Source organism: Mycolicibacter heraklionensis, from assembly GCF_001021505.1.
GTDB lineage: Bacteria > Actinomycetota > Actinomycetes > Mycobacteriales > Mycobacteriaceae > Mycobacterium > Mycobacterium heraklionense.
Window position 1 is genome coordinate 166,915 of record NZ_LDPO01000002.1, and the last position, 115,343, is coordinate 282,257.

Annotated in this window: 98 protein-coding genes and 1 pseudogene (1 of these 99 running past the window's edge); 32 read left to right on the forward strand and 67 right to left on the reverse strand. The window is 67.5% G+C overall.

Annotated elements, in window-relative coordinates:
• The first annotated feature begins 71 nt into the window (after window positions 1-71).
• Both ABW16_RS28085 and ABW16_RS25950 read left to right on the forward strand, forming a co-directional pair.
• The gene (locus ABW16_RS28085; protein ID WP_157864227.1) at window positions 72-302 is read left to right on the forward strand and encodes an HNH endonuclease; all 231 of its coding nucleotides are present in this window, start codon (window positions 72-74) and stop codon (window positions 300-302) included.
• A gap of 4 nt (window positions 303-306) precedes the next feature.
• Entirely contained in the window at window positions 307-699 is a 393-nt protein-coding gene (locus ABW16_RS25950; RefSeq protein ID WP_047317888.1) for a hypothetical protein, read from the forward strand.
• 112 nt (window positions 700-811) lie between these two features.
• On the opposite strand, the gene ABW16_RS25955 is transcribed toward ABW16_RS25950, so the two are convergent.
• Window positions 812-1,465 carry a hypothetical protein gene (locus tag ABW16_RS25955; RefSeq protein ID WP_131721467.1) on the reverse strand — a complete coding sequence of 218 codons (654 nt, stop codon included), beginning with the start codon at window positions 1,463-1,465 and terminating at the stop codon, window positions 812-814.
• A 148-nt stretch (window positions 1,466-1,613) separates the two neighbouring features.
• Between ABW16_RS25955 and ABW16_RS04205 the strand changes: the two genes are divergently transcribed.
• The gene (locus ABW16_RS04205; RefSeq protein WP_047317889.1) at window positions 1,614-2,003 is read left to right on the forward strand and encodes a hypothetical protein; all 390 of its coding nucleotides are present in this window, start codon (window positions 1,614-1,616) and stop codon (window positions 2,001-2,003) included.
• Between the two features lie 180 nt (window positions 2,004-2,183).
• Here the strand turns inward: ABW16_RS04205 and ABW16_RS04210 are convergent, their stop codons facing one another.
• The 3 genes from ABW16_RS04210 to ABW16_RS26345 form a co-directional block, all read right to left on the reverse strand.
• The gene (locus ABW16_RS04210; RefSeq protein WP_047317890.1) at window positions 2,184-2,630 is read right to left on the reverse strand and encodes a hypothetical protein; all 447 of its coding nucleotides are present in this window, start codon (window positions 2,628-2,630) and stop codon (window positions 2,184-2,186) included.
• 117 nt (window positions 2,631-2,747) lie between these two features.
• Window positions 2,748-3,155, reverse strand: coding sequence for a PASTA domain-containing protein (locus ABW16_RS24185; protein WP_157864228.1), 408 nt, complete (start codon window positions 3,153-3,155; stop codon window positions 2,748-2,750).
• Between the two features lie 25 nt (window positions 3,156-3,180).
• The gene (locus ABW16_RS26345; protein WP_157864229.1) at window positions 3,181-3,495 is read right to left on the reverse strand and encodes a hypothetical protein; all 315 of its coding nucleotides are present in this window, start codon (window positions 3,493-3,495) and stop codon (window positions 3,181-3,183) included.
• Between the two features lie 295 nt (window positions 3,496-3,790).
• Between ABW16_RS26345 and ABW16_RS23800 the strand changes: the two genes are divergently transcribed.
• The gene (locus tag ABW16_RS23800; RefSeq protein WP_052956786.1) at window positions 3,791-4,342 is read left to right on the forward strand and encodes a hypothetical protein; all 552 of its coding nucleotides are present in this window, start codon (window positions 3,791-3,793) and stop codon (window positions 4,340-4,342) included.
• Window positions 4,343-4,349: 7 nt separating this feature from the next.
• Here the strand turns inward: ABW16_RS23800 and ABW16_RS04225 are convergent, their stop codons facing one another.
• Window positions 4,350-4,676: a YnfA family protein gene (locus ABW16_RS04225; protein ID WP_047317892.1), complete on the reverse strand. Its 327-nt coding sequence runs from the start codon at window positions 4,674-4,676 to the stop codon at window positions 4,350-4,352.
• 77 nt (window positions 4,677-4,753) lie between these two features.
• On the opposite strand from ABW16_RS04225, the gene ABW16_RS04230 reads away from it, so the two are divergent.
• The 4 genes from ABW16_RS04230 to ABW16_RS04245 all read left to right on the forward strand — a co-directional run bounded on the left by ABW16_RS04230 (window position 4,754) and on the right by ABW16_RS04245 (window position 8,747).
• Window positions 4,754-6,064 carry an adenylate/guanylate cyclase domain-containing protein gene (locus tag ABW16_RS04230; protein WP_052956787.1) on the forward strand — a complete coding sequence of 437 codons (1,311 nt, stop codon included), beginning with the start codon at window positions 4,754-4,756 and terminating at the stop codon, window positions 6,062-6,064.
• 107 nt (window positions 6,065-6,171) lie between these two features.
• Window positions 6,172-7,440 carry an alpha/beta hydrolase gene (locus ABW16_RS04235; protein WP_047317893.1) on the forward strand — a complete coding sequence of 423 codons (1,269 nt, stop codon included), beginning with the start codon at window positions 6,172-6,174 and terminating at the stop codon, window positions 7,438-7,440.
• Window positions 7,441-7,472: 32 nt separating this feature from the next.
• Window positions 7,473-8,081, forward strand: coding sequence for an HdeD family acid-resistance protein (locus tag ABW16_RS04240; RefSeq protein ID WP_047318108.1), 609 nt, complete (start codon window positions 7,473-7,475; stop codon window positions 8,079-8,081).
• 102 nt (window positions 8,082-8,183) lie between these two features.
• Window positions 8,184-8,747 carry a DUF4190 domain-containing protein gene (locus tag ABW16_RS04245; protein ID WP_047317894.1) on the forward strand — a complete coding sequence of 188 codons (564 nt, stop codon included), beginning with the start codon at window positions 8,184-8,186 and terminating at the stop codon, window positions 8,745-8,747.
• On the opposite strand, the gene ABW16_RS04250 is transcribed toward ABW16_RS04245, so the two are convergent.
• The 9 genes from ABW16_RS04250 to ABW16_RS04290 form a co-directional block, all read right to left on the reverse strand.
• A complete protein-coding gene (locus ABW16_RS04250; RefSeq protein ID WP_047317895.1) occupies window positions 8,744-9,622 on the reverse strand; it encodes an acyl-CoA thioesterase II in 879 nt (292 codons plus the stop codon). The genes ABW16_RS04245 and ABW16_RS04250 overlap by 4 nt on opposite strands.
• On the reverse strand, window positions 9,622-11,040 hold the full coding sequence (gene pyk / locus ABW16_RS04255; protein ID WP_047317896.1) for a pyruvate kinase: 1,419 nt from the start codon (window positions 11,038-11,040) through the stop codon (window positions 9,622-9,624). The genes ABW16_RS04250 and pyk overlap by 1 nt, the downstream gene beginning before the upstream one ends.
• A 91-nt stretch (window positions 11,041-11,131) precedes the next feature.
• Window positions 11,132-11,527: an NINE protein gene (locus ABW16_RS04260; protein WP_047317897.1), complete on the reverse strand. Its 396-nt coding sequence runs from the start codon at window positions 11,525-11,527 to the stop codon at window positions 11,132-11,134.
• A 45-nt stretch (window positions 11,528-11,572) separates the two neighbouring features.
• Window positions 11,573-13,006, reverse strand: coding sequence for a prolipoprotein diacylglyceryl transferase (gene lgt, locus ABW16_RS04265; protein ID WP_047317898.1), 1,434 nt, complete (start codon window positions 13,004-13,006; stop codon window positions 11,573-11,575).
• Entirely contained in the window at window positions 13,003-13,809 is an 807-nt protein-coding gene (trpA, locus tag ABW16_RS04270; RefSeq protein WP_047317899.1) for a tryptophan synthase subunit alpha, read from the reverse strand. The genes lgt and trpA overlap by 4 nt, the downstream gene beginning before the upstream one ends.
• Window positions 13,806-15,074: a tryptophan synthase subunit beta gene (gene trpB, locus ABW16_RS04275; RefSeq protein WP_047317900.1), complete on the reverse strand. Its 1,269-nt coding sequence runs from the start codon at window positions 15,072-15,074 to the stop codon at window positions 13,806-13,808. The genes trpA and trpB overlap by 4 nt, the downstream gene beginning before the upstream one ends.
• Window positions 15,075-15,893, reverse strand: a complete 819-nt coding sequence (gene trpC / locus ABW16_RS04280; RefSeq protein WP_046286467.1) for an indole-3-glycerol phosphate synthase TrpC — start codon at window positions 15,891-15,893, stop codon at window positions 15,075-15,077.
• 83 nt (window positions 15,894-15,976) lie between these two features.
• Window positions 15,977-16,648: a TIGR02234 family membrane protein gene (locus ABW16_RS04285; RefSeq protein ID WP_047317901.1), complete on the reverse strand. Its 672-nt coding sequence runs from the start codon at window positions 16,646-16,648 to the stop codon at window positions 15,977-15,979.
• Window positions 16,641-18,182, reverse strand: a complete 1,542-nt coding sequence (locus tag ABW16_RS04290; protein WP_047317902.1) for an anthranilate synthase component I — start codon at window positions 18,180-18,182, stop codon at window positions 16,641-16,643. The genes ABW16_RS04285 and ABW16_RS04290 overlap by 8 nt, the downstream gene beginning before the upstream one ends.
• 77 nt (window positions 18,183-18,259) lie before the next feature.
• Between ABW16_RS04290 and ABW16_RS04295 the strand changes: the two genes are divergently transcribed.
• Window positions 18,260-18,724 carry a peroxiredoxin gene (locus ABW16_RS04295; RefSeq protein ID WP_047318109.1) on the forward strand — a complete coding sequence of 155 codons (465 nt, stop codon included), beginning with the start codon at window positions 18,260-18,262 and terminating at the stop codon, window positions 18,722-18,724.
• Window positions 18,725-18,749: 25 nt separating this feature from the next.
• Here the strand turns inward: ABW16_RS04295 and ABW16_RS04300 are convergent, their stop codons facing one another.
• The 12 genes from ABW16_RS04300 to hisD form a co-directional block, all read right to left on the reverse strand.
• Window positions 18,750-19,583 carry a class I SAM-dependent methyltransferase gene (locus tag ABW16_RS04300; RefSeq protein ID WP_047317903.1) on the reverse strand — a complete coding sequence of 278 codons (834 nt, stop codon included), beginning with the start codon at window positions 19,581-19,583 and terminating at the stop codon, window positions 18,750-18,752.
• Window positions 19,584-19,671: 88 nt separating this feature from the next.
• On the reverse strand, window positions 19,672-20,715 hold the full coding sequence (locus ABW16_RS04305; protein WP_047317904.1) for a coiled-coil domain-containing protein: 1,044 nt from the start codon (window positions 20,713-20,715) through the stop codon (window positions 19,672-19,674).
• 269 nt (window positions 20,716-20,984) lie between these two features.
• Entirely contained in the window at window positions 20,985-21,959 is a 975-nt protein-coding gene (locus tag ABW16_RS04310; protein ID WP_233424700.1) for a coiled-coil domain-containing protein, read from the reverse strand.
• Window positions 21,960-22,137: 178 nt separating this feature from the next.
• Window positions 22,138-22,917 carry a hypothetical protein gene (locus ABW16_RS04315; protein ID WP_047317906.1) on the reverse strand — a complete coding sequence of 260 codons (780 nt, stop codon included), beginning with the start codon at window positions 22,915-22,917 and terminating at the stop codon, window positions 22,138-22,140.
• A 36-nt stretch (window positions 22,918-22,953) separates the two neighbouring features.
• On the reverse strand, window positions 22,954-23,304 hold the full coding sequence (gene hisI, locus ABW16_RS04320) for a phosphoribosyl-AMP cyclohydrolase (protein WP_047318110.1): 351 nt from the start codon (window positions 23,302-23,304) through the stop codon (window positions 22,954-22,956).
• Between the two features lie 5 nt (window positions 23,305-23,309).
• Window positions 23,310-24,095, reverse strand: coding sequence for an imidazole glycerol phosphate synthase subunit HisF (hisF, locus tag ABW16_RS04325; protein WP_047318111.1), 786 nt, complete (start codon window positions 24,093-24,095; stop codon window positions 23,310-23,312).
• Between the two features lie 61 nt (window positions 24,096-24,156).
• Window positions 24,157-24,972: an inositol monophosphatase family protein gene (locus ABW16_RS04330; protein WP_047317907.1), complete on the reverse strand. Its 816-nt coding sequence runs from the start codon at window positions 24,970-24,972 to the stop codon at window positions 24,157-24,159.
• 6 nt (window positions 24,973-24,978) lie between these two features.
• Window positions 24,979-25,731: a bifunctional 1-(5-phosphoribosyl)-5-((5-phosphoribosylamino)methylideneamino)imidazole-4-carboxamide isomerase/phosphoribosylanthranilate isomerase PriA gene (priA, locus tag ABW16_RS04335; RefSeq protein WP_109519478.1), complete on the reverse strand. Its 753-nt coding sequence runs from the start codon at window positions 25,729-25,731 to the stop codon at window positions 24,979-24,981.
• An 8-nt stretch (window positions 25,732-25,739) separates the two neighbouring features.
• Window positions 25,740-26,363 (reverse strand): imidazole glycerol phosphate synthase subunit HisH, encoded by a 624-nt coding sequence (hisH, locus tag ABW16_RS04340; protein WP_047317908.1) that lies wholly within the window; start codon window positions 26,361-26,363, stop codon window positions 25,740-25,742.
• Window positions 26,360-26,968, reverse strand: a complete 609-nt coding sequence (hisB, locus tag ABW16_RS04345; protein WP_047317909.1) for an imidazoleglycerol-phosphate dehydratase HisB — start codon at window positions 26,966-26,968, stop codon at window positions 26,360-26,362. The genes hisH and hisB overlap by 4 nt, the downstream gene beginning before the upstream one ends.
• Window positions 26,965-28,110: a histidinol-phosphate transaminase gene (locus ABW16_RS04350; protein ID WP_047317910.1), complete on the reverse strand. Its 1,146-nt coding sequence runs from the start codon at window positions 28,108-28,110 to the stop codon at window positions 26,965-26,967. The genes hisB and ABW16_RS04350 overlap by 4 nt, the downstream gene beginning before the upstream one ends.
• On the reverse strand, window positions 28,107-29,453 hold the full coding sequence (hisD, locus tag ABW16_RS04355) for a histidinol dehydrogenase (protein ID WP_047317911.1): 1,347 nt from the start codon (window positions 29,451-29,453) through the stop codon (window positions 28,107-28,109). The genes ABW16_RS04350 and hisD overlap by 4 nt, the downstream gene beginning before the upstream one ends.
• Window positions 29,454-29,535: 82 nt before the next feature.
• On the opposite strand from hisD, the gene ABW16_RS04360 reads away from it, so the two are divergent.
• Window positions 29,536-29,928: a nitroreductase family deazaflavin-dependent oxidoreductase gene (locus ABW16_RS04360; protein ID WP_047317912.1), complete on the forward strand. Its 393-nt coding sequence runs from the start codon at window positions 29,536-29,538 to the stop codon at window positions 29,926-29,928.
• A gap of 8 nt (window positions 29,929-29,936) precedes the next feature.
• Here the strand turns inward: ABW16_RS04360 and nadC are convergent, their stop codons facing one another.
• The 3 genes from nadC to nadA are packed head-to-tail and all read right to left on the reverse strand — an operon-like array spanning window position 29,937 to window position 33,429.
• On the reverse strand, window positions 29,937-30,791 hold the full coding sequence (nadC, locus tag ABW16_RS04365; RefSeq protein WP_047317913.1) for a carboxylating nicotinate-nucleotide diphosphorylase: 855 nt from the start codon (window positions 30,789-30,791) through the stop codon (window positions 29,937-29,939).
• Window positions 30,791-32,380: an L-aspartate oxidase gene (locus tag ABW16_RS04370; RefSeq protein ID WP_047317914.1), complete on the reverse strand. Its 1,590-nt coding sequence runs from the start codon at window positions 32,378-32,380 to the stop codon at window positions 30,791-30,793. Before ABW16_RS04370 ends, nadC begins: the two co-directional genes overlap by 1 nt.
• On the reverse strand, window positions 32,377-33,429 hold the full coding sequence (gene nadA / locus ABW16_RS04375) for a quinolinate synthase NadA (protein WP_047317915.1): 1,053 nt from the start codon (window positions 33,427-33,429) through the stop codon (window positions 32,377-32,379). The genes ABW16_RS04370 and nadA overlap by 4 nt, the downstream gene beginning before the upstream one ends.
• A 45-nt stretch (window positions 33,430-33,474) precedes the next feature.
• On the opposite strand from nadA, the gene ABW16_RS04380 reads away from it, so the two are divergent.
• Together ABW16_RS04380 and ABW16_RS04385 are read left to right on the forward strand one after the other, a co-directional pair.
• On the forward strand, window positions 33,475-34,167 hold the full coding sequence (locus ABW16_RS04380) for an NUDIX hydrolase (RefSeq protein WP_047317916.1): 693 nt from the start codon (window positions 33,475-33,477) through the stop codon (window positions 34,165-34,167).
• A 42-nt stretch (window positions 34,168-34,209) separates the two neighbouring features.
• A complete protein-coding gene (locus ABW16_RS04385; RefSeq protein WP_047317917.1) occupies window positions 34,210-35,547 on the forward strand; it encodes a lipase family protein in 1,338 nt (445 codons plus the stop codon).
• Here the strand turns inward: ABW16_RS04385 and ABW16_RS04390 are convergent.
• Complete coding sequence (locus tag ABW16_RS04390; RefSeq protein ID WP_047317918.1) at window positions 35,513-36,175, reverse strand: DUF2567 domain-containing protein; 663 nt, start codon at window positions 36,173-36,175, stop codon at window positions 35,513-35,515. The genes ABW16_RS04385 and ABW16_RS04390 overlap by 35 nt on opposite strands.
• Window positions 36,176-36,300: 125 nt before the next feature.
• On the opposite strand from ABW16_RS04390, the gene ABW16_RS04395 reads away from it, so the two are divergent.
• On the forward strand, window positions 36,301-36,837 hold the full coding sequence (locus ABW16_RS04395) for a hypothetical protein (RefSeq protein WP_047317919.1): 537 nt from the start codon (window positions 36,301-36,303) through the stop codon (window positions 36,835-36,837).
• 21 nt (window positions 36,838-36,858) lie between these two features.
• On the opposite strand, the gene bsaP is transcribed toward ABW16_RS04395, so the two are convergent.
• Complete coding sequence (gene bsaP / locus ABW16_RS04400) at window positions 36,859-37,098, reverse strand: biotin synthase auxiliary protein BsaP (RefSeq protein WP_047317920.1); 240 nt, start codon at window positions 37,096-37,098, stop codon at window positions 36,859-36,861.
• Window positions 37,098-38,096, reverse strand: a complete 999-nt coding sequence (gene bioB / locus ABW16_RS04405) for a biotin synthase BioB (protein ID WP_167344258.1) — start codon at window positions 38,094-38,096, stop codon at window positions 37,098-37,100. Before bioB ends, bsaP begins: the two co-directional genes overlap by 1 nt.
• Window positions 38,097-38,143: 47 nt before the next feature.
• On the opposite strand from bioB, the gene ABW16_RS04410 reads away from it, so the two are divergent.
• Window positions 38,144-38,719, forward strand: coding sequence for a TetR/AcrR family transcriptional regulator C-terminal domain-containing protein (locus ABW16_RS04410; RefSeq protein WP_047317922.1), 576 nt, complete (start codon window positions 38,144-38,146; stop codon window positions 38,717-38,719).
• On the opposite strand, the gene ABW16_RS04415 is transcribed toward ABW16_RS04410, so the two are convergent.
• From ABW16_RS04415 to ABW16_RS04430, 4 genes are read right to left on the reverse strand one after another with little or no spacing between them, the layout of a single operon-like run.
• Window positions 38,712-39,218, reverse strand: coding sequence for a 2'-5' RNA ligase family protein (locus ABW16_RS04415; protein ID WP_047317923.1), 507 nt, complete (start codon window positions 39,216-39,218; stop codon window positions 38,712-38,714). The two genes, ABW16_RS04410 and ABW16_RS04415, sit on opposite strands and share 8 nt — an antisense overlap.
• Window positions 39,219-39,221: 3 nt before the next feature.
• Entirely contained in the window at window positions 39,222-39,902 is a 681-nt protein-coding gene (bioD, locus tag ABW16_RS04420) for a dethiobiotin synthase (protein WP_047317924.1), read from the reverse strand.
• Complete coding sequence (locus tag ABW16_RS04425) at window positions 39,899-41,056, reverse strand: 8-amino-7-oxononanoate synthase (protein ID WP_047317925.1); 1,158 nt, start codon at window positions 41,054-41,056, stop codon at window positions 39,899-39,901. The genes bioD and ABW16_RS04425 overlap by 4 nt, the downstream gene beginning before the upstream one ends.
• A gap of 41 nt (window positions 41,057-41,097) precedes the next feature.
• A complete protein-coding gene (locus tag ABW16_RS04430) occupies window positions 41,098-42,390 on the reverse strand; it encodes an adenosylmethionine--8-amino-7-oxononanoate transaminase (RefSeq protein ID WP_047317926.1) in 1,293 nt (430 codons plus the stop codon).
• Between the two features lie 159 nt (window positions 42,391-42,549).
• Here ABW16_RS04430 and ripD point away from each other — a divergent pair, with 159 nt between their 5' ends.
• The 3 genes from ripD to glgX all read left to right on the forward strand — a co-directional run bounded on the left by ripD (window position 42,550) and on the right by glgX (window position 47,690).
• Entirely contained in the window at window positions 42,550-43,188 is a 639-nt protein-coding gene (gene ripD, locus ABW16_RS04435; protein ID WP_047317927.1) for an NlpC/P60 family peptidoglycan-binding protein RipD, read from the forward strand.
• A gap of 72 nt (window positions 43,189-43,260) precedes the next feature.
• Window positions 43,261-45,471: an acyltransferase family protein gene (locus tag ABW16_RS04440; protein ID WP_109519479.1), complete on the forward strand. Its 2,211-nt coding sequence runs from the start codon at window positions 43,261-43,263 to the stop codon at window positions 45,469-45,471.
• A gap of 50 nt (window positions 45,472-45,521) precedes the next feature.
• Complete coding sequence (gene glgX, locus ABW16_RS04445) at window positions 45,522-47,690, forward strand: glycogen debranching protein GlgX (protein ID WP_047317928.1); 2,169 nt, start codon at window positions 45,522-45,524, stop codon at window positions 47,688-47,690.
• A gap of 1 nt (window position 47,691) precedes the next feature.
• Here the strand turns inward: glgX and ABW16_RS04450 are convergent, their stop codons facing one another.
• From ABW16_RS04450 to ABW16_RS04460, 3 genes are all read right to left on the reverse strand, one after another.
• Window positions 47,692-49,041 (reverse strand): threonine/serine exporter family protein, encoded by a 1,350-nt coding sequence (locus ABW16_RS04450; protein WP_047317929.1) that lies wholly within the window; start codon window positions 49,039-49,041, stop codon window positions 47,692-47,694.
• An 82-nt stretch (window positions 49,042-49,123) separates the two neighbouring features.
• Complete coding sequence (gene ilvA / locus ABW16_RS04455) at window positions 49,124-50,437, reverse strand: threonine ammonia-lyase IlvA (RefSeq protein ID WP_047317930.1); 1,314 nt, start codon at window positions 50,435-50,437, stop codon at window positions 49,124-49,126.
• A gap of 28 nt (window positions 50,438-50,465) precedes the next feature.
• Complete coding sequence (locus tag ABW16_RS04460) at window positions 50,466-50,903, reverse strand: nitroreductase family deazaflavin-dependent oxidoreductase (RefSeq protein WP_047317931.1); 438 nt, start codon at window positions 50,901-50,903, stop codon at window positions 50,466-50,468.
• Window positions 50,904-50,993: 90 nt separating this feature from the next.
• Between ABW16_RS04460 and ABW16_RS04465 the strand changes: the two genes are divergently transcribed.
• The gene (locus ABW16_RS04465; protein ID WP_047317932.1) at window positions 50,994-51,212 is read left to right on the forward strand and encodes a hypothetical protein; all 219 of its coding nucleotides are present in this window, start codon (window positions 50,994-50,996) and stop codon (window positions 51,210-51,212) included.
• Window positions 51,213-51,219: 7 nt separating this feature from the next.
• On the opposite strand, the gene ABW16_RS04470 is transcribed toward ABW16_RS04465, so the two are convergent.
• The 3 genes from ABW16_RS04470 to ABW16_RS04480 form a co-directional block, all read right to left on the reverse strand.
• Window positions 51,220-51,708, reverse strand: a complete 489-nt coding sequence (locus ABW16_RS04470) for a DUF488 domain-containing protein (RefSeq protein WP_047317933.1) — start codon at window positions 51,706-51,708, stop codon at window positions 51,220-51,222.
• A 63-nt stretch (window positions 51,709-51,771) separates the two neighbouring features.
• A complete protein-coding gene (fadD11, locus tag ABW16_RS04475) occupies window positions 51,772-53,607 on the reverse strand; it encodes a fatty acid--CoA ligase FadD11 (RefSeq protein WP_047317934.1) in 1,836 nt (611 codons plus the stop codon).
• Between the two features lie 24 nt (window positions 53,608-53,631).
• Window positions 53,632-54,429 carry an enoyl-CoA hydratase/isomerase family protein gene (locus tag ABW16_RS04480; RefSeq protein WP_047317935.1) on the reverse strand — a complete coding sequence of 266 codons (798 nt, stop codon included), beginning with the start codon at window positions 54,427-54,429 and terminating at the stop codon, window positions 53,632-53,634.
• Window positions 54,430-54,515: 86 nt separating this feature from the next.
• On the opposite strand from ABW16_RS04480, the gene ABW16_RS04485 reads away from it, so the two are divergent.
• Window positions 54,516-55,349: a class I SAM-dependent methyltransferase gene (locus tag ABW16_RS04485; RefSeq protein WP_047318114.1), complete on the forward strand. Its 834-nt coding sequence runs from the start codon at window positions 54,516-54,518 to the stop codon at window positions 55,347-55,349.
• A 9-nt stretch (window positions 55,350-55,358) separates the two neighbouring features.
• Here the strand turns inward: ABW16_RS04485 and ABW16_RS04490 are convergent, their stop codons facing one another.
• Both ABW16_RS04490 and ABW16_RS04495 read right to left on the reverse strand, forming a co-directional pair.
• A complete protein-coding gene (locus tag ABW16_RS04490; protein ID WP_131721469.1) occupies window positions 55,359-56,087 on the reverse strand; it encodes a hypothetical protein in 729 nt (242 codons plus the stop codon).
• 272 nt (window positions 56,088-56,359) lie between these two features.
• Window positions 56,360-56,746, reverse strand: coding sequence for a MerR family transcriptional regulator (locus ABW16_RS04495; RefSeq protein ID WP_047318115.1), 387 nt, complete (start codon window positions 56,744-56,746; stop codon window positions 56,360-56,362).
• A gap of 54 nt (window positions 56,747-56,800) precedes the next feature.
• Between ABW16_RS04495 and ABW16_RS04500 the strand changes: the two genes are divergently transcribed.
• Window positions 56,801-57,253: a PPOX class F420-dependent oxidoreductase gene (locus tag ABW16_RS04500; RefSeq protein WP_047317937.1), complete on the forward strand. Its 453-nt coding sequence runs from the start codon at window positions 56,801-56,803 to the stop codon at window positions 57,251-57,253.
• Window positions 57,254-57,285: 32 nt separating this feature from the next.
• On the opposite strand, the gene dnaE is transcribed toward ABW16_RS04500, so the two are convergent.
• Window positions 57,286-60,837, reverse strand: coding sequence for a DNA polymerase III subunit alpha (gene dnaE, locus ABW16_RS04505; protein WP_047317938.1), 3,552 nt, complete (start codon window positions 60,835-60,837; stop codon window positions 57,286-57,288).
• 136 nt (window positions 60,838-60,973) lie between these two features.
• Here dnaE and ABW16_RS04510 point away from each other — a divergent pair, with 136 nt between their 5' ends.
• Window positions 60,974-61,210, forward strand: coding sequence for a dodecin family protein (locus tag ABW16_RS04510; protein ID WP_047317939.1), 237 nt, complete (start codon window positions 60,974-60,976; stop codon window positions 61,208-61,210).
• 43 nt (window positions 61,211-61,253) lie between these two features.
• On the opposite strand, the gene ABW16_RS04515 is transcribed toward ABW16_RS04510, so the two are convergent.
• Both ABW16_RS04515 and lspA read right to left on the reverse strand, forming a co-directional pair.
• A complete protein-coding gene (locus ABW16_RS04515; protein ID WP_200900620.1) occupies window positions 61,254-62,159 on the reverse strand; it encodes an RluA family pseudouridine synthase in 906 nt (301 codons plus the stop codon).
• A gap of 22 nt (window positions 62,160-62,181) precedes the next feature.
• Window positions 62,182-62,772, reverse strand: coding sequence for a signal peptidase II (lspA, locus tag ABW16_RS04520; protein WP_412178176.1), 591 nt, complete (start codon window positions 62,770-62,772; stop codon window positions 62,182-62,184).
• Window positions 62,773-62,805: 33 nt separating this feature from the next.
• Between lspA and ABW16_RS04525 the strand changes: the two genes are divergently transcribed.
• Both ABW16_RS04525 and ABW16_RS04530 read left to right on the forward strand, forming a co-directional pair.
• The gene (locus ABW16_RS04525; protein ID WP_047317941.1) at window positions 62,806-63,744 is read left to right on the forward strand and encodes an asparaginase; all 939 of its coding nucleotides are present in this window, start codon (window positions 62,806-62,808) and stop codon (window positions 63,742-63,744) included.
• 2 nt (window positions 63,745-63,746) lie between these two features.
• Entirely contained in the window at window positions 63,747-64,208 is a 462-nt protein-coding gene (locus tag ABW16_RS04530) for a hypothetical protein (protein WP_047318117.1), read from the forward strand.
• 13 nt (window positions 64,209-64,221) lie between these two features.
• Here ABW16_RS04530 and ABW16_RS04535 read toward each other — a convergent pair whose 3' ends face one another.
• The gene (locus ABW16_RS04535; RefSeq protein ID WP_047318118.1) at window positions 64,222-65,577 is read right to left on the reverse strand and encodes a DNA polymerase IV; all 1,356 of its coding nucleotides are present in this window, start codon (window positions 65,575-65,577) and stop codon (window positions 64,222-64,224) included.
• A 57-nt stretch (window positions 65,578-65,634) separates the two neighbouring features.
• Between ABW16_RS04535 and ABW16_RS04540 the strand changes: the two genes are divergently transcribed.
• Window positions 65,635-66,201, forward strand: coding sequence for a class I SAM-dependent methyltransferase (locus tag ABW16_RS04540; RefSeq protein ID WP_047317942.1), 567 nt, complete (start codon window positions 65,635-65,637; stop codon window positions 66,199-66,201).
• 7 nt (window positions 66,202-66,208) lie between these two features.
• Here the strand turns inward: ABW16_RS04540 and ABW16_RS04545 are convergent, their stop codons facing one another.
• From ABW16_RS04545 to ileS, 4 genes are all read right to left on the reverse strand, one after another.
• Window positions 66,209-66,553: a DUF732 domain-containing protein gene (locus tag ABW16_RS04545; protein WP_047317943.1), complete on the reverse strand. Its 345-nt coding sequence runs from the start codon at window positions 66,551-66,553 to the stop codon at window positions 66,209-66,211.
• 46 nt (window positions 66,554-66,599) lie between these two features.
• On the reverse strand, window positions 66,600-67,925 hold the full coding sequence (locus ABW16_RS04550) for a PPE family protein (protein ID WP_047317944.1): 1,326 nt from the start codon (window positions 67,923-67,925) through the stop codon (window positions 66,600-66,602).
• 18 nt (window positions 67,926-67,943) lie between these two features.
• Window positions 67,944-69,170 carry a PPE family protein gene (locus ABW16_RS04555; protein ID WP_047317945.1) on the reverse strand — a complete coding sequence of 409 codons (1,227 nt, stop codon included), beginning with the start codon at window positions 69,168-69,170 and terminating at the stop codon, window positions 67,944-67,946.
• A 386-nt stretch (window positions 69,171-69,556) separates the two neighbouring features.
• Window positions 69,557-72,712: an isoleucine--tRNA ligase gene (ileS, locus tag ABW16_RS04560; protein WP_047317946.1), complete on the reverse strand. Its 3,156-nt coding sequence runs from the start codon at window positions 72,710-72,712 to the stop codon at window positions 69,557-69,559.
• 283 nt (window positions 72,713-72,995) lie between these two features.
• Between ileS and ABW16_RS04565 the strand changes: the two genes are divergently transcribed.
• A complete protein-coding gene (locus tag ABW16_RS04565) occupies window positions 72,996-73,754 on the forward strand; it encodes a lipase family protein (RefSeq protein WP_047317947.1) in 759 nt (252 codons plus the stop codon).
• A gap of 4 nt (window positions 73,755-73,758) precedes the next feature.
• Here ABW16_RS04565 and ABW16_RS04570 read toward each other — a convergent pair whose 3' ends face one another.
• The 3 genes from ABW16_RS04570 to ABW16_RS04580 all read right to left on the reverse strand — a co-directional run bounded on the left by ABW16_RS04570 (window position 73,759) and on the right by ABW16_RS04580 (window position 78,942).
• A complete protein-coding gene (locus tag ABW16_RS04570) occupies window positions 73,759-74,232 on the reverse strand; it encodes a hemerythrin domain-containing protein (protein WP_047317948.1) in 474 nt (157 codons plus the stop codon).
• Between the two features lie 147 nt (window positions 74,233-74,379).
• Window positions 74,380-77,379 (reverse strand): MMPL/RND family transporter, encoded by a 3,000-nt coding sequence (locus tag ABW16_RS04575; protein ID WP_200900614.1) that lies wholly within the window; start codon window positions 77,377-77,379, stop codon window positions 74,380-74,382.
• 75 nt (window positions 77,380-77,454) lie between these two features.
• The gene (locus tag ABW16_RS04580) at window positions 77,455-78,942 is read right to left on the reverse strand and encodes a flavin-containing monooxygenase (RefSeq protein ID WP_047317949.1); all 1,488 of its coding nucleotides are present in this window, start codon (window positions 78,940-78,942) and stop codon (window positions 77,455-77,457) included.
• A 248-nt stretch (window positions 78,943-79,190) separates the two neighbouring features.
• Here ABW16_RS04580 and ABW16_RS04585 point away from each other — a divergent pair, with 248 nt between their 5' ends.
• The 5 genes from ABW16_RS04585 (at window position 79,191) to ABW16_RS04605 (ending at window position 84,392) form a co-directional block, all read left to right on the forward strand.
• Window positions 79,191-80,282, forward strand: a complete 1,092-nt coding sequence (locus ABW16_RS04585; RefSeq protein ID WP_200900615.1) for an AurF N-oxygenase family protein — start codon at window positions 79,191-79,193, stop codon at window positions 80,280-80,282.
• A 97-nt stretch (window positions 80,283-80,379) separates the two neighbouring features.
• Window positions 80,380-81,147, forward strand: a complete 768-nt coding sequence (locus ABW16_RS04590) for a phthiotriol/phenolphthiotriol dimycocerosates methyltransferase (protein WP_047318121.1) — start codon at window positions 80,380-80,382, stop codon at window positions 81,145-81,147.
• A gap of 176 nt (window positions 81,148-81,323) precedes the next feature.
• Window positions 81,324-82,682 carry a cytochrome P450 gene (locus ABW16_RS04595; protein ID WP_047317950.1) on the forward strand — a complete coding sequence of 453 codons (1,359 nt, stop codon included), beginning with the start codon at window positions 81,324-81,326 and terminating at the stop codon, window positions 82,680-82,682.
• Window positions 82,679-83,509, forward strand: a complete 831-nt coding sequence (locus ABW16_RS04600; RefSeq protein WP_047317951.1) for an SDR family NAD(P)-dependent oxidoreductase — start codon at window positions 82,679-82,681, stop codon at window positions 83,507-83,509. Before ABW16_RS04595 ends, ABW16_RS04600 begins: the two co-directional genes overlap by 4 nt.
• A gap of 70 nt (window positions 83,510-83,579) precedes the next feature.
• Window positions 83,580-84,392, forward strand: a complete 813-nt coding sequence (locus ABW16_RS04605; protein ID WP_047317952.1) for a phthiotriol/phenolphthiotriol dimycocerosates methyltransferase — start codon at window positions 83,580-83,582, stop codon at window positions 84,390-84,392.
• Between the two features lie 40 nt (window positions 84,393-84,432).
• Here the strand turns inward: ABW16_RS04605 and ABW16_RS04610 are convergent, their stop codons facing one another.
• Both ABW16_RS04610 and ABW16_RS04615 read right to left on the reverse strand, forming a co-directional pair.
• Window positions 84,433-85,218, reverse strand: a complete 786-nt coding sequence (locus ABW16_RS04610) for an alpha/beta hydrolase (RefSeq protein ID WP_047318122.1) — start codon at window positions 85,216-85,218, stop codon at window positions 84,433-84,435.
• 87 nt (window positions 85,219-85,305) lie between these two features.
• Window positions 85,306-86,106 (reverse strand): annotated as a pseudogene (locus tag ABW16_RS04615) (SDR family NAD(P)-dependent oxidoreductase); the annotation flags it as partial.
• 158 nt (window positions 86,107-86,264) lie between these two features.
• On the opposite strand from ABW16_RS04615, the gene ABW16_RS04620 reads away from it, so the two are divergent.
• Window positions 86,265-87,347 (forward strand): PE-PPE domain-containing protein, encoded by a 1,083-nt coding sequence (locus ABW16_RS04620; RefSeq protein ID WP_230987101.1) that lies wholly within the window; start codon window positions 86,265-86,267, stop codon window positions 87,345-87,347.
• A 91-nt stretch (window positions 87,348-87,438) separates the two neighbouring features.
• Here the strand turns inward: ABW16_RS04620 and ABW16_RS04625 are convergent, their stop codons facing one another.
• The 5 genes from ABW16_RS04625 to ABW16_RS04645 form a co-directional block, all read right to left on the reverse strand.
• Complete coding sequence (locus tag ABW16_RS04625; protein ID WP_047318124.1) at window positions 87,439-88,788, reverse strand: hypothetical protein; 1,350 nt, start codon at window positions 88,786-88,788, stop codon at window positions 87,439-87,441.
• A gap of 240 nt (window positions 88,789-89,028) precedes the next feature.
• Window positions 89,029-90,597, reverse strand: coding sequence for a hypothetical protein (locus ABW16_RS04630; protein ID WP_052956788.1), 1,569 nt, complete (start codon window positions 90,595-90,597; stop codon window positions 89,029-89,031).
• 389 nt (window positions 90,598-90,986) lie between these two features.
• The gene (locus ABW16_RS04635) at window positions 90,987-91,706 is read right to left on the reverse strand and encodes a nitroreductase family protein (protein WP_047317955.1); all 720 of its coding nucleotides are present in this window, start codon (window positions 91,704-91,706) and stop codon (window positions 90,987-90,989) included.
• Window positions 91,699-92,202 (reverse strand): DUF2505 domain-containing protein, encoded by a 504-nt coding sequence (locus tag ABW16_RS04640; protein ID WP_047317956.1) that lies wholly within the window; start codon window positions 92,200-92,202, stop codon window positions 91,699-91,701. The genes ABW16_RS04635 and ABW16_RS04640 overlap by 8 nt, the downstream gene beginning before the upstream one ends.
• 22 nt (window positions 92,203-92,224) lie before the next feature.
• Complete coding sequence (locus ABW16_RS04645) at window positions 92,225-92,905, reverse strand: flavodoxin family protein (protein WP_047318125.1); 681 nt, start codon at window positions 92,903-92,905, stop codon at window positions 92,225-92,227.
• Window positions 92,906-93,197: 292 nt separating this feature from the next.
• Between ABW16_RS04645 and ABW16_RS04650 the strand changes: the two genes are divergently transcribed.
• Window positions 93,198-94,028 carry a class I SAM-dependent methyltransferase gene (locus ABW16_RS04650; protein WP_047317957.1) on the forward strand — a complete coding sequence of 277 codons (831 nt, stop codon included), beginning with the start codon at window positions 93,198-93,200 and terminating at the stop codon, window positions 94,026-94,028.
• Here ABW16_RS04650 and ABW16_RS04655 read toward each other — a convergent pair.
• The 5 genes in view from ABW16_RS04655 to ABW16_RS04675 are tightly spaced (at most 27 nt apart) and all read right to left on the reverse strand, a layout consistent with a single transcriptional unit that may run on beyond the window.
• Complete coding sequence (locus ABW16_RS04655; protein ID WP_047317958.1) at window positions 94,021-95,277, reverse strand: phthiocerol/phthiodiolone dimycocerosyl transferase family protein; 1,257 nt, start codon at window positions 95,275-95,277, stop codon at window positions 94,021-94,023. The genes ABW16_RS04650 and ABW16_RS04655 overlap by 8 nt on opposite strands.
• Before the next feature lie 27 nt (window positions 95,278-95,304).
• Entirely contained in the window at window positions 95,305-99,711 is a 4,407-nt protein-coding gene (locus ABW16_RS04660; protein ID WP_268768018.1) for a type I polyketide synthase, read from the reverse strand.
• Window positions 99,708-105,140 carry a type I polyketide synthase gene (locus tag ABW16_RS04665; RefSeq protein WP_047317959.1) on the reverse strand — a complete coding sequence of 1,811 codons (5,433 nt, stop codon included), beginning with the start codon at window positions 105,138-105,140 and terminating at the stop codon, window positions 99,708-99,710. The genes ABW16_RS04660 and ABW16_RS04665 overlap by 4 nt, the downstream gene beginning before the upstream one ends.
• Window positions 105,140-110,593, reverse strand: a complete 5,454-nt coding sequence (locus ABW16_RS04670) for a type I polyketide synthase (protein ID WP_082133954.1) — start codon at window positions 110,591-110,593, stop codon at window positions 105,140-105,142. Before ABW16_RS04670 ends, ABW16_RS04665 begins: the two co-directional genes overlap by 1 nt.
• Window positions 110,590-115,343, reverse strand: the 3' portion of a protein-coding gene (locus ABW16_RS04675; RefSeq protein ID WP_047317960.1) for a type I polyketide synthase. 28 nt of this gene lie beyond the right edge of the window; 4,754 of the gene's 4,782 nt are visible here — the last part of the coding sequence; its start codon lies off the right edge, out of view; it ends in the stop codon at window positions 110,590-110,592. The genes ABW16_RS04670 and ABW16_RS04675 overlap by 4 nt, the downstream gene beginning before the upstream one ends.

The window sequence follows — 115,343 nt, forward strand, 5'->3', positions numbered from 1 at the left end:
ATCACGCGGCACCAAAGGCAGAACTGCAACAGATCGGCACTGGCGAAGGCTAAGCCGAGCACAACGTGGGCGTGTCCCCTTTTGCGAACTGGTTAGCGGGCTGTACCGGCGGCGCAGACACCGCCGACTACATACTGCCGATAGTCGACTTCCCGCAGTATGCCCGGACGCCAGAGAACATCAGGTCGAGCTGCTCGCGGTGCAACCAATCCCGCGGTGCCCGCTATACCGATGCCGAACACAATCAGGTACTAGTAGCAATCGCAGAACGGGCAGAACGTCGGTGCCCGCCGCTACGGTAAATGTATGGTCGTGAACCTGCCGCTGCTGCTCATAACCCTCATCATCGCCTACGTCATGATGAAACGATGGGCAGACAAGCCAGCACCCGCTAAGACTGCCGAAATCCAAAGCAACGCAAAGATAAAGATCACGCCCCCGACCGCCAACAGGCCGGAGCAAACCGGCACATCAGCGCTATGGCCTTGGCTCGTACTCTTCGGCTGCGCAGCAATCTTTGGGATAACAGTGTCCGCCACCATCATGGCGACTGCGTACGCAGTGAAGCTGGGGCTACGCATGGCCCGCCAGCGCGGAGCCGAGCGGAACAGGCTGATCGCTGACGCCACCAAACAACACAACCAAGTCATGTCAGGTGACGACGCAGGAATTTACGGTAACTACCCACCAGCCTGCTAATGCCAGAACACGCCAGGCACGCGCCTGAGCTGCACTCACTCAACGCGGAAGACCATGATGGGGACAGGCCCCTACCAGCGCCGACCCTCTTGAAAGGCCAGCGCAGAGGCGATTACTCTTTCTCCTTCAGGTCGTTCACTCGTAGTGATTCCACGAATGAAAGTGCTCTGGCTGCATCAGCAATACGTTTTGCGATCCCGGCTGATTTTGAATGCCTAATAGCGTCTTCTCGGAACGACGACTGCCAGTCGCGCAAATCATTACGAATCTGCTCCTTGAGTTCGTATTCAAATTTTAGCTCGTCCATCAGACTTTCGAGTGCGATGGCTTCTGCGGCGTTTCGCTTGCCCTTCGATTTGACGTCATAGCGCTTCGATTTTAAATCAAGCTCCTTGTCGCGCACCCCTTGAAAGCGTTCGTAAATGCCGAGCATGGTCGACGCAACTAGTAGGGCAGCGGGCAAGACGCTTCCTATCGCAATTACGGCTGGCGAGTTGTAAGAGATGTGCAAAACTCGGAACATGGTAGCTTGCGCGGTCTCAGCACGGCCCATCTGCTCTTGCGGAGTAAAAAATCCGATCTCATTATTAACTCGACTAGACCAGGTTGCAACCTGAACTAACGAATTTAGATTTGCAAACTGGCGACTGAACCCGGCGAGTGTGTCGTTTGCGCTAGACAATATCCTGTCAAGTGTAGAATCAGGGATGCCAAGCCTGAATGTAACAGTCGTTATTTCCATGTCGGTTCCGACGTTGGTTGTCATATCGCCCCATGTTCAGTCTCAAAAACAGTTGGAAGGAGCGTAGCGTGCGGGCTGCCCCTAATCGGGCCGTTGATGACAGTGTGTTGCCGTTCGGCCACGGTCAAACGGCTCTGCGGCATTCGCCGCGTTCTGTACCAAGTTCGTTCGCGTGCCCAAAGGCACCGGCGCGGGTGGGCCGCTCAAGCTGCGCAACTGGCAGCGTGACCTAGCGGCAAGCGTGTTGGACGCCGACCCGCAGCCACGCGTTGCCGGGTGGTGCCTGCCGCGCGGGCAGGGCAAGTCAACGCTGGTAACCGCCCTCGGCTTGAACGAGCTGATGACGGGCGGCGAGGGCGCGACCGTGATTGTTGCCGCCGTCGATGAAAGGCAGGCGGGCATCGTGTTCGGCCTCGCGGCCCGCATGGTCGAGCTGAACGCGGACCTTGCTACCCGCGTCCAGGTATTTAAGGACCGGCTAGTGGTGCCGGCGCGGGGCGCGCCGTTCGTGCAGGAGTCAAGGACCGTTGGCGCTGCCTGCAAATCTGGGCAAGCAAACTAGCTGGGCTACAGGCATGAATATCGGCACGTCGGGATTGGCTCCCTTCCGCAGGGCTCACGAGCGCGGAGCGCAACCTTCCGCTTGAGCTTCTCGCCGCGTTGCTCGCAAACAAAGGAGTGGTGCGCGACGGGAATGTCCTGCGATTGTTGGCATTTGAAACACTTCACCAGCACTACGTTGTCACCTTCCGAGGTCGTCGCGGCCGCTGATGCGCGGCTCCGGCGTCATTGGTGAGGTGGCGCGGTCGCCCCGTTTCTCGTCGCGCCGGAACAGGTATATGCCGATCACTTCGCCGGTCACAACCACGTGTTGACCAGACGCAAGGAATTTGTCGCGGCTGTTCTGTCCGGTCTGGATGTAGACCCAGTCGGCGTGCAGGAGGTGCCAGCCAGTCTCTTCGATCTGACCTAGCAGGTCAGTTCGGCTCAGTTTCCGGCGAATCGTTCCCTGGGTGGCGGAGTTGAACGCCGCATTGGTGAAGCCGGTGACCGATGAGTGGGGTATCTCGATCTGGAAGAACTCATCGCCTCGCGCAAACGCCTGTGCGGCCTTGCCCTGTGGGGACGCCCAATACGCGGCCTCGGCCTTTTTTGCGGCGTCGGCTGCGCGCTGTTCGTCGGTCTTCATGCTAAACAACGCCATGAGCCAATTCCCCTCAGTTGAGTCAAGGTGACTTCTCCGCCGAGCGACAACCCAATCGGCGCCGCGGCGTAACGGCGGTATGACGCGGTTGGGCCGCGTTGGTCAGTCCTTGTATACCTTCATGATTACCGGCGCATTAGCGTCGACAACGCTTCCGGGCGGAGGCTCGATGCTCACCACTGTCCAGTTTGCCGCGTTGAACACGTTCTGGTACTTGGGATTCGCTGATGAGAGCGACACGTCGGTAAGGCCGAGTTGTTCGAGAGTCCTACGCGCAATCCGGGCATTCTGACCTTGCACCTCAGGAATCGTGACCTCTATTGCGACGGGTGCGGGCGTGCTGGTAGCTGGCGCGGTTTCCGCCCACTCGGACGTGACGGGGGCCTGAGTAATGATCACGCTTTGTGTGATCGTCGCGGTCGGGGCCGAGTTTTCTGCTTGGCTGCCGCAGCCCGCGAGGAGGGCCGCGGCGATAACAACCACCGCAGCGCCACTGACTTTTGTTTTCACGGACCTGGAGGCCACTGCTGATGCTCTAGACACCAGCGGGTGACAGCGTGGCGTAGTGGACGTTGACCATTCTCGCGTGGTCGGGAATCGGGATCATCGTCCGACCGTCGACTGAGTAATTCTCGATCATTCCGCCGCCGATATCGCAGGTGTAGTCGGCGCAAACCTCAACGTAGCCTCCCGTCGAGTCCGTTGGGTTTGCCCAGTAGTAGCCGGGCGTGATGTCGTCCGGAACCAGAAGCGCACCGGTTGATGGCAGGGCGTTGCACGGCGCGGCGAGCAGTATCCCGATTCCTGCGCTGCCTGCGCTAATGAAACTCATGGCCGTTCGAGCGAACACTCCACCTCCAATAGAGTCGGTTCGGTCATAAACATAGACATTCGTGCGGACGCATACTACCCGCTGGGGAGCATCGTTGACATCCGTAAGCAGATATTCGGTAGGAAAGCGACGCCCGCCGGAAGATGTGGCCGGGCGTCGGTGCGTGCCGCTCGGGACCAGCTCGGGGCTTCCCGGCCTTCCTACGGTTGCATCGGTCACGCCGTTCGCCATTGTCGCCACGTACGGACCTCAGCGAACCTAGACTCGGCGGCGCCGGGGTTGCGGCAGCCGAGGAGGGCCGTTGAGGAAATCTGTGCTGGGCGTGCTGGTGCTGCTGTTGTGCGTGTCGGTCGGCTTTCTCTTCTGGACCTCGAACCACCCGCAAGACACCAAGCACGTGCCGGCCAAGGCTCGCGGACAGTACGAGGACGCATCATCCGGACATGACGGCGGCGTCGGCGGCAACCTCCTCCAACGCGACCCGCTGCAAGAGATTGCGCGCGAGCCCAGCTACGACGACTGCGAATCGTGCCATCTGCCCTTTGTGCCGTTCTTCGGGACGCGGGCCGGGTTCAACTGCGAAATCAATTACCGGCGAGGAGAACTGCCCGATGCGGCCTATTGCATGTCGGTAAATCCGTCGCAGCACGTATCGATGGACAGCGACGGGGAGTTGTCGATTTGCCGTGACAGCATCAACTGCTTGTCCAATCCCCCGTTCGATCAACCGATTCTTCCGTTCGGCCAGAGCGCGGGTGCCGGACCGTTCACCTGCCAGTCGGACGCCAGCGGCGTCACCTGCACTGTGGAGCCGTCAGGGCGCGGCTTTGTGATCTCAAGTTCGGGTATCGAACCCGTCGGCTGACGCCGCGTCAGCGCGGCGAATACATGATCACGCCCACCCCGATCAGACAGATCAGTACACCCAGGACGTCGGCACGGTCGGGCCGGAATCCGTCGAACGCCATGCCCCACGCCAGCGAGCCGGCGACGAACACCCCACCGTAGGCGGCCAGGATCCGGCCGAATTGGGCGTCGGGCTGCAGGGTCGCCACGAAGCCGTACAACCCCAGGGCAATCACCCCGGCACCGGCCCACAGCAGGCCGCGGTGCTCCCGCACCCCCTGCCACACCAGCCAGGCCCCCCCGATTTCGGCGATAGCAGCCAACACGAACAGCGCGACGGAACGCATCACCATGAGCGCTGACCCTAGACGCAAGCCCCCGACCTGGTGAAACCGCCAACGGCCCAGCTCAGCGGATTAGGCTGTCGGTTGTGTCCGTCAAGCGGTTCCTCGCGGTACCGGCCGAGGCTCAGACCCCCTACCGGCGCACGCACTGCATACCGGCCCGCACCCGGCATTACGCGGCGCGGCTGTCGCAGCGGCTGCGGATCCTCAAGGTGTCCGCGGGACTGGCGGCGATCATCAGCGCTGGGTGGGGAATGCTGGAGATCTGGGCCGACCCCACCTACTGGTGGATCGGTGCCCTGAACCTGGTGGCCGCCGCCGCGCTGGCCCTGACTCCGCTGCTCTACCGCTACGGCGAGCTCATCGCGCCGCTGACCTTCGTCGGTATCGCCTACCTGACGACCGCCGTCGTCTGCTGGGTGGTGGGCACCGGGTCGGGCATCCAGTTCTACTTTCTGGCCTCGGCGTCGATCAGCGTGCTCATTCTCGGCGTGGACCGGATCAAGCTGGCCGCCGTCGTGGCAGGCATCGGCGCAGCGCTGACCATCGCCCTGCAGTTCCTGGTCCCGGCCGACAACCTGCACCAACCGGAGTGGCTGCACAACCTGTCCTACGTGCTGGTCGTCGTCTCGGCATGCTTCATGGTGGTCGCCACGGTCTGGTTCGCACTGCGCGAGATCTCCCACGCCGAAGCGGCGATGGAGGCCGAATACGAACGGTCCGAAGCCCTGCTGGCCAACATCTTGCCCACGGCGGTCGCCGACCGACTGAAGAACCCGGCGGTGGACGTGATCGCCGACAGCTACCCGGACGCCTCGGTGCTGTTCGCCGACATCGCCGACTTCACCCGACGGGCCAGCCAGACCGACCCGGGGCAACTGGTCGAGTTTCTCAACGAGCTCTACAGCGGGCTGGACCGGCTCGTCGACCAGCACGGCCTGGAGAAGATCAAGACCAGCGGCGACTCCTACATGGTGGTCAGCGGAGTTCCCGACCCGAGGCCTGATCACCTGCACGCGCTGGCTCGACTGGCACTGGACATCGCCGCCACCGTCGCCGAACTGCGCGATCCGCTGGGGCGGCCGGTGTCGCTGCGGATCGGGCTGGCCACCGGGCCGGTGGTGGCCGGCGTCGTCGGTAACCGCCGGTTCTTCTACGACGTGTGGGGCGACGCGGTGAACCTTGCCTCCCGGATGGAGTCGACCGGCACCCAGAACCGCATCCAAGTGCCGCAAGCGGTCTACGAGCGACTCAACGAGGACTTCGTGTTCGAGGAGCGCGGCGACGTCGAAGTCAAAGGCAAAGGCGTTATGCACACCTGGTTTCTGGTCGATGCCCGTACCCCGGCCTCACACGGTCCGGCGTCCCGCTCTCTGTCGGCGACCCCCGCGGGCTGACCCGGTGGTTCAGCGAGCCTCGACGCAGGAGAGGCGAAGCTGGGACCGCCGCACAGATCGGGTGGTCCGACCGGCTTCGGTAGGGTGCCGGATCAGGTCGTCCCACAATGCTGAGGAGCGCAATGACAAGGCTTTTGGCCGTGCTCGGCTCGCTGGCCGGTCTGGCCAACACCATCAATGGTTACCGCCCGCTGACCAAGCGCGGTTATCCGTCGCTGTATGCGTTCGCCTTCGGCCTGTTCGCCTCGGAGCTGCCGCTGCCGCTCATCGCCGGTCAGTCCGCGGCGTTGGCGGCGTTGACCCGGCGGCTGTCACCGCGGGCTCGGCGGACCGGCTGGCTGCTGTCGGCGCTCTCGTGGCTGGGCCTGCTGGGGCTGAACTATGCCGGGCGCACCGCCAATAAGCCGCTGACCGCGGCGCTGGATGCCGAACTCGGTGCAGGACGGCGCACCGAAAGCCGCGACTTGTGGGAGCGGCCGGGCCCGGACGCGGAAATCGCCAAGGCGCCCGGCGTGGTGCGAATGATGCGGGTCTACCAGGACTACGCCACCGACTCCGACATCCCCTACGGCGAATACGGCGGCCGCAACACCCTCGATGTGTGGCGGCATCGCGACCTCCCCCGCGACGGCCGCGCACCGGTTCTCCTCCAGATACCCGGCGGTGCCTGGATGGTGGGAAGCAAACGCGGCCAAGCACATCCGCTGATGGCCCACCTGGTGGAACGCGGTTGGGTGTGTGTGTCGATCAACTACCGGCTGAGCCCACGTTCCACCTGGCCCGACCACATCATCGACGTCAAGCGGGCCCTGGCATGGACCAAAGCGCACATCGCCGACTTCGGTGGCGATCCGGACTGGGTCGCGGCGACCGGTGGTTCGGCGGGTGGTCACCTTTGCGCTCTCACCGCGCTGACCGCAAACGATCCGCGTTTTCAGCCGGGTTTCGCCGACGCGGACACCAGCGTGCGCGCGGCGGTGCCGTTCTACGGGATCTATGACTTCACCGGCGAGACCGGGCTGCATCCGCTGCTGACCCCGGCATTGGGGGCCTACGTGTTCAAGCAGAGCCGGCGGCGCTTCCCGGACACCTACCGGGACGCCTCCCCGATGACGTATTTATCTTCCGAAGCCCCACCCTTTTTCGTGCTGCACGGAACCAATGATTCGTTGGTGCCGGTGGAGCAGGGCCGCGCATTCGCCGACCGGCTGCGGGAGATCAGCACGAGCCCGGTGGTCTATGCCGAGTTGCCATTGGCTCAGCACGCGTTCGACATCTTCGGCTCGCCCCGGGCTGCGCACACCGCCGTAGCCGTCGAGCAGTTCCTGGCCGAGATCTACGCCCGCCAGACCACGCAGGTCATCTCCAGTCGCTGAACGGCAGCCAATACCCGGCCGGAATGCGGTATCTGTGCCAGACTGCGGCCATGGAAACAACGGTTTCGAGCCTGCTGCCGAATCTGTGGAAGTCGACACTGGTCTCCGGTGTCTTGGCCCTCGTCTTGGGTGTGCTGGTCTTGGTCTGGCCGGGCCGGTCCATCCTTGCTGCTGCGGTGCTGTTCGGTGTGTACCTGGTGGTCACCGGAATCGCCCAGTTGATCTTCGCTTTCAGCCTGCCCGTCATGTCCGCCGGCGGGCGGGTGCTGCTGTTCCTCAGCGGCACCGCGTCGGTGATCCTGGCCGTCCTGTGTTTCCGGCACTTCAACTCCGACGAAGAAGCCTTGGCGGTGCTCCTGCTGGCGATTTGGATCGCAGTCGGCTTCATCTTCCGCGGGGTGGCGACCGCCGTCGCGGCCATCAGCGACCCGGCGCTGCCGGGCCGGGGTTGGCAGATCTTCATGGGCGTCATCAGTCTGCTGGCCGGTCTGGTGACGTTGGCATCGCCGTTCGCGTCGCTGTGGGTGCTGGCGGTCGTCGTCGGCAGCTGGCTGATCGTCATCGGCGTCGTCGAGATCGCCACCGCGCTCAAGATTCGGAGCGCATCCCGCGAGGTCGCCACCGCGCTGTCGGCCGGATAGCCTGCGCCTAACGTGCGGCGGCCCCCTAGGCGCTGTCGCGGGTACCCTTGAGTCCTGATCCGTTTTCACACCTGCCTAAAGCTCTGATGTGGAGTCTGCTCAATGCCCGAGTCCGGCATGCCCTCGCTGTCGCCCGAGTCTCAGCCGTCCTGGCCGTCGCCCGGCGGTAGCTACCCTCCGCCGGGCTATCCGTACCCGTATCCGGCGCCCGGGCAATACCCCGGCTATCCCCCGCCCGGGGCGGCTCCGATACTCAAGAACGGTGCGGGCATCGCGGCCCTGATCGTGGCGATCGCCGGCATTGTGACCGCGCTGTCGGTGGTCGGTGGCGTCGGACTGGGCCTGGCGGCCATCGTGCTCGGATTCATCGGGCGCGGCCGAGCCAAGCGGGGGGAAGCCGACAACGGCGGCGTCGCACTCGCCGGGATCGTCTTGGGCGCGCTTGCGGTGATCGCCGGTATTGGCTGCATCTTTGTCTATGTCGGAATCTGGCGGACCGCTGGCGGCGGCGACTACGTGGCGTGCATGACGAAGGCCGGCTCGGACACCGACGCCCAGCAGCAGTGCACCGAACGATTCCGTGAGCACTTCGAGAACACCTTCGGCAGCGGTGCCGACGCCCCGATGGTGCAGGAGGAATCGGACACCGCGCTGATGCCGGCCTAGCGCTTGGAGCTGGGGAAGTACTTCAGCACGCCTTCCTGTGTGACGGTGGCCAGCAGTTGCCCGGATCGGTCGAAGAAGTGTCCGGTGCCCAATCCGCGGGAGTCCGTTGCCACCGGTGACGACGTCGCATACAGCACCCAGTCGTCGAACCGTACCGGCCGGTGAAACCACACCGTGTGGTTGGCGCTGGCCGCGAAGATCCGGTCGAAGCCCCACGACAACCCGTGGGTGGTGATGATCGAATCGAGCACCGTGGTGTCCGACGAATAGACCATCATCGCGGTGTGCAGCAGCTGGTCCTCGGGGATCACTCCGTCGGCCTTGACCCAAACCCGATTGTGGCCGAGCTGTCCGCCCTTATCGCGCATCACCCAGGCCGGGTCGTTGGTATAGCGCCACTCGATCGGGTGGGGCGCCTTCACGAAACCCGGGACGACTTCCTCGTAGCCACTGAGTAGTTCGCGCAGCCTGGGCAGCGTCTCCGGCTCGGCGACCGCGGGCGCCTCCACGCTGTGCTCGAGTCCGCTCCCCCCGGAGAGGTAGGAAACCATTGAGGTGGCGATCAAAGTGTCGCCCTGCATCGCGTCGACGCGGCGATTGGCGAACCGGCGTTCGTCGCGTAGCCGGTGCACCCGGAATTCGATGTCGCGGGCCGGATCACCACCATTGATGAAATGGACCGACAGCGCACCGGGCGGCAGGTGCTCGGCCACTGTGCGGCTGGCCGCGACGAACGACTGTGCCATCAATTGACCGCCGAAGGTGCGCAACGGTGTCTTGCTCGGGTGCGATCCGACGAAGACGTCGTCGTCGACACCCGTGAGATCCAGTACGGCCAGCAGCTCCTCGAGATCCGTGTTCGGCTCGGACGACACTAGATGTCGTCCTCCCCGATCCGGTGCACGTGAATCATGTTGGTCGAGCCCTCGGTTCCCGGCGGCGCGCCTGCGACGATGACCATCAGATCACCGCGCTCGTAGCGACCCAGATCCAGCAGGGCCTTGTCCACCTGGCGGATCATGCCGTCGGTCGTGTGTGCCTGCGGGACGATGAATGTCTCGGTGCCCCAGGTCATCGCCAACTGGCTGCGGATCTCGGGCAGCGCGGTGAACGCCAACAGCGGCAGCGGAGTGTGCAGGCGGGCCAGCCGGCGCACGGTGTCCCCCGACTGGGTGAACGCCACCAGCGCCTTGGCGTCCAGGCGCTCGCCGATCTCCCGCGCGGCAAACGAGATGACGCCGCGCTTGGTACGCGGAATGTGCGTCAACGGCGGTGCCGCAGTGGAGTTCTGCTCCACCGCACAGATGATCCGGCTCATGGTCCGCACGGCGTCGAGGGCGTGTTTGCCCACCGCGGTCTCCCCGGACAGCATCACCGCGTCGGCGCCGTCGAGCACTGCGTTGGCCACGTCGGAGGCCTCGGCCCGGGTGGGCCGGAAGTTTTCGATCATCGACTCCAGCATCTGGGTCGCCACGATCACCGGGCGCGCGTTCTCGCGTGCCACTTGGATGACGCGCTTCTGCACCAGCGGCACCTCTTCGAGTGCCAGCTCCACGCCCAGGTCACCTCGGGCCACCATGACCGCGTCGAAGGCCAGGACCACAGCCTCGAGATTCTCGATGGCTTCCGGCTTCTCCATTTTGGCGATCACCGGAACGCGGCGGCCGACCCGGTCCATCACCTCGTGCACCAGTTCCACGTCCGACGGTGAGCGCACGAACGACAGCGCCACGATGTCGACGCCGAGCTTCAGCGCGAACTCCAGGTCGTCGATGTCCTTCTCCGACAGCGCCGGCGCGGAGACGTTCATGCCCGGCAGCGACATGCCCTTGTGGTTGCTGACGGGACCACCCTCGGTGACCGTGCAGACCACGTCGTTGCCGTCGATGTGCTCCACGACCAGCCCGACCTTGCCGTCGTCGACCAGCACCCGGTCGCCCGGGGCGGCATCGGCAGCCAGCTGCTTGTAGGTGGTCGACACCCGGTCGTGGTCGCCGGGGCAGTCCTCGACGGTGATACGCACCGTTTCGCCGTTCGCCCAGTAGGTGGGGCCGTCGGCGAAACGCCCCAATCGGATCTTGGGGCCTTGAAGGTCGGCGAGCACACCGACTGCTCGCCCGGTGGCGTCCGAGGCGCTGCGCACCCACTCGTAGGACGCCTGGTGGTCTTCGTGAGCACCGTGGCTGAAGTTCAGGCGGGCCACGTCCATGCCCGCGTCGACCAATGCCCGGACCATCTCCGCGGAGTGGGTCGCAGGACCAAGAGTGCAGACGATCTTTCCGCGTCTATTCACGGCGCCAGCATAGTCGGGCCGGCTGAGCTGCCTTCCTCAGGAATGGTTGCCGCAAGCGAAAAACCGTGTGACGCACGGGTGCGGCGGCCGATCAGGTGACGTCGCGCAGCGGTCGACCCTGCTTGTCGTGCACCCGCCCGGTCAGCATCAGGATCGCGTCGACGACACCCCAGACGAACGGCACGACGATCCCAAGCCCGTATGTGGTGATGGTGGCCAACACACCGATCGACAGCTGCACCAAGCCCAGGCCGGTCTGCCCCAGGTACATGCGACCGAACCCGAGAAAACCGAAGAACCCCAACAGCTGTAGCAGCGCGGCGGTGACTTTCGACTTCGGCGAGTAGGGCTGCCCAGTCCTCGGATGACGGCCGTAGGGCGCCCAGATGTCCGGGTAGCCCGGATAAAAGCCCGGATAGCCCGGCGGTGGCGGGTAGGGCTGTCCCCCGCCCTGCGGGCCCGCGGGGGGCCACGACGGAACGGTCATGTCTGCAGCATGCCAGAAATGTCAGATAGGGCGCGTGGCCCGCGATCAGCGCTGGTCAGCGTCGTCCGAGGCGTCCGAGTCGGTTGACTCATCGGCCTCTCCCGATTCGGCTTCGGCTTCGTCTGATTCGGCTTCGACCGCTTCGGGCTCGTCGGCGACGTCGTCAACGGGCTCGTCAACGGGCTCGTCGGGGTGTTCGCCGTCTTCTGAGGCGTCGGCGTCCGGTTCGGGTTCAGCCGCTTCGTCTTCGTCGGCATCCCCAGCCGCTTCCGGCTCGGCCTCTGCGGCGTCCGCCTGGACTACCTCGGCCTCCTCGGCGTCGCCGGTGTCCTCAGTGGGGGTTTCCTCGTCGGCTTCGGTGTCCCCGTCGACGTCCGACTCGGCGGGCGCCGCTTCCAGCTCTTCCTCTTCGGAAGTCTCGGATTCGTCGTCGGTCTCGTTCTCTGCCGATTCGGCTTCGCCGGTAAGCCTTTTCGGCACCCGAACCACGGACCCGACACCGTTGGCGACGCCTGCGGCCACCAACTCCTTCTCGTCGGGCTCCTCGCGCGGCTCCGCTTCGGGCTCTGCCGATTCGGCAGCGTCAGGCTCGGCGGTGTCCTCGGGTTGCCATGCCCGACGGATGGCTTCGGGATCTTCCCGCCCCTTGGCCGCGAGCAGGATGTACACCACCGCACCGATGAAGACGAACGTCGAGGTGAACGAGTTGACCCGGATGCCGGCGATATGGGTGGCCGCGTCGTCACGGAGCAACTCGATACCGAACCGGCCGATGCAGTAGCCGGCGACGTAGAGCGCGAACAACCGTCCGTGCCCCATGCGGAACCGTCGGTCGGCATAGATCAACACGAGGAACACCACGAGGTTCCACAACAACTCGTACAAGAACGTGGGCTGAACGATCTTGTACAGCTCCCCGGTCGACACGCCGTCGAGCAGGTGTGGATCGCGGACCCCGGCGGCGTCTTCTCGCCAGAAGATCTCCAGGCCCCACGGCAGCGTCGTCTCCCTGCCGTAGAGCTCCTGATTGAAGTAGTTCCCGATGCGCCCGATCGCCTGGGCCAACACAATCCCTGGCGCGACCGCGTCGCCGAACGCCGGCAGGGAGATCCCACGGCGGCGGCAGCCGATCCACGCTCCGACTCCACCGAGTGCCACCGCACCCCAGATCCCCAGACCGCCGTCCCAGATCCGCGGCGTCGCTTCCCATCCGACGCCGCCCTCGCCGAAGTAGGTCCGCCAGTCGGTCATCAGGTGATACAGCCGACCACCGATCAGGCCGAACGGCACCGCCCACAGCGCGATGTCATAGATGACACCCGGCTCTCCGCCACGGGCCCGCCACCGCCGATCACCGAGCAGCAGGGCGACGACGATGCCGATGATGATGCACAGCGCGTAGGCCCGGATCGGCACCGGTCCGAGGTGCCAGACCCCTCGCGCAGGACTGGGAAAGTAGGTGAGCCAATCCAACGTCATCGCGTTGAAACCTTTTGACGTACACCGGAAGCAAGCTCTTGCGTCAACGACCGCAGCTCATCCAGGCCATCGGTGAGCGCGGTGACAAGCGCGGAACCCACGATGACACCGTCGGTATAGGCACCGATTTCGGCGGCCTGTGCGCCCGAGCGCACGCCCAGTCCCACCCCGACGGGGATGTCGGAGACTTCGCGCACCCTGGCCACCAGTTCCGGCGCCGCGTTCGACACCGTGTTTCGGGCGCCGGTGACGCCCATCGTGGAAGCGGCGTAGACGAATCCGCGGGTCGCTTTGACGGTTTCGGACAGTCGCTGCGGCGTCGAGGAAGGGGCCACCAGGAAGATCCGATCCAGCGCGTGCTGCTCGGATGCGGCCATCCAGTCGTCGGCTTCGTCGACGATCAGGTCGGGGGTGATCAGACCCAGTCCGCCGGCTGACGCCAGGTCGCGGGCGAACGCGTCGACGCCGTAGCGCAGCACGGGATTCCAGTAGGTCATCACCACGGCGCGTCCACCGGCGCCTGCGATCGCCTCGACCGCGGTCAGTGTGTCGCGCACCCGCACCCCGCCCTGCAGGGCGGTCTCGGTGGCGCGTGCGATGGTCGGGCCGTCCATTCCCGGATCGGAATAGGGCACGCCGACTTCGATGAGGTCACAACCGGATTCGACCAGGGCAGTCAGCGCGGCGATAGAGCCCGGCACGTCCGGGTAGCCGGTCGGCAGATAACCGATCAGCGCAGCGCGGCCCTCGGCACGGCACGCCGCGAACAGCGGGGCCAGCCGGTCGCCGGCGTGGTCGGTCACGACGCGTCTCCTGCCTCGTCGAACAGACCGAACCACTTGGCCGCGGTCTCCACGTCTTTGTCGCCGCGACCCGACACGTTGACCACGATGACCTTGCCGGGTCCCAGCTCGGTCGCCAGCTTGAGTGCTCCGGCCACCGCGTGCGCCGATTCGATCGCCGGAATGATTCCCTCGGTGCGGCAAAGGATTCCGAAGGCATCCATCGCCTCGGTGTCGGTGATCGGCCGGTATTCCGCGCGCCCGGTCTCACGCAGCCAGGCGTGCTCCGGTCCCACACCCGGGTAGTCCAGACCGGCCGAGATCGAGTGCGACTCGATGGTCTGACCGTCGTCGTCTTGCAGCAGGTAGGAGAACGACCCCTGGAAAGCACCCGGGGAGCCACCGGCGAATGTCGCGGCGTGCCGGCCGGTGTCGACGCCGTCGCCGCCGGCCTCGAAACCGATCAGCCGCACCGCCGGATCGTCGAGGAACGCGTGGAAGATGCCGATGGCGTTCGATCCCCCGCCCACACACGCCACCACGGCGTCGGGCAGCCGGCCCGCCATCTGCTGAATCTGGACGCGCGTCTCCAGGCCGACGATCCGCTGGAAGTCGCGCACCATGGTCGGGAACGGGTGTGGACCGGCCGCGGTGCCGAAGCAGTAATAGGTGTGGTCGGCGTTGGTGACCCAGTCCCGGAAGGCTTCGTTGATGGCATCCTTGAGGGTCTGCGAACCGGATTCGACCGAGACCACCTCGGCGCCCAGCAGCCGCATCCGGGCCACGTTGAGGGCCTGACGGCGAGTGTCGACGGCGCCCATGTAGATCACGCATTCCAGGCCGAGCAGGGCGCACGCGGTCGCGGTGGCGACCCCGTGCTGGCCGGCGCCGGTCTCGGCGATCACCCGGGTTTTGCCCATGTGTCGCGCCAGCAGTGCCTGGCCGAGCACATTGTTGATCTTGTGGGAACCGGTGTGGTTCAGGTCCTCTCGCTTCAAGAAGATGCGGGCGCCGCCGGCGTGCGCGGTCAGGCGCTCGGCCTCATACAGTGGTGAGGGCCGGCCGGTGTAGTGCGTCTGCAAGTCGTCGAGGGTGTCGAGGAACTCACGGTCGTTGCGCACCTTGTCGTAGGCGGCGGTGACCTCTTCGATGACCGCCATCAGCGCTTCGGCGACGTAGCGGCCGCCGTAGACACCGAAGTGCCCGCGGGCATCCGGATCATGCGCGGTCGGCTCGGCCACTCCGGCGCTGGCACGCGGAAGGCTCGGGTGCGAAATGTCTGACATTTAGCGAGCCGATTTCGGGCAGGACGGATGCTTACCCGCACTGACCAAATCGGCAACGGCCGCTCGCGGGTCGCCACTGGTGACCAGTCCCTCGCCGACCAGGACGGCGTCCGCGCCGGCGCCGGCGTAGGCCAGCAGGTCGGCGGTGCCCCGCACCCCGGACTCGGCGATCTTGACCACCTCGGTGGGCAGTCCGGGCGCGATCCGCGCGAAGCAGTCGCGGTCGACCTCCAGGGTGGTCAGGTCACGCGCATTGACGCCGATCACCTTGGCGCCGGCGGTCAATGCACGGTCGGCCTCTTCTTCGGTGTGCACCTCGACCAGTGCGGTCATGCCGAGCGACTCGGTACGGTCCAGCATCGACTCCAGCGCCTGTTGTTCGAGCGCCGCCACGATCAGCAGCAGCATGTCCGCGCCGTGGGCGCGGGCCTCGTGAATCTGGTACGGCCGCACGATGAAGTCCTTGCGCAGCACCGGAACCGAGACCGCTGCGCGTACCGCGTCCAAGTCGGCCAGCGAGCCGTTGAAACGCCGCTGCTCGGTCAGCACGCTGATCGCGCGGGCCCCGCCGTCCGCGTAGGAGCTGGCCAGCTCTGCCGGGTCGGCGATGGGCGCCAGTTGGCCTTTCGACGGGCTCGCCCGCTTCACCTCAGCGATGACCGCGATGCCGGGCTCACGCAGCGCCGCCATCACATCCCGTGGCGGAGGCATGGCCTCGGCCGCCGCCTTGACTTCCGCCAAGGGGACGAGGGCCTCTCGCGCGGCAAGGTCGGCGCAGACTCCTTCGATGATGGAGTCGAGAACGGATGCCGAAGTCATGACTGCCGCTTCCTCTCCCGCGTCCGGTGGACCTTACGTCGAAGACCTTTATCGAAGGGTAACGACCGTCGCAGCCCGCGGTGTCACCGGCCCTCGACGTCGGGGCCGGGTGCTCGGTCATCGGGATCCCCGGTGGGGTCGCGCCCCTCGTCGAGCGCGTCCCACATCATGCGTTCCGACACCTGCGGGCCATCCGGGTCGGCGGGCTTGCCTGCCTCGAGATCACGCGCAGCCGCACGGCGCTCCGCAGGCGCCGAGTATCTGGTGACGCGGCCGGCGCTGTGTGCGGCGACCCGCATCAACAGCACCGCCGCGGCCAGCCCACCCAGGGCTGCCACCAGGCTCAACACGGCGCCGGTGAGACGGCGGTCAGTGCCCAGCAGCGAGGTCAGCGGAATCTCGGCGATGTCCAGGGCCCGCAGGGTGATGTCGCGGGCCACCCACATGCTGATGGCCAGATATCCGCACGCCAGACTGACCGCGGCCAGCACCACCGCCAGCACCCGCAGCTGCCATCCGCGCACCGCCATCGCGGCGACCGCGGCAGCCAGGCACAGCAGCGCCAGCGGCAGCAGCGCTGTCGACCAGGAAGCTCCGGTGACGGTGATCTGCTTGGGCTGCCCGAGTCCGTCGAACGAGCGGATCAGCACCCACGGCAGCCGTGCGGCGCCCCAGAGCCCACCGGCGGCTGCCACCAGCAGCAGTTGTGCCCCGCGTAGCGCACGGGTGTCGTTGCGTTCGCGGCCGTCAGCCATCGGTCCCGGGCGCCGCCAGGGTCTCGGCGGCGGCGATTGCGGCCAGCACTGCCCGGGCCTTGTTGGATGCCTCGGTGTATTCGTAGGGGCCGTTGGAGTCGGCCACCACTCCGCCACCCGCCTGTACGTAGGCGGTCCCGTCACGCATCAGCGCCGTGCGGATCGCGATCGCGAAGTCGGCATTGCCGGCGAAGTCCAGATAACCGACGACGCCGCCGTAGAGGCCACGCCGGGTCTTTTCGACCTCCTCGATCAGTTCCATCGCGCGCACCTTGGGCGCCCCGGACAAGGTGCCCGCAGGGAAGCACGCCGTCACCGCGTCCAGCGCCGTGCGATCCTCAGCGAGCTCTCCGGCGACGGTGGACACCAGGTGCATGACGTGGCTGTAGCGCTCGATGTGGCTGTAGTCGGACACCCGCACCGTGCCCGGAACACATACCCGCCCTAGGTCGTTACGGCCCAGATCGACCAGCATCAGGTGTTCGGCGAGTTCCTTCTCGTCGTGCAAAAGATCTTTGGCCAGTAGCTGGTCTTCGTCCTCGGTAGCCCCGCGCCACCGGGTTCCGGCGATCGGGTGGGTGGTCGCGCGGCCGTCCTGCACGGTCACCAGCGCCTCGGGGCTGGAACCCACGATCGAAAAGGCCAGTCCCCCGTCGTCGTCGGGTACTTGCAGCAGGTACATGTACGGGCTCGGATTGGACACCCGCAGCATCCGGTAGACATCGAGAGGGTCTGCCGGCGTCGTCATCTCGAAACGCTGCGAGGGAACCACCTGAAACGCCTCGCCCGCCTCGATCTCGCCGACCAGCCGCTCGACGATCGCCCCGTACTCCTCGGGGGTGCGCTGGCCGCGGTAGACCGGTTCGGGTCGGTCGAAGGTGGCGACGCTGGACTCCAGCGGCTGACTCAGCGCCGCGGCCATCACATCGAGGCGGGCGATCGCGTCGTCGTAGGCCTCATCGACGTGCTCGTCGGTGCCGTTCCAGTTGACCGCGTTGGCGATCAGGGTGATGGTGCCCTCGTGGTGGTCGACGGCGGCCATGTCGGTGGCCAGCAGCAGCAGTATGTCGGGCAGTTGCAGGTCGTCGACAGCCAGCTGGGGCAGCCGCTCCAGACGGCGCACCAGGTCGTAGGTGAAGAAGCCCACCAGGCCGCTCGACAGCGGTGGCAGCCCGGGAATGGCGGCCGTCTCCAGCAGCGTCAACGTCTGGCGCAGCGCCTGCAACGGGTCCCCGCCGGTGGGTGCGCCCTGCGGTGCAGCGCCCAGCCACACCGCTTCGCCGTCGCGCACGGTCAGCGCCGAGGTGGTGCCCGCCCCGATGAACGACCACCGCGACCACGACCGGCCGTTTTCGGCCGACTCCAGCAGGAAGGTGCCGGGCCGGTTGGCCGCCAGCTTGCGGTATGCCGACAGCGGCGTTTCGGCGTCGGCCAGCACCTTGCGGGTCACCGGGACCACCCGGTGCTCAGCCGCCAGCGCCCGGAAGTCTGCCCGGGACGTGACGCCGGCGCTAGAAGTGCTCGTGGTTTGCACGCGGCCATCTTCCCAGACCCGAGCGCGCCCACCACTATCGCCGCCGCCGCGGTCGCACCCGGAGTAGCGTGACCGCCATGAAAACCGGTGACACCGTGGCCGACTTCGAGCTCCCCGACCAGACCGGGGCGCCGCGCAAACTCAGCGACCTGCTGGCCGACGGGCCGGTGGTGCTGTTCTTCTACCCAGCCGCGATGACGCCGGGGTGCACCAAGGAGGCCTGTCACTTCCGCGACCTGGCTGGCGAGTTCGCCGCCGTCGGGGCCACCCGGGTCGGCATCAGCGCCGATGCGGTGGCCAAGCAGGCCAAATTCGCCGATCAGCAGGGCTTCGACTATCCCCTGCTGTCCGACACCGAGGGCACGGTGGCCAGCCAGTTCGGGGTCAAGCGCGGCCTGCTGGGCAAGCTGATCCCGGTGAAGCGGACCACGTTCGTCATCGACACCGACCGCACCGTATTGGACGTGATCGCCAGCGAGTTCTCGATGGACACCCACGCCGACAAGGCGCTGGAGGTGTTGCGGGCGCGGTCATCGGCCTAAGCGCCTCGCTTTTCGGGCGGAGCGGTCAGGCGGGCTTGTGGAACGTGTAAACGCGGTACTGAAGAAGGCCGAGCTTGGACAACCACTTCATCCATCGGGTACCGACGATCATTGTCTTCCGGGTATGCGCTGACTCTTGAGCGCGCAAGTATTTGAGCAGGAATGGGTACGTAGGCATGGTGTGCTTGCGGATGTTGCGCTTGGTTTCCAGTTGCAGTCCCGCACGTGAGCCCATGCTCTTGTAGGAGCGAAGGGAGACATTCCCGAGCGTTCCGTAGGATTTCGCGATCCGGGCGCGGATCGCCATCCAGATCGGCGTCTTGCCGAACACCATCATGATCGGCACAAAGTCGGAAACCGCCAGGTAGCCACCCGGTTTCAGCACCCGCGAAGCTTCCGTCAGGAAACGCGCGCGGGACGGAAAGTGGAAAATGCACTCGACAGCCAGGACGCGGTCGAAGGAGCTGTCCCCGAACGGCAACTGACAGGCGTCGGCTTCAACCCAGGAAATTGCGTTGCCGCGGGAAGGCTTGCTCTCAGCCTCGGCGATTGCGAGCTGGCGCTGGTCGATGTTCAGGCCCGTGAGATCCATGTCGGAATGCGTGGCGTTGATCTGGCGGATGGTTCCGCCGAATCCGCAGCCGACATCCAGCAACCTTTGTCCGTCGGCAACCTTTCCGGCCGCGAACAGCACGCCGTTCATCTGCTCCATGGCGGCGACGTAGTCGGTCAGGGTGCCGTCAGCGACCTTGGGGCTCTCCCAATAGCCCCAGTGCACCTGGTCTTCCCACAGTTGGCCGAATTTGCCACGGTTTGAGCGGTCATCAATCAGCAAGTCGAAGTAGGGCAGGTCAGGCATCCGCGGACGCTATCACGACTCGGCTTCGAGCACCGGAAATGATTAGCCTGGCGGTCGCCTACAGCCAGCAAGGAGTCATCGGACGCCCCTAGCCGGCGTCCTGCTCCGCTTCGGACGTTTCCGCCTCCTCAGCAGCGGGCGGGTCGGAAAGGTCGGCCAGTTTCGGGCTGTCGCCGACGGCGGTGTCGATCCAGTTTCTGATCTCGCTGAGGTGGGTGACGATTCCGGCCCGCTCGCGCTTCAGCAGATCCACTTCGGCCTGCGTGCGCTCGGTGAGCACCTTGGCTTCGCGCTTGGTGCTGGCGATCAATGAGGAGGCCTCCAGTCGGGCTTCCTTGTCGAGCTTGGCGATGTTGGCCTCGGCCTGCTCCCACGCCGTCTTCATCTTCTGGTCCAGGCGGTGCTGGGCCTCCCGACGGTTGCGTTCGTCCTCTTCCCAGGCCAGCTTGATCTGTTCGTCCAGGGATTCCTGGGCCGCGCGGCGGTTGCGCTCGTCCTCTTCGGCCAGGCGCTGGTACAGCTCGCGGCGGCTGCGTTCGGCCTCCTCGATTTCCTGGGCGATGCGGCTGCGCTCCTCGTGCGCGATGCGCAGGATCTGCTCGGCCTCCTGGGTGGCGGCTTCGAGGATCTTCGTCCGGCGGGCGTTGGTGGATGTCTGGAACTCGGCGAGCGCCTCACTGGCCGCGGCTCGGTCGTGTTTGGCCGCTTCCAACTGCTCACGCAGTTCCCCGGTCAGCGCTTCGGCATCCTGGCGGGCCAGTTCCTTGGTCCGCCGCGCCTCCTCGGAGGCGATGCGCATCATTCGCGCAATGCGGTCGGACATGCCCTCGACGGAGTCCACCGGTCCGGTGACCTGCTCGAACTGCGTTCGCAGTTGGGACAGCTCGGCGGTGAGGCGTTGGCGCTCCGATTCCGCTTCGGCGGTCATCCGCACGACGTCGTTCTGCAACCGGGTGACCTCGGCGGCGAGCTGTTCGCGGTCGAGGAGCGTTTGCGATTTGGTCGCTTCGAGGGATTTGTTGCGGTCCTGCAGGATATCGATTTCGTGGTGTAGACGCGCGATGTAATCGGAGACCTCGTTGCGATCGAAACCGCGCATCTGCGTTTCGAATTCGGGAATCTCTAGCGCCACCGGCGTACTCCTAAGCACCTGACAGTTTCGGTCTTCGGTTCGATGGGCAACCAGCGTTCAACCGAGTTGGCTTGTGCGCGAAGCCAAATGGGCATGCTCACTCAAAGTCACCGTGCGACGGAGCGTATCAGACCTGCCAGTCCATGTCACCGGTCTCACAGTGGGTAAACGTCCCCTTGATCGCGGACGGTTTTCGCGAAACAAGGACTCCTTTGCCGGTCGACCGGATACGCGGTTGGTTTCCGGCGTCGACAGCTGTATTCGCTCGTCTAGCCCGCGGCGTCGTCGCCGACGACGGTGTCGATCCAGTTCCTGATTTCATCGAGGTCGGCGACGATCCCGCCGCGTTCGCGCTCCAGCAGACTCACTTCCCGCTGGGCGCGTTCCCCGAGCAGTCCGGCCTCGCGCTCGGCGGTGGCGATCAGCACTGCAGCCTCCGAACGCGCCGCTTTGTCGAGCTCGTCGATGGTGGCCTCGGCCCGCTCCCGCGCCGCCTTGAGCTGCTGGTCCAGCCAGTGCTGCGATTCCCGGCGATTGCGTTCGTCCTCTTCCCAGGCCAGCTTGACCTGCTCGTCCAGGGCTTCCTGGGCCGCCAGGCGGGTTCGTTCATCCTCCTCGGCCAGGCGCCGGTACACCGCGCGCCGGCTACGTTCGGCGGCTTCGATCTCCTGAGCGATCCGGTCGCGTTCTTCGTGCGCCAGCCGGAGGATCTCGTCCGCCTCGGCGGTCGTCATTTCCAGGATTTTCGCCCGGCGAGCGTTGGCGGCGGCGTGCAACTCGGCCATCGCGTGGTTGGTGGCGTCCCGGTGATATTTGGCCGCCACCAACTGTTCGCGCAGTTCCTCGGTCAGCGATTCCGCCTCCCGCCGAGCCAAATCCTGGGTGCGCCGCGCCTCCTCGGAGGCGATACGCAGCATTCGCGCGATGCGGTCGGACATCCCGGCTACGGCGTCGACCGGCTCGGTGGCTTGCTCGAACTGCCCACGCAGCTGCGCCAATTCGGCAATCAGTTCGCGTCGTTTCGTATCGGTGTCGGCGGTCCTCCGCACGATGTCATTCTGCAGCCGCGTTACCTCGGCCACGAGTTGTTCGCAGTCAGACCCAGCCTGCGCCTTGACCGCATTCAGGGATTTCGCGTGCTCCTGCAGGATTTCAATTTCATGGTGGAGACGCGCAATGTAATCGGCAACCTCATTGCGATCGAAACCGCGTATCTGCGTTTCAAAAGCCGGAATATTCAGCATCACCGGATCGACTCCTCCTCACGGCGGGGCCTGCCCTTCGGCCCGACGATGCCAGGCATTCAACCAGGTAAAAATGCTAATAAAGGCGTGTCGGCCGTTGCGATCAAGCCGCCGCGCGACGAAGCGTAGCAGACGTGCGCAGAGGTGTCACCGAGGAACCTAATGGAGAAAAGCGGGCTCAGCGCGGGCGATTTTCGCGAAACCAGGTTCCTCTGGCTGACAATGCAGATTCCCGATCCGCCTGATGCGAAGTATTAACGTGAGTTTCGGGATTAACTTGCGTCGGCCGATGAGCTTGGGTGGTCGAGCGTTCTATCTGGTCGACGATTTTCGCGCGCGCATCGATGAGTTCGGCCAGGCGGCGTTGGGCGTCTGCGACGTGGCTGGTGATCGCCTGGTTCATTTCGGTCAATATCGCCGAGGCGTGACTCTCGGCCTCCTTCATGATTTCGGCCGCGCTCAGCACGGCCTGCCGCCGCAGGTGCGCGGCCTGCGCCCGCAGGTGTTTGTGCTGGGTTTCCAGCTCGGCCCGCAGCTCAGCCGCCTCGCGGCGCTGCGCCTCAGCGTCGGCGAGGACCGCCGCCGCCTCATTCTCGGCAGCGGCCCGCAATTCGTCGGCAAAGCGTTGCGCCTCCGCGCGAATATCGTCTGCTTCGGCAACCGCGCCGTTGAGGATTCCGGACAGTCGATCACTTAGATCGACAATGTCGCCCGGAATCGCTGAGGCCAATGCGTTGAACTTCGCAGAGGCGGATTCCAGGTTCGCTTGCGATTCACTGAGCTGGTTTGTCAGCGCGACTATCCGCGATCCATCGCGCGGCATATGCGCCTCGATGTCACTGACGGTGCCTTGCGCGTAGTGCGAATCGATCTGAAGCGACAGCCGCTCCAACTCCAAACCCCTGGAGCGCTGCTCGTGCTCCAACCGGTACCAGTCATCAGGCTCGTCGGAGTTCACAGTCCGCCAGCATACCGCTCCGCCGCTATCAGCGAATCAATCTGCGGGACCGAGCAACACGTCCGCATCGAAACAGCTGTGATCACCGGTATGACAGGCCCCGCCGGTCTGATCGACCGTCAGCAGCACCGTGTCACCGTCGCAGTCCAGCCGCACCGAATGCACATGCTGGGTGTGGCCAGAGGTCGCGCCCTTGATCCACTGTTCGTTTCGTGATCGCGAAAAATACGTCGCCTCACGGGTTGCCAGGGTGCGCGCCAAAGCGTCATCGTCCATCCAGGCGACCATGAGCACGTCGCCGCTGCCCCGCTCTTGAACCACTGCTGCGATCAGCCCCTCGGCGTTTCGCTTGAGCCGGGCCGCGATCGCCGGATCCAATCCGCTCATCGCACTCATCTCACTGTGATCCCCTCCGCCGCCATCGCCGCTTTGACCTGGCCGATGGTCAGTTCCCGGAAGTGAAACACGCTGGCCGCCAGAACCGCATCGGCACCCGCGGCGACCGCCGGGGCGAAATGCTCCGCCGCACCGGCTCCCCCACTGGCGATCACCGGTACGCTCACCGCGGCCCGGACCGCGCGCAGCATCGACAGGTCGAATCCGGCTTTGGTGCCGTCGGCATCCATCGAGTTCAGCAGGATCTCCCCGACGCCGAGCTCCACTCCGCGGACTGCCCATTCGACCGCATCGATACCGGTGCCCTGCCGGCCGCCGTGGGTGGTGACCTCCCATCCGGACGCGGTGGGCGGCGAACCGGCCGGGACGGTGCGGGCGTCCACCGACAGCACGATGCACTGGGAGCCGAATTGGCGGGACAACTCCGCCAACAGTTCCGGGCGGGCTATCGCGGCGGTGTTCACCGACACCTTGTCCGCGCCGGCCCGCAGCAACACGTCGACGTCGGCGACCGTGCGCACTCCGCCGCCGACGGTGAGCGGGATGAACACCTGATCGGCGGTGCGCGCGACGACTTCGAGCATGGTGGCCCGGCCCGACGACGACGCCGTCACGTCGAGGAAGGTCAGCTCGTCGGCACCCTCGGCGTCATAGGCCGCGGCCAGTTCGACCGGGTCGCCGGCATCGCGCAGGTTCGCGAAGTTGACGCCCTTGACGACCCGGCCGCCGTCGACGTCCAGACACGGAATGACCCGTACCGCCACATCACTGCGCTTATGCATCGGTCCCAGCTTCGCCTCTCCTGCGTCGAGCCTCGCTGAACCGCTGCGTTGTTGTTCCATGTCAGTAGTCCCCCGGTGCGCCGACTCGCTTGAGGATGTCGAGAATCTGATCGTGCGCCCCCGGCGCGGCGACCAGCGCCGAGTCCGACTGGGACGTCCACGGTGCGCCGGCCAGGTCGGTGACGACGCCGCCGGCCGCCCGCACCATGGCCACGCCCGCGGCGTGGTCCCAGATGTGGTCACCGAAGCTGATCGCACCACCGAGAGTTCCATCGGCGACGTAGGCCAGGTCGATTCCGGTGGCGCCGTGCATCCTGGTCCGCGAGGTCACGCGGGTAAGGCCTTCGAGCACCGCAAGCCGGTAGCGGCCGGGGAACCGGCCCCGCCACTCGACGTTGAAGGTGCCGATGCCGACCAACGAGTCGGCCAGGTCGACGGGTTTCAGTTGCGGCTGCGTCACCCCGTTGCGCATCAGCGGGCCGCCGGCGACCGCGGTGTAGCGCTGGTCGGCGAACGGCAGCCAGGTCAATCCCGCGACCGGCTCGCCGTCGCGCAGCAGCCCCAGCAGGATCGCGGACATCGGCGATCCCGCGGCGTAGTTGAAGGTCCCGTCGATGGGATCCAGCACCCACACCATCGGCGAATCGATCGGCGGCCCACCGAATTCCTCGCCGTGCACCCCGATTCCGGTGGCCGCCACCAACGCCTCGGTGATCTGGCGTTCCAAGGCGAGGTCGACCTCGGTGGCGAAGTCGTTGGCACCCTTGCGGACCGCGGAGTCGGCCCGGTGGCCGGCGAGGAAGGGCTCGGCGGCGACATCGAGGATCTCTGATGCCGCTGCGACCAGCGCATCCAGATCCGCGGTGTCCAGCGCCATGTCGGGCTACTCCTGCACCGTGGACAGCGCCTCGGGCAGAGTGAACCGGCCGGCGTAGAGGGCCTTGCCGACGATCGCGCCCTCCACGCCGCGGCCGACCAGCGTGGCGATCGCCCTCAGGTCTTCCAGACTCGACACTCCCCCAGACGCGATCACCGGAGCGTCTGTGCGGTCGGCGACTGCGCCGAGCAGCTCCAAGTTGGGTCCGCCCAGCGTGCCGTCCTTGGTCACATCGGTGACCACGTAGCGTGAACAGCCTTCGGCGTCAAGACGTTCCAGTACCGGCCAGAGATCACCGCCGTCGGTCTCCCAGCCGCGGCCCCGCAGCCGGTGGATGCCGTCGGGATGATCGGGGTCGATCTGCACGTCCAGCCCGACCGCGACCTTCTCACCGTGTTCAGCGATCGCACGCGCGCACCACTGTGGGTGTTCCAAGGCAGCCGTGCCCAGGTTCACCCTGGCGCAGCCGGTGGCCAGCGCCGCCGCCAGCGACTCGTCGTCGCGGATGCCGCCGGACAGTTCGACCTTCACGTCAAGGCGCCCAACGACATCGGCGAGCAGCTCGCGGTTCGACCCACGCCCGAACGCGGCGTCCAGGTCGACCAGGTGGATCCATTCCGCGCCGTCGCGCTGCCAACCCAGCGCGGCGTCCAGCGCCGAACCGTACTCGGTCTCGCTGCCGGCCTTGCCCTGCACCAGGCGCACCGCGCGCCCGTCGACCACGTCGACGGCCGGCAACAGAACCAGTGCCTTCTTCACAGCAGTACTCACAGTGCCTCCACCCAGTTGCTCAACAGTGTCGCCCCGGCATCCCCACTCTTTTCGGGGTGAAACTGGGTGGCGGCCAACGGCCCATCCTCGACAGCCGCCACGAACGGTACCTGATGGGTAGCCCAGGTCACCAAAGCCTCCGGACGGCCCTCCCAACGCTGTGCGGCATAGGAGTGCACGAAGTAGAACCGGGTGTCGGCGTCCAGTCCGGCGAACAGCGTGCTGCCGGGTGGGGCATCGACGACGTTCCAGCCCATGTGCGGGATCACCGGGGCGTCCAGTCGGGTGACCGCACCCGGCCACTGGCCGCAGCCGGCCGTGTCCACCCCGAACTCGACGCCATGCGCGAACAGGATCTGCATGCCGACGCACACTCCGAGCACCGGGCGGCCGGCCTGCACCCGTTCGGCGATGATCTTGTCGCCGTTGACCTTGCGCAGTCCGGCCATGCACGCCGCGTACGCCCCGACTCCCGGCACCAGCAGTCCGTCGGCGTCGGCGGCGGCGTCGGCATCGGCGGTCACCTCGACCTGAGCGCCGACCCGTTGCAGCGCTCGCTGGGCTGAGCGCAGGTTCCCAGAACCGTAGTCCAGGATCACCACCCTGGCAGAGCTGCTCACAGGGCGCCTTTGGTGGACGGCACGCCGGTCACGCGGGGATCGGGCTCCACTGCCTGGCGCAGCGCACGCGCGACGGCCTTGTACTGGGCCTCGGTGATGTGGTGCGGGTCACGCCCGTAGAGCACCCGCACGTGCAACGCGATGCGTGCGTTCGACGCCAGCGTCTCGAACACGTGCCGGTTGATCACGGTGTGATAGGGCGCCTGTGTCCCGGCAATCGTGGTGTGCATCAAGTGATCCGGTTCCCCGGTGTGCACGCAGTAGGGCCGGCCCGACACATCGACGGCAGCGTGGGCCAGGGTCTCGTCCATCGGGATGAACGCGTCGCCGAATCGGCGAATGCCCTTCTTGTCGCCGAGCGCCTCCCCCAGGGCCTGGCCGAGCACGATCGCGGTGTCCTCGACGGTGTGGTGGGCCTCGATCTCCACGTCGCCGCGGGCGCGCACGGTCAGATCGAAGCTGGCGTGGCTGCCCAGTGCGGTCAGCATGTGGTCGAAGAACGGCACACCGGTGTCGATGTCAACGATGCCGGTGCCGTCTAGGTCGAGTTCGACCGTGATGTCGGATTCGCGGGTGGCGCGTTCCACCCGGGCGCGGCGGGTCATGATGCTCCTAATCTTTGGGCCAGTTCGGTGGCCGCAAGTCGTTGGCTGGCCGCGAGCAACGCGTCGTTCTCCTCCGGCAATCCGGTGGTGGCTCGCAGATATCCGGGGATACCGACGTCGCGGATCAGGATGCCGGCGTCGAGGTAGCGCTGCCAGGTAGCCGGTGCGTCGGCGAACTGGCCGAACAGCACGAAGTTGGCGTCGCTGGGGATGACCCGAAACCCCATGGCGCTCAGCGCCGCACAGACGCGTTCCCGCTCCGCAATCAACTGTGCGACGCTGCCCAGGGTGTCGTCGGCGTGACGGAGCGCGGCCCGGGCGGCCGCCTGCGTCACCACCGACAGGTGATAGGGCAGGCGCACCAGCAGCATGGCGTCGATCACCGCGGGGGCGGCGATCAGGTAGCCGAGCCGGCCGCCGGCGAATGCGAACGCCTTGCTCATCGTGCGGCTGACGATCAGCTTCGCCGGGTAGTCGTCGATCAGCGCGATCGCGCTGGGCTGCGACGAGAATTCGCCGTAGGCCTCGTCGACGATCACGATCCCCGGCGCGGCATCGAGCAGGCCACGCAGATCCTCGAGCGAAATGCTCTGCCCGGAAGGGTTGTTCGGGGACGCGACGAACACCACGTCGGGGTGGTGCTCGGCGATGGCGGCGCAGGCCACACCGACGTCGAGCCCGAAGTCCGAGGTCCGGTTGGCGGCCAGCCACCGTGTCTGGGTGCCGTCGGAGATGATCGGGTGCATCGAATACGACGGAACGAATCCGATGGCGCTGCGGCCCGGACCGCCGAATGCCTGCAGCAACTGTTGCAGGATCTCATTGGAGCCGTTAGCCGCCCACACATTCTCCGGCCCCACCGCGACGCCGGTCTGAGTCGTCAGATAGGCGGCCAGGTCGGTCCGCAGCGCCACCGCATCGCGATCGGGATAGCGGTGCAGCTCGGCCGCGGCCTCTCGCACCGAACGTGCCACGTCGTCGATGAGAGCCGCGCTCGGCGGGTGCGGATTCTCGTTGGTGTTGAGCCGCACCGGAACCTCCAGTTGCGGTGCACCATAAGGCGACTTGCCGCGCAGGTCGTCGCGCAACGGCAGATCCGCCAGGGTGATCTCAGCGCCCGGCCGGGCCGGTGCGCCGCTCACTGCTCGAACCTCCGCCGCACCGCTTCGCCGTGTGCGGGAAGATCCTCGGCGGTGGCCAGCGCGATCACGTGCCCGCTGACGTCCTTGAGTGCGGCCTCGGTGTAGTCGACGACGTGGATGCCGCGCAGGAAGGTCTGCACCGACAGTCCACTGGAGTGCCGGGCACTGCCCGCGGTGGGCAGCACGTGGTTGGAGCCGGCGCAGTAGTCACCGAGGCTGACTGGCGCATACGGACCGACGAAAATCGCACCGGCCGAACGGATTCGGTTTGCCACGGCCGCGGGGTCGGCGGTCTGGATCTCCAGGTGCTCGGCGGCGTAGGCGTTCACCACGCGCACGCCGGCGTCCAGGTTGTCGACCAGCACGACCGCCGACTGCGGACCAGACAGTGCCGTGGTCACCCGCTCGCGGTGCACGGTGGTCTGCAGCTGCGCGGTCACCTCGCGGTCGGTGGCATCGGCCAACTCGGGGCTGGTGGTCACCAGCACACTGGCGGCCATTTCGTCGTGCTCGGCCTGACTGATCAGGTCCGCGGCCAGGTGCGCCGGATTCGCGGTGTTGTCGGCGAGGATGGCGATCTCAGTGGGCCCGGCTTCGGCGTCGATCCCCACCTGCGACCGGCACAACCGCTTGGCGGCGGTGACGTAGATGTTGCCCGGACCGGTGATGATGTCGACCGGCGCCAGCTCGCCCTGGTCGGTGTCGGTTCCGCCGTAGGCCAGCAACGCCACCGCCTGCGCGCCCCCGACCGCCCAGACCTCGTCGACGCCGAGCAGCCGGGCCGCGGCCAGGATCGTGGGGTGCGGCAGACCGCCAAAGGCGGCCTGGGGTGGGCTGGCGATCACCAGCGAGTCGACACCGGCGATCTGGGCCGGGACGACGTTCATCACCACGCTGGACGGGTAGACCGCGTTACCGCCCGGCACGTACAGGCCCACCCGCTCGACCGGAAGCCAGCGTTCGGTGACGGTGGCGCCCGGGACCAGCGTGGTGGTGGTGTCGGTGCGCCGCTGGTCGGAGTGGACCGCGCGGGCTCGGCTGATCGCCACCTCCAAGGCGGCGCGCACGGCCGGATCCAGCTCGGCCAAGGCGCGCTCCAGCGCCGTGCCCGGCACCCGGATGCTGGCCGGCCGGACCCGGTCGAACGATTCGCCGAACTCCAGTGCCGCCTGCGCTCCGCGTTCGGCGACCGCCTCGACGATCGGGCGCACCTGGGGCAGCACCGCCTCCACGTCCACGCCGCCGCGCGGCAGCACGGCGCGCAATCGGGTCCTGGAAAGGTCCGACTGTTTGGTGCCGCGCAGATCGATGCGTGCCATCAGGCCGGTGTTCACGTCGTCCATTGTCCCAGAGCAGCCCAACCGGTTTTCGCCGCGCGTCATTACAGTGGGATCACGCCTCATTGACTGATCGAATGGAGCCGCCATGGCACAGGACCAAGAGTTGCCGCGAGTGTTCCCGCGCTGGAGCGACAGGTTGCAGATCAAATACATGAATCCGGTGGTGAAACCGCTGTCCCGGTTTCTTCCCGGCATGTCGGTGATCACCCATCGGGGACGCAAGTCCGGAAAGCCCTACGAGACCGTGGTGACGACCTACCGCAAGGGCAACCAACTGTCGATCGCGCTGGGCCACGGCAAGACGGACTGGGCCAAGAATGTGCTGGCCGCCGGCGAAGCCGATGTCCGGCTGTTCCGCAGTGAACTGCACGTCACCAACCCACGCATCCTGCCGGCCGGCTCGGGTGACACGTCGCTGCCGTTGGCGGTGCGCCTGCAGAACCGCAAGGTCGCGGTGCTCGTCACCGATATCAGCTGAGACCAGCCCTACATGTCCAACCCGATGTCGAGCACCTGCACCGAATGGGTGAGGCCGCCCACGGCCAGGTAGTCGACTCCGGTGGCGGCGTAGGCAGCCGCGCTGTCCAGGGTCAGCCCACCAGATGACTCCAGCAGCACACCCGGTGCGCGCGAATCGCGCCGCTGCACCGCCATCTGCGTCTGCCAGACCTCGAAGTTGTCCAGCAGCACCAGCTCGGGCGCCTCGGCGAGCACCTCGTCGAACTGCTCGAGCGAGTCCACCTCGACCTCGCAGGGCACGTCGGGGGCGGCCGCCCGGACCGCCCGCAGCGCCGCGGCCACCGAACCCGCCGCGGCAACATGGTTGTCCTTGATCAGCGCGGCATCGCCCAGACCCATCCGGTGATTCACCCCGCCACCGACGCGCACCGCGTACTTCTGCAGCACCCGCAGGCCGGGCAACGTCTTGCGGGTGTCGCGGATGCGCGCCGACGTACCGTCTACGGCGTCGACCCAGGCCGCGGTGGCGGTGGCGACCCCGGACAGATGGCAGACCAGGTTGAGCATGGTGCGTTCGGCGGTCAGCAGGCCGCGGGTGTCGGCCTGCAAGCTCAGCACCGATGCGCCGGCTGGAAGCCGGGCGCCGTCGGCCACCTTGTCCAATACCCGGTAGCCGTCGGCTCCGAGAACCTCGTCGAGCACCAGCAGGGCCAGGTCGACCCCGGCGATCACCCCGGGCACGCGGGTGACCATGGCCGCTTCGGCTGTCACGCCGGCGGGGACCGTCGCGGCGGTGGTGACATCGGGCCCGTAGCGCAGATCCTCGTCGAGCGCGCGGGCGATGACGTGGCGCGCCTCGTCGAGTTCGGTCTCGGACAGCATCACGATGCGACTCCCGCGGGGGTCTCGAGCGCGACTACTCCGTCGCGCAGCCGGATGGTGGAACTGCGGGCCTGACCGGGGTCGGCGGCCGGGTATTCGGCCCGGTGGTGGCAGCCCCGGCTCTCGGTGCGAGCCGACGCCGCCGCTGCGACCACCCGGGCGGCCAGGGTCAGTGCGGCGTCCTCGACTCCGGCCCGGTCGGTGACGTGGCGTGCTTCGGCGCCCGCCAGCAGCTCCTGTAGCCGCGCGAGCCCGTGCGCGTCGCGGACCACCGAGGCGTCGCGTGACATCGCGTCCTGCAGGGTCTGCCGGTTCACCACGGCGTGCCCGGCGGTCTCGGGCAGCACGGCCTCGGTCCGGCCCACGGACGCCGAGTGCGCCGCGGCCGCAGCGCCGGCGCGGTCACCGACCACCAGCCCTTCCAGCAGGCTGTTGGAAGCCAGCCGGTTGGCGCCGTGCATGCCGGTCCGGCCCACCTCGCCGGCGGCGAACAAGCCGGGCAACTCGGTGCTGCCGGTGACGTCGGTGATCACGCCGCCACAGCTGTAATGTGCTCCCGGCACCACCGGAATCGGTTGGCGCACAGGGTCGATACCGGCGTTCCGGCAGGCCGCGGTGACGGTCGGGAAGCGCTCCGCGAAGCCGTCGATCCCGCGAGCGTCGAGATACACACAGTCGTCGCCGGTCTCGCGCAGGCGAGCGTCGATGGCCCCCGCAACCACGTCGCGCGGAGCCAGGTCCCCCATCGGGTGCACCCCTTCGGTGATCGAGGCGCCGCGGGCGTCGATCAGCTTGGCGCCTTCCCCGCGTACCGCCTCGGTGATCAGCGGCCGGCGCCCACCGGTGGCGCTGCCGTTGCCGGCCCCCGAGAACAGCATCGTCGGGTGAAACTGGATGAATTCCAGGTCGCTGACCGCGACTCCGGCCCACAGCGCCAGCGCCACCCCGTCGCCCGTCGCCCCACCGGGATTGGTGGTCGCCCGGTACAGGTGGCCCAGACCGCCGGTGGCCAGCACCACCGACGGAGCGTGGATCACACCGATCCCGTCGGCGTTGGCCACCAGCACACCGGTGACCCGATCGGCGTCGCGCAGGATCTCACACACCACCTGACCGCAGCGCACATCCAGCGCGGCCGCGGCGTGGTCCAGGGCACGTTGCACCTCGGCTCCGGTCGCGTCGCCGCCGGCATGAATGATGCGACGCCGTGAGTGCCCGCCCTCGCGGGTCAGCGCCCAGTTTCCGTCCGAATCCCGGTCGAACACCGCACCCGCAGCGGCGAGGTCGGAGACCGCACGGTAGCCGTCGGCCACGATCGAGGTCACCGCGTCGCGGTCACACAATCCGCCACCGGCGGCCAGCGTGTCGGCGACGTGGGCGGCCACCGAGTCGTCGTGGCCCGGCAGTACCACCGCGATCCCGCCCTGGGCGTAGTGCGTTGCCGTCGCCGCCGAGCCCGCGGCGGATTTGCTGAGCACCACGACCTCGCGCCCGGCGCGGTGCGCGGCCCGCGCCGCCGCCAGCCCGCCGACGCCGGTGCCGATGACGACGACATCGGCCCGCTGCTGCCAGCTGGGACCAGCGGTCACTTGCTGACCGGGACGGAGTGTCCGATCGCGATCATCCGCTGCACGCTGCGGGCGGCCAGGCGGGCCGTCTCGGGGTCGACGTGGATCTCGTCGGCGCCTTCAGTCAGGCTGCGCAGCAGGGCCGCCGGGGTGATCATCTTCATGTACTTGCAGGCCGCCTTGCGGTTGACCGCTTCGAAGTCGACCTGCGGCGCAGCCTTGCGCAGCTGGTGGATCATGCCGACCTCGGTGGCCACCAACACCTTGCGGGCGCCGGTCCGCGCCGCCTCCTCGAGCATCCCGCCGGTCGACAGGATCTTGACCTGCTCCTCGGGGAAATGGCCCTCGCCGACCAGGTACAGCGACGACGTCGCGCAGCCGCACTCGGGGTGCACGAACAGTTCGGCGTCCGGGTTGGCCCGCGCCTTCTCCTCGAGCTCGTCGCCGTTGATGGCGGCGTGCACGTGGCATTCGCCGGCCCAGATGTGGATGTTGTCGCGGCCGGTGACCCGTTTGACGTGCTGGCCCAGGAACTGGTCGGGAAGAAACAGCACCTCACGGTCCGGATCGATCGCGTTGACCACATCGACGGCATTCGACGAGGTGCAGCAGTAGTCGGTCAGTGCCTTGACCGCCGCGGTGGTGTTCACGTAGGACACCACGACCGCGTCTGGGTATTCATTGCGCCAGGTCTGCAGTTCCTCGGCGGTGATCGAGTCGGCCAGCGAACAACCCGCCCGGGTGTCGGGCAGCAGCACCGTCTTGTCCGGGGACAGGATCTTGGCCGTCTCGGCCATGAAGTGCACACCGCAGAACACGATGGTGTCCTCGGCGGCGGTGGCCGCGATGCGGGCCAGCGCCAGGGAGTCCCCGACGTGGTCGGCGATGTCCTGGATCGCCGGCAGTTGGTAGTTGTGGGCCAGGATCGTCGCGTTGCGTTCCTTTTTGAGTCGGAGAACCTCGTCCACCCACTCCTCGTCGGGTTCGATACCGCTGTAGCCCGCCGGCGAGTTCACGATGCGGTCGGCCAGGCTGCTTGCCCGCACACCGCTGTCGGTGAGGGTGGTCATGAGTGACTCCTTCTCAAAACAGGTTTTCGACTTATAATCGAAAACATGGTCCATACTAGCACCGCGCACGAAGTGCTCACGGTGGTCTTCCAGGTTGGTGGCCTTGACCAGCGCCGACCCCGACTCAACGTGCTGCTGTGGGAACGTGCGCGCGAACCGCAGTCTGGCCGGTGGTCGCTGCCCGGTGGCCTGCTGCGCAATGACGAGGATGTCACGGCATCGGCCCGCCGCCAGCTGGCCGAAAAGGTCGACCTGCGTGAGATCGCCCACCTTGAGCAGCTGGCTGTGTTCTCCGACCCAGGCCGGGTGCCCGGCGTGCGCACCATCGCGTCGACGTTTCTGGGCTTGGTGCCCTCCCCTGCCGACCCCGAGCTACCGAGCGACACCCACTGGCATCCCGTCGACGACTTGCCGCCGATGGCGTTCGACCACGGGCCGATGGTGGCACACGCGCATAGTCGCCTAGTCGCCAAGATGTCGTATACGAACATTGGATTCGGCTTGGCGCCAACGGAATTCATCCTGTCGACACTGCGGGACATCTACAGCGTCGTATTGGGCTACCAGGTCGATGCCACCAACCTGCAGCGGGTGCTGGTGCGCCGCGGAGTGATCACCCGCACCGGCACCACCGCCCGTTCGGGACGTAGCGGGGGCCGTCCGGCGGCCCGATACCGGTTCACCGACTCCGAACTTCGCGTCACCGACGAATTCGCCGCATTGCGGCCGCCCGGGTGAGTCGACTGGAATCTTAACGCCCTCTTAAGCAACAATGCCGGGATGGACGTCGACAGTCTGGCCCGCGAAACATCTGTCGAGTGGATCGGGCAGGCCCCGCATCAGCCGCTGCAATCCGGCGAACGCCCCCTGCAGCCGGCCGAGGACCCGTTCTATGAGCCACCGGCGGGCTTCCAGCACGCCGTGCCGGGCACCGTGCTGCGCTCCCGCGACGTCGAGCTGGCCTTTCTGGGCCTGATCCCGCAGCAGCTGCAGGCCACCCAGCTGCTCTACCGCACCGTCGACCGGAACGACGTCCCGCAGGTGACGGTGACGACCGTGGTGGTGCCCACCGATCGGGATCGGACCCGGCCGTGTCCGATCGTGTCGTATCAGTGCGCGATCGACGCGGTCGACGGCCGGTGTTTCCCGTCCTTTGCGCTGCGCCGCCGCGCCCGGGCGCACGGGTCTTTCACGCAGCTGGAATTCGTGCTGATCGCGGCCATCCTGTCGCAGGGGTGGGCGGTGTCGATCCCCGACCATGAGGGCCGCTTCGGCCACTGGGGAGCACCGTATGAACCCGGCTACTACGTGCTCGACGGGCTACGCGCCGCGCTGAGTACCGACCAGCTGGACTTGTCCCCCGACGCCCCGGTGGGCCTGTGGGGTTATTCCGGCGGCGGCCTGTCCACGGCATGGGCGGCCGAGGTCTGCGCCGACTACGCCCCCGACCTCGACATCGTCGGCGTTGCGCTCGGCTCACCGGTGGGCGACCTGGGCAACACCCTGTTACGACTGAACGGATCGTTCTGGTCGGGCCTGCCGGCACTCATGATCGCCGCCCTGAGGCGGGTCTACCCCGAACTCGACACGTTCGTCGAGGAACACGCCACCGCCGACGGACGTGCGCTGATGCGCAAGCTGGAGTCGACCAGTACCGCGGCCGCGGTACTGCGGCTACACCACCGTTCCCTGAGCTCCTACATCGACAAGCCGCTGAACGAACTGGTGGAGACCCCGGTGGTACAGCATGTCTTCAATGACACCAGGCTGGGCGGCGCCGTGCCGACGCCGCCGGTGCTGATGCTGCAGGCCATCCACGACCAGGTGATCTCCGTCGACGACATCGACGCGCTCGCCGAGACCTACGCGGCCGGCGGCGCACGGCTGACCTACCACCGCGACCTGCTCAGCGAGCACATCCTGTTGCACCCGCTGTCGGCACCGATGGTGCTGGAGTGGCTGCGCGATCGGTTCGCCAACCGGCCGCTGCCGCAAGCACAGGTGAGCAGCGCGTGGCCGGCGCTGCTGAACCCCAAGACCTACCTCGGGCTGGTGCGCCTGGGCGTGATAGCGACCCGGGTGATCACCGGCGGGGCGGTGCGCCGACTTCCGCTGTGACGGCCGGTTGCGGTCGCCGGACGGGTTCTGGCGGATAGCCGCCGAGGTCGTCACGGGTGCTCCACGTGGCGCACAGGCCGTACACCAGCGCCGCTGTGGCTGCCGGCAACAGTAGTGAGGCCGCAATCTGCAGCGGCGTGTGCCCGAAGAACACCGGCGGTCCCTCCGCCACGTAGTGCACCCGGTGGTCGGGACTCACCGGTGCGGCATCCACGTCGATGGTGCCGTAGCGGCGGTGCACCAGGACGGTGCCGGTCAGCACCGCCAGCGCCGCCCCGGCGCTCAGCCCCACCGACAGGCTCGCGATCATGCCCGGTCCCCGATGCGCCCGCCACTGCCAGGCCAGCGTGGCCGACACCACCGCCACCACGCTCAACAGTCCGAGCAGCAGGCACGGTGCGATGAAAAAGTGCTCGGCTTCGTTGCCCAGGTAGGCCTGCACCCGTTCTCCGCTGCGGGTCAGTGCCACCACGCCGTGAATGGGCGGGGCCACCCACGCCCACAACGCGCCCACCGGCGGGCCGACGGCGGTCAGCCCGGCCGCCATCAAGAAGAACGCCCGAGTCCGGGTGGTACGTGGGGCAGGCTCTCGTCGAGCGACCTCGCCGACTGCCGACGGTTCAACCACCTGCCCACACCTTCCCCTCGAACGGTCGACCAACCCTACCGGGCCGCCCGGACCCATCCGGGCGCCCCCAATTCGTAGGGAAACGCCTGATTCACCGCCGTTGGCCGAATCGATACGGTCGGCTCATGGTCGAACTCGACAAGCCCGGGGCGTCAAGATTGGTGCCGTTGCTGCTGTGCTCGGTGTTGTGCGGGGCGGTCGCCTGCGGATCAGGCGCGCGCGACAGCGATTCCGGCAAGCGCGACAGCAAACCCGACAGGAACGCCTCGAGCGCTGCTGCCGCACCCATCGACGCCTGCGCGATGGTGCCGGCCCAGGACATCGCTGCGCTGCTCGGCACGACGGTTCAGGGGAAGTCCACGTCGATCCGTCCGGACATGGGCGAATGCACGTGGGAGAACCGGGAGACCTACGAATCGGTGTCGCTGGAAATCGGTAATCCCGGAACCGCGCCCAACAACACGTTGCCGCCCGTCGATCCGGTGTACGGCTTCACCCCCGGACCCGACGGCATGCGCTACATGGGTTCCGGGCAAGTCGGGTTCGCCGCCGGCGGCCGGTCGAACACGGTGCAGGTGGCGGTGCTGAGGCTGTCCGCCGACGAAGCCAACGCCGCTGCGGTGGACCTGGCGCGCAAAGTCCTGCCGAAGGTCCCGTCCTAACGGCGTCGGTCAACGCGCCGCTCAGCGCTGCGACTCGAGCTCGGTCGAATCCACCAGGCCGTGCCGCGAACACTTGGCCCACCAACCGTCCGGGCGCACCTGCACCATCATCCGGCGTCCGCAGGAGGCGCAGAATCGCGGCGGCTCCAGGCCCAGCTGGGCGGCGGTGGGCAGCGATGCCCCGGCGGGATCGTCGATCTGTACCCCGGTGTAGACATTGTAGACGCCGGCTCCAACCGGAGCGGGCAGGTCGCGCACCATCACAGGGTGGCGTTGAGTGCCTTGATCGGCATCTGCAGATCGTCGAGCAGTTCCAGGTCGGTCTCGGCCGGCCGGCCCAGGGTGGTCAGGTAGTTGCCGACGATGATGGCGTTGATACCGCCCAGGATGCCCTGTTTGGCGCCCAAGTCGCCCAGCGTGATCTCCCGGCCGCCCGCGAAGCGCAGCATGGTGCGCGGCAGGGCCAGTCGGAACGCGGCGACGGCCCGCAGCGCGTCGGCGGCCGGCAGCACCTCCAAGTCGCCGAACGGGGTGCCCGGGCGCGGGTTGAGGAAGTTCAGCGGGACTTCGTCGGGGTTCAGCTCGGCCAGATCGGCGGCGAACTCCGCGCGCTGCTCCAGCGTCTCGCCCATGCCGAGGATGCCGCCGGAGCAGACCTCCATGCCGGCCTTGGCCACCATGCGCAGGGTCTCCCAGCGCTCTTCCCAGGTGTGGGTGGTGACGACGTTGGGAAAGTGCGACCGGGCGGTCTCCAAGTTGTGGTTGTAGCGGTGCACGCCCATCGCGGCCAGCTTGTCCACGTGCCTCTGGGTCAACATGCCCAGCGAACAGGCGATCTGGATGTCGACTTCGTTGCGGATGGCTTCGATACCCGCGGCGACCTGGGCCAGCAGTCGCTCGTCGGGCCCGCGTACCGCGGCGACGATGCAGAATTCGGTGGCGCCGGTCTTGGCCGTCTGCTTGGCCGCCTCGACCAGGCTGGGAATATCCAGCCAGGCGCTGCGCACGGGTGAGGAGAACAGCCCGGACTGCGAGCAGAAGTGACAATCCTCCGGGCAGCCACCGGTTTTCAGGCTGATGATGCCCTCGACCTCGATCTCCGGGCCGCACCACCGCATCCGCACTTCGTGGGCCAACGCCAGCAGCTCATCGAGTCGGTCGTCGGGCAGCTGCAGCACTTCGAGAACCTGATCCCGACGCAACGCCTCGCCGCGCTCCAGTACCTGTTCCCGGGCCAATGCCAGGATGTCGTCGGTCACGCGCGCTCCCCTCAAGACTTGAACGGTGTTCAGGTTAGGCTAGCGGGGTGCAGCTGCACAAACCTGACGTGGTCGCCGCGGCGACCACCATCCTGGACGACTACGGCATCGCCGATCTGTCGATGCGCCGGCTGGCGCGCGAGCTCAATGTCAGCCCCAGCGCGCTGTACTGGCATTTCGCCAACAAGCAGCAGCTACTGGGTGCGGTCGCCGACCGCGTGTTGGCTCCCGCCTGTGCAGACCCCGGCCCGGGCAGCTGGCAGTGGCGAATCCAGACCGTGGGCGAGCGACTGCGGGATGCGCTGCTGTCCCACACCGACGGCGCCGAACTGGTGTCGGCCAGCATGGCGGCGGGCCAGTCCCGGGCGGCCACCGACGTCCTGGCGCTGCTGGCGGAGGCGGCGACGGCCGCGGGCGTGCACCCCGATCAGGCCGGGCAGGTCGCCCGCACCGTCGTCTACTACGTCTTGGGATTCACCGCCGATGAGCAGTCCCGCCTGCAGTGGGACGCCGCCGGCGCCGCCGAGATCACGCCCGAGGCCGACCCCAGCAGTGCGTTCGCATTCGGGCTGGGGTTGTTGATCGACGGCTTGGCGGCGCGCGCAGGGCTCATCGTCAGCTGATCGGATATTCGTTGCGCGCGTTGCCATCCCACCGTCGCAGCCCGACAAACCGCCCGGTGATGTCGGACCGGCCGGCGATGCGCTGAGCCCGGCCCAACTGAGCCGGACCGACCCGGCGGGCCAGCGTGGTGTGCGCCGTCCACTGGCCGGGCGCCACGTTGGCCATCGGGCCGGGAATCAGATGGGGCGCACACAACCGGTACACCCGCTCGTGCAGCTCCAGCAGTGCCGACGTCGGCACCACCAGCCGTGCCAGCACCCCGTGGGAACGGCCGAAGATCAGCGTCGCGCCCAGGGTGCAGTCCATCGGCAGTAGGTCGGCAACCGTCGACAGCGCGGCGTCGACCTGCGGATCGATGCGCTGGGCGACCACCAGGGTGACGTGCGGGCGGGCGGCCGGCGCCTGACTGGGCACCCCGGCGGCGGTCAGGTCGGTCCAGATCCGCCGGACCGCGGTCTCGGTGTCGGCGTCAAAGACCAGCTCGATCGAGTGCACCACCGCTCAGCCCGCCAGGGTGCGCACCCAGTCGGTGTCGAACGCTGAAGTGCTCATGGCGGCGAAGTCCGCGGCACCCAGCGCCCCGGCCCCTGCCGGCAGCACGGCGCGCACCGGCGCCAGCCGGGCCAATGCCCCGCGATTGCTGGTGGCGGCCGGACCGGGCTGCGCCGGCCAACTGCCGATCACCAATCCGGCGCACGATAATCCTTGCCCGGCAAGCGCTTCCAGGGTCAATGCGGTGTGGTTCAGGGTGCCCAGCTCAGCGTCGACCACCACGAGTACGGCGGCGCCGAGGTCGACGGCCAGATCGCGCAGGGTGACGCCGTCGGCGGCCAGCTCGACCAGCAGGCCGCCGGCGCCCTCCACCAGGGTCAGTCGCCCCGGCTGGTCGCCCTCGCGGATCAGCGCCAGCAGCTCCGCCCGGGTCGGCAGCGCCATGCCGGCCTGTTCGGCCGCGGCGACCGGGGCCAGCGGCGCCGGGTAGCGGGCGGCGGCGAACAGTTCGGTGACTCCCGACAGCCGGCCGACCTCGGCCAGGTCGTCGTCGCCGTCGGCGGTGCCGGTCTGGACCGGCTTGCACACCGCCACGTCCAGGCCCGCCTGCCGGACGGCGCCGGCCAGCGCAGCGGTGGCGATCGTCTTGCCCACCCCGGTGCCGGTGCCGGTGATGAACAGGACGGTCATGACGACAAGGCGGGATGGTCGCGCAGCACGTCGCGCAGCACCCGTCGCGCCAGCTCCAGATCATCGGCGGTCAGCGAAGCCCGCGCGGTCAACCGCAGCCGCGACGTGCCGGCCGGTACGGTGGGCGGCCGGAAACAGCCGACCCGCACCCCGGCATCCAGGCAGGCGGTCGCGGCGGCCACCGCCGCCTCCGCCTCGCCGAGAATGACCGAGACCACCGCGGATTCCGGCTGGTGGTCCAGCCCGCAGATCTCGGCCAGCACGCCGGCGTGCCGCAGTACGTCGCCGGCGCGGGACGGCTCGGCGACCAGCACATCCAGGGCGGCCGACGCCGAACCGAGCGCCGCCGGGGCCAGGCCGGTGTCGAAGATGAAGGTGCGGGCGGCATCGATGAGGTGGTCACGAACCTCGACGGGCCCCAGCACCGCGCCGCCCTGACTGCCCAGGGCCTTGGACAACGTCGTGGTGATCACCACATCGGGCGCCCCGGCCAGCCCGACTTCGTGCACCAGCCCGCGGCCGCCGGTGCCGCGCACGCCCAGCGCATGCGCCTCATCGACGATGAGCAGCGCGCCGTGCCGGCGACACACCTCGTGCAGCTGCCGCAGCGGGGCCAGCGCACCGTCAGTGCTGAACACCGACTCGGTGAGTACCACGGCGCGTTCTTCGGTCCGGCCCGCCAGTGCGGCGCCGACCGCATCCACGTCACGGTGACCGGTGACGACGACCCGCGCCTTCGACAGCCGGCAGGCATCCACCAGAGATGCGTGACAGTAGGCGTCGGACACCAGCAGCGAACCCGGACCGGACAGGCTGACCACCGCACCGAGGTTGGCGGTGTAGCCCGACGAAAACACCAAACCCGCTGGCGCGCCGACGAAATCGGCCAACTGCTGTTCGAACTGCTGATGCAGTTCGGTGTTGCCGGTCACCAGACGCGACCCCCCGGCGCCGCCGCCCCAGGTCTGCAGCGCCTCGATGCCGCCGGCGATGACAGCCGGGTGGGTGGCCAGGCCGAGGTAGTCGTTGGACGCCAGGTCCAGTTCGCCTGTGACCACGGGCCGCACCCGCAGTGAACGTCGCAGGCCGGCCTGGCGACGCCGCTGCTCCACCTCGGCCAGCCAGGCCAGTGGCGACACATCGGTGCGGGTCACGCGGCGCTCCCTGTGCGGTCTCGAGAAGACTTGAACACCGTTCAGGCTAAGGCATGCACGACGCCCACCATCGCGCTGCCGATCCGGGCGATCTCCTCGGGCGTACAGACGTAGGGCGGCATCGCATAGACCAGGTTGCGGAACGGGCGCAGCCACACCCCGTGGGCCAGCGCGGCTTGCGTGGCAACGGCCAGGTCCACCGGCTCCCGGCATTCGATGACCCCGATGGCGCCGCAGACCCGAACATCGGCGACTCCGGGCAGCTCACGCGCGGGTGCCAGGGCGGCGGTCAACCCGGCGCCGATCCCGGCGACCGACGCGCGCCAGTCCTGACGCAGCAACAGCTCGGTGCTGGCCACCGAGACGGCGCAGGCCAGCGGGTTCGCCATGAACGTCGGCCCGTGCATCAGTGCGCCGGCCTCGCCGCCGCTGATCGTGTGGGCGATCTCGGTGCCGCACAGGGTGGCAGCCAGGCTGAGATAGCCGCCGGTCAGGGCCTTGCCGACACACATGATGTCGGGGCTCACGCCCACGTGGTCGGCGGCGAAGAGCTCACCGGTGCGGCCGAATCCGGTGGCGATCTCGTCGAAGATCAGCAGTACGCCCTGGCGGGTGCAGGCGTCGCGCAGGTCGGCCAGGTAACGCGGATCGTGGAAACGCATACCGCCGGCGCCCTGCACCACCGGTTCCACGACCACGGCCGCCACCTCATCGCGGTGTTGTTCCAGCTGCGCCTCGAACGCCGCGCTGTAATCCGGGTCGTACTCGCGGGGCACCTGCGGGGCGAACAGCTGAGCCACCAAGACATCACGCCACAGCGAGTGCATGCCGCCGTCGGGGTCGCAGATGCTCATCGGGGTGAAGGTGTCGCCGTGATAGCCGCCGCGCCAGGTCATCAGCCGGTGTTTGGCGCCGCGGCCGCGCGCGCGCCAGTACTGCAGCGCCATCTTGACCGCTACCTCCACCGACACCGAACCCGAGTCGGAGAAGAACACCGTGTCCAGCCCCGCCGGGGTGATCTCCACCAGCAGCTGAGCCAGCCGGGCTGCGGGTTCGTGGGTGAGCCCGCCGAACATCACGTGGCTCATGGTGCCCAGTTGGGCCGTCAGCGCGGCATCCAGTTCGGGGTGGCCGTGGCCGTGGATCGCGGTCCACCAGGAGCTCATCGCGTCGAGTACGTCGACCGCCGCACCGTCGACGGCCAGGGTCAGGTAGGCGCCCCGGGCGGCCAGCGCCACCATGGGCCTAGGAAATTCGGCGCCGATCGTGCTGTAGGGGTGCCACAGGTGTGCGGCGTCGATCGCGCTGATCTGGTCGGGACTCAACGCGGGCATGCCTGACGACAGTAGTGGCCGCCGGCGTAACCGTTGGGTCACAGGTTGCGCAATTTCTCTCCCGGGACGGCTGACTGCGCGTAAACGCCGGTAGGCTCTGTGACAGAAGTGACGAGTGATACTGCCGTGAATATCGGCCCAGAAGGGGGTTGTTCGAAGATGAAACGCGTCTGCACTACCGCGATCGCATTGGCGGCGGCCCTGGCCCCGGCGCTGAGTGCCGCGCCCGCCTACGCCGACCCGCTGTCACAGACCGGCCAGAACCAGCTCGTCGAACGCGTGATCCAGCGTGCCCTGTCACAGCGCGGTGTGCCCTTCGTCTACGGCGGCGGTGACGTCAACGGGCCCACCAACAGCGCGCGGGCCCGGGCTGCCACCACCCGCAGCTCGCTGACCGACATCACCGGCCGCGCCAGCCTCCCGAGCACACCCAACGGCCCCAGGATGCCGGCAAGCGCCACCCCGGGTCTGCCGGGCACCACGCTGGCACCCACCGAGGACATCCCGGACACCACCACTGTCGGCTTCGACGCCTCCGGCCTGATCCAGTACGCGTTCGCCGGTGCCGGGATCAGAATGCCGCGCACCTCCGGCGAGCAGTGCAGCGTCGGCCAGAAGGTCCCGCCCGCGCAAGCCCGTCCCGGCGACCTGCTGTGCTACGGCCCGGGCGGAACCCAGAGCGTCGCGCTGTACCTGGGCAACAACCAGATGATCGAGGGCACCAGCCCCGCCGTCACCGTCTCGCCGGCCCGCACCTCCAACATGGTCCCCTACCTGACCCGGGTGCTCGGCTCCTGACCGACTCGGTCGACATCACAACGCTCTCCAGTGCGGTTTCCCCAGGCCGGTTAGGTAGATTGTCGGGCGATCATGATTGCCCTGTCCCCGCCCCGACCGGCGGTAACACCTGTTGCGGAACCCGCGTCCGGCTCGGCGCCGGCCCCCGGGCCGGCCGCCGTGCTGGGCACCCGCAAAGAGGGCTTCTACCGGCATGACCTCGATGGCCTGCGGGGCGTCGCAATCGCGTTGGTGGCGGTGTTCCACGTCTGGTTCGGGCGGGTGTCCGGCGGGGTGGATGTCTTCCTGGCGCTCTCCGGTTTCTTCTTCGGCGGCAAACTGCTGCGGGTCGCGCTGAACCCGGCCTCGTCGCTGTCACCGATCCCCGACCTGACCCGCCTGGTCCGCCGTCTGCTGCCCGCCCTGGTGGTGGTGCTGGCCGCCTGTGCCGTGCTGACCATCTTGATCCAGCCGCAGACCCGCTGGGAGACCTTCGCCGACCAGAGCCTGGCCAGCCTCGGCTACTACCAGAACTGGGAACTGGCCCGCAGCGCCGCCGATTACCTGCAGGCCGGGGAGGCCGTCAGCCCGCTGCAGCACATCTGGTCGATGTCGGTGCAGGGCCAGTTCTACCTCAGTTTCCTGCTGCTGGTCTTCGGCTGTGCCTTCCTGTTCCGCCGGGTGCTCGGCCGGCACCTGCGGGCCGCGTTCGTCGTGCTGCTCACGGCACTGACGGTGGCCTCGTTCTGGTATGCGATCGTCGCGCACCAGGCCAATCAGTCGCTGGCCTACTACAACAGCTTCGCCCGCGCCTGGGAGTTGTTGATCGGCGCGCTGGTCGGGGCGCTGGTCCCCTACATCCGCTGGCCGATGTGGCTGCGCACTGTGGTCGCCACCCTGGCGCTGGCGGCGATCCTGAGCTGCGGGGCACTGATCGAAGGGGTGCGGGAGTTCCCCGGCCCGTGGGCGCTGGTGCCGGTCGGCGCCACGGTGGCGTTCATCCTGGCCGGGGCCAACCGGCAAGCCCACCCGAGCACCGGTGCCAAACTCCCGTGGCCCAACCGGTGGCTGGCGGCGGCGCCGCTGGTGACGCTCGGCTCGATGGCCTACTCGTTGTACCTGTGGCACTGGCCGCTGCTGATCTTCTGGCTGTCCTACAGCGGCCATCGGCACGCGAGTCTGCTGGACGGCGCGGTGATCCTGCTGGTGTCGGGCGTGTTGGCCTACCTGACCACCCGGTTCGTCGAAGATCCGCTGCGCTACCGCAAGCCGGCCGGTGCGGGCGCCGCGGCGGTGCTGCGCCCGCGGTGGCGCAAGCCCGCAGCCGGCTGGTGGCGGCGTCCGACGTCGGTGCTGGGTTCGACGGTGGTGCTGCTGGGGGTCGCGTTGACGGCGACGTCGTTCTCCTGGCGAGAGCATGTCACTGTGCAACGCGCCAGCGGCACCGAGCTGGTCAAACTCAGCAAGGATGACTACCCCGGCGCCCGCGCTCTGCTGAAGCACAAGCGAGTCCCCAAACTGCGGATGCGGCCCACCATCCTGGAGGCCAAGAAGGACCTGCCGCGCTCCACGCGGGAGGGCTGTATCAGCAACTTCACCAACCCAGACCTGATCAACTGCACCTACGGCGACAAAGAGGCGACCCGGACCGTCGCGCTCGCCGGCGGATCGCACGCCGAGCACTGGCTGCCCGCGCTGGACATCCTCGGCCAGCGGCACCACTTCAAAGTCGTCACCTACCTCAAGATGGGCTGCCCGCTGTCCACCGAGAAGGTCCCGCTGATCATGGGCAACAACGCCCCCTACCCACAGTGCTACGAGTGGGTGGGCAAGACGATGAACAAGTTGATCGCCGACCACCCGGACTTCGTGTTCACCACCGCCACCCGGCCGTGGAACATCAAACCCGGCGACGTGATGCCGGGAACCTACATCGGGATTTGGAAGCAGCTGTCGGACAACCACATTCCCATCCTGGGAGTCCGTGACACGCCGTGGCTGGTGCGCGACGGCGACCCGTTTCAGCCGGCGGACTGCCTGGCCTCCGGCGGCGACGCGGAATCCTGCGGCATCAAACGCTCCGAGGTGCTCGTCGAGCGCAATCCCACCCTGGACTTCGTCGGCAAATTCCCGCTGCTCAAGCCGCTGGACCTCTCGGACGCCGTCTGCGACAAAGAGATCTGCCGCGCGGTCGAGGGGAATGTGCTGGTCTATCACGACTCTCATCACCTGTCGGCGACCTACATGCGCACCATGACCGGAGAGCTCGGTCGCCAGATGGGTGTGGCCACCGGCTGGTGGTGAACCCGGCCACGCTCGGCGGCGGATGCCGGGAAAGCGGATAAGGTCGAGCGGTGTCGTCGGCTGAGTCGGGCTCCGAGCCCATACCAGAGCCGTCCGCGCCAACGGTGTGGCCCGGAAACAGCTATCCGCTGGGCGCGGTGTACGACGGAGCGGGCACCAACTTCGCGGTGTTCTCCGAGGTGGCCGAGCGTGTTGAGCTCTGCCTGATCGACGACCGCGACCACGCCGAGACCCGGATCGGGCTCGATGAGGTGGACGGCTACGTCTGGCACGCCTACCTGCCCGGCGTCGGGCCCGGGCAGCACTATGGCTTCCGGGTGCACGGACCGTTCAACCCGGCCGCGGGCCAGCGCTGCGATCCCGGCAAGCTGCTGCTGGACCCGTACGGGAAGGCCTTTCACGGCGTGTTCGACTTCGGTCCGGAGCTGTTCTCCTACGACCTCGCCGATCCCGACAACGGTGCGCCGCCCCCCGGGCTCGACTCGCTGGGCCACACCATGACCAGCGTGGTGATCAACCCCTACTTCGACTGGGCGGCCGACCGGTCACCACGCACCCCGTACCACCAGACGCTTATCTACGAGGCGCACGTCAAGGGCATGACCCAGACCCACCCGGGCATTCCCGCCGAACTGCGCGGCACCTACGCCGGGCTGGCGCACCCGGTGATCATCGACCACCTCAAGTCGCTGAACGTCACGGCCATCGAGCTGATGCCGGTCCACCAGTTCCTGCACGATCAGCGGCTGCTGCAGCTGGGCCTGCGGAACTATTGGGGGTACAACACCTTCGGCTTCTTCGCACCGCACAACGAGTACGCGGCCAGCCGCCAGGCCGGCGGTGCGGTGGCCGAGTTCAAGGCGATGGTTCGAGCGTTCCACCAGGCCGGGATCGAGGTGATCCTCGATGTGGTCTACAACCACACCGCCGAAGGCAACCACCTGGGCCCCACGATCAACTTCCGCGGTATCGACAACGCCGCTTATTACCGTCTCGACGAGGACGATCTGCGGCACTACACCGACTACACCGGCACCGGCAACAGTCTCAACGCCCGTCATCCGCACACCCTGCAGCTGATCATGGACTCGTTGCGCTACTGGGTGACCGAGATGCACGTCGACGGCTTCCGCTTCGACCTGGCCTCCACCCTGGCTCGGGAGCTGCACGACGTCGACCGGCTGTCCGCGTTCTTCGACCTGGTGCAACAGGACCCGGTGGTCAGCCAGGTGAAGCTGATCGCCGAGCCCTGGGACGTCGGCGAGGGCGGCTACCAGGTGGGTAACTTTCCCGGGCTGTGGACGGAATGGAACGGCAAGTACCGAGACACGGTGCGGGATTATTGGCGCGGCGAGCCGGAGACCCTCGGTGAGTTCGCCTCCCGCCTCACCGGCTCCTCGGACCTGTACGAGGCGACCGGGCGGCGTCCCAGCGCCAGCATCAACTTCGTCACCTGCCATGACGGCTTCACGCTGGCGGACCTGGTGTCCTACAACGAGAAGCACAATGAAGCCAACGGCGAGGACAACCGTGACGGTGAGAGTCACAACAGGTCGTGGAACTGCGGTGTCGAGGGCCCGACCGACGACCCCGCGATCCTGGCCCTGCGGGCCCATCAGGTCCGCAACATCATGGCGACCCTGCTGATCAGCCAGGGCACCCCGATGATCTTGCACGGCGATGAGATGGGCCGCTCCCAGCAGGGCAACAACAACGTGTACTGCCAGGACTCCGAGTTGTCCTGGATGGACTGGACGCTGGCCGAGCGCAACGCCGACCTGCTGGCGTTCACCCGGGCCCTGACCACGCTGCGCACCGCGCACCCGGTGTTTCGCCGGCGCCGGTTCTTCGAGGGCCGGCCGATCCGTGGCGGCGACGAGGTGCGTGACATCGCCTGGCTGACCCCGGCCGGGCACGAGATGACCCAGGAGGATTGGGGCAGCGAATTCGGCAGGTGCGTCATGGTTTTCCTCAACGGCGAAGCGCTACCGGAGCCGGATGCCCGCGGGCAGCGGATCGTCGACGACTCATTTCTGCTGTGCTTCAACGCCGGTGACACACCGGTGGACTTCGTCACGCCCAATACCGACTACGCGCAGGTCTGGACCGCGGTGATCGACACCGCTCATCCGGACGGCAGTACCGACCTGGTGGTGGACGCCGGCCAGGCCGTGACGGTGACGGGACGGTCGCTGACGGTCCTGCGCAAGAGCCGGTGAGCTAGGCCGCCCGGCGCCCGAAGTAACGAATACCGGCCAGCTGCGGAATGCGATACGGGCTGCGGATGCGACGCGTGGCATGTCCGCGGCCGCGCAGGTGGTAGCGGCTGAGTTCGCGCCGCACCGAGGGCGCCAACAGCGGCCCCAACACCGCGCCGGCGCCGAGGGCCAGTGCCAGCCCGGCGGCCATCCCCAGTGAGCCTCCGGCGTTGGGCTGCCCGTTGACCAGTTGCACGAAGCCGCGGAACAGGGTCAGCCCGGGGACCAGCGGGATGATGCCGGCCATGATGATCACCAGCGGCGTGACGCGCAGCCGGGGCGCAAGCAGGGTGCCGACCAGACCGGTCGCCGCGGCGGCCGCAAATGAGCTCACGATCGGATTGGCCTGCACCAGTTGCAGCCCGAAGAACAGCAACGTTGCGGTCGCCCCGGCAAGTCCGGCCGCCAGGGCCGCCTTGAGTTGCGCATAGCCCGCGACAGCGGCCGCGGCCGCACCGATCGCGCCGGCCAGTAGGTACACCGGGACGCTCAGCGCCGCGACCGGCATCTCGGGGCTCACCCGGACTTGCACTCCGAACGCCCCGCCGATCTGCACCGCGATCGAGACGCCGACCAGGATGCCGACCGACAGCAGCAGGATGTCCATACCCCGCGAGACGGCCGTGAGTTGGTAGCCGGTGATGGCGTCCTGCACCGAGCCGACGGTGGCCAGCCCGGACAACAGCACCACGATGTTGGCGGCCACCACCGGCGATACCGGGGTTCCGGCGGGCAGCCAGCCGGCGGCGTGCAGGCTGATGGCGACCCCGGTGGCCACCGCGGCGGCGACGACTTGCTGGAACAGCAGTGGCAGCTGCCAGCCGTTGAGTACACGGCCGATCCGGTCGATCAGGGCGGTGGTGCCCGCCGAAACCAGGGCCACCAGCGGACCGGCGCCGATCAGTACGGCGAAGCCACCGGCCATCACCGCCCAGCCGGCGGTGGCGACCCACCGGGGATAGGGATGGGCGGCCCGGTTCACGATGTCCAGCTGCTGCTGCACCCACTCGGGATCGGGCGTCGTGTTCACGACATGCTCGGCGAGATCGGTGGCCAGCTGCAGCCGCGTGTAGTCCAGTGAGCGCGACTGCACCAGATACATCGCGGTGACCGGGGCGCCCGGCACCCCTCGCGGTACCGACACTCGGATCGAGTTCGCCATGATGTCCACCTGGGTCTGCGGCAGCCCGTAGGCGGTGGCGATGGCGAGCATGCTCGAGGCGACGTCGGCGGTTCCCGCCTGTGAGCCCAACAGCAGCTGCCCGAATCGCAGGGCGATATCGAGAACCCGCCGGACGTCGGTTTCATCCATGCGCGTTGTCTCCGATGACACCATGAGGCGTCGGCTACCCGTTCGGCGCCCGGAGCTCACCTGCTGCGGCGGATCCGCGTCTCTACAGCAGGTAGCGATACGCCGGAGAGCCGGGCTCCAGTGGCTCGACGTGGATCTCCGAGGTGCGCATGCGCTCCAGCAGCCCGTCGAGATCGGCGGCCGACCCCAGTTGCACGCCGACCAGGGCCTCACCGGTCTCCCGGTTGTTGCGCTTGACGTACTCGAACAGCGTGACGTCGTCGCCGGGCCCGAGAACCTCGTCGAGGAAGCGCCGCAGCGCCCCCGGTTCCTGGGGGAAGTCGACCAGGAAGTAGTGCTTGAGGCCCAGGTGCACCAGCGAGCGCTCCAGGATCTCGCCGTACCGGGAGACGTCGTTGTTGCCACCGGAGATCAGGCACACCACCGTCGAACCCGGGGAAATGTCAGCCTCCAGCAGGCCGGCCACCGACAGGGCGCCCGCCGGCTCGGCGATGATCCCCTCGTTCTGGTACAGGTCGAGCATCGCGGTGCACACCGCACCTTCGTCGACGGTGGTCACCGACACCATGTCGCCGGCTCCGGACAGCACGGCGTACGGCAACGCACCGGCGCGCCGGACGGCCGCCCCGTCGACGAACTGGTCGACATGGTCCAGGCTCACCAGTTCCCCAGCGGCCAGCGCAGCCATCATCGAGGCGGCTCCGGCCGGTTCGATGCCCAGCACGGCACTGTTGGCGGTGCGCTCCGCCAGGTAGGTGGTGATGCCCGAGATGCAGCCGCCGCCGCCGACCGGCACGATCACCAGGTCCGGTTCGGTGTTGAGCTGGTCGAGGATCTCCACCGCGATGGTGCCCTGGCCCGCCATCGTCCGCAGGTCGTCGTAGGGCGGCACCAGGATGGCACCGGTGCGGGCGACATCGGCCAGGGCCGCCTCCGCGGCCAGGTCGTAAGTCGCGCCGCCGACGATCAGCTCGATGAATTCGCCGCCGTGGTAGCGGATGCGGTCACGCTTCTGCTTCGGGGTTTTGGCCGGCACGTAGACCCGGCCGTGGACACCCAGCGCCCGGCAGGCGTAGGCGAATCCCTGCGCGTGGTTGCCGGCCGACGAGCACACCACGCCGGCGGCGAGCTCGGATTCGCTGAGCTGGACCAGCAGGTTGTAGGCGCCGCGCAGCTTGTAGGACCGCACCGACTGCAGGTCTTCGCGCTTGAGATACACGTCGGCACCGGTCAGCTCTGAGAGCCGGTCGCTGTGCTGCAACGGGGTGGGGGCGACCACGCCGGCGATCCGCTTGGCCGCCGCGTCGATGTCGGCCGCGGTCAACGGACCCTTCAACGGGCCCTGCGCGGGGCCTGAATTGGAGCCACTTCGGTTCTGGCGCAGTTCGGCGGACACCGCAATATGGTGTCACCCAGCAGGGGGTTCAGCCCACCGGGGTCAGCACGAACACCGGGATCTGGCGATCGGTCTTCTCCTGGTACTCCGCGTAAGGCGGGTAGGCCGCCACCGCACGTTCCCACCACGTCGCCTTCTCGTCGCCGAATACCTCGCGGGCGTCGTAGTCGCCAGTGACGGTGCCATCCTGCAGTTCGACCCGCGAGTTCTTGACGACGTTGTAGTACCAGACCGGGTTCTTCGGGGCGCCGCCCAGCGAGGCGACGATCGCGTACTGACCCTCGTGCTCCACCCGCATGAGCGGCGTTTTGCGCAGCTTGCCGGTCTTGGCTCCGACGGTGGTGAGCAGCACCACCGGCATGCCCTGCATCTCGGTGCCCTCGGTGCCACCGGAGGCCATGTACTTCTCTGCGTTCTCTCGAGACCAATCCCACGGGCTGGGTGCGTATTCTCCGCTCAGAGGCATTCCACCAGCGTAGTCCGGCGACCCGACACGATGATCCGACCAACAGATTTCGGCTGGCCTAACAATTGGTTATCGCGTACCGTTAAATCTATGACTACCGCCGAGCTCTTCGGGCAGCAAGTGCCCATCGCCGGCGTGCCCTGGCCGGCCTACAAATTGGTTGCGCTGGGCATCGGCTTGGTCACCCTGCTGATTGTGGGCGCCATCACATCCAACGCCGCGGCTGCGGTGCTGACCGCCGCGGGTGCCTGTGCCGCGGTGTGGCTCGTACTGGGCCTGCAACATCCGCGACGTCCGTCGCAACGCTGAGCGCAGCCTATTCGGGCTCGCCAGCCGGGCCGTCATAGACCAGGACATCGCCGGCAACTCGGGCTTCGGCGGTCGGGCGGTGGTCCAGCAGCTTGCCGTCGTGCATCAGGTGCCGCACCTCGATTCCGCGCACCAGCGTGAGATAGTCGGCAACCAGCTTGCGATGGCATCTCCACCACAGGGTTTCGGCACACATCGCCGCAACCTGTTCAACTGCCGCTTCGGCCACGAGCTCATCGATTCCGGACTGGAAGTCCTCCGAGCGCATGTAGCCCGCGTAGGACCGGAACGAGTCATTGCGCAAGCCGATATCCGGGCTCTGCCCCTTGATCCGTCGCCAGCCGCCGAGCCGCGGTTCCCACCGGTAGCCGATACCGGCTTCGGGTAGCCAGCGCTGCATCTCCTCACGCGCAGTGTCAGGATTGCGCCGGCTCCCCGGAGCGGTGCGCACGTCGACGAGGCCTTGCACACCGGCACGAAGGAGCAGCGCGCTGATTGCGCCCCGGTCCGCGGTGCCGTGGCCGAACGTGAAAACCGTTGGCGACGTGGCGTTCTCCTGTCAGAGTGCGGAGGTCGGTGCGGCGGCTTCGGGGACTCGGGGCTGATGCACCTGGGGTCCCGGCTCGCTGGCATAGAGACTTTCGATCTCCTCGGCGTATTTCGTCGCGATCGGCCGCCGTTTGAGTTTCATCGTCAGGGTGACCTCGTCGCCACCGGGTTCCCAGAGTGCAGGCAGTACCCGAAAGCGCTTGATCTGTTCCACCCGTGACAGCTTGGCGTTGCCCTCCGCCACGCCCGCCGCAATCTGCGCGATCACCCTCGGGTCAGCGGCCAGCGCGGCCGGTGTCGCCGCCGACAGTCCATGGGCAGCGGCATACGGCGCCACCGAGTCGGCGTCGAAGACCATCAGCGCCGTGTTGTAGGGCCGGGAATCACCAATGGTGACCATCGCCCCGATCATCGGGCAGGCCGCCAGGATGGCGTTCTCGATGTTCGCCGGCGACATGTTCTTGCCTGCGGCGTTGATGATCAGTTCCTTCTTGCGGTCGACCACCCGCAGATAGCCATCGGCATCCTCTTCGAGGATGTCGCCGGTGTGCAGCCATCCGTCGGCGTCGATCGCCTCGGCGGTCTTGGCCGCCTCTTTGCGGTAGCCCCGCATCACCAGGGGGCCGCGCACCAGAAACTCCCCGTCGTCGGCGATGCGGCTTTCCAGTCCGGGCAACAACTTTCCGACCGTACCGAGCCGGGCGTCGCGTGGATGAACGGTCGTCGCCACACAGCTGAGCTCCGACATACCCCAGACTTCGCAGATCGGAATCCCGAGGCCCGCGAAGAACGCGATGGTCTCCTTGGGGATCGGCGCCGCGCCCGACACCGCCCACCGCAGCTCGTCCAGGCCCAGCTTCGCTCGAAGCTTGGACAGCACCAGCTCGTCGGCCTGCGCCCACTCCGCAGCCAACTCGTCGGGAACGGGTTCACCGGCCAGTTGCGCCGCGGACCGCTTCGCGCCGACTGCCAGCGCCCACTGCAACGCGGCGCGGCGATTGTCGTCCGGCTCCCCCGCGACAGCGAATTCGGTTGCCGCCTTGAGCTTCTCCCACACCCGCGGTACCGCACCCCAAATCGTGGGCCGCACATCCGGCAGCGCCGCACCGATTTGGCGTGCGTCGGGTACGACGGTCACCTGCACTCCGGCAATCTCGGAGTTGTAGAGGGCCATGGCTCGATCGGCGATGTGCGCCGAGGGCAGGTAGGAGGTGATCCGGTCTCCGAAGCGCACCCCGAGCGCGGCGTCGAGAGCAGCCGCCTCGAACAGCAGATTGGTGTGCGTCATCTCCACCCCCTTGGGCAGGCCGGTGGTCCCGGAGGTATAGATCAGCGTCACAACGTCATCGGGTTGTACTGCTCGCCAAGCGGATTCGAAGTCAAAGTCGTCGTCGCCGGCGGCCACCAGGTCCTCGATCGACAAAGTGCCGTCGGGTTGCCCGTCGACGCAGACGATGTGTTCGATCTCCGCTCCGCTGGCCCGAATCGTCTCGACATAGGCCTGCTCGCACATCACGACTTTGGTGCCCGCGTTGCCGAACAGGTAGCCGAGTTGCTCGGCGGGCAGGGTGTTGTACACCGAGAACGACGTTGCGCCCAGATGCTGGGCCCCGACCTCCAGCGGGTAGAACTCGATCCGGTTCGCCATCATCAGCGACACCGTGTCGCCGCGGCGCACCCCGAGCCCGGCCAGGCCGGCCGCCACGCGGCGCACCTGCTGGGCGTAGTCGCGCCAGGTCAGGGTCTGCGTCCCGCCGACCGTGCGCACCGCGACCGCGTCCGGGTCGATGGCGGCCGTGCGCTGAAACGCCTCGCACAGGGTGGCCACCGGCGATGTCTGAGTCATCTGTTTCTCCTGTTCGCGGCCGCCTCAGCGGCGGCTGACCCGTTCCAGATATGCCATCGCTGATGCCTGGGACTCGGAATCGTGCACGGCCGTTACCACCGCATCGGCCTCATTCCAGCTGCGCGCGGTTACCACCATGCCCTCGGTCACCGCGTTGACCTGCCGTTTGGTGCCGCCCAACGTGAGTGCGGATTTGCTGACCAGCTGGCGCACCACCTCGTCGACCTCGGCGTCGAGGTCGGCCTCGGGCACCACCCGGTTGAGGAAGCCGATTGCCTTGGCCTCGGCGGCTCCGAACGGGCGGCAGGTCATCACCAGTTCCTTGGTGAGCGCCGGCCCGATCTCGCGGACCAACCGCGGGATACCGCCCCAGGCCAGCGGAATACCCAGGTCGACCTCCGGAATGGAGAACCGGGCGTCTTCGGCGGCCACCCGCAGATCGCACGCTGCGGCCAACACGACGCCGCCGCCTACGCAGTGACCGTGCAGCCGCGCCACCGTGACCGCCCGCATGGCTTCCACGGCGTCCGCCATCCGCCGTCCGGCGTCGGCGGCCTCTCGCAGCGCTCCGGCCCCGTCGGCGGCGGCCACGAACGTGGCCAGGTCGGCGCCGGCAGAGAACGCCCGGCCGCTGCCGGCCACCACCACCACCTTGACGGCGGGCCGGGCATCGAACCAGCGGGCCGCCGCCACCAACTCGTCGAGGGTCGTCGTGCTCAGCGGGTTGAGTTTGTCCGGGCGACTCAGCGTGATGGAGCCGAGTGGGCCGTCGGCTGCCACCGCGATGGTGGAGGCCTGCAGAGTTTCCGTGGCGGTTTCCATGGCGTCGACGTTAGTGGCGCCGCCCCGACCGAGACGCGGGTTTGCCGTTACGGGTGCCCGCGGTCGACATCGCTTACGGTGAGCCCATGTCGATTGCCGTCACCGAGTTCAGTCTGGTCGAGCAGACCGCGTTCCTCACGGCCTACGCCCGCGCACTCGACTGTCGTGCCCCCGCCCCGATTCTCGGTGACGAGTTCTCCGACCGGGTCGTCGGCCTGATCGACTACGACTTCCCGGCATTCCGGATTCCGGCGAGCGTGGTGCGACAAACCGCGCTGCGCGCCAAGATGCTCGACGAGCGCGTCCGCGCATACACGACGGCGCATCCCGACGCCATGGTGGTCGACCTCGGCGCGGGGCTCAACGAGCCGTTGGCTCGGGTGAAGCCGCCGGCCGGAGTCGATTGGTACAGCATCGATCTGCCGCACGTGATCGCGCTGCGTGAGAAGGTGGTGCCGGCTCAGCGCGCGGAGCACGTGATCGCCGCCGATCTGACCGGCACGGACTGGACAGCCGGCATCCCGGTCGGCCGGCCCACCATGGTGATCGCCGACGGACTGTTCGCCTTTCTCACCGAGCCGCAGGTCGTTGCGCTGATCGGGCACGCCATCGATCATTTCGTGACCGGCGAGTTGGCGTTCAACGACTATGGCCGGGTCGGGGCGCTCAGCTGGCTGGGCATGAAGCTGGCGCCGCGGGGCATGTTCAGCGTGCTGCGCCATGTCTGGGCCAACCCCGGCTTCACCGACCCGCACACCCCGGAGCGCTGGGAGCCGCGCCTGCGCCTGGTCGAACAGGCCTGCCTGGCGCACGCCGCGGAGGTGGATTCGTTTCCCGGCCCGGCCCGCGCAATCACCCGGCTTGCCGGCCGATTCAAGTCGGTGGCCGGCAAGGCCCGGGTGCTGCGCTACAAGTTCTGAGGTGCGGAGTTAGAGGGCGCCCAGCACATCGGTGAGGTACTGCGCCGGGTCGAAGTCGAGGCTGGCGAACGGGTCGTTCGGAATCAGGTAGTCCGGCACCTCGGGGATCCACGAGTGGAACAGGCTGTTCCACAAGAACATCGGGTCGTCGTCGCCGATCGTGATGTAGGCGGCCGACGCGAAGTTGATCGGGTCGGTCACCACGGTGTAGCCGAAGTCGCCGGTCGACATGACCCAGTAGTTCAGGTCGTGCGGGCCCACGCCGTTGATCGTCAGGTTGGTGAAGTCACCGACGTTGATCTCATAGATCGAGGATCCCGACAGGTAACCGAAATTACCCAGATCGCTGGCGCTGACATCGGAGTCGGGGTTGGCGACGAAGTCGCCGAACTGGTACGCCGAGGTGGAAAAGAACGAGTTCCAGTAGTCCTCGATCTTGATGTTGTAGCTCCCGGCCAGGCTCGCCTCGTCAGAGCCCGTGGGGGTGTACATGACGTTGTAGGGCTGGTCGCCCTTCCAGTCGGTGATGAACGGGCGCACGCCCTGATATGCCCAGTTGCCGTCCACGGGGTTGCCCATCACCAGGCAGACCGCACCTTCACAGGTCTCATAGGTGGTGCCGTCCGGGTTCCCAAACAGGTCGGTGGCGTGCGCGGTTGACACCGGAATCACCAGCGCGGCGAACGCGGCGGCAGCGCCCATCCCGAGCAGGTTGAGAAGACGACGCGAAACCCACATGACTGCCTCCGTGTTGTTCAAGCTCATACATTGCTGTGAATCAACAGGCGTGTTACGTTACGCCCGTGTTACAGCATTGATATCCTATGCTAATTCTACTCTTGGGTAAAGTTCGGTTATTTGCGTCAGTGCGCCCGCCAAAATCGGCTCCGCACAGCCCTCAACAGTCTCTACCTCCCCCCGAGGCCACACCTGTTGTGCGAGAAGTTTCAGACGTTACACCAGTTATGCGATGTTGTTATAGGAAACAGATCTAACCGTAATGTTGAGGTTCAGACTTGCGGCGGATGAATTCCACAGGTACACGCATCGATGGACGGACAAGTGCACCGCATTCCCCACTCGATGACCGCGCGTGCGCGTGACAATGACTCCAATTGGGCGTCGATCTCGGCGAGCTTGGCCTTGGCCAGCGCCTGACTGGCCGGGCGCCCCGGTGCATCGTCGGCGAACAGCAGCTGAATCTCGTCGAGCGTGAACCCCGCCGTCTTGCACAGGCCGATCACCTCTAGCCGGGCCAGCACCGCACCGTCATAGCGGCGCTGGCCGCCCACCCGAACCGGAGCGGCCAGCAGACCGATCCGCTCGTAATAGCGCAAGGTGGTCGCGGCGACGCCGCTACGGTGAGCCACCTCGCCGATGGTCAACCGTCCGGCCAACGGCACCTCCAGAGGACTTGACTTGAAGTCAACTCTAAGTTGTTCCCTGGTGGCATGCACCACCTACCACTGGAAGATCTGAGGGACGCGCGCTACGCGCTGCTGCGCTCCTTCCGCCGCGACGGCACGCCCATGGACACCCCGGTGTGGTTCGCAGTCGACGGCGCCACCGTGCTGTTTCGGACCAAGGTCGGGCCAAAGACTCGACGGCTGACCGCGCGCCCCGAGGTCGAGTTGACCGCCTGCGACTACCGCGGACGGCGCCGTCAGCCGGCGGCGGCGCTACTGGGCCGGGCCGCCATTCTGTCCGGCGATGAGGCCGAAGCCGCCAACCGCACCCTGCACCGGCGGTACGGCTGGCAGTGGAACGTGGTGCCGATGATCCCGGTACCCGGCGTCACCAATGTGCACCGGGATCTGCCGCTCCGGGAGAAGTGGCGGCGCGCCCGAACCCGCAACCTGTGGCCGGACAGTGTGATCGTCCGGGTGGACCCGCTCGCGCGGTAGCACGCATTCCGGCCGGATGCCGCGTTCGTCGGTTACCCGCCCAAGCAGCCCGGGCCGAGCAATGCCTTCAAATCCCCCATCAACGCCGACGACGGCGTCACTCGCAGCGAGGCATCCAGTTCCAGCACGGTGATGCGCTCCCCGCTGATCAGCCGCAGCTGCACTTGCGCGGTGCCGGGATGGCGGGTCAGCACCTGCTTGAGCGCGCTGACCTTGTCCATCGTGCACTGCCGGGTCGGCAGACTCACCGCCAGCGGACGATCCGCGGCGTTGGCGGAGAAGTCCGGCACCACCAGCTCGTTGGCGATCAGTGAGATCCGGTCGTCGCGGATGTTCACTTTGGCACTGACCAGCACCACGGCGTCGTCGGCGACCTCCGCTCCGTACGCGGAGTAGGTCTGCGGAAAGAACATCACCTCGATGCCGCCGGTGAGATCCTCCAATTGTGCCGAGGCCCAGGGCAGTCCGTTCTTGTTGACCCGGCGGTTCACCGATGCCAGGATGCCGCCGACCCGCACCTGGGTGTCGGCGGCGACATCGCCTTCCAGGATCGCCGGGATCTGGGTGTCGACCTGGGCAGCCAGCAGATGCGCGATGCCGTTGAGCGGATGCCCGGAGACATAGAGGCCGAGCATCTCCCGTTCCAAGGCCAGCTTGTGCTTGTCGGCCCACTCCTCGTCGGGCACCTTGATGCCGAAAACGGCATCGGTTCCGGAGCTTTCGCCGTCTCCCCCGCCGAACAGGTCGAACTGCCCCACCGCTTCGGCCTTCTTGGTGCCCAGCACGGAGTCGACCGCGTCGGTGTGCACCAGGAACAGCCCCTTGCGCGGATGCCCGAGCGAGTCGAAGGCGCCGGCCTTGATCAAGGATTCGGTGACCTTCTTGTTGCAGGCCGCGATGTCGATCTTGTTGAGGTAGTCGGAGAAGTCGGTGAATCGGCCCTTGCTTGTCCGGGTGTTGATCAGCGAGCTGACGACGTTGGCGCCGACGTTGCGTACCGCGCCCAGCCCGTAACGGATGTCCTCCCCCACCGAGGCGAAGTTCAGCTCGGATTCATTGACGTCGGGTGGCAGCACGGTGATCCCCAGCCGGCGGCAGTCGGCCAGGTAGACCGCGGCCTTGTCCTTGTCGTCACCGACCGACGTCAACAGCCCGGCCATGTATTCGGCCGGGTAGTTGGCCTTCAGGTACGCCGTCCAGTACGACACCAGGCCGTATCCGGCCGCGTGCGACTTGTTGAACGCGTAGCCGGCGAACGGAAGAATGGTGTCCCACAAAGCTTTCACGGCCTTCTCGGAGAAACCGTTGGCGGTCATCCCCTCGTAGAAGCCCTTGTATTCGGCTTCGAGCACTTCAAGCTTCTTCTTGCCCATGGCTTTACGCAGCGCATCGGCCTTGCCCATGGTGTAGGAGGCCACCTTCTGGGCGATGAACATGATCTGCTCTTGGTAGACGATCAGGCCGTAGGTCTCGGACAGGATGTCGCGCAGCGGCTCTTCGAGCTCAGGGTGGATGGGTTTGATGGCCTGGCGATTGTTCTTGCGGTCGGCGTAGTCGTTGTGGGCGTTCATGCCCATCGGGCCGGGACGGTACAGCGCCAGCACGGCGACGATGTCGTTGAACTCGGTGGGCTGCATGCGGCGCAGCAGGTCACGCATGGGGCCGCCGTCGAGCTGGAACACGCCCAGGGTGTCGCCGCGGCCCAGCAATTCGTAGGTGGCCGGGTCATCGAACGGCAAGGTGTCCAGATCCAGGTCGATTCCCCGGTTGGCCTTGATGTTCTCCAGGCAGTCGCCGATGATCGTCAGGTTGCGCAGGCCCAGGAAGTCCATCTTCAGCAGGCCGATTTCTTCACACGACGGGTAGTCCCAGCCGGTGATGATGGCACCGTCCTGCGGGCGCTTCCACAACGGGATCGCGTCGATCAGCGGCTCGGAGCTCATGATCACCGCGCAGGCGTGCACGCCGGCGTTGCGGACCAGGCCCTCCAGGCCACGCGCCGTCTCGTAGATGGTGCGCACATCGGGGTCGGTGTCGATCAGCCCACGAACCTCGGCGGCTTCCTTGTACCGCTCGTGGTTGGGGTCGGTGATGCCCGACAGCGGGATGTCCTTGGCCATGATGGGAGGAGGCAGCGCCTTGGTGATCCGGTCGGCGATCGCATAGCCCGGCTGGCCGTAGTGCACACGCGCTGAATCCTTCAGCGCTGCTTTGGTTTTAATGGTGCCGAAGGTGATCACCTGAGCGACCCGGTCACTGCCCCACCGCTCGGCGGCGTAGCGCACCATCTCACCGCGGCGACGGTCGTCGAAGTCGATGTCGATGTCGGGTGCCGACGGCCGTTCCGGGTTGAGGAAGCGTTCAAACAGCAGGCCGTGCGGGATCGGGTCGATGTTGGTGATGCCCAGCGCGTAGGCAACCAGCGACCCGGCGGCCGACCCTCGGCCCGGGCCCACCCGGATGTTGATCGAACGGGCGTAGTTGATCAGGTCCGCCACGATCAGGAAGTACGACGGAAATCCCTTGCCGCAGATGACGTCGATCTCGTACGAAGCACGATCGGTGTACTCGCTCGGCACACCTGCCGGAAAGCGCCTTTGAAGACCGGCCTGCACCTCGTGGCGCAGCCAGGTCCCCTGGTCGTGGCCGTCGGGAACCGGGAACACCGGCATCCGGTCGCGCGGAGCCCACACATCGGCATAGGACTGCACCCGCTCGGCGATCAGCAGGGTCGAGTCACAGGCCTCCGGCAGCTGGTCGTCCCAGAGCGCGCGCATCTCGGCGGCCGACTTCAGGTAGTAGCCGTCGCCGTCGAACTTGAACCGGGTGGGATCCGACAGTGTCTTGCCGGTCTGCACGCACAACAGTGCCTCGTGGTTCTGCGAGGCGTCGCGGGTGACGTAGTGGCAGTCGTTGGTGGCCAACGTCGGGATGCCGAGCTTGCGGCCGACCTCCAGCAGCCCGTCGCGTACCCGGCGCTCGATGGACAGACCGTGGTCCATCACCTCGAGGAAGTAATTCTCCGCGCCGAAGATCTCCCGCCATTTGGCGGCCGATTCCAGCGCCTCGCGATCCTGGCCCAGGCGCAGCCGGGTCTGCACCTCACCGGACGGGCAGCCGGTGGTGGCGATGATGCCCTCGGCGTGCTCGGCAATGATCTCGGCGTCCATCCGCGACCATTTGCCGAGCTGGCCCTCGAAGGAAGCCAGCGAGGACAGCCTGAACAGGTTGCGTAACCCGGTGGCGTTCTCGGCCATCATGGTGAGGTGGGTGTAGGAGCCGCCGCCGGAGACGTCGTCGCTCTTCTGGCCGGGGTCGCCCCAATGAACCCGCCGGGTGTCGAAACGCGAGCCCGGGGCGATGTAGGCCTCCACCCCGATGATCGGCTTGATGCCGACCTTGGTCGCCGCGTTGTAGAACTCGCTGGCGCCGAACATGTTTCCGTGGTCGGTCATCCCGATCGCGGGCATCTCCAAGCGCTGCGCCTCGGCCAGCATCGGGGCGATCTTCGCCGCGCCGTCGAGCATCGAGTACTCGGTGTGGTTATGCAGGTGCACGAAGGACCGCGACGATGAACTGTCCATAGGACCGCCAGTCTATGGCCGAGCACCGACGCTTTCGGGCGTGTCGCCGGTCGTGTCTCCTCGGCTGTCGTTTCCCGGGACAGCGGCCGCCGCGGTGCACTACGTTGAGGTTCGGCGAAAGCGAGGAGAGTCATACATGAGCGTGTACCGGGTGATCGACATCATCGGGACCAGCCCGTCGTCCTGGGAGAACGCCGCGGCCGAAGCGGTGCACCGGGCCAAGCAGACCATCGACGACATCCGCGTCGCCCAGGTCGTCGAGCAAGACCTCACTCTCGACGACAAAGGCGGCATCATCTACCGCACCAAACTGCGCATCTCCTTCAAGATCCGGCCGCCGAAGTCAGCCAAGCCGGCCGACGAATCCAGCTAACGGCATCGATGCCGGGTGCTCGTCGAGGCTCGCAAGCCCTGAGTCAGCGGTGCAGAACGTCCAATGCGTGCTGCAGATCCGCCGGGTATTCGCTGGTGATCTCGATGCGCCGCCCGTCGCCGGGGTGGGCGAAGGCCAGTGAGCGGGCGTGCAGCCACTGGCGTTCCAGTCCGAGCTTGCGCGCCAGTGTCGGGTCAGCCCCGTAGGTGAGGTCACCGCAGCACGGATGGCGCAGGGCCGAGAAGTGCACCCGGATCTGGTGGGTGCGGCCGGTTTCCAGGTGCACGTCGAGCAGGCTCGCGGCGACGAACGCCTCCACCGTGTCGTAGTGGGTGATGCTGTGCCGTCCGTCGGCGGTCACCGCGAACTTCCAGTCCGGTCCGTGATGCCGCCCGATCGGTGCGTCGATGGTCCCGCTGGACGGGTCCGGATGGCCCTGCACCAGTGCGTGGTAGCGCTTCTCCACGGTGCGCGCCTTGAACGCGCGTTTGAGTGCGGTGTAGGCGCGTTCGGAGATCGCCACCACCATCACCCCGGAGGTCCCGACGTCCAGGCGGTGCACGATGCCCTGACGTTCCGGGACCCCGGAGGTGGTGATCCGATACCCGGCTGCGGCCAGGCCGCCCAGCACGGTGGGCCCGGTCCACCCCACGGACGCGTGCGCGGCGACCCCGGCGGGTTTGTCGACGGCGACGATATCGGCGTCGGAGTACAAGATCGTCATGCCCTCGACCTCGGCCGGGGTGTTCTCCAGCGGCGGCGGCGCTTCAGGCAGCCGCACCTGCAGCCACGCACCGGCGACCAGCCGATCGGCCTTGCCGACAGCGACGCCATCCAGTTCCACGTCCCCGTTTTCGGCCAGCGTCGCGACCACATTGCGCGACAGGCCCAACAGGCGGGCCAGCCCGGCGTCGACACGCATACCGGCCAGTCCCTCGGGGACCGGCATGGATCGTTCGGTCACAGCCGCATCAGGCCTGCTCGCCGTCGCCCGCGCGTCGGCGGCCCACCGCGTCGAAGTCGAAGCCGAACACCGACAGCGCGACCAGCAGGATCGCGCCGCCCACCACGGCCGGGTCGGCGACGTTGAACACCGGCCACCAGCCGATCGACAAGAAGTCGACCACGTGGCCCTGCAAATGCCCGGGCGCCCGGAAGAACCGGTCCACCAGGTTGCCCAGCGCCCCGCCGAGGATCATTCCCAGACCGATCGCCCACCAGGGCGACACCAAGCGGCGCGACATCCAGATGATGCCGAGCACCACCGAGCTGGCGATCAGGGTCAACACCCAGGTGTAGCTGGTGGCCATGGAGAACGCGGCGCCGGAGTTGCGGACCAGGGTCCAGGTCACGGTGTCGCCGATGATCGGCACGGGCTGGCCGGGGGTGAGCATCTTCACCGCGAGCACCTTGGTGACGACGTCGGCCACCAGCACCACCGCGGCCACCGACAGCAGCAGTCCCAGCCGGCGGGGCGGGGCGGGCGGCTCCGCCTCAGGCGCCGGGGCCGGGTCCACCTCCGTCTCGGTCGAGTCGGTTGTCTCGTCACTCACGCCCCCCATCATCCCTTAACCCAGGTGCGGCATGATCGCCGCATGCTGTCCAAGCGCATCACCGTCATAACCACCGGCGGAACCATCTCCTGCAGCACCCAGGGCGACGGGGCGCTGCGGCCCGCCCGCAGCGGTTCGGACCTGCTGGCAGACACCGGCGCCGCCGACGTCACCGTGGTGGACCTGATGGCGCGGGACAGCTCGGAGCTGGGTCCGGCCGACTGGGCTGCGCTGCTCGCCGCGGTCAACGCGGCCGTGGACGGCGGCGCCGACGGGGTGGTGGTCACGCACGGCACCGACACCTGCGAAGAGGGTGCGCTCTGGCTGGAACTCGGCTACACCGGAGACGTTCCGGTCGTGCTGACCGGGGCCCAGCGCGGCGCGGACGCCCCCGATGCCGACGGCCCGGGCAACCTGCGCGATGCCCTGGCGCTGGCCGCGGCCCCGACCGCCCGGGGACTGGGGGTGCTGCTGTGCTTCGCCGGCCGGGTGCTGGCCCCGCTGGGTCTGCAGAAGGCGACCATCACCGGGCTGACCGGCTTCACCGGTCCGCTGCTGGGCACCGTCGCCGACGGCCGAGTCAGCCTGACCGGCGACAAGACTCGGCCTTACCTGGGTGCACCGGCCACGGTTCCGCGGGTGGACGTCGTGGCGCTGTACGCGGGCGCCGACACCGTCGCCCTGGACGCCTGCGCCGCCGCCGGTGCGCGCGGGGTGGTGTTGTCCGCGCTCGGGTCGGGCAACGCCACGACGGCGGTGATCGAGGGCGTGCGCCGGCACTGCGCGGCCGGACTCGTGGTCGCGGTGTCCAGCCGGGTTCCGGATGGCCGCATCGGCGCGGACTACGGTCCCGGCCGGGCCCTGGTGGAGGCGGGTGCGCTGATGGTGCCGCGGCTGCGGCCGCCGCAGGCACGGATCCTGCTGATGGCGGCGCTTGCGGCCGGACAGCCGGTCGGCGAGGTCATCGACCGGTGGGGCTGACCATGGCCAGGATTCTCGCCCTCGTGGGCGCCGCCGTTCTCACGGTCGGGACCGCCGCCGCGGTTCGGGCCGAGCCGCCGCCCGGGGCGGACGCCATCGACGACTACCCCGTCGCCACCGGCCGGTACTCATCGCCGACCGACTTCTACTGGGTCTTCTTCAGAACACCGGACGGCCGCTCGTGCGGTATCGGCCCCAATGGCGGGCCGATCGGCTGCGATGCGGTGCCGATGGACGCTCCCGCCGGCACCAACCAGACCGTGCTCGAAGTCGGCGGGGTGCCCGCGGCATACCGCCATGGCGACATCGCGTCATTCACCCGGGACGTGGATGTGCTGCCGGAGGGCCATCGACTGGAGAACTGGGGCTCCAGCTGCGCAGTCGGCTACCAGGGCACGGTGACCTGCAAAGGCTATGGCCACCATGGATTTACCCTGTCCAGCGTCTACGGTGTGCTGTGGTGACCACCCCGCACCGCTAGCTGGGTTCCTCCGGGCGCGCGACGTAGTCCGGCCAGTCCAGGCTCGCGACGGGGTCAGCGCGGCTGATCTCGGGCTCATCGTCGGGGAACGTCCGCACCGGACCGGGGCCCGAGCCGCGCGTTTCGAACCGGACCGTCATCACCCCGTGGCCGGCTCCCTGCACCCAGCCGTGGCCGAGGTCAGGGTGGCTGACGTCATCACCGACCCGCCACGGCGCCGTGGTCGGCGGGGAAAGTGGTTCCCGCGCCGTCACTTCGGGCGCGATGACTCCCAGGTCTGGAAACTCCAGATCCGGGAACAGCGACTCCTGCCGAACATCGGTCAGCCCGGAGAACCCCACGCCGAGCAGCCGGATCGGGCCGATCTCCTGCGGATCGAGCAGCAGCCGGCCGGCCGCCGCCGTGAGCGCGGCGGCGTCGGTGGTCGCGTAGGGCAGCGTGGCCGAGCGGGTCAGCACACTCATGTCGGCCTTCTTGAGTTTCACCGTCACGGTGCGAGCGCCGCGCCCGTCGCGCAGCAGTCTGCGGTAGGCGTGTTCACCGATCGGACCGATCTCAGCGCGCAGCTGGTCCAAGGTGGTCAGGTCCACCGCGAAGGTCGATTCGGCGCTGATCTGTTTGGCCTCAGCACGTTCGGCGACCCGCCGGTCGTCGATCCCCCGGGCCAGTCGGTGCAGTGCCGGGCCGATGGTGGCGCCCAGAATATCGGCGACCTCGTTGTCGGTCAGCGCGGCGAGCTGGCCGATCGTGTCGATGCCCAGCCGGTGCAGCTTCTCCTCGGCGACCGGACCGATCCCCCACAGCCGGCGCACTGCAAGCCCGTCCAGCAACAGCCGTTCCTCGGAGCGGCTGACGACGCGCACCCCGTCCGGCTTTGCCAGATCGGAGGCGATCTTGGCGATCTGCTTGCCCGAGCCCGCCCCGACCGACGCCACCAAGCCGGTCTCGTCGCGTACCCGGCGGCGAAGGTGTTCGCAGAACCGCAGGACCTCCGCATCGCTTGCGCCGGCCAGCTCGGCCGGTTCACCGAACGCCTCGTCGAAGGAGAGCTGCTCGACGACCGGGATCACCGCCCGCACGGTCTCGAAAACCCGACGGCTGGCCATGCCGTACACGGCGCCACGAGGCGGCAGCACCACGGCCGGGGCGCCCACCAGCCGACGCGCCTGGTGCATCGGCATCGCCGATCGGGCGCCGAAAACCCGCGCCTCGTAGCTGGCCCCGGCCACCACACCGCGGCCGCCGAGCCCGCCGACCAATACCGGCCGGCCCCGCAACGTCGGGCGGGTCAATTGCTCGACGGACGCGAAAAACGCGTCCATATCCAGGTGCAGGACCCATCGGGCGTCCACGGCGTTCAGCCTATTGGGCGCGCCGGCTCCGGACGGCATCCGACTAGTGTCGAGACGATGGCGATGAATCTGGTTCACCGGCTGTGTTGCAGTTCCCGGTATTGGGCGCGCAGCGTCGAGCGCGAACTCCTGCCGTGGGCGCTGGCAGACGTCGACCTCGGCGACAGCACCCTGGAGATCGGCCCGGGCTATGGAGCCAACATGCGGTGTCTGGTGGACATGACGCCCCGGCTGACGGCCGTCGAGATCGACCCGCCGATGACCGAACGCCTGCAGGCGAAGTACGGCTCGCGCGCCCACATCATCAACGGCGACGGCACCGATACCGGTCTGCCGTCGGACGAGTTCAGTTCAGTGGTGTGTTTCACGATGTTGCACCACGTTCCGACACCCGCGTTGCAGGACCGACTGTTCGCCGAGGCTTTCCGTGTGCTGCGGCCCGGCGCGGTCTTCGCCGGCAGCGACGGTGTGCACTCGACGGTGTTCCAGCTGATGCATTTCCGCGATACCTACAACCCCGTCTCCCCCGACGCGTTGCCGGACCGCTTGCGCAGCATAGGTTTCCGCGACGTGGCGGTGGCCACCGCAGGCGGGCAACAGCGCTGGCTGGCCGTCAAGCCCTGACGGATCGCTACTTCGACCCTCCGCCACCCTTGTTGAGCTGGTGTGGGCAGTAGGTTTTCGCCGAGATCGCCGCGAACCGGGCCGCGTCGGCGACGGTCAGGTCGGGGTTGGCTTCGGTGATGTCGTTCAGCAGTTCCAGACTTGTTTCACCGTTGGCCGCCAACCCGCAGAGCGCTTCAGCGGCGGCCACCGCTTGAGCCGGGTCGTCGAAGATGATCCCGACCTGGCGAAGCGAGGTGATGAACTCCGTACTGTCGACCGTGCTCACCTCCACCGCATTGGGGTCGGCGTGCCCGGGTGCGGCGAGAACAAGCGCGCCGGCGGCGACGAGCGGGACGAACAACAGCTTCATAGGGGTCCTCCTGGGGCGGCCGAAGTCGTGAGGCATCGGGGACGCATCAGCCGAGCGCGGACTGCGATCCGGCAAGCGCACTGTCCTCGTCGTCGAGGACGTGCACGGCGTGGATACCCGGTTTCAGGGACAGCTTGGCGACCAGCTCGTCGAGGCCGGCCTGGTCGACGTTCCAATGCTGCACCACATCCGGCGTCTGCTGCAATTGCGCGATGACCTGGTCGAGTGGGACCGGCGCCTCGCGGTCCTTGATATTGGTCGACACCACCCGGGCCACCGGGGCCACCGTTCGGGTGGCCGGCGCACCCAGTGCACCCCCGGCCGCACTGCCCAGGGCTGCCGGGGCGAGCATGCCCGGCACGGCTCCCGCTGCCGGAGCAGCGCCCAGCGCCGTCTGCGGCAGCGACGTGGAGGCCAGCTGGATCGCCGAGGTGGCGCTGGCCCAGTTCGGCGGCACCGTGAGCGCCCCTACGCGCATCGCGCTGCCCGCGGCTGCCCCCGCCGAGCGCAGACCGATGCTCGCGGGCAGTCCGGAGCTGTGCAGGCCCCCGAGCGCCGACTTCGGGATCACCGGGATCACTGCCTTGTACCCGGCCCGGAACTGGGTGATGCCCAGGTTGGTACTCGCGTGCGCGGCGTTGACCCAGCCGGTCTGGCCGCTCACGCCACTGGCCAGCGAGAGGTGGCTCTCCCACAACTCATGCCCGTAGGTGGTGCCGAGGACGCCATCGATCGCGTTCTGCCAGCCGGCGTTATAGGAAGCCGTCAGATCGGTGATCTGCTTCGTGATCAACTGAATCAGGTCGGGATCGGAGGTGGCCGCCGCGCTCCCCGGCTCACTATTCGTCGTCTGCGGCGCCGCGGTGAACGAGGTCAGATTCGTCGCCGCCGCCGAAGCGCCGGCATAGCCCTGCATCGCGGCGACATCCTGAGCCCACATTCGCCCGTATTCCGCTTCGACGGCGGCGATCGCCGTGCTGTTCTGCCCGAGGATGTTCGAAGCCACCAGCGACGCCAGCTGACTGCGGTTGGCGGCGATCGCCGGCGGCGGCACGATGCCGGCGAAGGCCGATTCATAGGCGGCTGCCGCGGCAGAGGCTTGGGCTGCGGTCTGTTCGGCCTGCGCCGCCGTGGTCGACAACCACGCCACATAGGGCGCGGCTGCGGTCGCCATGGCCGCGGCCGCCGGCCCCTGCCAACCGCCGCTGAGGCTGGCCAGCGCCGCCTGGTAGGAGGATGCGGCGGCGTGCAGCTCGGCGCCCAGCCCCGACCAGGCAGCTGCCGCGGCGAACAACGGGTCAGCACCCGGCCCGGAATACAGCTGGCCGGAGATGACCTCGGGAGGCTGCGCTGCGAAACTTTGAAAAACCATGAACGCGACCTGCTTTCGTTACTTCGCGATCGGCGGGATGACGATGACGGTGGCGGTGGTGGCGATGTCCGGTGCCGTCTGGTTGTTCGTGACGTGGGTGATGGCGCTGATCGCGCGGGTCGCGCTGGCGCCCGCAGCCTGACGTACCGGTGTGCCGATCGCGCGCCCGGCCAGACTCGACAGCGCCATCTGGCCGGCCAGCACGCCCTCGCCGTTCACAGCCAGAGCCGGAGCGGCCTCCAGCACGCTGGCCTGCAGCGCCACCGTGGCGGTCTTGACCGCCGGAACCGCGGTGGCCCAGTTCGACGGCACCGACAGCGACCCGATCAGGCCGGCCCGGCCCACGGCCCCCGACACCGCCGCCGGGACGGATTGCGAACCGGTCAGCAGCGGACTGGACAGCAACGGCGACAAGGCGCCGACGATCGGCTTGGGGTTGAGCGTGCTGGTGAGGTTGCCGAGCCCGTTGGCCACCGACGGGATGCTGATGGCCATCTGGTAGATACTCCGCGCCGAGCTCTCGATGTTGATCCCGTAGGGACCGTTCGCGGTACTGATCACATTGGTGAGGGTCTTGACGATCGCCTGGTAGTCGTCCACGAGCTGGGTCGGCGTCATGTTCAGCATGTTCTGCAGGGCGTTCGGAATCTTGTCCAGAAAGTCGGACAGACTCGACTCCGCGCTGGAGGCGGCCGCGGACTGGCTGATCTGGCCGCTGCCGTTCGTCGTCTCCGGCGGGGTGTTGAACGGGGCCAGCTGGCTGGCGGTTGCCGACGAGCCGGCGTAGGCGTACATCGCGGCCGCGTCCTGGGCCCACATCTCGCCGTACTGCGCTTCGGTGGCCGCGATCGCCGGGGCATTCTGTCCCAGGAAGTTGGTGGCGACCAGCGAGGCCAGCAGGGTGCGGTTGGCGGCGATCACCGGCGGCGGCACAGTGGCGGCGTAGGCGGCCTCATAGGCACCGGCGGCAGCGGTGGCCTTCAGCGCCGTCTCCTCAGCTCCCACCGCGGTGGCCTTCAGCCATGCCGCGTACGGACCCGCTGCCGCCGTCATCGACGCGGCTGAGGGGCCCTGCCAGGCCGAGTCCGCCAGCTCAGCGATCACCGAGGCGTACGACGTGGCGGTGTAGTGCAGCTCCGTCGCCATCGCCGACCAGTTCGCCGCGGCGGCCAGCAGCGGTGCCGAGCCCGGGCCGGCGTACATTCGCGCGGAGTTGACTTCCGGCGGGAGTGCCCCGAAATCCATGAATCCCCTGCCCCTCTAGCCAAGTAATGAACCGACCCACCCGAGTTGCGTCACGCAACGGCTTGCCAGCTTCCTGACAATTCGGGTGGGTCAGAACCAACCGCAGACAACTGTTCGTATGGCCTGAAGGTTAATCGGGGAAGAACGGCCCCTGAAGTGGCTGACGTGGCAGTTCAGGGCTGTTTCACCGATGTTTCACCCCCCGCACCGGCGGCGCCCGCGCACATCGGCGGAGGCGTTTTTTACCACCACATACTGCATAAATGCCGTGTTCGAGCCGTCAACAGCGAACGACGCAGGCCCCGGCCACCGGCCGCCGTCGACCATAAGAATCTGGCCGCGAGAAAGTCAGCCCTGGCCGGAGTCGCAATTCCGACGCCGAAGTGTCAGGCCTTGGTGATGGACACCCGCACGCCGTCCCCGATTTCCACGGAATCGGCCGGGTCGCCGAATTCGAAACTGGTCGCCAAGATTTCTCCGGCGATCAACTCGGCATGAGTCTGCGCCCAGGCCAGCCGCTGCTCGGGCACCGCGATCACCACACTGATCCGGTCGGACACCTCCAGGCCGCTGCTTTTGCGCAGCTCTTGCAGTTCCCGGATGCGGTCCTTGGCCCAGCCCTCGGCTTCCAGTTCGGGCGTCACGGCGCTGTCGAGCACCACCAGGCCGGCGCCTTCGGGCAACGCGACGGTGTACTCCGGGTCGGCGGCCACCAGCTTGGAGGTGTACTCGCCCTCGAGCAAGATCAACGCCCCGGCGCTCAGCGTGCCGTCCGGGTTGACGACACCCTCGCCCGCTTTGACCGCTTTGATCGCGGCCTGCACGTCCTTGCCCAGGCGGGGACCGGCCACCTTCGCGTTGACCGCCAGATCGAATCGCCCGTAGCCGGCGATGTCGTCGGTCAACTCGACCGCCTTGACATTCAGCTCGTCGGCGATCAGGTCGGTGAACGGCGCCAGCCGCTGCGGGTCGTCGACGGCGACGTTGAGTTTGGGCAGCGGCAACCGGACCCGCAGTTGGTGCGCCTTGCGCACCGACGACGCAGCCGAGCACACCTCGCGCACCTGGTCCATCGCCGCCACCAGCGCGGCGTCCGCGGGCAGATCGGCGGCCTCGGGCCAGTCGGTCAGATGGACCGACCGCTCCCCGGTGACACCGCGCCAGATCACCTCGGTGGTCAGCGGCAGCAGCGGCGCGGCCAGCCGCGCGGTGACCTCCAGCACGGTGTGCAGGGTGTCGATCGCGTCGGCGTCTTCGTCCCAGAACCGTTGCCGGGAGCGCCGCACATACCAGTTGGTCAGTGCTTCGGTGAACTGTCGCAGTTGCTCGCAGGCACCGGAGATGTCGCAGACGTCCAGGGCCTCGGTCAGGTCGTCGCGCAGCGACGCCAGCTTGGCCAGGATGTAACGATCCAGCACGTGTGCCGAATCGGTGCGCCAGACACCGGGTTTCGGGGCATACAGCGTCAGGAAGCTGTAGGCGTTGGTCAGCGGCAGCATCACCTGGCGCACGCCTTCCCGGATGCCCGCCTCGGTGACGATCAGGTTCCCGCCGCGCAGGATCGGCGAGGCCATCAGGAACCAGCGCATGGCGTCGGAGCCGTCGCGGTCGAACACCTCGCTCACGTCCGGGTAGTTGCGCAACGACTTGCTCATCTTCTGCCCGTCGCTGCCCAGCACAATGCCGTGCGCCACACAGGTTTTGAACGCCGGTCGGTCGAACAACGCGGTCGCCAGCACATGCATCATGTAGAACCAGCCGCGGGTCTGGCCGATGTATTCGACGATGAAGTCACCCGGGTAGTGAGCTGCCTGCCCCGCGCCGCCGTCGAACCATTCGGAGTTCTCGAACGGGTAATGCACCTGGGCATACGGCATGGACCCGGAGTCGAACCACACGTCCAGCACGTCGGGGATCCGCCGCATCGTCGAACGGCCGGTCGGGTCGTCGGGATTGGGCCGGGTCAGCTCGTCGATATAGGGCCGGTGCAGATTGTCGGGCCGCACCCCGAAGTCGCGCTCCAGCTCATCCAGGCTGCCGTAGACATCGATCCGCGGGTAGGCCGGATCGTCGGACTTCCACACCGGAATCGGGGTGCCCCAGTAGCGGTTTCGGGAGATCGACCAGTCGCGCGCACCACGCAGCCAGTTGCCGAAGATCCCGTCCTTGATGTGCTCGGGGTACCAGGTGATCTGCTCGTTGAGTTCGACCATCCGGTCCCGGAATTCGGTGACCCGGACGAACCACGACGACACCGCCTTGTAGATCAGCGGGTTGCGGCAGCGCCAGCAGTGCGGGTACGGGTGCTCGTAGGTCTCATGGCGCACCAGCACCGCGCCGTTGGCCGCGGCCGGGCCGGTGCCGTTCTTGAGGTCGGCGATGATCGCCTTGTTCGCGTCGAAGACGTGCTGGCCGGCGTAGTCGGGCACGGTCGAGTCGAAGCGGCCCTTGGCGTCCACCGGCGTCACCGGGGTGATTCCGGCCGGGTCGGTGGTGTTCTTGTCGTCCTCGCCGTAGGCCGGCGCCAGGTGCACGATGCCGGTGCCGTCCTCGGTGGACACAAAGTCCGCGGCCAGCACCCGGAAGGCATTCGGCGAGTCCATGAAGTACGGGAACGGCGGCGCGTACTGCAGCCCGAGCAGCTCCGAGCCGCGGTAGCTGCCCAGCACCTGGGGCTCGTCGCCCTCGCCCAGACCGAGCTCGCGGGCGTAGGCGCCCAGTCGCGCCTCGGCCAGCAGGTATCGTCGCTCCCCCGCCGCGACCTGCACATACGTCACGCCCGGGTTGACCGCGACCGCCTGGTTGGACGGCAGTGTCCACGGGGTGGTGGTCCACACCAACAGGTGAGCACCCTCGAGATCACCGGCCGGTCCGCCGCCAACGATCCGGAACCCGACGGTCAGCGCCGGGTCTTGGCGGCTCTTGTAGACGTCGTCGTCCATCCGCAGCTCGTGGTTGGACAGCGGGGTCTCGTCGCGCCAGCAGTACGGCAGCACCCGGTAGCCCTCGTAGGCCAGGCCCTTGTCCCAGAGCTGCTTGAACGCCCACAGCACCGACTCCATGAACGGCAGGTCGAGGGTCTTGTAGTCGTTGTCGAAGTCCACCCAGCGGGCCTGGCGGGTGACGTAGGCCTGCCACTCGGAGGTGTAGCGCAGCACCGACTCCCGGCACGCCTGGTTGAACGCGGCGATGCCCATGGCGTCGATCTGCGACTTGTCGGTGATGCCGAGCTGGCGCTCCACCTCGAGTTCGGCGGGCAGCCCGTGGGTGTCCCAGCCGAACCGGCGCTCCACTTTGTAGCCGCGCATGGTGCGGTAGCGCGGCACGATGTCCTTGACGTAGCCGGTCAGCAGATGTCCGTAGTGCGGCAGGCCGTTGGCGAACGGCGGCCCGTCGTAGAACACGTACTCCTGCGCGCCGTCACGGCGGGCGATGCTGGCCCGGAAAGTGTCGTCGGCGGCCCAGTAGTCGAGGACCTCGGCCTCGGCTGCCGGGAAGTCGGGGGCGCCGGCGGCCGGCTTCGGATAGCTGCGTTCGCTCACGGTGTGTCGTCTCCCAAGGGCCCGGCCCGGGGACGACGCCGCGCGGTTGCGCGAGCGCCGCGGTACCACCCCGCTTGCCGCACACCCGTCCTGGGGCGCGACCGCTCGATGTCGGGCTGTGACGGGCCGTCCCGTTCGGTTCTACTGAGCCGTTCCCCAGGAGTAGTCCGGCGGTTCTTCCGAAGGCTCCCCGGTGATGGCCGGATCGATGCCGTTGGTCGGAAGTCTAAGGCCTGCCACCAAGACCCGTGCCGGCAGGGCTGGGACTTCTACACTGATCAACGTGGCATTCAGCCCGTCGTACGCCCGCGACGTGGTGCTGCCCCTGGCATCGGCGGCCTACACCGTGATGTCCGGCGCTGCGCCCACACTGCCGCCCGGCTTCACCCGTACTGCGCTGATCGAGGCCGACCCGGCACACCTGGCCGGCCTGCCCGAGCAGCATCCTGCGAAGGCGATGGCCAAGGACACCAACATTTTCGGGTTGATGGGCCATGACACCGCCAGTGGCACCGCGTTCCTCGCTTTTCGCGGCAGCTCCGATGTGGCGGACTGGATCGCCGATTTCGACTTCGTCCCGGCGCCCTACGCGCCGGTGCGGGGGTTCGGGCAGGTGCACGCCGGTTTCCAGGAGGTCTACGGCTGCGTTCGCGCGGCCATCGTCGCTAACCTGGCCGCTACGACCAGCAAGTGCCGCCAGATTCTCATCACCGGGCACAGCCTCGGTGCCGCCCTGGCCGTCCTGGCCGCCCCGGATGTCGCCCAGGGGATGCCACCGAACACCCTCGAGCCGCGGCTGACCACATTCGGTGGCCCGCGAGTCGGCGTGGCCGACTTCAAGGCCGCTTTCGACGCCGCCATCGAATGCTGCTACCGCGTGGTGAACTTCCTCGACATCGTCCCGCTGGTGCCGCCCGCGCCGTATGTGCACGTGGGCGCCGACATCGCCGTGGACAGCGGCGGCGCGGTCGACATCGGCTGGCGGCACAGCTTGGCCGCCTATCACGCCGGCCTCTCGGCGCTCATCGCCGGCGAAGCCTGACGGCTCAGGCCGCTCCCCGTGCGCAGGTCCACCCTTCGGGCATCCGTCCGACAGCAAGGAATTCGGCCACTGCTGCGGCCACTTCCGGTGCCAACCCAGTGTCGGCGGCCGGGTAGATCACCGGCTCCTCCACCTTGTTGTGGTCGGCGAGCTGGTCCAGCAGCCGGCAGCAGGCGCCTCGTAGCGTGGCATGGTCCGCGCCGGCGCGGGCCAGGTCGTCGAGCGCGTTCATGGTGCGCCAGATCTCGCCATGGCCCCGGATCATCCCGAAGACCGCCATCATGTGGGCGCCCCTGCTGATCGGCGGGAACAGCAGCTGTTCCTCCAGGTAGATGTGGCGTCGCAGCACAGCCAATGTCGCGCTGAGGCCGTCGGCGTCGACGCTGCCGCCCTCGAGGTCCCCCAGGAAGGCTCTGATTCCGGCGTCGATCTGCAGATGCTCACGCTCCAAAGCGGCAGAAAGGGCTGCATCGGACATGTGTGGCGCTCCCCTCCGGACCGGTCCAACGACCCCGGCGGGCACCGTTGAACGCCGCGTCAGACCCGCGAATGATTTCTACAATCAGGACTCGTTTAAATCTAGCCCACACGGTGGCGCACTGACCAGAGCCGGTTCAGCCCCAGCTCAGTGGTCGGTCTCGTCCTCCGGCGGCTGAATCGCGGCCAGCACTTCGGTGGGCCGGTCTTCGTCCGCCGCCTTCGCAGGCCGGGCGGACAGCTCCGGGAACGCCGTGGCCACCATGTCCTCGAAGGTCCGGTCATGCTCGTCGGATTTGCCTCCCGCGGCAACCGGCGCGGCCACCGACACCGCCCGCGCCGGGTGCTCCCGCACGTTCAGCGGCCACCAGAACCACCGCCCCAGCAGCGCCGCCATCGACGGCATCATGAACGAGCGCACCACCAGCGTGTCGAACAGCAGGCCGAGGCCGATCGTGGTGCCCACCTGGCCCACCACCCGCAGGTCACTGACGAGCATCGACGCCATGGTGAAGGCGAACACCAGCCCGGCAGCGGTGACGACCTTGCCGGTGCCGCCCATGGTCCGGATGATGCCGGTCTTCAGTCCGGCGCCCATCTCCTCTTTGAACCGAGCGACCAGGAGCAGGTTGTAGTCACAGCCCACCGCCAACAGGATGATCACCGACATCACCATCACCAGCCAGTGCAGGTGGATGCCGAAGATGTACTGCCACAGCAGTACCGACAGGCCGAACGAAGCCCCCAGCGACGCCAGGACAGTCCCGACGATCACCACGGAGGCGATGAAGCTGCGAGTGATCAACAGCATGATGATGAAAATGATTGCCAGAGAGGTGATTCCGGCGATCAGCAGGTCGTAGTCGGCGCTGCCCTGCAAGTCGTTGAAGAGCGCGGCGGTGCCCGCCACGTAGACCTTGGCGCTCGACAGCGGGGTGCCCTTCAAGGACTCGGCGGCGGCCTTCTTGATCAGGTTGACCCGCGCCATGCCCTCCGGAGTGGCCGGGTAGCCGTCGTGGGTGATGAAGAAGCGCGCCGCATGCCCGTCCGGCGACAGGAACAGCTGGATCACGCGTTTGAAGTCCGGGTTGTCGAAAGCCTCGCGGGGCAGGTAGAACGAGTCGTCGCTTTTCGCCGCGTCGAAGTCCTGACCCATTGCCGCCGAGTCGCCGCCGACCTCCTCGATCTGCGCCATGATGCCCGACATGGTGCTGTGCAAGGTGAGCATCATGGTCTGCAGGCTGCGCAAGGCGGCGATCTGCGCCGGCATCATTGCCAGCAGCTGAGGCGTCACCACATCGATGTTGCTCATGTCGGGCGCCAGCTCGTTGATCTTGTCGGTGAGCAGCATCGTGCCGTCCATCGACGCGTACGCCGCCCGCAGCGACAAGCAGGTGGAATCACTGCCGCAATTCTGTTGCTTCTCAACGGATTCGCGAAGCGACTTCGAGTTCTCGTTCAAGTCGGTGATGTTGCCGCGCACCTGCTGGGCCAGGTCCATCGCCTCCTGCGAGACCCCGGTCGCGTGATGGGTGTTAGCACCCAGCTGCTGCATCAGCGCGTACATCCGCTGCAGCGACGCGATGGTGCCCTCGAGATCGTCGGCTTGCTGGCGCATGTCGGCCACCCGGCTCTTGACGAAGTCCAGGTTCTGCATCTGCCCGGCGTTCTGCATGCTGAGCAGGAACGGAATCGAGGTGTGTCCGAGCGGAGTGCCCTCCGGCCGGGTCACTCCCTGCACCATCGCGACACCCTCGACGGCGAACACGCTCTTGGCCAGCTTGTTGAGCACCAGGAAGTCCGCGGAGTTGCGCATGTCGTGATCGGATTCGATCAGCAGCACCTCCGGCAGCAGGCGCGATTCCGGGAAGTGCCGCGCCGCGGCCGCCCAGCCGAGGTTGGCCGGCGTGTCCTGCGGGATGAACGACGGGTCCTTGTAGCTCACCTTGTAGCCGGGCAGCGCGAGCAGGCCGACCAGCGCGATCGCGCAGGCGGCCACGAAGATGGGGCCGGGCCAGCGCACGATCGCTGTGCCCACCTTGCGCCAGCCTCGGTCGGACATCTTGCGCCGCGGTTCGAGCAGCCCGCGGCGAGTGGCGACAGCCAGCACCGCTGGGACCAGCGTCAGCGCGATCGCCACCGCGACCAGCATGCCGACCGCACACGGCACACCCATGGTCTGAAACACCGGCAACCGGGTGAAGCTCAGGCAGAACGTGGCGCCCGCGATGGTCAGGCCCGAGGCCAGCACCACATGGGCGACGCCGCGATAGGTGGTGAAGTACGCCGTCTCCGGGTCTTCGCCGGCATGGCGGGCTTCGTGGTAGCGGCCGATGAAGAAGATGCCGTAGTCGGTGCCGGCGGCGATCGCCAAGGTCACCAGGATGTTGATCGCGAACGTGGACAACCCGATCAGGTCGTTGTGCCCCAGGAAGGCGACGATGCCGCGCGCCGCCGCCAGCTCGACCCCGACGACGGCCAGCAGCAGCGCGACGGTGCTGATCGATCGGTACAACAGCAGCAGCATCAGCGAGATCACCGAGACGGTGGCCACCAGGATCTTGAGCACCGCCCGGTCGCCGCTGGTGTTCATATCGGTGACCATCGGCGCCGGGCCGGTGACGTAGGCCCGCACCCCCGGGGGCGCCGGTGTGCGGGCCACGACGTCGCGGACCGCCTCGACGGAGTCGTTGGCCAGCGCCTCACCCTGGTTTCCGGCGAGGTTCAGCTGAACCAATGCGGCCTTGCCGTCCGAACTTTGGGCGCCTCCCGCGGTGAGCGGGTCCCCCCAGAAGTCCTGGATGTGCTGGACGTGTTTGGTGTCGGCGTTGAGCTGGGCGATCAGCTCGTTGTAGTAGTGGTGAGCGGCGTCGCCGAGGGGCTCGTCGCCTTCGATGACGATCATCGCCGCGCTGTCGGTGTTGGACTCGGCGAAGTCGTGCCCCAGCCGTGCCATCGCTTGAATCGACGGTGAGTCTTTGGCGCTCAACGACACCGGGTGTTCCTTGGCGACCTGCTCCAGCGGCGGGACCGCGATGCTCACCAGCGCGGTGATCGCCACCCAGCCGACGATGATCGGCCACGCGAACCGGCGGACGAATGCGGCCGCGGACGACCGGTCGTGGTTCAGGTGGTGTGTACGCGTCACTTTCTGCGGCCCCTCACCTGACAATGTGCCCAAACGATCACTGTAACCCCCTGTTCAGGACCGTAGCAGCGGAAACTATCCGATCAGATAGTCCGAGAGCGGGAAGTGGTCCTGCTCCTTCACAGCGCTGCGCACCGAGGTCGGCCGGAAGAGCGGAGCCTCCCCGGTGTTCTGGTTGAACCAGTAGGAATTCGACGTCGCGCAGTTGCCGAGGTGGAACACCGAGCTGTCCAGCAGGCTCATCATCCGCTCGTAGAACCGGGTGTTGGCTTCCTCGGTGACTTCGAACGTCTGCGCCTGGCGCCGCTGCACCTCACTGAACAACCGGTTCATGTGCCGGGTCTGGTATTCGACGGTGTTGAACCAGGACAGCCCGACCCACGAGAACGGGCTGGACATGTTGATGAAGTTCGGAAATTGCGGGGCGGTCATGCCCTGGTAAGCCTGGAAACGGGTCTCACGCCACCATTTGCCCAGGTTGCGCCCGCCGCGACCGATCACCTCGATCGCCGGCAGGTTGCCCTCCCACACATCATATCCCGTCGCCAGCACCAGGGTGTCGATCTCGCGCTTGGTGCCGTCGCGCGCCACGATGCCGTCGGGTTCGATCCGCTCGATCCCCTCGGTCACCAGATGCACATTCGGCTTGGCGAATGTCGGGTAGTAGTCGTTGGAGATCGACGGACGCTTGCAGCCGAAGTCGAAATCGGGCCGCATCTTCTCGGCGAGTTCGCGATCCCGCACCGCCCGACGCCGATGCAGCGCCGATTGGGCCGCCATCGCCTTGTTGACGAACTTGAAGCGCCGGTAGCGCCACATGGTCAGGACCATCATGAAGTCGGTGGTGTTGTCGGTGAGCCACCGCACGATGCGCTGGGTGAACGGCACCCGGGCGAACATCCTTTGCACCACGGGCGGGAAGACCACGTCGGACTTGGGCGTCACCAGGATCGGGGTGCGCTGGTACACCGTCAGATCGGCGACCTCTTTGGCCAGCTCGGGGATCACCTGGATCCCGGTGGAGCCGGTTCCGATGACCGCCGCGCGGCGCCCGGCCATCGAGTAGTCGTGGTCCCACTCCGCGGTGTGCACGATGTGGCCGGCGAAGGTGTCGATGCCGGGGATGTCCGGGATCTTCGGCTGGCAGAGGAAGCCGGTGGCGACGATGAGGAACTGCGACGTCAGCGTCTCGCCGCCGGCCAGCGACGTCCGCCATACCTTCGCGTCCTCGTCCCACTGGGCGCCGTCGACCGTGGTGTTGAAGCGCATGAAGCGCTCGACGTCGTACTTCTTCGCGACATGCTCGGCGTAGGCCTGGACCTCGTTACCGGGCGCGAACAGCCGCGACCAGTACGGGTTGGGCTCGAACCAATAGGAATAGGTGGTCGACGGCTGGTCGACGGACAGGCCCGGATAGTGGTTGACCCGCCAGGTGCCACCAAGACCGTCCAAGCGGTCGACGATGACGATGTTCTCGTAGCCCAGCTTGTTGAGTTGGATAGCCGTGCCGATGCCGCCGAAGCCCGCGCCCACGATGACGGCGTCGTATTGCTGGGTCCCCATAAGGAGAACACGCTACCCCAAGGCCGCAATATGTCGCTGTGCGCGCAGGTCAGCCCCATTTTCGGGGGTCCCGCCGCGGCAAGATAAAGTAATGGCCGCCGCCTGATACCAACATGATGCCGATCACACTCAAGTGAACGGGCAAACCTTACTGTTTTGCCAAACTTGACGGTAAGCTTCGGCTGTCCCACCCCAGGATGGGTGCGACTCTGGGGGCCAGGGGGCCCGGAATTTAGAGGATGGTTCCAATGCCGACCGTCGTGATCGACATCTGCTGGTTGCTGGCCGGCATTTTGGCGATCGCCTCGGTACCCTATGCCGGTTTGTACCTGGTCAGACGCTTGAAGAACGCCATGTACGTCGGGGACGACGTCTCTTACGGAGAAACGTTGGCGACGCTGTCCGAAAGCTCGGTGCGACGCAACTTCAACCCGTATGTCGACATCGACTGGAATGATCCCGAACTCGCGGTCAAAGCGGATGACCCCCGCTGGGTGCTGTCGGGAGCGGACCCACTGGGCCGCCACCCCTGGTATCAGGCGCAGCCCCTGGAGAAGAAGATCGCGATGGGCATGTGGCGCCAGGCCAACATGGCCAAGGTCGGTGTGCAGTTCGAGGGCATTCTGGTGCGGGGCCTCATGCACTACACGTTCTGGGTGCCGAACGGCTCGCCGGAGTACCGCTACTGCCTGCACGAGTGCATCGAGGAATGCAACCACACTCTGATGTTCCAGGAGTTGGTGAACCGCATCGGAGTCGATGTGCCCGGTATGCCGCGGTGGCTGCGGCTGCTCTCCCCATTAGTGCCGCTGTACGCCGGGCCGTTGCCCAACTCGTTCTTCTTCGGGGTCCTGGCCGGCGAGGTCCCGTTCGACTACCTGCAGACCCTTGCCCTTCGCGAAGAGGACAGCGTGCCCGCGATCATCCGGCGGATGATCGGCATCCACGTCGCCGAAGAGGCACGGCACATCTCGTTCGCCCACAAGTACCTGGAGCGGCGGGTGCCTCGACTGTGGTGGAGCAGCCGGTTCTTTCTCTCGCTGTACGTGCCCGTGGTCATGCGGATGCTCGGCCAGGCGATGGTGGTGCCGCCCCGCAAGTTCTTCCGCGAGTTCGGTGTTCCGAAGTCGGCGCGCAAGCAGTGGTTCTTCGGTACTCCGGAAGCACGCCAGACGTGGCGGGACATGTTCGCCGACGTTCGGATGGTGTGCCACGGGCTCGGACTGATGAATCCCGCCGCGCGCCTGATGTGGCGCATCTGCAAGATCGACGGAGCGCCGTCGCGGTACCGCGGTGAACCGCAACGGGCGCAGCTGCCGGTGCAACTCACCGAGGTCTAAAGCCCGCTTCCAGCTGTGCCATACTTTCGGTATGGTGCGTTCCCCATCTGAGACCTTGGAAAAAGTCGGCGCCGATCTGGTTTACCGCATCTCGGCGATGCCGCTGTACAAGAAGGCCTTCAAATACTGGTACCCGTTCATGACCAAGCGGATGGGACACGACGACGTCGTCTTCCTCAACTGGGGCTATGAGCAGGACCCCCCGCTGGGCCTGAAGCTGGATGAGGCCGACGAGCCGAACCGGTACTCGATCCAGCTCTACCACCAGACCGCCACCCAGATCGACCTGACCGGCAAGAAGGTGCTGGAAGTCAGCTCCGGCCACGGCGGCGGCGCATCTTTCCTGGCTCGGACCCTCAAGCCCGCCTCCTACACCGGCCTGGACTTCAACCCCGACGGCGTCGCCTTCTGCCAGAAGCGTCACCAGGTGCCGGGCTTGGACTTCGTGCAGGGTGACGCACTGAACCTGCCGTTCGGCGACAACTCGTTCGACGCGGTGGTCAACGTGGAGGCCTCGCACATCTACCCCGACTTCGCGCAGTTCGTCCGTGAGGTGGGACGGGTGCTGCGTCCGGGCGGGCACTTCCTGCACACCGACTTCCGCGCCAAAGAGGACATCGAGTCCTGGCAGCAGACCTTGGCCACCCCGCCGCTGCGGCTGGTCAACGAGCGCGACATCAGCCGGGAGGTCGTTCGCGGCCTGGCGGCCAACTCGCCGCGCTCCAACGATCTGATCAACGAGCGGATGCCGTTCTTCCTGCGCCGCTTCGCCCGGGAGTTCGCCGTGGTGGAGGGGTCGCTGTTCTACCGCGACCTGGACCGGGGCGAGATCACCTACCGCATTTTCGACCTCGTCAAGGACTGAGGACGCCGCGTCGAAGCGCCGGAGCGGATCGGGACTGACGTCCCGGTGCTCCGGCGCTTCTTTGGTGACCGACGTCCCTTCAGGCGACGGAGGCAACCGGGTTAGGGTGGCGGCTACTGGCCGATCGCGGGCCAGTCGCGCTCCCAACCCGACGATCGTGATGAGGGGCTTGCCAGATGGATCAGAAGGACCTGACGCGTCGGCTTCGTTTTCGCGCCAGTCTGCTCAAGATCGGCACCGACGGGCTTATCGGGGTGGTCCGCGACCGGGCGACCGCCTACCGGTACGCCCTGACCGGCCGCGAAACCGCGCCGCTGACCGACTTCGACCCGTTCGCGCCCGAGACGATGCACGACCCCTACCCGGGATATCGCACGCTGTTCAACGGTCCGAAGGTCTGGTACAGCCGCAAGCGCGGCATCTGGATCATTCCGGGCTATGACGAGGTCCGGCAGGCGTTGCGCGACGACGAGGCGTTGTCCTCGGCGGAGAGCCAGGCCCGGTTCCGGGTGCACCTGCAGACTATGAACGCCACCGACCCGCCGGTGCACACCCGGCTGCGCCGGTCGGTGTCGCGGGCGTTCACTCCCCGGGCGATGAAGTCGTGGGAGATCAACATCAACCGCGCCGCCGACGAACTCGTCGCCGCGATGATCAAGCGCGGGCGCGTCGAGATCGTGGCCGACCTGGCCAAGCCGCTTCCGAACCGGTTGATCACCATGATGCTGGCGATACCGCAGGAAGACCGCCACCAGTTCCTGGAATGGGCGGACACCATCAATGAGGCCGCGTTCGCACCGCTGAACCTGCGCGGGATGACGATGAACATGCGCTCCAGCCAGGCGGTTGCCGCGATGTACCGCAGCCTCTACCCGATGATCAAGGCGCGCCGCGCTGAGCCCGGCGACGACCTGATCTCCATGCTGGCGGCGCCCAGCGGGGACGACACCCTCTCCGACGACGAGGTGTTCTGGACCGCGTCGATGCTGGTCGGCGCTGGCAGCGAGACCACCACGAACCTCATCTCGGGTCTGTTTCTGACGCTGGCGCAGCGCCCGGACGTCTACACCCGGCTGCGCGAACACCCCGAGCTGATCCCCGCAGCCATCGAAGAGCAACTGCGGCTGGTCTCCCCGGTGCAGGGGTTCTACCGGACCGCGACCCGCGACTATCGGGTCGGCGACCACACCATCCCGGCTGGTGCGCGGGTGCTGGTGCTCTACGCGGCCGCTAACCGCGACCCGGCGCACTACCCGGATCCCGACACGTTCGACCTGGACCGCAATCCGACCGACCACCTCGCCTTCGGTGGCGGCGCGCATTACTGCCTGGGCACCCATCTGACCCGCATCGAAGTGAGCCGGGTGTTGACGCAGCTCATCCCCCATGTCAAGGCCATCAGGCTGGCCGGGGAGCACCGCCACCTGGTCAATGCGACGATGCGCGGCCTGGAGCACCTGCCCGTCGAGCTGGTGCCGGCCGAGGCGGGCGTGGACCCCGCCGCCGCACCGTCCGGGCACACCGGCACCCGATGAGCGGCCAGCCGGTAGCGCTGGTCACCGGAGCGACGAGCGGGATCGGCGAGGCGACCGCCGACCGGCTGCAGGCCGCCGGCTACCGTGTCTTCGCGGTGGGACGCAATCCCGAAGCGCTGCAACGCCTTGCGTCACGCGGGCTGATCGCGCGCGCCCTCGATGTCACCGATGAGGCCGCGGTGGATCGGCTGGTCGCGGAGATCACCGCGGACCACGGCGGGGTCGATGTCCTGGTCAACAGCGCGGGATTTCCGCTGACGTGTCCGCTCGAACAAGTGGCTCTCGATGACTTGCGCAGCCTGTTCGAGACCAATGTGGTTGCGACACTTCACTTAATCCAGACAGTCCTGCCGGGAATGCGCCGGCGCAGGTCCGGCGTCATCGTCAACATCGGCAGTACCGGCGGGCGGTTCGCCAGCCCGGGAGCCGGTGGCTACCACGTGATCAAGTACGGCATGGAGGCGCTGTCGCTGTCGTTGCGCGCCGAAGTCGCCCCGTTCGGGGTGCGGGTGGTGCTGCTGGACCCGACCGCGGTGCGGACCCCGTTCGTCACCTCGCAGCAGGAGGCGCAACCGTCCTACGCCGACGATGATCCCTACCGCAGCTTCAAGATCCACTACGCCGACAACACCCGCCAGCTCTCTGCCAAGCGCGGCGTGATGATCGAGCCAGATGTCGTCGCCCGTGCCGTGTTGCGCGTGGTCCGGGCCAAAAATCCCAGACCGCGCTACGTGGTTGGGCTCTCCGGCAAGGCCACCGTGCTGGCGCGAGCCGTGTTGACCGATCGGATGTGGGACCGAATCGTGATGCGCGGTCTACACGACTGACTACGTCGCCGTCGGCGACCCGGGCACGGCGGGGTCTCCAGAATCGTGAGATACTTTTTCGATGGTCACGATGAACCGCCTGATCTTCAATCCGGTATCCCACCGCGTCATGACGAACCCGTTCGTCTACCACCTGTTGTTCACGTCGTTCGTGACCAAGCGGTTCTCTACCCAGACCAAGATGCTCAGCGGCGACGACTGGTTGTTCCTCAACTACGGCTACGAAGAGGACCCGCCGATGGCGGTGCCGCTGGAGCCTTCCGACGAGCCCAACCGGTTCTTCATCCAGCAGTACCACCGCACCGCCGCCCTGGCTGATCTGGCCGGCAAGAAGGTGCTTGAGGTGAGCTGTGGTCACGGGGGCGGCGCGTCCTATGTGGCCCGCACCTTCAAGCCCGCCTCCTACACCGGCCTGGACCTCAACGAGACCGCCATCGAGTTCTGCCGGGAGCGCCACCAGCTGCCCGGGATGGACTTCGTGCAGGGCGACGCCGAGAACCTGCCCTTCGAGGACGGCTCGTTCGACGTGGTGTTCCAGGTGGAGGCATCGCACCTGTACCCGCACCCGGCACGCTTCTTCAACGGCGCGGCACGGGTGCTGGCCCCCGGCGGGCACTTCCTCTACACCGATTTCCGCCGCCGCAGTGAGTTGGCCCAGTGGGACGCCGAGCTGGCCGCCACCGGGTTGCGGCTGGTGGTGCAAGAGGACATCAGCATGGACGTGTTGCGCGGAAACGAGAAGAACTTGGCCCGCAAGCAGGACATGATCGCCCACCACGGCGGTCTGGCCCGCTTCGCCAGCGCCGCGACCGACTGGACCTTCAACGGCGCCCTGAAGAACGGCGAGTTCGTCTACCGCCTGTACCACTTCACCAAGGACTAGGCGGCGGGCCGATCAGGCCCGACGACTCTGTAGACGGGCCTTACAGTCCGCGGGCACCGAGCCAGCGGTGAATGCGTTCGGCCACGGCCTCCCAGCCCGGTTCGAGCATCATGTTGTGGCCCATGCCTGGAAAGAACTCGGCCTCGGTGCCGTAGGCATGTGCGGTGGCCTGCACCTCTTTGCAGGTGTGCGCACCGTCCTCTTCGGCGCCCAGCACCAGCAGGGGCGTGTTCACCCGCTTCGGACGTGGCAGGTTGAGCATCAAGCAGTCGACGCTGACTCGCGCGCTGTCCTCCTGAAGCCGTGCCGCGCATTCCAGCACAGCGTGCTCCGGGGTGGTCTCGGAGAAGAACTTCTCCCGGGCCAGCTCCGGTGTGTTGATGTAGGGCAGCGCCTTTCCGGTGACTGCCATCTTGATGGCGTGCCACGGCCGATTGCGCAGCCAACGCAGACTCGACCCGTAATTGCCCTGCGGGGGAATCGAGGCCATCAGGACCCCGGCCGGCGCCGGCCGGCTCTCCAGGTACTTCTGCACGATCAGCCCGCCCATCGAGTGACCGATCACCACCGGAGGGACCGGCAGCTCGTCGGCGACCGATCGGACATCTTGGACGTAGTCCTCGACACTGCAGGTTCGCAGCGGCTTGTCGTTGGTGCTGCTGCCGTGGCCGCGGAAACTGACTGCCAGCGCGCGGTAGCCGAGATCGGCGAAATATCCGAGGAAATTCTCGTCCCAGCACCACGCGGCGTGCCACGCACCGTGGACGAACAGCAAAGGAACAGGATGGGCCTCGCTGACGCAGCCCTTATCGATCACCTCAAGCACGACACTGCTCCCCCTGTCCAGCGACCTGCCCCTGACTGACTTCGACGATAGCCCGGCCTTCCCCGTCCCGGCTTTACGCGTCGACAGTGGCGTGCGCCGTGCCAGCAACGGTAGCAGCGGGCCGTGCGGCACGACACGGTAGACGCCCACGAGCAGCCGATTCGCCCATCCCGGCGTCACCCGGCCCCGCCCTGCGGCCATGCCGTCGACGGCCGCCCGGGCAACCTGGTCCACGGACTTCCACATCACTGCGGGCAGCACCCGCCTGCGCTCACCCGCCCGGAACCCGGCCGCGACATCCAATCCGGTGTCCACCGGTCCCGGGCACAACACGGTGGCGGTGACACCGGTGCCCCGCAGTTCGCTCCGCAAACTTTCGGTGTACGACGCCACGAAGGCTTTGGCGGCGCCGTAACTGGCCTGGCCCGGCAGCGGGCCGAACGCGGCAACCGATGACACATTCAGCACGGCGCCGCGTCCCCGCGCGACCATGCCCGGTAGGAACCGGGTGCACAGGTCGACGACAGCGGCCACGTCAATCTCGATCAGGCCCAGTTGCCGTTCCGGCTCCGTCTTCGCGACCAGCCCCACCATGGCCACACCGGCGTTGTTGACCAGCACATCCGGCACCAAGCCGAGATCGGCGATCCGACCCGGCATTGCGGCTCGCTCGGTCGGGTTGGCCAGGTCCGTGGGCAGCACGTGTACCGGTGGCAGGTGTAGCGCGCTCAGTTCATCGGCCAGGGCGTGCAAGCGGTCGGCGCTGCGCGCGACCAGAATCAGCTGGTGGCCGCGCCGCGCGAGCTCGCGTGCCATCGCCGCACCGATCCCCGATGACGCGCCGGTGACTATCGCTGCGCGGTCGTCGCCGGGAGCTGGAAGAGCCACGGGCTCAGCCTATCTCCCGTGGCGTCTGCGGCCAGCAAACCCGCGCCGGCCGACCAGCGCCTATGGGTATGCCTAGGGTTTGGGCACCTCGGCGCGCGCTGGGTCAAACTCCTGTGTACGCTGACACGAGCATGTGTCTGAGATAAATGGGGGATCAGATGACGCATTCCAGCTATCGATGGTTGACGGCCGGTGTTTTGGCCGGGGGCTGTGCCGGCCTGATGGGGCTGACCTCGATGTTCAACGCATCGTTCGCTTTTGGGGAGAGCAACGGCACGGCGTTGATCATGGGCTACGTCCTGACGCCCGATCCCGGGGCGGTCTACGACCAACGGGTGATGGACCTGTTCATCAATCCCGCCAATCCGTTTCCGGGGCAGTCGGTGTATCCGGGTTACACCCCGGTCGTCGAACCGCTGAATCCCTCCGATTACCAACAGAGCCTTCTCGACGCCGCCAAGACCCTGAACCAGGACATTGCGCGTCACCTGGAGGACGGGCCGGTGACGGTGTTCGGCGTCTCCTCGACCACGGCGATCGCCACTCAAGCCATGATCGACCTCGCCCAGGCCGGCGCGGGCGTACCTGACCCGGCGAATCTGCATTTCGTGCTGGTCGAGGATCTGAACTCGCCCAACGGCGGTATCTTTACCCGCTTTCCGCTCGACTTCGGCAGCCTCCCGCCCACCCCCGTCGATACGCCGTACACCACCGACATCTACAACTTCGAGTACAGCGGCGCCACCGACTTCCCGAAGTATCCGTTGAATCTGCTGGCGCTGGCGAATTCGATGATGGGCTACCTCTATCTGCATCCGTACCTGATCACCGGCTACCCCAGCTCTTGGGACCCGAGCGCGATGGCTGACGCGGTGAAGCTTCCGATGTCCGAGGGGTATGACGGTGACACATCGATCTACCTGATCCCGACCATGAACCTGCCGCTGCTCGAGTCGGTGCGACAGTTCCCGTTGTTCGGGCCGGCGATGGCCGACTTGATTCAGCCCGCGCTGCGGGTGCTGATCGACCTGGGCTATGACCGCTCTGATCCCGCCGATATCGTCACCCCGATGTCGTGGGGCATGCCGAGTATCGACTGGGACCTGGTGTCGCAGAATCTCCAACTCGGTGTCGAGCAGGGCTGGACGGCCGCACAGGTCGACTTGGGTCTGCTGCCGCAGTCCGCGCTGCCGGACCTCTACCCCTACCTGCCGGACCTGTCGGGTCTGATCGGCACCTAGCACGCAGATACGCCGCTACCGCTGGGCGTCGCCGAATCTCAAGCCGCCCAAGGCCGTTGGATACCGGCTGGCCTGTGGGCGCTGCGAGCCCCTACTCCGGGGTGACGTTGAAGATGGCGTCCCACAGACCCTGGATGTCGAAGGGCCCGATGATCCCGGAGTTGTCGAAGATGTTGTACCAGTAATCACCGAAGAAGGCCTGAAGCTGCTCGGGTGTGGGCAGGAAACCGGTGGTGTCGATGACCGGGTCGGGCGGCAGCGGGTTCTTGATGTCGAGCAACACGGTGCCCAGGCGCCACAACCACGCCTGCGTGTCGATCATCTCTGGGTTGGAGATGTTAGCGGTGCCCTCGTCGTAGGCGTCCATCCATTCGCCGATGACGGGGTTGCCCGGCCACAGGTCGTCCACGATCTTCACCAGCCAGTAGAAGCTGGGGGTGTTCCAGTCCTCGGGGTTGAAGATGTTGCCGCCGGGCTCGGGAAGCAGGCACGGCCCGGGACATAGCGGGCTGCCCGGGATGAACGGGTTGAAGGCCAGCAGGGATGAGGCGATCAGCGACTGCAGTGTGCGCGCGAACTCGATCGGGTCTGGCAGGTTGAACTTGTCGACGTCGAACGGCTGCATCAGGCTGTCGAAGAAGTTGACGAACGGCGTACTGAAGTCCATCGCGTAGTAGCTGCCCGCCCATGGCATCAGTGGGGCGTCCGGGTCGATATTGGGGTAGTCCTCGGGGTTCAGCCCCAGTTCCGCCAGGGTGCGAGTGCCCTCCCAGTAGTACATGTCATTGGCGTAGCCGATGTTGACCATGCCTGGCCCGTTGGGGTCGAAGTAGAACTCGTTGCCGTCCGTCATGTCCGAGAACGGGATCTGGAACCAGTTCTGGATCAGCGGGAAATTCTGCAGGCCCAGAGCGATCAGCACGCTCCAGAGGGACTGGTCGATCCAGGTGAAGCCGGTGAGCGGGCTGGTCGGCATGGCCGGCAGGCAGTCCAGACCCGCACAGCTCAGATCGATCGGAATCTGAACATTGGCCAGCATGGACAGCTGCTGTCCGAGGCCGGGGAAGAGTCGGTCCCCTTCATGACCGGCGCCGGAGATCTCCGGGAACGGGAACATCATCTGAAGGATGCCCTCGAAGTGCCCCATGTCGCCGGGGTCCTCGCCCCAGGCGTTCGTCGGACTTCCGGCCATCCACGGGCCGCTGTAGAACAGCGACTTCGCCAGCGTGTCCATCGCGTGGATCTCGTTCGCCGGAATGTTGACCAGTGCCTGGAACAGGTTCAGCGGAACGTTCAACAGTGATTCGCCGGCGCTGAGCTGCGGATCCAAGTGCACCGTGGGCAGCTCTGGAAGCGCGGGCGCCCCCGGAGCGACGGCGATGAGTCCAGCGGTGGTGACAGCCAGCCCCGCGGAAAAGTACGAACGCAAGGCTGCAACCATCCCGATTTCCTCCAACACGCTAAAGTAAGTACCAACGCGGCTCGGCCGCGTACGGTTCATGCAATCTACCAAAGTGTTACCTGAGCGCAAATCGAGAGTCACATGTCGGCAATCGATGTAGACGCTGTATTTGGCATGAGAACGATCGGGCAATCGAGGCGCTAGCGCCCCGAAACGCACGGCAGCCCGGCCGTGTGAACTGGCCGGGCTGCCGTGAGGTCGCGCTGACGCGGAGTCGATCTAGAAGGGGAACCAGCTCGCGAGCTCGCTCCACAGCGCGTCGAGATCGGTGACGAGTCCGCCGCTCGGGTCGAGGAACCGCAGGAAATCGTCCCAGAGCAGCAGCGAATTCTTGCCGCCGAAGTCACCGATCTCCTGCTCGTCCAGCGGCAGGTCGGGGTTCCAAGTCGGCGGCATGTAGTAACCGGTCTCGGGGTTGATCGGCCACGGCCCCAGCAGGCCCGGGTCGGTCAAGATCCCGCCATTGACGGCCAGGGCCGGCAGATAGGGGTTGATGTCCGCGAGCATGTCGATGATCTGGTTGTGGGTGTCCGCGTCGAAGGTGAACATCCCGGTCTGCAGAGCAGAGATACCGGCCAGGATCTGCTCGTCGGTCCCGCCGTTGGCATTGCCGACGGCGTTCTCCCCTGTCTGCTCGGTCAGGTCGATCCACTGCTGGATCAGTGGGTTGGGGGCGCCGATGGCCTGGATCGACTTGACGAGGTCCAGGCTGGTCACTCCCCACGGCGGGGCGATCGGCGGCATGTTGCACAGTCCCGGGCACAGCGGGCTGCCGGCGACGTACGGGTTGAAGTCGACCACCATTCCGGCGATCAGCGCCTTCATGGCCTGGAAGACGTCGTCGGAACTACCGAAGTGGAAGCCGGTGAGCGGGTCGTCGCCGTTGACGCTCCAGTCGACCGGCTGCATCAGGCTGTCAAACCACCGCCCGAGGGGCCCGAACGGGTCCAGCTTGAAGGTCAGGCCCGCCCACGGCATCAGATTGACCTGGTTGCCGTAGTCGTCGAGGTAGACGCTGCCGTCGGGATTGAGGAGCGGATGCGTGCCCGGGTAGCCGAACCCGGGCTGGGCCTCGCTGCCCGGGACCGCGTCCATCGGTGAGCCCGGCACGGCCCCGCCCTCACCCACGCCGGCATCCGGGTTGGCGATGCCGCCGGAGGTCGGGTTGTCGGGGTCACTCCACGGGCTGTCCGGGAACTTGTAGCCGTTCAACATGTCCTGGATCGGCACCTTGAGCCAGTACTTGAACAGGTCCAGCTGATTGTCGTCGTTAGGGAAATTGGTGAACTTCAGGAAGAAGTTCAACGTCGCGTCCAAGCCGGTGATCCCGGTGATCGGCTCGACCGGAGACATCGGGTAACACTGGATCGAGTCACACGACGCGCTGATCGGCAACAGGGCCGCGGCGAACATCGCGAACTGCTGGCCCCAGCCCGCCGTGCCGTTGGCCAACGCATCCGGATCGATCGCCGGGTCGAAGGCACCGGAGAGCTGCGGGGCGAACGGAAGCATGAAGTCCATGATCGCCATGAAGTGGCCCGGGTCGCCCGGGTCCTCACCCCAGATATTGGTGGCACTCGGGGTGAACCAGTTGCCGGTGAAGAAGAACGAGTTCGCCAGGACGTTGGTGGCCTGCACCTCGTTGTACGGGATGTTGACGAAATCCTGGAACAGGTTGAACGGAATGTTGAGGAATGAAGCCTCAGCCGCCAGCTGCACCGCCCGCTCGGCGGCGGTCAGATTCGGAATCCAGGGCGCGACCGGCGAGACCGGGGTAACCGCTGCCACGGCCGTCGCAGCGGCGACGGCGGCTCCAGCTGTCGCGTACCGGCGCTGGGGCGCCGTCAGGCGGGTACCGGCAGTCGCGGATCGACGCTGTGGCACCGCACGATGCGCGCCGGCAGTCGCGGATCGGCGCTGCGGGATGGCCGCCGGGCCCCCGGCAATCGCGAATCGTCGCTGCGGCACCGCTCGATGCGCTCCGCCCGTTGTGTACCGACGCTGACGCGTCCCCCCATTAATCACACATCCCCCTCATAGTCCCCCACGGACCGTGACAGCATATAGGTGCCGCAGCCGTGGTGTCTAAGCGAGCAGTGATTAACTTACATCACTTGGGGAATGTTTTCCGCTCAGTTCCACGTAATCTTGCGCAAAGGCTGATCAAAAGCTCGCATTCAGCTATCTCGCCACGCGAGATCGCCATAGCCGTTGAGATGAGCGACCTCGCCGACCGGCTTGCGGGTGGTCGGGCCGTAGCGACCACGGGGCCAACCGAGCGGCACGATGCAACAGGGCGTGACCGCGTGCGGCAGTCGCAGGATGCGCCGCACCGCACGCTGATTCCACAGCGGAAGGGTGATCAGAGACGCTCCCAAGCCCATCGCACGGGCAGCGAGAAGCAGGTTCTGCACGCTCGGGTAGATCGATCCCCAGTAGGCGGATTCCGCGATGTGCGGCATGCGCACCACCGGCAGTCGGCCCTCCCGGGCCCCCAGCCGCAGGCAGGCCACCACCAACACCGGCAGTTCGGCGAAATGGTCGATCTGCCACTCCATTGCCCGTGCAATACCGGCGATCGATTCATCGGTCTTGATTTTTCGCCGCAATACCACGTCGCGCTGAATTTTCCACGCCTGCCGATAACGTTTCGCCAATTCTTCCTTGACGCGGCGGTCCTTCACGACGATGAATTCCCAGTTCTGTCCGTCATTTCCGGTGGGGGCGCGCAGCGCCAGCTCGATGCACTTGAGCACCACCGCGTCATCGACCGGATCGGAGTACACCCTGCGTATCGCGCGCTGGGTCATCATGGCCTCCGCCAGCGGCATGTCCAGCCGGGCCAACGCCTCGGCCGTTGTCGGCACGTGAGTGTAAGTGAACTTGGATTCAGGCATTTTCACCCAGCCAGGTCGTGGTGAAGCGTTGGATCTCCGGAATACCTTGCGCGAATTCACGGGCAAGGAAGGTCTCAATTGGACCACCCACTAATGGCACTTTGAACCGGATCGTGCCAGTCAGCGCCAGCCTCGAGCCGGTGCCGTCGCGCTCGAGCACCGCGGCTCCGGTGCCCGACCCTGGGGCGCCGGTCACCGCGACGGCGATCTCGCCATCGACCCGGCCGTCGCCGGCCGGCGTCCACACCTCGGTGGTGACGATGTTGAGGTCACCCCGATACACCTTGGCCAACATGCCGGGTAACGCGCCGTGGCGCAGGTCCTCGGTCACCACTACCTGAACCCGGCCGGCCGTGTCGACGTCCAGGGAATCGAGGGTCTTGCTTCCGCCAAAGGCCTCAAGCCGGGCCAGCCAATAGGAGCGGTCCCCGAAGGCACCGTGTACCTGCTCGACGGATGCAGGCGAGGCGAATGTCACCTCAAAGGAACGGGGCATGACTGCTGGCCTCTCATTTGCCTCATTTGCCGAACAACCGGCTCACCAGGCCGGCGGCGAACTTGCGGACCTTGTCGAGCTGCTCGGGCTGGACGTTGGTGGGCGGCAGGCGCAGCCCCAGGTAGCGCTCCCGGTAGCGGCCGCTGCCCAGGTAGCTGGTCAACGCAAGCATCGAGCGCAGCGGGTCGCCGGGATAGGTGAGGTGAATCTCGTCCTGATAGCGACCGCCGCATTCCTCGCCCAGCCGGCACACCTCGGCGTAGTTCTCCTGCCAGAACTCGCGGCATACGGTGAACACCACGAACGGCTTGCCGTCCAGCAGCTTGCGTGCGTCATCCGATTTCAGGAACGACCTGATCGGCATGGCGGGCGCTTTCCACCAGGTCGGCGAGCCGATGCAGATCAAGTCGTACTCACCGTCGCGCACCGCGTCGGGAGTGCGGATCTCCCCCGTCTCGCCCCGCTGCTGCGCCTTGAGCACGCTGAGCATGTCCGGCCACACCCGGCGCAGCGGGAACTGCGCGAAACGCTGGGAGTAGTGCGGGTCGGTGAATTCGATACCTGCTTTGACCACCTCGCAGCCCCGCTGTGCGAACACCTCGCCGGCGGCCTCGAGGACCTTGAGGGACTGCCCGGAGAAGCTGTAGTACAACAACAGGATCCGCGGCGCTCGCCCGCTCCGCTCGCTGGACTCAACAGCCATCTGTGCCTCCTGATTCATGCGACGGTCCCAGCTTCGGCTCTCCTCCGTCGAGCCTCGCTGAACCGCCGGGTTCATGCGACGGTCCCAGCTTCGGCTCTCCTCCGTCGAGCCTCGCTGAACCGCCGGGTTCATGCGGCGGTCCCAGCTTCGGCTCTCCTCCGTCGAGCCTCGCTGAACCGCCGGGTTCATGCGGCGGTCCCAGCTTCGGCTCTCCTCCGTCGAGCCTCGCTGAACCGCCGGGTCCGACCGTGCGGTGCATCGACTGCCCGTCAAGCGTATTAGGCTCGCCGACGTGGCAGACAAGATCCCCGTCGACCTGCACGGCGCCGCGGCAACCATGCTGACGACGCTCTACCTCAAGGCACTCGACGCCGATTTCGACTCCCCCGTGCTGGGTGATCGGTACGCCAGAGAGGCGGTCGAGCGCATCGACTTCGACTGGGATGCCCTTAAGGCTCCCGGCCGCTGGGCTCCCCTGGTGACGGTGCGAACCGCCCAGTACGACATCTGGGCGCGCCAGTTCCTGGCCAGCCACCCGGATGCGACCGTCATTCACCTCGGCTGCGGTATGGACGCCCGGGTCTTCCGGATCGATCCAGGGCCCGAGGTGGCCTGGTACGACGTCGACCAGCCACCGGTGATCGCGCTGCGCAAGCAGGTTTACCCCGACCGGCCGGGTTACCACCTGGTGGCGACGTCGGCGACCGACCCGTCGTGGCTCGACGATATTCCCACCGATCGCCCGGTCCTGCTGCTGGCCGAGGGCATCAGCATGTACCTGTCCGAGGCCGACGGTGTGGCACTGCTGCAGAGCATCGTCGACCGATTCCCGGCCGGCGAACTGCAGATCGACTTCTACAACTGGTTCGGGATCAAGACCCAGAAGACCCATCGGTTGCAGCGACAGTCCGGCGCCACCCTGCACTGGGCCGTCAACGATCCCAGCGACATTCTGGACAAGGTCACCGGCATTCGGCTGCTGGCGGCGGCGAATTTCTTCGATGCGGAGACCTTCAGTCGGGTCCCGGCCGGGTTCCGGCGTTCCAGCCGCCTGGCTCGGGCGGTGCGGCCGCTGCGCGGAATGCTGCAGTACCACCGCTACGCCTTCGGCCCGGTCAGCTGACGCCGGCGGCGTGCTGATCGGCGATATCGCACAGCAGCGCGCGAATCGCCTCCACCGAGCGCTCCGGCGCCGGCCCGTGGGAGTGGTATTCGATGTTGAGCTGCCCGGAGAAGATCTGGGTGAAGTAGATGTCGATACCGGCGCTCACCGCGAAATACAGCTCGCCGTGTGTGGTGGTCACCTCTACCCCCGGTGGTGTCCGCACCGGGGGAACCAGACCGTTGTTGCTCAGTACGACGACGTCGGGCAAGCCCGGCGGGTTTCCCACGTACTGCGGGCTGAAGTGCAACCGGGACTGTTGGATCACGCCTTCGTCGAGGTCCTTCTGGAAGTTCGTGGCGATGTCGCGAGCCATCTCGACCAGGTCGGTCTTGGCGTCGACCTCGGCGAGGTAGGTGGCCAGCCCGATCGGGTTGGTGCATCCGGTGGCCGAAACCGGCGGTGACAGAAAGTATCTCAAGTCAACGGTGTAGACGTAGGGCACCGGGATACTCAGCTTGCCGCGCAGCTGCCATTCGGCGATCAAAACCGCGGCCGACAGCACCGCGTGCAGGCTGAGGTCGTGGGCCCGGCCGAACGCGACCACGTTGTCGGTCTGGCTTTCGGTCAGCCGGCACGACGCCATCGGCACCAGCACCGGCGACGACGGCGTCTCCTGTCCGACGGCCCGCCGGGTGGGCGGTAGGTCGTAGGCGAACAGCGCCGGCATGAACCGCTCGATCCCGGAGCGCTGCTGCTTCTCGATCCCCCGATCGGCCAGCACCGCCTCGATGGACAGCGGAGCGGGTTCGACGTTGATCGCACCGATCCGGCCGGTGGTGACCAGGTCGGTGTAGAAGGACAGCATCTCTTCGATCAGCGCATACATGTGGTGGCCGTCGGCGACGGCATGGTGCACGTACAGCGTCGGCTGGGCCTGCCCGTCGCGGATGATCACCCGCATCGCCACCAGCGACTCCGTCTGGTCGAAGTGCGGGGCGGGTGGCTGCGCGTCGGGCCCGTCGAGTTCGATGACCTCGATGCCGTCGGGCATCAGGTCGTCGGTGACGAACTGGTGGCGCCCGTCGGGCAGGCGCTCCAGGCGCCCGGTGAGGATCGGATGCGCCTCCAGCAGCGCCTCGTAGGCCTCCGAGAGCAAATCGATGTCGACCGGACCGGTGACGTGTGCGGCGAGGCCCACGAAATTGTGGGTTTCGGCCAGCATCTCCTCACTGATCGCCAGCTTCCGAATGACCGACGTGGCAAACACTTTCGGTTCTCTCCTAAATCAGAAGGCCTAAGACAGCTCGACCAAGGTCATTTCGTCTTCGCCTTGCGAGGCCATGTCCTCTTCGGCGAGCGCCCCGCGGACCAGGTCCATCACCGCCGCGGAGAACCCGTCGGCGATCGCGCGCACCACGGACTCCTCGACCCGGCGGCTGTCGTACCACCAATCGAGGTACAGCACACCGCCGGTGCGATAGGCCCGCAGTTCCAGCGCGTGGCCCAGCCCCGGTATCGCCTCGCGCACCGGCATCGCGGTGTCGGGGTCGAACTGCACGGGAGCGTCACCGAGCGAGGGCGGCTCGGGAATCGCTCCGACGTAGGCGAAGTGAATATCGGCAGGGGCAACCGCGCCGAACAGTCGCGCGGTCGGTGCGTACAGGTAGCGGAGCAGGCCGTAGCCGATCCCGTAATGCGGTACGCCGTCGAGGGCCTCGTGGACCGAGTCCAGCAGCTGCCGCGCGGTTGCCTGGCCCTCGGCGGAGCAGGCCAGCGCGACCGGGTAGAGCGTGGTGAACCAGCCCACGGTGCGGCGCAGGTCCACCTCGGGCTTGAGCACCGAACGACCCGCTCCCCCCATGTCGACGGCAATGGTGCCCTCGCCGACTGCCGATGCCACCGCCCGGCTCAGCCCGGCCAGCAGGATCTCGTTGATCGGCAGCCGCAGCCGCCGACGCGCATCGTCGATCTCGCTGGTGTCGGAGGCGGGCAGCGTCGTGGTGAGTTTGGACAGGTCGGCCGCAGCCGGGGGCTCGGCGACATCGGCGGCCAACCGCAGAGTCGCCGACTTCGTTGCCTTCAACCAGAATTCGCGACTTTCCAGCACCGCCGGGTGGGTGGCCAGTCCGGCGCAACGCTGCGACCACTCGGCCCATCCGACCCCGACCGGCTGCAGCTCGATGTCGTTGCCGCCGAGCTTCTGGCCGAACGCGGTGAAGATATCGGTGACCAGGATGTCGCGGGACGCCTCGTCGCCGACGGTTGCGTGCAGGCTCAGCGCGAGGTAACACACGTCACCCGAGGCGCCACGGACGTAGAGCGCGGTGAGCGGCGGGCTGGACAGGTCCTGGTCGCGGATGTGCTCGGCCAGCAGCGTACGCACCGCGTCGTGTTCGGCGGTCAGCCCCTCGGGCAGTGAGTGGGTGCTGATCTCCCCGAACTCGCCGGGCTCGACTATCCGCTGCTCCCAGGTACCGGCCCGCTCGGTGATCCGCAGCCGCAGCGCGTCGTGGTGGTTGACCACCGCGGTCAGCACGGCTGCGACGTCGTCGACCGAGACGTCGGGCCGCAACCGCAGGATCAACGGGATACGCCAGCGACCGTGTTCGCGAACACCGTTTTCCAGGAAGTAGGTGATGTTCGGCGGCACGGGCGGGTGCTCCACCTCGCCGAGCGACTGGCGGCCCAGCCCGCCGGCGGCGTAGCGGGCGGTCAGTGCCTTGGCCAGCGCCGCCACCGTCGGGTTGTCGTAGAGGTCCTGCGGGGTCAGGTCCAGCCCCTCGTGGGAGGCGGCCATGGCGACGCTGATCGCCACCAGCGAGTCGCCGCCGACGTCGAAGAAGTTGGCGGTGCGATCGACCGAGCCGACACCCAGGCAGACCGCCCAGATGCGTTGCAGCGTCTCTTCCATGGAAGACCCCGCCGAGCCGCCACCCGCAGCACCATTGCTCTGCGCGCCCGTGGCGGCACCGCCTCCGGCGCCCGACACCCAGGTGGCGCCGGCGTTGTGCTCGAGCCAATGCCGTTGGCGCTCAAACGGATAACCGGGAACCATGACGCGCTTGGGCTGATACTCACCGTGTAGCGGAGACCAGTCCACCTCGACACCGGCAGCCCAGAGCTGGCCGAGCGCCAGCAGGAACGTGTCGCGGTCGTCGCGGTTCTGGGCGTGGTGACGCATCAAACGGACCGCCCGATGCCCACCCGCGAACTTCGGGTTGCGGGCCGCCGACGCGGTCAGGGTGGCTCCTGGGCCGACCTCGACCAAGACGCGGTGCGGGTCGTTCAGCACGGTGTCGATCTCGTCGGCGAACCGGACAGTGGCCCGCACGCTGCGCGCCCACGTCGCCGGGTTGGTCGCCTCGCTGGGCGCCAACCAGGTGCCGGTCAAGTTCGACAGCAGCGGGATCTGCGGTTCGTTCAGGGTCTGGCGGGACAGGAATGCGGTGAACTCCGAGATCATCGAGTCCATCAGGCGCGAGTGGAATGCGTGCGAGGTCCGCACCCGACGCGCGTTGATCCCGGCCTGCTTGAGCGCCTCGGAGAACTCGCGGATGTCGGCTTCGGTCCCGGCGACCACGCAGCCGTCCGGGTCGTTGACGGCGGCGAGGTCCACGTCACCGGTCAGGTAGGCACCGACGGCGTCGGCGCTGATCGGTACCGCCACCATCACGCCGCGCGGCGCGGCGTGCATCAGCCGGGCTCGCATCGCCACCACCTTGATCGCGGTGTCGAGGTCGAAGACCCCGGCGACGGTGGCCGCGGCGTACTCGCCGATGCTGTGGCCGACCACCGCGGCCGGACGCACCCCGTAACTCTCGGCCAGCTTCGCCAGCGCGTATTCCACGGTGAACAGCGCCGGCTGGGTGCGGTCGGTGCGCTCCAGGTCACGCGAGGAGCCGTCGAAGATCAACGCCCGCAGGTCGTAGCCCAGCTCGGCGTCGAAGCCGGCGACGCAGCGGTCGAAGTACTCGGCGAACACCGGCTCGCTGTCGTAGAGCCCCCGCGCCATTCCGATGTGCTGGGCGCCCTGTCCCGGAAACAGGAACACCACCCGGTCAGTGGCGTCGGCGCCCACCTCCTTGAGGTCCACGCCCTCGCCGATGAAGACGTTCTCGCTCTCCTCGGCACCCAGTACCGCCGCCGCGTCGGCGCGATCGGCGACGACCGCGGCCAGCCGCAGGTTGTGCGCGTGCCGGTTGGCCAGCGTGTACGCCACATCCGGCAGGTTGGGCGCCTCGGCCTCGTCACCGCCAGAAAGCTCAGCGGCCAACTCCTTGCGCCCCTGCGCCAGTGCCTCGGCGGTACGCGCCGACAGCAGCAGCACCTCGGGGCCGGGCTTGGGTGACGCCGGCACCGCCGTCTCTTCTTCGGGCCACTCTTCGACGATGACGTGCGCGTTGGTGCCGCCCACCCCGAACGAGCTGACCCCGGCGCGCCGGATTCCGTCCCACTCCCACGGCCCGTACTCGCCGCGGATCCGGAACGGCCCGTCCTCGAGATGCAGTTCGGGGTTCGGGCTGGTGTAGTGCAGCGTGCCGGGAATCGCCCGATGCTTCAGGCACAAGATGGTCTTGATCAGGCTGGCGATACCGGCTGCCGACTCCAGGTGCCCGATGTTGGACTTGACCGAGCCCACGTAGCAGGGGCCGGACCGCTGTTCCTCGGAGACCGCGAAAGCCTGTCGCAGGCCCTCGATTTCGATCGGGTCACCCAGCGGGGTGGCGGTGCCGTGCGACTCGATGTAGCTGATGGTGGACGCGTCGACCTCGGCGACCGCGTGCGCTTCGGCGATCACGTCGGCCTGGCCGGCGGCGGTGGGCGCGGCGTAGGTCATCTTGGTGCCGCCGTCGTTGTTCAGCGCCGAACCCCGGATCACCGCGTGGATCTGGTCCCCGTCATCGACCGCCGCGTCCAGCGACTTGAGCACCACCACGCCGACCCCGCTGGAGAAAATCGTGCCGTCGGCCCGCACGTCGAACGGCCGGCAGTGCCCGGTCGCCGACACCATCGAGCCCGGCTCATGCCAGTACCCGACGTGATGCGGGACCCGCAGCGACGAGCCACCGGCCAGCGCCATGTCGCATTCGCCGTTGAGGATGCTTTGGCAGGCCAGGTGCAGCGCGACCAGCGCCGACGAGCAGGCGGTCTGCACCGACAGTGCCGGGCCGTGCAGATCGAGCTGGTGGGCCACCCGGGTGGCCAGGTAGTCCTTGTCGTTCTGCAACGAGAGGTTGACCATCTCGAAGCTGACGCCCTGACCGATGATGAGGTTCGGGTCGTAGTGCGACATCAGGTTGTGCAGCAGGTAGCCGCTGGTGGTGCTGGTCCCGTAGACGCCGACCGATCCCTCGATCTCGCCGGGCCGGTAGCCAGCGTCCTCCAGGGCGTGCCACGCGGTCTGCAGGAACAGCCGGTGCTGCGGGTCCATGGTGCGGGCGGCCAGCGGGGTGAAGCCGAAGAAGCCCGCATCGAACTCGTCGATGCCCTCCAGCAGTGCGGCCCGCCGCACATAGTTGTGGTTCGCCAGTGCCTTGTCGCTCACACCATTGGCGCGCAACTCGTCTTCGGACAGCGTGACGATGGATTCGGTGCCGTTGCGCAGGTTGTTCCAGAATCCGGACAGCGTGCGGGCGCCCGGAAAGCGGCCCGCCATGCCGACAACCGCAATCGCGTTGGGCGGCACTTCGTTGTTGGTCACGAACGATCTCCTACTTTTCGCCGTGCCGCCGCCCGCTGACGTGCCGCGGCACGCTGCTGGGCTCGGCTACGAACATCGCTGGCACCGTCGGCGCCGTCCGCCCGCTCCTCCTCGGCGAGGCCGAGTTGGCGGGCCAGATCGGCAGCCAGGTCGGTCAGTGAGGCGCCCTGCAGCAGCAGTGCCACCGGGGGCTCCGCGCCGAAGTCGCCACGAACGGTGTTACGGATGCGCACCGCCATCAGCGAGTCCATGCCCAGCTCGGTCAACGGCCGAGCGGGGTCGATGACGCTGCCCTTGGGGTAGCCCATGATCGCCATGATCCGCGAACCCAACCGTGTGACAACGGCTTTGGTGGCCTCAGCCGCGCTGAGCTGCTTCAGGCCTTCCGGACCGGGCCAGTCGTCGTCCTCGTCGTCGAGGTCGAGCTCTTCGGCCAGTGTCGCGAAGTACCCGAGTTGCTGCAGTTCCGGGAAGGCCGCGGCCACCCGGTCCAGCCGCAGCCGCGCAACGCCGATCCGGGACAGATCGCCGCCCAGAATCGCCTCGAGGGCTTCCATGCCTTCGTCGGGGTTGATCGGGTCCAGCGCACTGAACTTGAGCTCCTGGGCGACACCGACGCCGGACCATTGGCCCCAGTTGATGGTGATCGCCGGCAGCCCGGCGGCCCGCCGCCACGCCACCAGGCCGTCCAGCCAGGCGCTGGCCGCGGCGTAGGAGGCCTGGCCGGGTGCCCCCAGCAGCGACGAGGTCGAGGAGAACCCGACCCACCAGTCCAGTTCCTTACCGGCCGTCGCGACATGCAGGCGCAGTGCTGCGGCGGCCTTGGGCGCCCACACCCGGCCCAGGGTGTCCTTGTCGATGCCGACCACGATCTGGTCGTCGATGACCGCAGCACCGTGGATGACACCGCGCAGCGTCAGCCCGGTCTGCTCGGCGGCGGCGACCAGGCTCTCGGCCACACCCGGTGCGGCGAGATCCCCGGACACCACCGCGATCTGGGCCCGCTGCTCGAGCTCGGCCAACACCGCGCGCTGCTCTTCGGAAGGCTGTGAACGACTGTTGAGCACGATCCGCGCGGCACCGTGGTCGATCAGCCACCGGGCGACGACCAACCCGATACCGCCCAAGCCACCGGTCAGTACGTAGGCGCCGTCGGACCGCACGGTCGGGGCGCCGGTGGGTGTCAAGTTCGCGCGCTTGAGACGTTCGGCGTAGCGGCGCTCCCCGCGCCAGGCCACCACGTCGTCGGTGCTCGCCAGCCCCAACTCGGTGATCAGCGACGCCACCGGGTCCGCCGACGCGTCCAAGTCGACCACACCGGTGTGCAGGTCGGGGTGCTCATAGGCCAGCACCCGGACCAGGCCCTTGAGTGCGCAGATCGACGGGTCGCCGTGCTCATGCGGCTCCTGCGCATCCACGGTCAGACCATTGCGGCCCACCAGCCACAGTCGCGGCGCGGTGCCGTGCCAGCCGCCGACGATGGTGCGCACCGTCGAGGCGACCGACCAGGCCAGGTCGCGGCCGCGCGCCGGGGCATCGCCATTCTCGGTGCCGTCGAAGGCTCCTCGGGCCGCCAGCACAACCACCCCGACCGGCGGCCGGTCCGGGTCGTCGGCGGTCTGCGCGAACGCCTCCCGCACCGCGGGTTCGCTGGTCAGGTCCGCGGTGATCACCCGGCGGCTGTCCGAGCCGAAGCGGGCGGCGAAATCGGCTGCCAGCGCTTCGGTTTCGGAACCGTCGGTCAGCACCAGCCAGCTGCCGTCGGCTGCGGCCGGCGGCTGCGCGGGGGCCGCGGCGTCGACCCACTCGGTGTCGAAGATCTTCTGGCTCAAGGGCAGTGGCACGGTACGGCGCTGCACCCGCTGCAGATAGATTCCGGACAGCTCGGCGGTGACCGTCCCGGTGTCGTCGGTCAGGGTGACCCGCCCCAGGATTCCGCCGTCGTCGTGGCTGGTCAGCTCGGCGTGCCCGCGGGCCCGGCGGCCCACGTCGCCGAACACCCGGATGTTCTCGACCGCCACCGGAAGGTAGGTGGCCTCTTCCATCCCGGCCGAACCCATCAACGACTCGTCGGGCAGCGCCGCGGCCAGGCACTGCAGGGCCGCGTCCAGCATCACCGGGTGGATCCGGTAGCCACGGTGCGCAGTCGCCTCGTCGGGCAGCACGATCTCGGCCTCCGAGGCGCCACCGGGCTTGCGCACGATCCGGGTCAGTGCGGCGAACGCCGGCCCGTGCTGCAGACCGGTGCGGCGCAGCGCCGTGTACAGGTCGGCAGGTGACAGCGCGGTACCGCCGCCGGTGGGGGCCGGGCGTTGCGCCGCGGCCGCGGGTTGCGCCGCCGCGGCGCGGGCCACGGCGTGCCGCGACCAGCTGCCGCCGGCTGGGCGGGAATGGATCTCGATGCGCAGTTCATCGGACCCGTCGGCGTCGTGCAGCAACCGGGTGGTGACCTCGGTCCGCTCGTCGACCCGCAGCATCTGTTCGACCTCGACCCGGTCCACAGCGACGGCGGACGGCGGCAGGCCCAACGCTTCACCGGCCGCGGCCAACGCCATCTCGGCGAAGCCGGTGGCGGGCATCACGACCTGGCCGTGCACCTTGTGGTGGGCCATCCACGCGACGAGGTCGGTGCCCACGTCGGCCTGCCAGACATGGCCGTGACCGGCCGGCAACTCGACGTGGATACCCAGCAGTGGATGCGCATCGGCGGTGTGGCGGCTGGCGGCGGTCGGCGCCGCCCAGTACCGGACGTGCTGCCACGGCCGCGGCGGCAGGTCGGCGCGCCCGATCCCACCGTCGGGTTGCGGCGCATCGGAGGACGGCGGCGCGACGGTCGCCAGGTTGGTGTGAAAGCTCAGCGCTTCGGGCTGCTCGCGCAGCAGCGTGCCCGTCACCAGGCTGTCACCGGCAGGCCGCGCCGTTTCGAGGTTGCCGTTGATGGCGTGGCTGAGCAGCGGATGCGGGCTGACCTCGACGAAGGTGGCGTGCCCGGCGGCGGCCGCGGTCACGGCCTGGCTGAAGCGCACCGGGTTGCGCAGGTTGTGCACCCAGTAGTCTGCATCGAATGCCGGTGTGTCGCTGCCGGTTTGGCCGACGGTGCTGATCAGCGGAATCTTCGGCGCCGACGGTTTGAGGTCGGCGAGCGCGGTCCGCAGCTCGCCCAGGATCGGGTCCACCGTCGGGTGGTGCGACGCCACGTCCACCTCGACGCGCCGGGCCAGTTTGCCCTGGGCGTCGACGATCGCCACCACGGCGTCGACCTGGTCGGGCGGCCCGGCGATCACGGTCTGCTGCGGCGCTGCGTACACCGCCACCGTGATGTCGGGGTGCTCGGCGACCAGTTTCTCGGCGGCGTCGGCGTCCAGCTCCAGCAGCGCCATCGCGCCCTGGCCGCTCAATCGGGCCATCAGCTTGGACCGGGTGGCGATCACCTTGAGACCATCCGCGGGGCTCAGTGCACCGGCCACCACGGCCGCGGCCACCTCCCCCATCGAGTGCCCGATCACCGCGTCCGGCTCGACGCCGTGGGAGCGCCACAGCGCCGTCAATGCCAGCTGCATGCCCACCAGCACCGGCTGGATGCGGTCGATACCGACCACCGGTTCGCCGGATTCGAGGACCTGACGCAACGAGAACCCCACCTGCGCAACGAAATCCGACTCCAGTTCGTCGACGGCAGCGGCGAATGCCGGCTCGTCGACCAGCAGCTGGCGGCCCATGCCGGCCCACTGGGATCCCTGGCCCGAGTACAGGAAGACGGTGCCCTTGCCGCGCAACGCGGCATGCGTGCCGACCACGCCGGGTGCCGGGTATCCGCCGGCGACCGCCCGCAACCCGGCCAGCGCCTGCTCGGTGTCGCGCGCGCAGACCGTGGCGAACTTGGCGTACCGGCTGCGGTGGTGGTTGAGGGTGTGGGCGATGTCGGCCAGCGGCACAGCGGCGCCCGGACCGGCGATCCAATCGGCCAGCGTGGCAGCCCAATCCGCCACCCGCTTTTCGGTTTTGCCCGAGATCACCAGCGTGGCGACCGGTTCGGCCGGTGCTGGCGCCGGTACCGGGTCCGGCCCCTGCTCGAGCACCACGTGCGCGTTGGTTCCGCCCAGCCCGAATGATGACACCGCAGCGCGCCGTGGACCCTCGGCCGCCGGCCAAGGTGTCATCTCGGTGGGGACGAACAGCCGCGTCGGGGACGGGTCGATCGCCGGGTTCCACTTGGAGAAGTGCAGATTCGGCGGAATCTGTCCGCGTTGCACAGACAGTGCGGCCTTGATGAAGCCGGCGATCCCGGCGGCCGCCTCCAGGTGGCCGATGTTGGTCTTGACCGCTCCCAGCGCGCACTTGTCGGCGCCGCGCCCGTAGACTTCGGCGAGCGCCTCGAACTCGATGGGATCGCCCAAAGACGTTCCGGTGCCGTGGGTTTCGATCAGGTTCACCGAGTTCGCCGCAACGTCGGCGCTGCGCAGCGCCCGGCTGATCGCGTCGATCTGGGCGATGGTGTTCGGCGCGGTCAGGCCGTTGGACTTGCCGTCCTGATTGATCGCCGAGCCGCGCACCACCGCCAGCACTCGGTCGCCGTCGCGGATGGCGTCGGTGAGCCGCTTGAGTACGACGATCCCGGCGCCCTCGCCGCGCACGAATCCGTCCGCTCCGGCGTCGAAGGTGTGGCACCTGCCGCGTGGTGACAGCATTCCCCACTTGGCCATGGCGATCTGGGTTTCCGGCCGCAGGATGAGGCTGACGCCGCCGGCCAGGGCCAAGTCGCTCTCCCGCATGCGCAGGCTCTGGCAGGCCATGTGAATGGTGACCAGCGACGACGAGCACGCCGAGTCCATCGCGACCGCGGGACCGCGCAGACCCAACAGGTAGGCGATCCGGCCGACGGCGACGGCGTGGGCGTTACCGGTGGCCGAGTAGCCGTCTATCGCGTCTGGGTTGGCTGCCGAAATCCCTTGGTATTCGGTGTAATACACACCCATCATCACCGCGGAACGGATGCCCGACAGGGTTTCCGGCGACATCCCGGCGTGTTCGAGGGCCTCCCAGGCGACCTCGAGCATCAACCGCTGTTGCGGGTCCATGGCCTCGGCTTCGCGTGGGGAGATCCCGAAGAAGTCCGCGTCGAATCCGGCGACATCGTCGATGAAGCCGCCCCACTTCGACGACATCCGGCCCGGGGCCAACGGGTCCGGGTCGTAGTACTCGTCGGCGTCCCACCGATCCGAAGGGATTTCGGTTATGGCGTCGCGCCCTGTCTCCAACAGCTCCCAGTAGGCGTCCGGGCCCGCGGCGCCACCCGGGAAGCGGCAGCCGATCCCGACGACCGCGATCGGTTCGGCGGCGGCGATCCGCGACGCCTTATCGAACTGTTCGGTCAGCGCCCCCCGTTTGTCGGCGCTCATGGCCGACATCCTGTTGAAGATCGTCGTCATCAATAAATACCGCTCTCGCTACCGGTCGAAGCCGACTCGACCTGATCGAACAACTCATCCAGCACGCCGCCGGATGAGCCGAACCCCAAATCATCGTCGTCTTGCCCCGCTGTGCTGTCCGGCTCCGCATAACGCGACGCCAGCAGTCCCACCAGGTGTGTCGTCAACGCTGAGATGCTGGGGTGATTCCACAGCATTGACGCCGACAAATCCACCCCCACCAACTGTTGTGTCTCTTTCAGAACCGTCATCGCGATCATGGAATCGAGCCCCATCTCCGGGAACGGCTGATCCACATCGACCGCTGTCGCGGATGTCCGAAGTTCGCGGGCCAGAATAGCCTGCAGCCTGACCACCAATTCCTCGTGCCGCTTGTCGGCGGGGATGGTCGACCAGTCCGGCACGCCTGCCGCCGACGCACCGGCACCGGCGTGCTCACCGGTCGCAGCAGCACCGCCCGTCACTCCGGTTTCAGAGGCCTCAGCGACGAGGTCCTCGAAGAAGGTCAGATCACGGAACTCCGGCGAGGTGGCGACTGCACGGTCGATACGCAGGCGTCCCACCCCGACCCGGGGGCCGATCAGGCCGGCGTCGGCACCCAGCACGGCGTCCAGCGCCTCGATGCCTTCGTCGGGGCTGATCGGATCGAGGACGCTGAGCGTCATCGAGCGGCCCAGACCCACATCCGACCACTGGCCCCAGTTGATGGCGGTTGCGGGGAGGCCCGACGCGTGCCGCCACGCCATCAGCGCGTCCAACCAGGCGTTGGAGGTGGCGTATCCGAGCTGGCCGGGCAGGCCCAGCAGCGCGGCCATCGAGGAGAAGCCCACCCACCAGTCAAGCGGGGTGGCCGCGGTGGCGGCATGCAGCCGCGCGGCGCCGACGGCCTTGGCCGACCACACGCTCTCCAGGCTCTCCCGGCTCACGGCCGTCACCAGGCCGTCGCCCAGCACGCCCGCGGCATGCACCACACCACGCAGCGGCTTGCCGGTCTCCTGCGCGGCGGCCACCAGACGCTCGGCCACCCCGGGCGAACTGATGTCGCCGGCGACGAAGACCACTTCGGTGGCGGCGGCCAGTTCATCGAGGACGGCACGCTGCTGTTCGGAGGGCTCGCTGCGGCCGTTGAGGACGATTCGCCCGGCGCCACGGGCCGCCAGCCAGCGCGCTACCACGGTGCCCAGTCCGCCCAGACCCCCGGTGAGCAGGTAGGAGCCGTCGGCCCGGACCTTGGCTTGGGCAGTTTCAGCGGTCCCCGCGGTGTCCCCGGCGCCGTCGAGCGCGGCCCGGGTGAGGCGTTCGGTGTAGCGCTGCCCACCGCGCCAGGCGATCACGTCGTCGCGCAGCGGAGCGCCCAGTTCCGCCAGCAAGGCGTCGACCAGGGCCGCGGTGTCCCCCGATGCGTCCAGGTCCACCAGGGTGGCGCCCAGGTCGGGTTCGTCGGCCAGGACCCGGGCGAGTTCGCCGGGGAACCGCCAGGTGCGGACCACGCCCTTCAGCGCACCGACAGCCGGGTCGCCGGGCTCGTCGCTCCCGAAGGGCAGCCCACCGCGGCTGACCAGCCACAACCGCGGCTTGTGGTCGCCGGACGCTTCCGGCCAGCCCTCAACCGCTGCGCGGGCCGTCGACGCGGCCGTCCAGATGAGCTCACGGGCGCGAGCCAGTGCACCGTCCGGGTCGGACCCGTCGAACCCGGCCCGGTCAAGGAAGACCACGATGCCGGCCGGCGGGTGTGCGGGATCGGCGGCGGTACGTGCAACCGCCTCGCTCAGGGCCGGTTCGTCGGCGAACGGGCCGGTCACGACCTTGCGATTCGGCCCGGCCAGGCGTGCCCCGAACTGCGCGGCGAGTTCTCCGGCAGACGGCTCGGAAAGCACCAGCCAGCTGCCGTCGACCGCCCCGGCGACATCCGGTGCCGGCGACAGAGCCCATTCGGCGGCGAAGAGCTTCTGGCCCAGGGGCACCCGCAGGGAGCGGGAATCGAGCGGGCGCAGTTCGACGCCGGTGAGTTCGGCAACGACGGCGCCCGAGTCATCCGTCAGGACCACTCGGCCAACGGCCACCTTGTCCTCGTGACTGCTCACCTCGGTGTGGCAACGCACCTGGCGTCCAACAGGTGCGAACACCCGCACCGCGGCCACCGCCGCCGGCACGTAACCGCTGTGCTCTGCGTCATCGGCCGGGATGCCCGCCGCCAGCTGCCGCAGCCCGGCATCGAGCAAGGCCGGGTGTAGGCGGTACGCGGGATGGGTGGCCACGTCGTCGGGCAGGGTGAGCACACTGTCCGCGGAGTCCTCTTGGGACTCCGGGCCCACCCGATCCGCCGGCGCCGCTGCGATGTCGGCAACCGCGTGCCGGGTCCAGGCTTCGTCGCCCTGGCGGGCGTGGATCTCGACCCTGGTCTGGCCGTTGGCCCCGCTGAGCTGGGTGGTGACCTGCGTCCCGTGCTCCAGCACCAGCGGCTGTTCGATTTTCAGGTCGGTCACCGAGATCGACTCGGCCGGTCTGCCGAGGGCCTGGCTGCCTGCCGCCACGGCCATCTCGATCACTGCCGCCGCGGACGCAACAGCCTGTCCGTGCACCGGTTGGTCGGCCAGCCACGGCATGGCCTCAACACGAAGGTCGTTCTGCCACATGTGGTCGCCGCCGGTGAGCATCTCGACGTGTACGCCGAGCAGCGGATGCACGTCCGGTGTCTGGCCGGCCCGTCCGGGCACGTGGAGCCAATGCAGGCTGTGTTGCCAGGGTGTGTTGGGCAGTTCGGCGAATCCGCCGGCCTTGGCGTCGCCGGTGCCGCTGTGGTGCCGGCCGAGTTCGGTGAGCTGAACATGGAAGCTCAGTGTTTCGTCGTCGCCCCGGCGCAGGGTCGAGGCCACCGTCACCGGTTCGGCGACGGCGGCTTCGGCCGTCTCGATGATCGAGTGGGTCAACAATGGGTGGGGGCTGACCTCGATGAACGTGTCGTGGTCCGCCGCCGCCACGGTCACGGCCTGGATGACCAATGCGGGCTTGCGCACATTGGCAACCCAGTACTCCGCGTCCAATCGCGGCGTGGGTCCCGCGGGATCCACCGCAGTCGAAATGAACGGGATTTGTGGCATTTGGGGGGTGAGGTCGGCCAGTTCGGCGCGCAGTTCATCAAGGATCGGGTCCATGAACGCGGTATGGGAGGCCACTTCCATGTTCACCCGCCGGGCAAACCGCTCACTCGCAGCCACCGCAGCGATCACCGCATCCACATCCGCCGGCGCACCCGCCACCACCGTCTGCCGCGGCGACAAATACCCCGCCACCTCAACACCGGGATACCCCGCCAACAACTCCTGCGTCGCCGCGGCATCCAACTCCAACAACGCCACCGCACCCTGACCGGCCTGGCGCGACATCAACGCCGACCGCACCCCGATCACCTTCAAACCCTGCTCCAAAGTCAGCGCCCCGGCCACCACCGCCGCAGACACCTCCCCCATCGAATGCCCAATCACCGCATCCGGAACCACCCCATAAGACCGCCACAACGCCGCCAACGCCAACTGCAACCCCATGATCACCGGCTGCACCTGCGCATCACCGGAAATCTCCACGCCGTCAGCAATCACCTCACGCAGCGAAAAACCCACCTGCCGAACAAAAACCGGCTCCAACTCATCAACAGCCGCAGCAAACACCGGCTCATCGGCCAACAACCGACGACCCATCCCCACCCAATGCGAACCCTGACCCGAAAACACAAAGACAGTGCCTGGACCGGGCAGCACCGCAGCGGGTTCCACCACGCCTGGTGCGGATTCACCGGCGGCCAGTGCCGTGAGCCCCGCAAGGGCCTGCTCGCGATCGCGGGCGGCGACGGTGGCGAACTTCTGATGGCGGGTGCGGTGATGGTTGAGCGCATGGGCGATGTCGGGCAGCGCGACGTCGGCGCCGTCGGTGGCCATCCACTGCGCGAGCACCCCGGCGGTGGCCGCGATACGCGCCGGCGACTTCCCCGACACCACCAACGTGCTCACCGGCACCGCCGGAGCCGCCGCAGCAACCTCAGCATCTGGGGCCTGCTCCACGATCACATGCGCATTAGTGCCCGACACCCCAAACGAGGACACCCCCGCCCGACGCGGACGCGACACCGCCGGCCAATCCATCGCCCGAGCCGCCACCACAAAGTTCCAGGCCCCGACACCGGCGTTGGGTGTCAACTGGGAGAAGTTCAGATGCCGCGGGATGAAACCCTGCTGCACCGACAACACCGTCTTGATGAACCCGGCAACACCCGACGCAGACTCCAGATGCCCCAAATTGGTCTTCACCGACCCCAACACCAACGGCGCCGAGGAACCCCGCTCACCAAACACCGCCGACAAGGCATCCAACTCAATCGGATCACCCAACGCCGTCCCGGTGCCATGCGCCTCGACATAGTCAATATCGGCCGGCTCCAACCGCGCCGACGCCAACGCCGCCCGCACCACCTTCTGCTGCGCCGGACCCGACGGCACCGTCTGACCCGACGACGGCCCATCCTGATTCACCGCCGAACCCCGCACCACCGCCAAAACCCGGTCACCATCACGCTGCGCATCCGAGAGCCGCTTGAGCACCACCACCCCAGCGCCCTCAGAACGCACATAACCATCAGCGGCGGCATCAAAGGTCTTGCACTGCCCATCCGGGGCCAGCATCCCCCACCGCGAGGTCGCAATGCTGTTCTGTGGGGTCAACATCAAATTCACCCCGGCAGCCAACGCCTGATCCGACTCCCGACGCCGCAAACTCGCACACGCCAAATGAATCGTCACCAACGACGACGAACACGCCGTATCCACCATCATCGCCGGACCATGCACACCCAAGAAATACGACAACCGCCCCGCCGCAAAATTCGGTCCGTTGCCAAACGAGAGGTACGGGTCGGCGTCGCGCGGGCTGAGCTTCTCGGCTGCGAGGACGGCGTAGTCGTTGGTTGTCAGGCCGACGAAAATGCCGGTCTGAGTGCCCCGGATCGCCTCCTTGGTGATCCCGGCATGCTCCAACGCCTCCCAGGCCACCTCCATCAACAACCGCTGCTGAGGATCCATCGCATCAGCCTCACGCGGCGAATAGCCGAAGAACTCCGCGTCAAACTCCGCCGGCTGCCACGACGTCAAAAACCCGCCCTCACGAGAACAAATCGTCCCCGGCACCGAATGATCCGACGAAAACAACGCATCGGCATCCCAACGATCCGCCGGAACCCGAACAATCCCCGAACCCTCATCACACAACAACCGCCACAACGCGGCCGGACCATCCACCCCACCAGGCAGACGACACCCCACACCCACCACCGCGATCGGCTCAGTATCCCCCGCCTCAGCAACCGCCAACCGCGCCGTCAAATCATCAATCTTGCGCAGCGCCTCAGCAACAATCGCCCGACGATCCGGCCCCCCGACCGGCGCAGCACTCTTCTCGCTCAACTCAACCTCTCCGACAGCTGCGCGAGCAGCTCGTCATCACTCATGTCGTCATAGGCGTCGGCGCTGTCCTGCTCGGCGACCTCGACCAGCTCGGGCAGGATCGTTGCCAGGTATCCCGTCAGTGCGTCGATGGTCGGGTAGTCGAACACCACTGCGGCCGGCAGAGTTTCGCCGAGGCTGTCCGAAAGTGACCGCTGCAGGGTGACACTCATCAGTGAATCCATGCCGGATTGGAAGAATCCGGCGGTCGGATCCAGCGCGTGGCGCGACCCCAGTCCCATGGCGGCGACGACCTGATCGGTGACGTGGTCGCGCAGCAGCTCCGCACGCTGTTCGGGTTCCGCCTCGGCCAGAGCGCGGCGGAACTCGGTGCTGACCGCCGCGGGTCCATCGGCCGGTGCGCCGGCGACCAGCAGCTCATCGACGATGCGCAGCGCCGCCCGGGTGCGGTATGCGGCGGCAAGCCGCGGCCAGTCCGCCGCGACGACCGTGTGCCGCACCGCGTTGTGTGCGCCGATCACCAGCGGCAGCGCCCCGATGGCGACATCGTCGGCCATCGGCTCCAGCCCGGAGTCGACAGTCACCTGGCGTTCGACATCGGATTGGGTGTCGGTCAACGACTTCCACAATCCCCAGTTGATCGCGGTAGCCGGCAGGCCCGCCGCGCGGCGGGCGTAGGCAAAGGTGTCCAGGAAGGTGGTGGTCGCCGTGTAGTGCGCCAGCCAGCGCGACCCGGTGATGCCGGAGATCGACGAGAACAACACGAAATACCGCACCGGCTGCCGCAGCGACAGCTTGTGCAGCACCGCGACCACGTCGAGTTTCGGGCGGAACATGGTGGTGACGTCGTCGTCGGTCATGTCCCGCAGGGTCACCGGGCCACCGGCGAAGGCGGCCACGTGGATGCCTTCCAGCGGCGGCAGGTCGGCGCCGAACCGATCGAACAGCGCAGTCATCGCGGTCTCGTCGGCGGCGTCGGCAGCCACTGTCACCAGTGTCGTTCCGGCCGAGGCCAACTCGGCCGCCAACTCGTCGAGCACTGAGCCCGGGCGCCGGGACACCGCGATGATGGTCTTGGCTCCACTGGCCGCCAGTTGCCGCACCAGCTGCGGCCCGATGTTGCCGGTGGCTCCGATCACCAGATGGCTACTGCCGGCGTCGAATTCAACCGATGCAGCGCCGGTGGGACGGCCGCCGAGCAGGCGTGGGACCCGGCGGACACCGGCCCGGTAGACCACCTGATCCTCGTTGTCGGCGGCGCCGGCCTCGGCGAGCAGGTATCCGGCGACCAGTGCTGCGGGGACCGATTCGTCGACGTCGACCACCCTGCCCCAGATCTCCGGGTGCTCCAGCGCCAGGCTGCGGCCCAGCCCCCACAGCACGGCGTGCGCGGGGTTGGCCCGGTCGCCATCGCCGACAGGTTGCGCGTTGCGGGTCAGCAGGAACAGCTTCGCCGGGTTCGACGTCTGCTCCGCCATCGCGGTGGCCAGGCGCCGCGCCGCGTTGAACGCCGCGTAGGCCGGTGCAGCGCTCAGATCCGTCGCGTCCGTCGACGGCGCGAACAGCACGTGAGTGGTAGTGCCCAAGGCCGTGGCCAGTGCCGCACGGTCACCGTCGGCGGTCAGCACCGACGCGTCCAGCGCAGTCACGCCGCCGCCCAGCTTCGCGCCGATCTCGGCACTCAACTCCTGGCCGCCGATCACCAGCCAGGACTGCTCGGCGACGGTCTCGCCGGACTCTGCTTCGGCAGCCGGCCAGGTCAGCTCGCACCACCAGTCCTGTGGCACCGCACCCGGGCTGCCGGCGGAGCGTTGCGCTCCGGCACCGGCAGGGACGGCGGGGTGTCGGACGGCCGCGGTCTCGATCCAGTAATTGCTGTGCTGCCACGGGGTCGCGGGCAGGACTGGGTGCGGTTCGGGCGGGTGCGGGGTCTGCGGGGGTTGGGTGGTGTGCGTGCGGTTGAGGCTGGTGTGGAAGCTGACCGCGTCGTCGCCGTCGCGTACCAGGGTTCCGACGCTGTGGTGGTGACCGCCCAGGGCTTCCACGGTGTCAGCAATTGCGTGCGTGAGAATCGGGTGGGCGCTGACCTCCACGAATGTGGTGTACTCGCCCGCCGCCGCACTGACCGCCTGGGTCAGCAGCGCGGGCTGACGAACATTGTTCACCCAGTAGTCGGCGTCCAGCATCGGCATGCCGCCGGCCGGCATGGCGGCTTCGGTGACGGTCGAGAAGAACGGGATGGTGGCGACTTCGGGCGTCAGGCCCTCCAGTGCCGCCCGCAACTCCGGCAGGATCGGGTCCATCAACGCGGTGTGCGAGGCCACTTCCATGTTGACCCGCCGTGCGAACTTGTTCTGTCCGCTGACCGCGGCGATGACCGCATCGACGGGCGAAACCGGGCCGGCAACCACGGTCTGTTTCGGCGAGAGGTAGCCCGCCACACTGACATCCGGGTAGTCGGCCAGCAGGGCCTCGGTCGCTTCGGCGTCCAGGTTCAGCAGCGCCACCGCGCCCTGCCCGGCCTGCCGCGACATCAACCGAGAACGGGCCGCGATGACCCGGAATCCGTCGGCCGCGCTCAGTGCACCGGCGACCACCGCGGCGGTGACCTCGCCCATCGAGTGGCCGATGACCGCGTCGGGGTGTACCCCGTAGGAGCGCCAGAGCTCGGTCAGCGCCAGCTGCAGCCCCATCAGGACGGGCTGTACCTGCGCGTCACCGCTGACCGGTTCACCGGCGGAGATCACCTGCCACAGCGAGAACCCGACGTGTTCGACGAAGGCCGGTTCCAGCACCGCCAATGCCCGGGCGAACGCCGGCTCGTCGGTGAGCAGTTGACGGCCCATTCCGATCCAGTGCGAACCCTGGCCGGAGTACACGAAGACGGTGCCGGGTCCGCACGGGCCGTCGTGCGGACCGGTGACTCCGCACTCCTGACCCTCCGCCGAGGTACCGGCCGCCAGTGACCGCAAGCCGTTGACCGCAGCGCCCCGGTCGCGGGCGCACACCGTGCCGAACAGGGGCTGCCGGGCGCGGTGGTGATTGAGCGTGTGCGCGACGTCGGCGAGTTCGACACCGGCGCCGTCGCCTTCCAGCCAGTCGGCCAGGTCGCTCGCTGTCGCAGCGATCCGCTCCGGGGTCCGTCCGGAAACCACCAGGGTGGTCACTGCCGGATCTACCTCGCGCGCAGTGACTTTGGCGGGCGGCGCCTGCTCGATGACGACGTGCGCGTTGGTGCCACCAAAACCGAACGACGAGATCCCGGCTCGCCGCGGGTGATCCGACGAGGGCCACTCCTGGTGTTCGGCAACGACCTTCAAACGCATCTGCTCGAAGGTGATGTGCGGGTTCGGGGTGTTGAAATGCAGATTCTTCGGGATACGCCCGCGTTGCACGGCCAGCACCGTCTTGATGAAACCGACCATCCCCGCAGCGGCCTCGAGATGCCCGAGGTTCGACTTGGCCGCGCCCAGCAGCAGCGGCGACTGGGGGGAACGGCCCCGGCCCAGCACCGTGCCCAGCGCTTTGGCCTCGATCGGGTCGCCCAACAGGGTTCCGGTTCCGTGGGTTTCGACGTAGTCGACTTCCTGCGGGGCGACGCCGGCGTCGGCGTAGGCCGACCGCAGGACCGCCATCTGGGCAGCCGGGTTCGGCGCCAGCAGGCCGTTGGAGTGGCCGTCCTGGTTGATCGCCGATCCGCGCACCACCGCCAGCACCCGGTCGCCGTCTTGGCGGGCGTCGGACAGCCGCTTGAGCACCACGACACCGCAGCCCTCACCGCGAACGAATCCGTCAGCGTCGGCGTCGAACGCGTGGCACGCACCGGTCGTCGACAATGCCCCGCTCTGGTCGAACCCGCGGAACACCGCAGGGGACATCAGCAGATTCACGCCGCCGGCGATCGCGGTCTCGCATTCCCCGGTCCGCAGACTCCGGCACGCCAGGTGCAGCGCGACCAGCGAAGACGAGCACGCGGTGTCCACCGTCACCGACGGTCCGCGCAGGTCCAGGAAATACGACAGCCGGTTGGCGATGATGCTCAGTGCGCCACCGGCGTTGCTCCAGGCGTCCACGCTTTGCAGATCGGAGGACGCGTGGCAGCCGTACTCGGTGATGCTGGCCCCGACGTACACGCCGGTCTGCGATCGCCGCAACGATGTCGCCGGAATTCCCGCGTGCTCCAAAGCTTCCCACGCCACTTCGAGCAGGAGCCGTTGCTGCGGGTCCATCTTGACCGCTTCGCGGCTGGAGATGTCGAAGAACTCGGCGTCGAATGCGGCGATATCGCGCAGGAACGAGCCCCAGCGAGTGGTGCGGGCGATCGCACTGCTGGTCTCCGCTGACCCGTCGTCGAACGGCGCCCAGCGCTCGGCGGGCACTTCGGTCACCGCGTTGCCGCCGTCGAGCAGGAACTGCCACAGCGCTTCCGGCGAGTTGATGTCACCGGGGAAGCGGCAACCCAGACCGATCACCGCGATGGGCTCGTCGGTGCCAAACCGCCCGGGCTCGGGCGCCAACTCGTCGTCCGCGGATTCGGGCTCGATGAGGAAGCGGGCCAATTCCGCGACCGAGGGGTGCTGCCAGAGTTCCACCGGTGAGACCTTGCGGCCCAGCAATTCGGACAACTCGCCGCAGAGCACCACGGCATCGCGGGAACCGACGCCCAGATCGTTGAGAGACGCGTTGAAATCGATGTCCTCGAGACTGCATCCGATGTTGGTGACCAAATAGTCAGCCAGCCAGTGGCGCA

What these genes read in the sequence shown, in the direction of transcription:
- ABW16_RS25950 (WP_047317888.1), top strand. Translation starts at nt 307, where the DNA reads ATGGTCGTGAACCTGCCGCTGCTGCTCATAACCCTCATCATCGCCTAC.
- ABW16_RS25955 (WP_131721467.1), bottom strand. Translation starts at nt 1,465, where the DNA reads ATGACAACCAACGTCGGAACCGACATGGAAATAACGACTGTTACATTC.
- ABW16_RS04210 (WP_047317890.1), bottom strand. Translation starts at nt 2,630, where the DNA reads ATGAAGACCGACGAACAGCGCGCAGCCGACGCCGCAAAAAAGGCCGAG.
- ABW16_RS04225 (WP_047317892.1), bottom strand. Translation starts at nt 4,676, where the DNA reads ATGGTGATGCGTTCCGTCGCGCTGTTCGTGTTGGCTGCTATCGCCGAA.
- ABW16_RS04235 (WP_047317893.1), top strand. Translation starts at nt 6,172, where the DNA reads ATGCTGAGGAGCGCAATGACAAGGCTTTTGGCCGTGCTCGGCTCGCTG.
- ABW16_RS04245 (WP_047317894.1), top strand. Translation starts at nt 8,184, where the DNA reads ATGCCCGAGTCCGGCATGCCCTCGCTGTCGCCCGAGTCTCAGCCGTCC.
- ABW16_RS04260 (WP_047317897.1), bottom strand. Translation starts at nt 11,527, where the DNA reads ATGACCGTTCCGTCGTGGCCCCCCGCGGGCCCGCAGGGCGGGGGACAG.
- lgt (WP_047317898.1), bottom strand. Translation starts at nt 13,006, where the DNA reads ATGACGTTGGATTGGCTCACCTACTTTCCCAGTCCTGCGCGAGGGGTC.
- trpB (WP_047317900.1), bottom strand. Translation starts at nt 15,074, where the DNA reads ATGTCAGACATTTCGCACCCGAGCCTTCCGCGTGCCAGCGCCGGAGTG.
- trpC (WP_046286467.1), bottom strand. Translation starts at nt 15,893, where the DNA reads ATGACTTCGGCATCCGTTCTCGACTCCATCATCGAAGGAGTCTGCGCC.
- ABW16_RS04285 (WP_047317901.1), bottom strand. Translation starts at nt 16,648, where the DNA reads ATGGCTGACGGCCGCGAACGCAACGACACCCGTGCGCTACGCGGGGCA.
- ABW16_RS04295 (WP_047318109.1), top strand. Translation starts at nt 18,260, where the DNA reads ATGAAAACCGGTGACACCGTGGCCGACTTCGAGCTCCCCGACCAGACC.
- ABW16_RS04300 (WP_047317903.1), bottom strand. Translation starts at nt 19,583, where the DNA reads ATGCCTGACCTGCCCTACTTCGACTTGCTGATTGATGACCGCTCAAAC.
- ABW16_RS04310 (WP_233424700.1), bottom strand. Translation starts at nt 21,959, where the DNA reads ATGCTGAATATTCCGGCTTTTGAAACGCAGATACGCGGTTTCGATCGC.
- hisI (WP_047318110.1), bottom strand. Translation starts at nt 23,304, where the DNA reads ATGAGCGGATTGGATCCGGCGATCGCGGCCCGGCTCAAGCGAAACGCC.
- hisF (WP_047318111.1), bottom strand. Translation starts at nt 24,095, where the DNA reads ATGCATAAGCGCAGTGATGTGGCGGTACGGGTCATTCCGTGTCTGGAC.
- ABW16_RS04330 (WP_047317907.1), bottom strand. Translation starts at nt 24,972, where the DNA reads ATGGCGCTGGACACCGCGGATCTGGATGCGCTGGTCGCAGCGGCATCA.
- hisB (WP_047317909.1), bottom strand. Translation starts at nt 26,968, where the DNA reads ATGACCCGCCGCGCCCGGGTGGAACGCGCCACCCGCGAATCCGACATC.
- hisD (WP_047317911.1), bottom strand. Translation starts at nt 29,453, where the DNA reads ATGGACGACGTGAACACCGGCCTGATGGCACGCATCGATCTGCGCGGC.
- ABW16_RS04360 (WP_047317912.1), top strand. Translation starts at nt 29,536, where the DNA reads ATGGCACAGGACCAAGAGTTGCCGCGAGTGTTCCCGCGCTGGAGCGAC.
- nadC (WP_047317913.1), bottom strand. Translation starts at nt 30,791, where the DNA reads ATGCTGTCCGAGACCGAACTCGACGAGGCGCGCCACGTCATCGCCCGC.
- nadA (WP_047317915.1), bottom strand. Translation starts at nt 33,429, where the DNA reads ATGACCACCCTCACCGACAGCGGTGTGCGGGCAAGCAGCCTGGCCGAC.
- ABW16_RS04380 (WP_047317916.1), top strand. Translation starts at nt 33,475, where the DNA reads ATGGTCCATACTAGCACCGCGCACGAAGTGCTCACGGTGGTCTTCCAG.
- ABW16_RS04385 (WP_047317917.1), top strand. Translation starts at nt 34,210, where the DNA reads ATGGACGTCGACAGTCTGGCCCGCGAAACATCTGTCGAGTGGATCGGG.
- ABW16_RS04395 (WP_047317919.1), top strand. Translation starts at nt 36,301, where the DNA reads ATGGTCGAACTCGACAAGCCCGGGGCGTCAAGATTGGTGCCGTTGCTG.
- bsaP (WP_047317920.1), bottom strand. Translation starts at nt 37,098, where the DNA reads ATGGTGCGCGACCTGCCCGCTCCGGTTGGAGCCGGCGTCTACAATGTC.
- bioD (WP_047317924.1), bottom strand. Translation starts at nt 39,902, where the DNA reads ATGACCGTCCTGTTCATCACCGGCACCGGCACCGGGGTGGGCAAGACG.
- ABW16_RS04430 (WP_047317926.1), bottom strand. Translation starts at nt 42,390, where the DNA reads ATGCCCGCGTTGAGTCCCGACCAGATCAGCGCGATCGACGCCGCACAC.
- ripD (WP_047317927.1), top strand. Translation starts at nt 42,550, where the DNA reads ATGAAACGCGTCTGCACTACCGCGATCGCATTGGCGGCGGCCCTGGCC.
- ABW16_RS04440 (WP_109519479.1), top strand. Translation starts at nt 43,261, where the DNA reads ATGATTGCCCTGTCCCCGCCCCGACCGGCGGTAACACCTGTTGCGGAA.
- ABW16_RS04450 (WP_047317929.1), bottom strand. Translation starts at nt 49,041, where the DNA reads ATGGATGAAACCGACGTCCGGCGGGTTCTCGATATCGCCCTGCGATTC.
- ABW16_RS04460 (WP_047317931.1), bottom strand. Translation starts at nt 50,903, where the DNA reads ATGCCTCTGAGCGGAGAATACGCACCCAGCCCGTGGGATTGGTCTCGA.
- ABW16_RS04465 (WP_047317932.1), top strand. Translation starts at nt 50,994, where the DNA reads ATGACTACCGCCGAGCTCTTCGGGCAGCAAGTGCCCATCGCCGGCGTG.
- fadD11 (WP_047317934.1), bottom strand. Translation starts at nt 53,607, where the DNA reads ATGACTCAGACATCGCCGGTGGCCACCCTGTGCGAGGCGTTTCAGCGC.
- ABW16_RS04480 (WP_047317935.1), bottom strand. Translation starts at nt 54,429, where the DNA reads ATGGAAACCGCCACGGAAACTCTGCAGGCCTCCACCATCGCGGTGGCA.
- ABW16_RS04485 (WP_047318114.1), top strand. Translation starts at nt 54,516, where the DNA reads ATGTCGATTGCCGTCACCGAGTTCAGTCTGGTCGAGCAGACCGCGTTC.
- ABW16_RS04490 (WP_131721469.1), bottom strand. Translation starts at nt 56,087, where the DNA reads ATGTGGGTTTCGCGTCGTCTTCTCAACCTGCTCGGGATGGGCGCTGCC.
- ABW16_RS04500 (WP_047317937.1), top strand. Translation starts at nt 56,801, where the DNA reads ATGCACCACCTACCACTGGAAGATCTGAGGGACGCGCGCTACGCGCTG.
- dnaE (WP_047317938.1), bottom strand. Translation starts at nt 60,837, where the DNA reads ATGGACAGTTCATCGTCGCGGTCCTTCGTGCACCTGCATAACCACACC.
- ABW16_RS04510 (WP_047317939.1), top strand. Translation starts at nt 60,974, where the DNA reads ATGAGCGTGTACCGGGTGATCGACATCATCGGGACCAGCCCGTCGTCC.
- ABW16_RS04515 (WP_200900620.1), bottom strand. Translation starts at nt 62,159, where the DNA reads ATGCCGGTCCCCGAGGGACTGGCCGGTATGCGTGTCGACGCCGGGCTG.
- lspA (WP_412178176.1), bottom strand. Translation starts at nt 62,772, where the DNA reads ATGGGGGGCGTGAGTGACGAGACAACCGACTCGACCGAGACGGAGGTG.
- ABW16_RS04525 (WP_047317941.1), top strand. Translation starts at nt 62,806, where the DNA reads ATGCTGTCCAAGCGCATCACCGTCATAACCACCGGCGGAACCATCTCC.
- ABW16_RS04530 (WP_047318117.1), top strand. Translation starts at nt 63,747, where the DNA reads ATGGCCAGGATTCTCGCCCTCGTGGGCGCCGCCGTTCTCACGGTCGGG.
- ABW16_RS04540 (WP_047317942.1), top strand. Translation starts at nt 65,635, where the DNA reads ATGGCGATGAATCTGGTTCACCGGCTGTGTTGCAGTTCCCGGTATTGG.
- ABW16_RS04545 (WP_047317943.1), bottom strand. Translation starts at nt 66,553, where the DNA reads ATGAAGCTGTTGTTCGTCCCGCTCGTCGCCGCCGGCGCGCTTGTTCTC.
- ABW16_RS04550 (WP_047317944.1), bottom strand. Translation starts at nt 67,925, where the DNA reads ATGGTTTTTCAAAGTTTCGCAGCGCAGCCTCCCGAGGTCATCTCCGGC.
- ABW16_RS04555 (WP_047317945.1), bottom strand. Translation starts at nt 69,170, where the DNA reads ATGGATTTCGGGGCACTCCCGCCGGAAGTCAACTCCGCGCGAATGTAC.
- ABW16_RS04570 (WP_047317948.1), bottom strand. Translation starts at nt 74,232, where the DNA reads ATGTCCGATGCAGCCCTTTCTGCCGCTTTGGAGCGTGAGCATCTGCAG.
- ABW16_RS04580 (WP_047317949.1), bottom strand. Translation starts at nt 78,942, where the DNA reads ATGGGGACCCAGCAATACGACGCCGTCATCGTGGGCGCGGGCTTCGGC.
- ABW16_RS04585 (WP_200900615.1), top strand. Translation starts at nt 79,191, where the DNA reads ATGCCGACCGTCGTGATCGACATCTGCTGGTTGCTGGCCGGCATTTTG.
- ABW16_RS04590 (WP_047318121.1), top strand. Translation starts at nt 80,380, where the DNA reads ATGCCGCTGTACAAGAAGGCCTTCAAATACTGGTACCCGTTCATGACC.
- ABW16_RS04595 (WP_047317950.1), top strand. Translation starts at nt 81,324, where the DNA reads ATGGATCAGAAGGACCTGACGCGTCGGCTTCGTTTTCGCGCCAGTCTG.
- ABW16_RS04600 (WP_047317951.1), top strand. Translation starts at nt 82,679, where the DNA reads ATGAGCGGCCAGCCGGTAGCGCTGGTCACCGGAGCGACGAGCGGGATC.
- ABW16_RS04605 (WP_047317952.1), top strand. Translation starts at nt 83,580, where the DNA reads ATGAACCGCCTGATCTTCAATCCGGTATCCCACCGCGTCATGACGAAC.
- ABW16_RS04620 (WP_230987101.1), top strand. Translation starts at nt 86,265, where the DNA reads ATGACGCATTCCAGCTATCGATGGTTGACGGCCGGTGTTTTGGCCGGG.
- ABW16_RS04625 (WP_047318124.1), bottom strand. Translation starts at nt 88,788, where the DNA reads ATGGTTGCAGCCTTGCGTTCGTACTTTTCCGCGGGGCTGGCTGTCACC.
- ABW16_RS04635 (WP_047317955.1), bottom strand. Translation starts at nt 91,706, where the DNA reads ATGCCTGAATCCAAGTTCACTTACACTCACGTGCCGACAACGGCCGAG.
- ABW16_RS04640 (WP_047317956.1), bottom strand. Translation starts at nt 92,202, where the DNA reads ATGCCCCGTTCCTTTGAGGTGACATTCGCCTCGCCTGCATCCGTCGAG.
- ABW16_RS04645 (WP_047318125.1), bottom strand. Translation starts at nt 92,905, where the DNA reads ATGGCTGTTGAGTCCAGCGAGCGGAGCGGGCGAGCGCCGCGGATCCTG.
- ABW16_RS04665 (WP_047317959.1), bottom strand. Translation starts at nt 105,140, where the DNA reads ATGACGACGATCTTCAACAGGATGTCGGCCATGAGCGCCGACAAACGG.